This is a genomic window from Hymenobacter rubripertinctus (assembly GCF_003583925.1).
Classification (GTDB): domain Bacteria; phylum Bacteroidota; class Bacteroidia; order Cytophagales; family Hymenobacteraceae; genus Hymenobacter; species Hymenobacter rubripertinctus.
The window spans coordinates 1-88,252 of record NZ_QYCN01000031.1; the positions used below are offsets into that span (position 1 = coordinate 1).

Consider the following 88,252-nt stretch of genomic DNA (forward strand, 5'->3'; position numbering starts at 1 on the left):
AATGGCGCACAAACGGCACCTGTCGCAAAAGCGTAGTAAGTTTGGCGCTGAGGCATTGCTTCACGGGGCAGAACGGGTTTGGATGGTGTAGGAACCCCAAAGGTCGGACTGCCCCGTTTTATGCCGCAATATTTAGTAGGGTAGAGTAATCATTCTTGATAGCGCTTAGGCATATTATGCTGCTTATGTAATACTGCTTGCATGCGTTTTTACTCTCGACGATTTTTATGAATGAAACTTCATCGTTGGTTTTGTAGTGTTCTGAAATGTAATCTCTGACGCACTTATTGGTTAAATTGTACGAATACCTGTGCTCTCGGCTGGTACAAGCAGTAAGCAGTAAAGAGCAGCACAGAACAATATTTCTCATATAATAGTCGGCGGGCGGCCACTGTGCCCAAACTGGGTTCAGGCAAAAAACGCGAACAGCGCCGTTTCCAGCTCGGTCGGCAGCGTGGGCGGCGTAATGGTGCGCAGCATCAGCGGCGGGCTACCATCGGTGGGCGCAAAAGTGCCCTCGGTGGTATTGAATCGTAGCTGACCCTGGCTGAATTCGCGCTGGTGCTCGCCGTCTTCGGTGCTCATATCCTCAAAATTGAGCTGGCTGAGCTGGCCGCTGGCGTTATCGAAATGCAGCCAGAAGTACAGGTGGCCGGGGTTTTTGCTTTGGATGTCGAGGCGCTTTATCTCAAAAATAGTAGCCGTATCGGCTTCAAACAGAAAAAGGGAGCGGTAGGGGAAAGCCATGAGAGAAGGAAATGGGTGCTTAAAAGGCGTAAATAAGCATAGCCACAATCGGCACGAACACCAGCAGGCAGATAGCCAGAGGCCGCCAGATGCTTTTGGTGGGGAAGTCGCGTGGGTTGGCAATGAAACGGTCGGCGTAGCCATTAAGTCCGTAGGCACTGGCCAGGCCCACGCCCACGGTGTAGGCTCCGGTGTTGGGCGAATAGGGCAGCAGCGCCAGCACCACGGCCATCAGAGCTACCACGGCCACGCTGCCCCAAAGGGCCTTCCGAGCTGCATCGGGCTGGCCTACCGCTCGTAAGTTGTGCGCCGTGAATACCCCGCCGGCCACGGCCGTGAACAGCAACGAGAACAAACGCACGCTCCGCTGGGAGTAAAGTGGCGGGTTGGCAGTGGCGGAAGCAGCGGGAAGGGACATGGATTAGGTAAGGGGAAATGCCTGGGACGCGCCAGCAGCCAAGTATGGCCAGCGGCTGATCGGGTTGTTTGAACCTACAATTTTACCGCTTTTTCGCCTTTGTCCACGCCTTGCATCCACTTCATCAGGCCGTGCATGTAGGTTGGCTGGTCGTCGTAGAAGCTCATGTGGCTGCCGTTGGGGCAGATGAGGGCGGTACCGTGCTGGACTTTTTCGGCCACCATACGCATGTGCTCGGGGTCCATGGTGTCGTATTTGCCACCGATGCTGAGCACGGGTACGGCCAGCTTGGGCAGGTCGGGCACGCGGTTCCAGTTGAGCAGCTTGCCGGATACGCCGAACTCGCTCGGACCCTGCATGGTCACGTAGAGCGACTGGTTCATTTTGGCGAAGGAGCGGTTTACTGGCTCGGGCCACTGTTCCAGGGGGCGGCGCAAAATGTGCTGGGTGTAGAAGTTGGGCAGCAGCAGCTCCATGTAGCGCGGGTTCTGGTAATCCTTCCGCGCCTCAATGGCCCGGATTTCCTTCAGCACTTCGGGCTTGAACTGGGGCGCCAGCACGTCGTTGGCGTACTTGCCGTAGGCAGGAATGCTCATCATCATGTTGCTGATGACGAGGCCCTTGAGGTGCTGCTGGTACTTGAGGGCGTATTCGGCGGCCAGGATGCCGCCCCAACTGTGGCCGAGCAAATAAAAGTTGCTGCTGTCCAGGTTCAGGGCCTGGCGTACCTGCTCCACTTCCTCCACGTAGCGCGGCAGGCTCCACATGGCCGTGTCCTTGGGGTTGTCGGAGTTGCCGCAGCCGAGCTGGTCGTAGTAGATAAACTCGATGCCTTCGCGGGGCAGGAAGCTCTCCATGCACTCAAAGTACTCGTGCGTTGCGCCCGGCCCGCCATTAAGCAGCAGCAGTTTAATGCGCGGGTTGCTGCCAAACCGCTTGGTCCAGACGTTGAACGTGCCCTTGGCCGTTTTGATGGGCACCATCTGTACCCCGCCATCGGCCAAAACTGCTGTGCCGGGAGCGGGGAAGTAGGTAGTGAGAGCCGGGCCGGTAACCGGCGTTTCTGATGAGGTGGGGGCGGTGGAGCAGGCTGCGGTAAGGGCCAGCAGGGTTCCGGCGAGTAGTTTTTTCAGCATGAAAGCAATGTAGGCAGCATTTGCCGGTTACTGACAACTGGCAAGCAGCAACTACTCCTCGGCCAGCCACTGCATCACCCGGTACTCGCCAGGGCCGATGAACAGGCGCAGCACATCGTTGGTGAGCTCCAGGCCGTGGGCACTGTTGGTGAAGAACAGCAGACTTTCGCGCCGTGCGGGCAGCACCAAAAAGAAGCCCTGGAAATCGTCGTTGTTGCCCCAGTGCCAGAGGGCGGGGCCGGCGCTGGTGGTAGCCAGGCCCACACCGGTAGCCCAGGCCACGAACGGGTCGGTGGGGGTGGGGAGCTTGCCGCAGCGGTTGGCTTCGCTGGCGGCGGTAGTCAGCAGGCGGGCAGTAGCCGGTTGCAGGCCCCGGCCAGTGCGCAAGGCTTGCAGGAAATGGTTGTAGTCGGTGGCCGTCGTGAGCAGCGAGTAGGCCGCGTAGGGCTCGGCGAAGCGGCGCACCTGGGTGGGTTGGCCGGCCTTGTCGTGCCCGCAGGCCGTATTGCCCGCAAACCAGGGCTGCCACTTGAAGCTACTGCGGCGCATCTTCAGCGGCTCAAAAACTTCCTGCTGGGCCAGCGCTTCCAGGGTTTGACCGCTAATCTGCTCCAGCGTTTTCTGCAACCACACGAACCCCTCGCCCGAGTAGTTCCAGCAGCTGTCGGGGGCGAAGCGCAAGGCCAGGGGCGAGGTGGCCCAGGTGGGGCCGAATGGGTTTTCGGCCCAGTTGGGCAGGCCAGTGGTGTGGGTAAGCACCATGCGGGCCGTCACGCGGGCGGCGCGCGGCTCGGCCGCCAGCCGGGGGTAGGGGGCGTAGCTGAGCAATGGCTGGTCGAGGTTGAGGCGGCCCTGGTCGTGGAGGCGCAGGGCGAGGTAAGCCAGCACCACCTTACCCAGCGAGGCAGCCTGAAACACGGATTCGGCCGTTACCGCGCCGGCCGAATCCTGCCGCAACCGGCCCAGGTTATAAGCCGTGGTGCGGTGGCCTTTGGTATGAATGAGCTGGAGGCCCGGAATATTTTTCTGCCGAAGCAGGGTTTCCAGTTCCGCTTGTTGGGCGACGGCGGCGAAACCGCAGAAAGTCAGCAGAACGAACAGCAGGAATCGTTTCATAAAGTAATTAGGAGAAGAACAGCTACCAGAATACAGCTAGGGCCGGTACCCGGGCAGATGCGGCGGTGGCCGCAACCGTTGCTTCAGGTCGGGGTAGCAAGCGCGGTAGGGGAAAGTGCTACGCTTGCGCCCGGGCGAATTCGGCCGCGTTCTGGCTTAGTTGCGTGAGGTGGCGCTGGCCGTGCTGGGCCAGAAAGTAGCGGTACTCGTACACGTCGATTTTGCCCAAGCCGTTCACCGACATGGTGGTGCGGTAAAGCAACCCTCCCCGTTCGGTAATTCGGCCAGCAAACCCAGGCACTCGGCTTCCTGGCGGCGCAGTTGGACCCGCGTTTCGGCCAGGGGGCAGGTGCCGGTGGGCTCCATGTGCTCCGGCCGGACCCAGCTAAACGCCCGGGGCTGACTGATATCCTGCAATTTCTCCAGCTGAAATGCGTACTGGGCTACGGCTATGCCCAGGTCGGTGCCAGCAGAGTTCTTCAGGGCCTTGCGGGCAGCTTTCTGAATCAGAATCAGCAGGAAATGGTTGGTCAGACCCACGTGTTCCAGAATTTCGTCGGCCGTCCAGCCCCGTTCCCGGGGCGGTAGCGGCGCCACTCGGCGGGCAGTTCAAACCAGGCATCCAGAACGGCAAACGTGGCGGTGAGGCTGCCGTGTACGGTGGCAATGGTGGCGTGAATCGACATCGGATAGCAGAACAACAGCAGCGAAATACGCAAAAAATAACGGGCCACTTCAACCAGAGCAGTCCGCGCCAACCAAAGACGACCGCGAAACTTGGTTTTTTAAACTGCTACGCGGCACCCCTGCCCCAGGCGACTTCGTTGAGACCGACAAATCGGGCATTAGCAGCACAAACCCGCGCCACCTCACTGCCCGGAATGATGGGCACCGTTTGATGGCGGAAGTGGCTGTGGTAGCAGGTTACCTGAAGGAGATGCCCAGGCAAAAGGTTGGCCTTTTTTACTGAACTTGCAGCATGAAATCAACAGACGTTCTGGAGGTATACGATGCGGAGTACGCGGCCGATTACAACGACCGGTTCCTGCTCTTACCCGGTGCCAGAAGCAACACCGACGCGGACCTGGCCCTGTTGCGGCAACAACTGGGACCCAGCGCGCGGTGGCTGGATATTGGTTGCGGTACGGGGTACTTTCTGAGCCAGTTTCCCGGCGTCGCCCGCGCCGGCTACGATTTGTCGGCGGCTATGCTGGCCCGCGCGCAGGCCGCCAGCCCCGATGCGCTGTTCTTCCGCCAGGGCGACTTCCGCAACGAGGTACCCGAGTGGCGGGCGCAATGGTCGCTGGTGACGTGCATGTGGTCGGCGTACTCCTACTGCGAAACGGTGAAGGAAGTGGAGCAGGTGGTGGCCAATATGATCACATGGACCCGGCCGGAAGGGGCCATTTTCATTCCCATACTCGATTTGGAGGAATTGCGCGCCACGCCCGTACTGTACCATACCGATTCGGCGGGTATGTATCCCGGCGACTTCTGGATAACGGGTTGCACCTGGTCCTGGAACGAAGGCGACACCGGCAAAACGCACCATCACCTCATTGCTCCCCAAATCGAGCATTTCGTGCGGCTGCTGGCTCCTTACTTTGATAAGGTGGAGGTGGTACGCCACCCAGCACCTGCCGGCGGAAACCCGCGCCGGGCCGTGCTAGCTACGCGCCGCCGGGCCGCTCCCGATTTTGCGCGGCCGGCGGCTGTTACCTGGCCCGCGCCACGGCCCGTGGTGCCACCGGCCGCTACGCTCCCGCTGGCTACCTTATTGCGGGAGGTGGCGGCCCGGCTGCGGCCCGGTTATATCTGGCGGGCGTTGCGAAACCGGCGGGCCGGCTAATGAACCCCGAGTTGTTCGTCGCCCCATTTTACTGGTATAGTCACTAACTGCTGAAGCATCGTTTGAAAGCTTTTCTCCAGCGTCAGCTCTCCTTGAACTTGTAGGGGCACCGGAGCATCCTCCCATCCCAGCAGGGCCAGGGGCTGTTGGGAGTGCAATTCAAAAATAGCCACCTTCACTACGTACTGGCCAGCGGTGAGCGGCAACTGCGGTACCGTGCAGCAGAGCTGGTGCTGGCCGGCGGCCAGGCGGACGGGCTCCAGGCGCAGGCCGCCGGTGATGCAGGTCAGGCCGTCGTTGGTCCAGATGTAGAATGCCCAGCCCACCGCCTCATACGCCTGCTGAGCCTGGTAATCGACGCGAAGCCGGAGCGGGCCGCCGGCCACTACGGCAGGCGTGGCTTCGCCCGTCATGGTCAGGGCCTCGATAACCACCGGCCGGCCGGTGGTTGGCCCGGTGCCGCGGGTGGCCGGCAACTGGTGCTGCTGGGCAAAATAGCGGTCGAGCGTTTCCAGGCCGCTACCCGCGAAAGCCACTCGCCCGTGCTCCAGCAATATGCCCCGCTGGCACACGGCCTGGATGTGGTAGGGGTTGTGCGAAACCAGCACCACCGACCCACCCGCCGCCAGATAAGCCAGCATGTGATTGATGCATTTGCGCTGAAAATCCATGTCGCCAACGGCCAGCACCTCATCCACCAGCAAAATATCGGGCCGCAGATGAATGGCTACCGCGTAGGCCAGCCGGGCCACCATGCCCGAGCTGTAGAACTGAACCGGCATATCGATGGCGTCGCCCAGCCCGGCAAACTCCTCGATTTGGGAGAAGACCGGGTTGACCTGGGTTCGGGAAAAGCCGAAAAGCGCGGCCCGCACGAAAATATTCTCGCGGCCGCTGAGCACCGGGTCGAGGCCGACGCCCAACTCGATGAGGGCTCCTACTTGGCCGCGCAGCCGGATGGTGCCGCCGTCGGGTTTGATCAGGCCATTGAGCAGCTTGAGCAGGGTGCTTTTGCCGGCTCCGTTGGCGCCCACAATGGCCAGGGCCTCGCCCCGCCGGAGTTCAAACGACACATCTTGCAAGCTCCAGAACTCGTGTTCGCGCAGGCTCGCGGTTCGCGGCCGGGACCAGGGCCAGGCCTCGGCCACGATGTCGCGCAACCCGTACCAGAGCGAGGTGCGCAGGCGGGTACAGAATTTTTTGGCTAGTTTCCGTACCTGAATCACGGGAAAATCGGGCGCTGCTTCGGGAGCTGAAATCACGGAACGTAAACGAAAGGGCAGAAAAGAAAAGCAGGCCGGGGGTTAGAAACGGGCTATCAGGTGGGGCTGGGCCAGGCGGTACGCCAGCCAGCCGAGCAGGCTGCCGAATGAGGCCAGGGCCGCCACCATCCAAAAGCCGGGACTGGGCGCGGCCTGGCCCGACAGCAGCCAGTTGCGGGTCGTCAGGAGCAGGGGCGTAACTGGGTTCAGATTCAGCAGGGCCGCATAGCGCCCGGGCAGCACGTACACCACCGGCGTCACCAGAAACCAGAGGTTGATGCCCAGCGTGAGGGCATTGGCGACATCGTTGTACAGCAAACCCAACAGGGCCACGAGCCAGCCAATGCCCAGGCCCAGCGCCAGCAGGGCACCCAGGCCCAGCGGCACCCACAACAGCGTCAGGTGCCAGCCCACTCCGTACCACCACATCACCGCGCCCAGCACCGCCAGGCGCACCAGCAAATTGAACACTACCACCCCCATACCTGCCGCCACGAAGGCTTCGTGGGGCACCCGCACTTTGGCCAGCGTATGGCGCACGGAAGTTAGCTGCTGGAGCGGGCTGTTGAGGGTTTCCACGAACGCCTGCCACAAAAATATGCCAGTCAGAATGAACAAAGGCAGGGGTACCGCAGGCTTTTCTCCCTGTAAGATGTTGGCTTTGCTAAGCAGAGTCCAGGTCAGGGCCAGCACCAGTGGCGGCAGCAACAGCCACAGGTAGCCCAGCACGCTCTGCCGGTACTGCACAATCAGGTTGCGCACGAATAGCTGCCGGCCCACGCGCAGCACGGTCCGGGCATCAAGCCCTACTGCTCGGCCAAATGCCCGTGGACTAGCCAAAGGTGAATGCGAGTTGTAGATTATTTCCCTCATTTTTGCACGGTAAACGATGTGTTTGCACTACCTGGTGCCGCAGTCAGCCTGCTTCCGACCCCCCACCGGGCAAACGCCCAACGGCACTAGATACCTGAAATCAGACTGATGTCATTGCTTCGCTTTGTTCGCCGGCTGGCGGCAGTCGCCCGCTTCACCGAATGGTGGGGGTACAAATTTGCGCCTATTATGGCCATTTGTTTTGCAACGGCATTACTGTCGGACCGGCCCATTTGGCCCCTTAGTGGCCAACTGCTGCTGCTGCTGCTGGCCCTGACTGTGGCCGCTACCTACGTCAGCCTGCTCAACGACTGGACCGACCGGGTCGTTGACAAGGAAGCCGGCAAAGAAAACCGGCTGGCACAAACAGCGGCTTCTCGCTTTGCGCTGCTACTGGGAAGCTGTTTGGCGGTGGGTGCGGGCTTTCTGTACCATTTCTGGCAATTAAACCCCGCAGCAGCCTTTCTCTACCTGGGTACTTGGGTCGTCTATTCATTATATTCCCTGCCTCCGGTCCGGCTGAAAGGGCGCGGTGTGGCCGGTGTGCTGGCCGATGCTGCCGGCGCGCACTTTTTTCCGCAGCTACTGGGCGTAATGGTAGTAGGGGCTACCATGCAGCAGCCGTTACCCCTGCTCTGGATAGTTGGCGTGGGAGTTTGGGCACTAGCCTGCGGCCTACGCAACATCATCTGGCACCAGTTAAGCGATGGGGCGAATGATCATCAGGCCGGGATTCGCACCTTTGTGACGGTGTACGGCGCTGCCTCGGTTCGTCGCATGACCGAGTGGGGGATCTTTCCGCTGGAAATAGCGGCTCTGTGCCTACTGCTATACATAGAAGGGCTGCTGCTGCCAGTGGCGGCCCTGCTGCTATACGCGGGACTGGTGCTGATACGGGGCTTGCGGTGGAAAATGACGCTGGTAATAGCGCAGCCTGGACCTAATCCACATGTTTTACTCAACGAGTTTTACGAATTTTTTTATCCATTGGCGCTGCTACTGGTGGCCTGGTGGCGGCACGCTACCGACGGCTGGGCTGGTGCGGGCTTCTTGCTTCTGTTTGGAGCAGCCATGTGGCCTACTGTCCGCTTGCTAGGGGGGGCTGCCTGGCGCTTCCCCCAGCAGATGCTACCGGCAAACCGGAAAGGGGCGTGCTTGCAAGGGCCGTACAAGGAGGAGGTACCCCGTTAACCCATGATCGGGAAAGAGCCTTTGCTGGAACAGCCAAAGTAGCTTTCCGGGGCGCGCATGCAAGCAGTGCGTAGCACCGGTAAACAAGAATGGACACCCTGCCTTACGACAGCTGCGTTCCCCCGCAACCGGAATCAGTTACAGTTTCAGTAACCGGCCACATAGCCCGCCGGTGCCCAGCGCGCTACCCTCCGTGCATATCGGGGCTACTTCAGAAGTCCCGATATGCACGGAATCCGCTAAAATCCGCGCTAATCCATGATCAGCCGAGCGTGTGGTACACGGCCTGCACGTCATCGTCGTCCTCGAACTTTTCAATCAGGTTCATCACCTCTTCCAGCTCGTCGCCTTCGAGGTGCACGGTGGTGTTGGGCACGCGCTGGAGCTGGGCCGATACCACGTTGAACCCCTTCTCTTCAATAGCCTTCTGCATCTGGCCGAAGTCGGTGAAGGCCGTTTCCACCACGATGAACTCGGTCACGTGGCCCTGCTCGTCCTCGTCCTGGTCGGCGTACACGTCTTCGGCACCGGCATCAATGAGTTCGAGCTCCAGCTCTTCGAGGTCGAGGCCTTCGGCGGACAGCTTGAATACGCCTTTACGGGTGAAAGTGTAGTCGGAGGAGCCGGCCGTGCCCAAGGCACCGTTGCCGCGGTTGAAGTACATGCGCACGTTGGCCACGGTGCGGGTGGGGTTGTCGGTGGCCGTTTCGATGACCACGGCCACGCCGTGGGGCGCGTAGCCCTCGTACACCACTTCCTGGTAGTCCTTTTCCTCGCGGGAGCTGGCCCGCTTGATGGCGGCTTCCACCCGGTCCTTGGGCATGTTCACGCCCTTGGCGTTCTGCATGGCCGTGCGCAGGCGGGAGTTGGTATCGGGGTTGGCACCGGATTCTTTCACGGCCATCACGATTTCGCGGCCAATCCGGGTAAAGTCTTTCGACATCCGGTCCCAGCGCTTCATTTTGCGGCCTTTTCGGAATTCAAACGCGCGTCCCATCTATGGTGAGTTGGTGAAATGGTGAGTAGTAAGTTATCGTGCGGGCGGGAAGCCGGAACGAGCCGCAAGTTAGCAGAAAGCCTGGCGGGGCTCAAAGGGAAATAGTGAGATGGTGAAATAGTGAACTGCTGTTCGGTAGTCCTGGATGCGCCATTTGCTCCAATAGGCCCCTAAAACAGCAACTCACCATCTCACCTTGAGCCCCAGGCCACCTGCCCGCTCACCGAGCCCATGTTCAGCACCCGGCCCGGGTGCCCCGCAAAACCGGCCCGCGCCCCGAGCAGCGGCAGAAAGGCCTGGGTTACCGCCACCACGCCCAGCACGTTCACCTCAAAATGCTGCCTGATTACGGCCAGGGACTGATGTTGCAGCGGCCCGTCGAATGCTATGCCGGCGTTGTTGAGCAGGCCCGTCAGTGGTGCGCCCGCCAACGCCCGGGCCACTTCGGCGGCGGCCCGGGCCACGGCCTGGGCATCGGTTACGTCGAAGAGCAGGGGCGTGAAATCCGGACCCAGCTCCGTTTGCAGCCGGGCGGCATCGGCCTGGGTGCGCAGGCTGCCGAACACCCGGTAGCCCCGCCCCAGAAACGCCCGCGCCGCCGCCAAGCCCACCCCGCTCGATACGCCGGTAATCACAACAGACTTAGGCTGTTCAGCCATGCGGATATCTGTAAAAAATAAGCTGCGGAAGTCCCCAGCCAGTTAGCGGCGCAGGGTATACATGCTCTGGTTGCCGGCCGGAAAGCCCGCCAGCATAATCGTCAGCTGGCTTTTGGTCAGCCGGAAAGTGCCCTCGTCGGTGCGCGAACGGCCGTTTTTGTCGGTGTAAGTAAAACGGATGCGGCCCGGCGTGAACGTGAAGCGGCCGTCCTGATCGAAGCGCATCGTGCCGCCGTTGCCGCTCAGCGTCAGGCGCTTCTGGTAGGTGCCGTTGGCTTGCAGCGCGAGCGTGCCGCCCACGCCCTGGGCCGGCAGCGGCACCGGGCTGCTGGCCTGGTCCAGAATGGCATACGAGACGTACGTGTAGGTCGCGAAAAACGACGCATCGGGCCGGGTCGCGGTCAGGCTGGTCAGCACCAGCGCGCCCCCCAACGGAAGCAGAAAAGTACGGGCTTTCATACCGAAAGATACGGTGCCAGCGCCGCTACTGCCAGGTGGGACTGCCAGTAGCGGCGCTTACACCTCGATGCTGGTCACCCATTCGTGGGCGGCCCGCTGCTCATCGAAATCGAATGCCTTGATGATGAGTCCTTTGACCAAAGGAACCGTAGAGGCTACGGCGTAGCGTGAGGGCCAGTCCATGGCGTTGATCCAGGCGACGGCGCGCACGCCCCGGGCCGCCAGCTCGGGCGCAAATACCTGCCCGATCCACTTGCCGGCTTCCCACCACTCGCCGAAGGCCTCGCTGCTGTCGTTGATCATGCGCCGGCAGGGGCGGTCGAGCAGGTGCTCCAGCAGCATTTCGCACTGGCTGCGGGCCGATGCGGCATCGAAGCGCCCGCGCCACTGGGCTCGCAGCAACTGTTCGGGGGCGCTGTAACTCAGCAGCAGGGAAGGAATGTCGAGTAGAATTTGGTCGGGAGCAGACATAGGGAGGGAAAGATGGTTCTACTCGTTCGGTTCGGAAAAGTTAAGCCGCCGCGAGTAGCCCAACCAAATAACGGCTTTCCGCAGCTGGCAAGCCAGGAGGCGGACCATTGGCCGGGCGGCAAAGACAACGGGGAGCGTGGATTTCGGGTTACATTTGGCTTATGCCCACCTTTATGCGTGACCTGATTCGCCCCGCCGCCGAATTGCCCGAAGCCGACGTGTGCCTGGTGGGCCTGCCCCTGGACTACGGGACGGTACTCGAAGGCGGCCGGGCCGGGGCCGCGCACGCCCCGAACGCCATCCGGCGGGAGCTGCGCCGCTACCACAAAACCTATAACCTGGAGCACAATGTGTGCCTCGACGGCCTGCGCCTGGCCGATGCGGGCAACCTCGACCTAAGCCACCCCGCCCACGAAACCAACCACCAGACCATCCGCCGGGAGCTGGCCCGCCTGCTGGGCCAGTACCCGCGGGTGGTGGTGCTGGGTGGCTCCCACGACGGCACCTACAGCACGGTGCGCGGCCTGCACGACGCCAGGGGCGGCCAGCCGGTGGGGGGCATCAACCTCGATGCCCACGCCGACGTGAAGGACCGGCCGGGCCTCATCAGCAGCGGTACGCCCTTCGGTAAGCTGCTGCGCGAAGGCGTGCTGGCCGGACCCCGGTTCACCGAAATCGGCCTGCATTCCAACCTCAATACCTGGGACGATATCAATTTTCTGCACCAGCAACAGGCCCGGCTGGTGCCCCTGGCCCAGGTGCAGCAGGACGGGATGACCGAATACATGCGCCGGGCCCTGCGCCACGCCACGGCCGGGGGTGGCGCTTTCGTGAGCTTCGACCTGGACTGCTGCGCCGAGGCCTATGCTCCGGCCGTCAGCGCGCCCAGTGCCGACGGCCTCACGCCCCGCCAGGCAGTGGAGGCCGCTTTTCTGGCCGGCCGCGAACCGGACGTTCTGCTCTTCGAACTGGTCGAACTCAACCCGCTCCTCGACCGCGACAATCAGACGGCCCGGCTTGCGGCCACCATTCTGGCGGCGTACCTTACGGGGGTGGCCGCGCTGCTGCAAAGCTAACGCAGCTTCTCCTTCACCCCCTGTGCGGGGCTCTTCTTGTCGCTATGAAACTACGCGTACTCCTGCTGGGGCTGACGCTGGCCGCCGGGCCGGCTCTGGCCCAGAAAATGCCCGCTAAAACCCCGGCCAACAAGCCGGCCGTTCCCACTGGTCCGGCCCCGGCCTTTCACCTGAGCTGCGCCGATCAGCAGCCCGCCAGCGCTTTACAGAAGCTGCACTGCCAGACCCGGGAGCTGGCCCTGAGCCCGCCGCCGCCGGGTACCCCGCTCACGGTGGATGCCCGGGCCAATGGCAGCATTACGGTGCGCGCCTGGCCCGGATCCGACGTGCGGGTGCGGGTGCGGGTGACGGGCCGGGCCGCCACGCCCGAAGCGGCCCGGGGACTGGTGGCCGCCGTAGCTGTTAGCCACCAGAACAACCTGCTACGCGCGGCCCGCGCCAATGAGTCGCTGGAGGGCTGGGCCGTGGACTACGAGGTGCTGGTGCCCGAGCAGACCGACCTGGCCCTCAGAGCCGGGAACGGGGCGCTGGTGCTGGAAAACGTGCGGGGTACGCTGCGCTTCGAAACCACCACCGGCAATGTGCTGCTGCGCGGCGTAGGCGGCGACGTGCGCGGCAAAACCACCACCGGCAACCTCGACCTCATCTTCAGCGGCGAAGGGTGGTCGGGGCCGGGCCTGGACGTGAGCACGGTGACGGGCGACGTCAGCTGGCAGCTGCCCGCCACCTACGCGGGCACGCTGCTGGCCCGCACCAACCGCGGCCGCGTTACGGCCCGGCTCAACACCAAGCGCCTGAGCGTGCTGCCCCACAACCTGGCCGCCACACTGGGCAAAGGCGGAGCCCAACTGAAAGTGAGCACCGTGAACGGTAACGTGCGGGTGGCGCAGGAGCCGCTGCCCCAACCCGCCGCCGAACCCGCCGACTCGCTGCTCTATAACGACTGACCAGCAGAACAACCGCGCACCGCGCCGCCTGGCCGCCTCCGGCCGGCTATTCAACCTCGTTGCCGGCTACCACCTGGGCATGGTTGAGTACGGCCACCAGCGTAACGCCCCCCAGAATGTTGCCCAGCAAGGCGGGGAGCACAAAGTCGAACACTACCGCCGGCCAACTGGCGCGACCGGCGGCGGCCAGGGTAAACACCTCAATGGAGCCCGCAATAACGTGGCTGAAGTGGGCAATACCCACCACGTAAGTCATCAGGATAATCACCCAGACCCGGGCCGTTTCGGCGAAAGGCAGCAGCCACACCATCAGGGCAATGACCCAGCCGGCCAGAATGCCGCGCAGCAGCGTGGTGCCAAAGCCGTACTGCATGGCGTGCTCGCCCAGGCGAAAGAATTCGGCCCGCACATTTTCATCGAAAGCGGATGTGTGAGCGGCTACCAGTGCCATGAGCAGCCCCCCGGTGAGGTTGGCTGCCAGCACCACGGCCCACAGGCGCAGCACGTTGCGCAGGGTAGCCAGGTCCTTGTTCTGGAGCAGGGGCAGGATGGGGGTGAGGGTGTTTTCGGTGAAGAGCTGCTGGCGGGCCAGAATCACGACCAGAAAGCCCATGCTGTAGCCGAACGTGGCCACCAGCGGCCGCCAGGCAGCCTCCGGCAGGTAGGCCGTGAGCAGGGCCTCGGCAATCATCGAGAGCCCCATGGAAAGCCCCGCCGCCAGCCCCGACCAGAACAAAGCCGCCGAGGGCCGGCGCAGCTCCATCTCGCCTTCCTGCAAGGTAGTGCGGTACAGGACCTTGCCGCTGGGGGCTTTCCGCTCGTTGGCTTCGCGCTGCTCCGCCCGCTCCTCCTGCATGACCTGTTGCTTGGTCCTTTCGTCTACTTCTTCTCGCATAGCAGGGCTTAAACGCAACCGGCCCGTTTCCGGCTGAAAGCGGAGCCTCACCCAATGCGGCGGCGCTTCTGTAAAAAAAAACGCAAGCCGTTGTAAACGAGTACGTAAACAACGGCTTGCGAAAGCATGATTTTCGGGGGCGGCAGCGCCGGGCGGCTACCGTGCTACTTCTTCGGTACGGAAGTACTTGGGTTCGGCGGCCTGCGGGCGCGGATATTCGTTCTGCTTGCGCTGCTGGTAGCGCTGCATCAGCCAGACCGCTCCGGCCAGCGCTCCGAGGCCGGCCGCCGCTACCGCGAATTTGGCCCGGATGGGGTCGTGGGGCGCGGGCGGCACATAGGCCACGCCGTTTTCGTCGGTGCGGGCGGGATGCTGCACGTACCGGCCGTGGGCCGGTACGCGGAACTCCGTTGCCAGCTTGCGCAATCCTTCGGCAGCCTGCGTCCCCCTGATGGCCGGGCCGTGGCCGCAGCCGATAACTTCGGGGTCCAGGGCTGCCAGCTGCCGGATCGACTCGCCCACTTGTTGCCAGTCGTAGTTGAACGGGGCACCCGCAATGCTGATTTCGGGCAGTTGCAGCAGCACCGCCGGCACCGACTCGTGGTTGCAGGTGGCAAAGGCATCAGCCCCGAGCAGGGTGCGGTCTTTGTGGCGGAACAGGGCAATCTGGCCGGGGGCGTGGCCGGGCACGTGCAGCCACTGCCAGTCGGGCAGGAAGGGCGGGTCCTGGTCGTTGGGCGGCAGATGCTGCACGAAATCGGTGAGCTGAAATGACTGGGGCGGGAAGAACCGCGACACGAAGGCCAGCGAGCCGCCACCGGCCACCGTGGGGTCGGCGGGCGGGTACACGGCCCGGGCCGTGAGGAAGGGCATTTCCAGCGGGTGGGCCAGAATGGGTACTTTCCAGTGCTCGGCCAGGGCCTGGGCCGACCCAGCATGGTCCAGGTGGCCGTGGGTCAGGATGATAGCCTCCGGGTGAGTGCCGGGATAGAAAATCTGGTCGGCGGCGGCAATAATGGATTTCTCCGAGCCCGGCAGCCCGGTGTCTACCAGCACCCACTCGCCGGGGGTGCCGGTTTCAACGAAATACACATTTACAAAGCGTTGAATAGTGAGCTGGTGAACCCCAGCGGATACTTTTTCCATGAGTCGGGCAGTAAGTGGAAGGATACTTATCAGTACGCGCTTCCCGGCAATTGGATTTGCGCCCGCCAATGGCCCGTCAGGAATTATTGCGCTCCCAGTAGGCCCGCACGCGCCGAAACGCTACTTTAGGCGACCGGCCGGCCCATTCAGCAGGCTGCCCGACGGTCCGTTTGTTGTTTGCTTTCTTCGCCCTATGACCAGCAACCCCGATAAAATCAGGCTCTTCGAACAAACTGCCCGCCACCTCACCGACCAGGGGTTTCGCATTGAGCGCCAGGATGCGCAGCGTCCCTGGGGAGGGTTTTTCGTGCTTGATGAGAACCAGGCCCAGCCATTCGCCGATGCCTATTTTGGCGGATTGGCCGTCGATTCGTTGCGGATTTCGGGCAGGCTCAGCCCCAAAATCCTGCTCGTCGCCCCGCACCAGCGCTTGTCTTGGCAGTACCACCACCGCCGGGCCGAAATCTGGCGCGTCGTCAGCGGCACGGTAGGTATTATCACCAGCCTCACCGACCAGGAAGGCCCGCTGAAAACGTACGGCCCCGGCGAGCAAATTACGTTGCAACAGGGCGAGCGGCACCGCCTCATCGGCCTCGACGACTGGGGTACCGTTGCCGAAATCTGGCAGCACACGAACGCCACCCAACCCTCCGACGAAGACGACATCGTGCGGGTGCAGGATGACTTTGGGCGCTAGTTTATACCGCCCCAAAAAAATCCCCGCCGTGTACACCTCCCTTACCCACCTCTTTCTCCTATTGCCTTAAACCACGACAAAAGGCCTTTTTGGATCGGATGACCTCACCTGAAAAGTGGTTAATTGGATAGGTAATCCCACAAAAATACTCTTCCGGCCACATGGTCGGAGGGGGGCTTTTTATGGGTGAAGGGAGGGCTCGCGTCGGGATTTTTTATGCGCGATACCCGTAACAGTGGCCGCCCGACGAAACACGTGTAAAAAGACCTGTAGATACAGGCAGTTGGGGTATTAGCTGTTGTTTTTCAGTCGTTTGCGCATGTTCATTACAGGCAGCTCAACGTATTTGTACATTAATGTAGCCAGTACCAAGGTGAGCCCCCAGAGCAGGCCCATTCCCAGAAGTGATTTTACGGGTGATGGGAGCGCCAAGGATTGCACAAACGGGATAACCAGCCGGTTATGGATCAGCGAACTATGCAGCAGGTACATGGAGTAAGAAATCAAGCTGATGTGCGTTGTGATATCAGCCGCCATGCCCTTGGCACGTTTCCAGGAGCTTAATAGAGGCAGACTACACGCGACAGCCAGCGGATAGAGGCCGAGGTAAATAACGCAGTGGAAGAAGTTGAAATCACCAGCGGAAGAAGGGCCGGTGAGTAGGTACAGCGCCACAAGGCTTACGAGAAACTTGGCTATTCGCCCCTTAAGCCAGCTCGTAGGGTAGTAGTACGCCCACCACGCAGCCAGTACCCCGTACATCAGCGAGTCCAGCCGTAGCAAAACGATTGTCCGAAAGTGGTCTGCCCACTCTAATAAGGTGACGGGTTGGAAATGCGTGTAGTAGCTATACCGGTACAGGGTAGTTGCTGCCAGCATTGTAAGGGCGGTTATTATAACGGCCGCTTTGGGAGAAACCCGGGTAGCACACAGCCCGATAATAGCCGGTGCTGACAACAGGTAGAACCACTCTTCCACGGCTAGCGACCACGCTTCCTGATAATTGAGCGGGTGTACCCAGTTAAAGTTTTGCAGAAAGACGAAATAGGCCGGATACTTCTGAATTGAAAAAATGTCGACTCGAATTTCCAGCGAGATGGCCATGAGCAGCACCAGGTAATATGGCGGTATTGTTCTGATCCAGCGACGCCGCCAGAAATCCCACAGCGTGCCAAAACTGGCGGCCCTGCTTTCCATCATTTTAATCAGGATGTGCCCAATCAGGAACCCCGATAAAACGAAAAAAATGGTCACGCCATCAACGCGCATAACGTGCTGATGCAAGAAGGTGAATCTGGGCGAAATCCAACTCGCTCCGTGAACTAAGACAACTGAACAAATAGCAAACGCACGCAACGCATCCAACCCGAATATGCGGTTACCACTTTCGGGCAGGCGGAGGACAGAAGGTAGATTCATAGATAGACAGATACATATAACGGTTTCGTGCCTTGTTTACCGGCCTGACAACCTGACTTCACGGTTCACGAAACGGCTCCCCACAAGCCCTGGTCCACCTGGCTGTTCCTTACCCATGTCTTTCCTTGATTTCCTGGGATAGTTCAAAAAATGTTTTGGGCCGATGCTTCTCGCTTACAAAGTGGCAAACCGTATAGGTAACCGCATCAGAAAACGTCCTTCCAGCAATAGGGTTGGAAGGACGTTTGATTTTTGGGCAAGCCGTGTACAAAGTGAGGCTTTGTTCGTGGTGGTGGGCAGGTTACGTCAACGCTTTCTTCAGGGCCGTCAGCAGCCGTTCCATGCCGGCCTGCTCGCCGCCCGCGCCGAGGTGGACGCGTAAGGTGCGGCGGTGGTAGTCCTGGAGGGCTTGCAGGTCGCCGGCGGCCTGGGCGTTCTGGAGAGTGCCGAAGGTGTAGGTCCGGCCGGGCAGGGGTAGGKCGKGGGGGTGGTCGGTGGTGATTTGCAGAAACAGGCCGTTGTCGGGGCCACCCTTATGGTACTGGCCGGTAGAGTGCAGAAAGCGGGGGCCGTAACCTGCGGCCGTGGCCAGGTGCAGGCGTTGCTGCACGAGGGCGCGCAACCCATCGAGCGTGGTATTCAGGGCCGGCGTTTCCATCAGGTAGGCCTGAAGGCAGAGGAAATCGTTGGCCTTGGCCTGCCCAAAAAAGGTGCCCAGCACTTCGGCGGCACTGCTGCCGGTTACGTCGGCGTAGTAATCGAGGCCGTCCTCGCTGACCACCGGGGTGCTGGTCTGGGGCAGCTGGCCTTCAGTTTCCACCACCTGCATGAGCTGGTTGGTGGCCGTTTTGGCGGCCTGCACGTTGGGCTGGTCGAAGGGGTTGATGCCGAACACGGCGCTGGCCACGGCCGTAGCCACTTCCCAACGGAAGAACTCAGCTCCGAGGTCCAGCGGGTCGTGGAGCAGAATGGTGATAACGGGGTGGCCGGCGGCTTGCAGGGCGGCCACCTGGCGGCGGTTATCCTCGTCGGGCTGGCTTTGGTAGCCCACGTACACAAACACGCGGTCGGAGCCGTACACGGCCGGGCTGCCCAGCGGGTCGCCGGCTACGGGCAGAATGCCCTTGCCCTGCTTGCCAGTGCTTTCGGCAATGAGCTGCTCCAGCCACAGGCCCAGGTCGCTGAGGTCGGCGGGGACCACGAGCGTGAGTTTGTCACGGCCCTGTTCGGCCAGCACACCCAGGGCGGTGCCCAGCTCCAGGCCGGGGTTGTGGTCCACGGGGCCTTCCGCGCCGGTAGCGCGCATCATGACCTGGGCGCGTTCGAGCAGGGTTTTGATGTCGATGCCATAGAGGGCGGCGGGCACCAGGCCGAAGTAGGAGAGGGCCGAGAAGCGGCCGCCCACCTCGCTAAAGTTCAGGAAGATACGCCGGTAGCCCTCGGCCGTAGCCTGGGTTACAAACTGGGAGCCGGGGTCGGTAATGGCCACGAAGTTTTCGCCGGCCTTGTCGCCTTTCAGCTCTTTCAGGCGGGCGTAAAAGTAGTCGCCAAACGCCAGCGGCTCGGCCGTAGTACCCGATTTGCTGGCCACCACGAACAGGGTTTCGGCCAGGGGGACGGCCTGTTCAATCTCGCGCACCGAGCCGGGGTTGGTGGTATCGAGCACCGACAGGGGCAGGCCTTTGGCCAAATGCTCAAAGGCCTGGCGGAATACGATAGGCGTCATGGAACTGCCGCCCATGCCCATCACCACCACGTGGCGGAAGCCGGCGTCCTTCACCTCCTGCACAAACTGCTCCATCTCGGCCACGGCCGGCAGCATGGTGTCTACCACGCGCAGCCAGCCCATAAAGCTGCGGATGCTCTGCTGGCCTTCGGCGTCGGAAACCCAGAGGTCGGCTTGTTTCTGCCAGAAGCCGGCGGTGAAGTTGCGGTTACGGAAATCCTGGAGTTTGCTGTCGACGGCAGTCTGATACGAGCCGAGCTGCAGGGTCATGGTCGGCAGGGAAGCGGAAGAAGTAGCCATAGGAGTTAATTCGCAAAGTGACGGTGGAAAGCCCGGCCCCGGACCTGGCCGGCGAGCGTGCCGCAATGCCAACCGGCCCGGAAGCGGTGGGCCGGGCAAAGGTAGAGAAGTCGTTACATACGCGCGGCGGGGGCCGCGGTAGGTGTCCCGGGCCTAGCGGGAGCGGTAATTGGGGAGCGGAATAGGAGTAGCAGCCCACTCCCGCTCCAGCCCGGCCTGCACCGGCGCGTCGTGGTGCAGCAGCCAGTCGAGGGCCCCGGCGGACTCGTTGAAAAACTGAACATCGTACTGAATAAAGTGCTGACCGGCCCGCAGCAGGCTTTCCACCACCATGTAGTTGTAATGACTGCCGGCCGGCAATACCAGGGCCAGCTGCCGGATAGCGGGCACCGATACGCGCCCCAGCCAGTTGGCGGCCAGTCAGAACTGCTCGTCCAGCCCCAGGCTGGGCAACCCGTGCAAATCAATCAGTACCGAGGCCACGGTGTGCTGTTCGACCAGCTGGGCCACAGCATTCATACTGATCTGGAAACGTGCCAGGCCCGGAACCGGCCGATACCACTGAAAGCGGAGCAGGAAAGAATCCGAGGCGTACTGAGCCTGAATATTGTGAAGCATGAGCAACATGGGCAAGCTGGCGCAGAAGGCAGAAGGAAAGCCGAAGCGAGACGGGCCGCTACGTACGGCAAGCCGTTCTGAATCAGGGCAAACGCATGAACAGGAAGCCCTGGCGTTTCTGATGAGTGAGGGCACTTTTGCGCAATCCATTCTTAGGCTCGCTCCTTCCTGAAGGGCCTTCAAACGCGGCAAATGTATTCGACGATTTGTTCATGCGTTTGCCCTGGTTCTGAATCGGATTTTGAAAATTTTCGTAAGAAATACAGCAACAACGTTTCTGTTACGCTGATATGGTGCTTATAACAGTTTGTTTTGGCTTTTACTAATGACAGATACCCGCTTAAGTTCAGTGAAGAAGAAATAATACACTTGGCCGTCGCCGGCCCTGCTACCAGCGAACTGGCAGCCGAAATGCTCAACATAGCCACTTTAGTAGTCGGCGCCGGCGCATTTCCCCTCTTCTGACGCGGGAGTTGGGGCGTAATGCCGGATATTTGGGGCGCATGACGACTACCCGCACCCTCGCCCCATCGCCTGTAACGGCTCCTGTTCCACCCGGCCTGAACCTGCTGCGCCTCAAGCTCCGGCTGATGGCGGCCGTATCCACCGACTGGGCTTTCGGGTCGGCCTGGCGGCTGTTCACTACGCCCCGCCGCCTGCCCGAAAAGCACTGGGAAGCCCCGGCCCTGGCAGAAGCCCGGCAGTTTTTTGTGCCCATGCCGGCCGGCAACGTGGCGGCTTACGAGTGGAATGCTGCCGGCACCCGCACGGTGCTGCTGGTGCACGGCTGGGAGCACCGGGCCAGTTTCTGGGGCGTGCTGGCCCGGGAGCTGGCCGCCGCCGGGCTCCGGGTGGTGGCGCTCGATGGACCGGCCCACGGCGCTTCGTACGGCCACCGCCTGACGCTGCCCGCCTACGCCCGGGCCGTGCAGGCGGTAGCCGATGCGCTGGGCGACGTGTACGGGGTGGTGGCCCACTCGTTGGGCGGGGCGGCCACGGTGGGCGTGCCGGTGCGCTTTAATGAGGGGGCGGGCGGGCAACTTCCCCGGCTGGTGCTGCTGGCCGTGCCGGGCAGTACGGTGGCCGTAGCCCGCCGCTTCGCCGATATGCTGCAGCTGCCGCCCGCCGTGGAGGCCCGCATGAACCGCTATATCCGGGAGCAGCACGGCCGCGATGCCGAAAGCTTCAACCTCACCCGCGCCGGCCACCGCTTCCCGGCCGACCAGGCCCTGCTGCTCCACGATGACCAGGACGCCAGTATTCCGTTCGAAGAGGCCCGGGAAATTGCCGCCAGCTGGCCCGGTCTCGACTTCCGGGCTACCTCCGGCCTGGGCCACAACCAGATCATGCGCGACCCGGCTGTACTGGCTCGGATAGTAGCCTTTCTGGCCGAATAGCGACGGCCCGCTTCCGCCCAACCGGGCCGCCGAGCCCGGAGGCTCCGCAAGTGCCGTCTGTTTCAGATTGTCCACAGAATTGCCGGGTACCTTTCCCCCCTTTCGTTGCCGCGCCGGTACCGGCCCGGCAGTGCCTGATGCTCTCCGTCCCCTCAACCGCCCCGTTCCCTTGAGTAAGCCTTTTTTCGCTCGTCTGGCCCTGGTGCTTGCCCTAGGCAGCGCCTCGCTTTCCTCCGCCCTGGCCCAGGTGGTACCGTCGGCGGAAATCATGCCCGCCGACACCACGCACAAATTCGAAAATGTGGGGGGCATCCCGACGGTACTTAAAAAGCCCTGGTACCAGGGCAAGCTGGTGCGGGCCAGCATCGTGCCGGCGGTGCTCATTGGGTATGGGGCCTATACCTTCAACGGGGGCGGCTTTTACACCAACGAGCAGGCCAACCGCGACATCCATAAGCTCTTCCCGACTTACCGGAGCAAGCTGGATAATGTGCTGATTCTGGCCCCGTATGCCGAACTAGGGCTGGTGGCGTTGGCCGGCATCGAGTCGCGCGATGACCGGGTGAATACGTTGCTGGTTATTGCCAAATCGGAAGCCATTATGCTGGCCACGGTATTTGCCGTGAAGAATCTGACCCGCGAAACCCGGCCCGATGGCTCGGATAACCTCTCATTTCCGTCGGGCCACACCGCCCAGGCGTTCCTGGCGGCCAGTATCGTGCACACCGAGTTCCGCGACAAAAGCCAGTGGTACGGCATTGGAGCCTACACCATCGCCACCAGCGTGGCGGCCCTGCGCATGATCAATACCAAGCACTGGCAGAGCGACGTAGTGGCGGGCGCGGGTTTTGGCATTCTGTCGGCCCACTTGGGCTACCTTACGCACCGCAACCGCTGGGGCCGTAAGCCCCGCCTGCCCGAGGGCATGAGCTTCATGCCCACCTGGCTGCCGGGCCCTGGTGGTGGGGCCGGGGTTGGTTTTGCCTGGCACCCGCTGAAATAATCGTTTTCCGCTTTCCCACCGCCGTGATAAAGATGCTCATCACGCTCTATACCGACCTCCGCAAGGCCCTGCGCGGGCACGGGCATCTGGTGGCCGTGCTGCTGCTGGGCATTGGCCTGCCGTGGCTGATTTTCGTGAACGTGGCCGAGGATATCTGGGAAAGCGGCGGCTTCATCGGCGACCAGCCGATTCTGGAGTGGCTCCACGCCCACCAGAGTCCTGGCCTCGACCAGCTGGCCCTGGCCCTGACAACGGCCGGCGGCCCTACCGTAATGGCAGTGGCAGGGGTGGGCATTGGGCTGCTGCTGCTGTGGAAGCGAGAAAAGCGCACGGCGGCGGTGTTTTTCGGGCTTTCGGTGAGTGGGGCAATGGTGCTCAACGTGGGGGCCAAGCTGCTGTTCGGGCGGGCCCGGCCGGCGCTCTGGGAGTCTATTGCGCCGGCCAAATTCTACAGCTTCCCGAGCGGGCACGCCATGGGCACGGCGGCGCTGGCGGCGGCCCTGGCTTTTCTGATGTGGCGCACGCCCTGGCGCTGGCCGGTGGTGGTGCTGGGCACGCTGTTCGCGCTGGGCGTGGGCGTTTCGCGTAATTACCTGGGCGTGCATTACCCGTCCGATGTGCTGGCCGGCTGGTTTTGCTCGGTGGGCTGGGTGGCCTCGCTGCACGTATTCTTCTCCCCCGATCTGGCCCAGATCCGCATCTGGTGGCGGGAGGGGAGCCTTTCCGTTAAAAAGTTATTACGTTGAGAAGTGAGCGAACCGGGACCCGGCGTTCAACAACAGCATCAGCGCCACCTGGCGTCACGGGCTAACTTATAAACTTGCTCACTTCCCAACCAACGCATGTGGTGGATATACGCGTTACTCTCGGCCCTGTTCGCGGCCCTGACGGCCGTGCTGGCCAAAATCGGTATCAAAGGAGTCGACTCCAACCTGGCCACGGCGGTGCGCACGGCTGTGGTGCTGGTGCTGGCCTGGGGCATTGTGTATTTCCGGGGCGGGCTGGAAGGAATTCACGCCCTGACGCGCACCAACTGGCTGTTTCTGGTGCTCTCGGGCGTGGCCACGGGGCTGTCGTGGGTGTTCTACTTCCGGGCTTTGCAGCTGGGCAAAGTCTCGCAGGTGGCGCCCGTCGATAAGCTCAGCGTGGCGCTGGCCATCGGATTGTCGGTGTTGTTTCTGGGCGAAAAACTGACCCTGCACACCGGTATCGGGGCCGGCCTGATCATCATCGGTACCCTGGTACTGATCTGGGGGTGAAACGGGGAGTAATTCACTCCCTATTTCACCGCTTCACTCTCAGCCAGCGCTGTTTCGCGAATGAAGCGGGCTACTAGTTCGGGCTGGGTGATGGGCAGCATGTGGCCGCCTTCAATCAGCCGCAGAGTAGCGCCAGGAATATTTTCGGTTAACGCCTGGCCATTAAGCTGCCAGTCGAGCACGGCATCGTGGCGGCCGTAGAGCACCCGGACGGGCAGACGCAGGTCGGGGAAACGGGCGGTGAGCGTAGGCAGGTAGCTGGGCAGGAATTCCAGATCGGCAATGGTGGCCAGGAACTGGGCCGGCTGGAGGCTGAGCATGCCGCCGCCCCTGGTAGCGTAGTCGCGGGGTGGGGTTTCGGGGCGGAACAGGGCCTGCATCACCTGGGGGCTGCGGCGTATGGAAAGCGGGGTAGCTACTGTCCAGGCCACGAGCTGGCGCTTCCAGCGCGAGGGAATCAGCAGCCGCTGAAAAATGGCAGGCACCGTTTCGGGCAGCGCCGCGAGGGGGGAAATCAGGGCTAAGCCAGACACTAGTTTTGGGTGGTTGAGGGCCAGCGCCAGCACCACGGCCCCGCCCAAAGAGTGCCCCACCACCAGTGGCCGGCCCAGCTCCAGGCGGGTAATCAGCTCGGCCAGCGCATCGGCCTGACTAGCCAGATCGGAGCTGGCCAGCGCCGCGGAGTACCCCGACCCCGGCCGATCAACGACGACGACCCGAAAATCTTCCGCCAGCCGCTCAGCCACGGCGTAGTTGAACTGCCCCATCTGGCCACCCAGCCCGTGCACCAGCAGCAGCACCGGCCCCGCGCCTTGCTCGCGCACATGCAGACGGCCGTGAGGCAAGTCCACGAACGAGCCGCTGGGCGGCAGTGCAGCCCGCACCTTCCGGGCCGTGCGGTGGGTAAACAGGACTAATCCGGCCACAATGGCGCTGCTCAGGGCCAGCAGAGAGTAAGCAGTGTTTTTGAGTAGGTTCATGAAGTTGGTTTATAGATGTTCTAACGTTGGCCCCACCCCCGGCCCACCTCGCTCGATGCGCGACATCCTCCGGGAGAGGGGTGCCAGACGCGAGTTTGAGGTGTTACTGAACGCACCCCTCTCCCGGAGGATGTCGCGCATCGAGCGAGGTGGGCCGGGGGTGGGGTCAACGTCAGCTGGCCGACGTGGCCAGTTCACGTCCTGCCGGCTGCGGAGCCCCCGGCATTACGCCGGCGGGGCCCAATTGCAGGGTGCCGTCGTTGATGCGGGTGTAGCGGATGTTGAGCAGGTCCTTGAGGTAGTTCTGGTGCACGAACCAGGGGCGGCGCGAGCCCTGCTTGGGCAGCTCAGCGGTGGCCCGCTGCACGTAGCCGGAGGTGAAGTCGAGCAGGGGCTGGGGGTGCAGGTTGTCGCCGCCGTGAGGCACGGCAATGGCCAGGTGGCGGCGGTCCATGTAGCGCAGCAGGCGGCAGAAGTAGTTGGCCGTGAGGTCTACTTTCAGCGTCCAGGAGGCGTTGGTGTAGCCGAAGGCCATGATCAGGTTGGGTACGTCGCTGAGCATCATGCCCCGGTAGCTGATGGTATCAGCAGGGTGGCGCGGCTGGCCATCGATGGTGAGCGTGATGCCGCCCAGGATTTTGATTTTCAGGCCCGTGGCCAGTACCACGAGGTCGGCGGGTAGCTCGCGGCCCGATTTGAGGCGCAGGCCGGTGGGCGTGAAGTGGTCGATTTCGTCCGTCACTACCTCGGCCTGGCCCTTGCGCAGGGCCCGGAACAGGTCGCCGTCGGGCACCAGGCACACGCGCTGGTCCCAGGGGTTGTAGCGGGGCGTGAAGTGGGTATTCACGTCGTAATCGGGACCGAGCTGGCGCTTAGCCAGGCCCACGAGCTGCCGCTTGGCCTGGGCCGGACGGCGGCGGGCCAGCGTGTAGAGGCCGATTTGCACGAGCACGTTTTTCCAGCGCGTGAGCCGGTGGGCCAGACTGTTGGGCAGGTGGCGGTGCAGCCAGTTGGCAATTTTGTCGGCGGAAGGCTGCGAGACGATGAACGAGGGGGAGCGTTGCAGCATGGTGACGTGGGCGGCAGCTTTGGCCAGGGCCGGCACCAGCGTCACGGCCGTGGCCCCGCTGCCCAGCACCACCACCCGCTGGTTGTCGTAGTTCAGGCCCTCGGGCCAGAACTGGGGCTGCACGATGCGGCCCTGGAAATCGGCCTCGCCGGCGAAGGTGGGCCGGTGGGCTTCCTCGTAATTATAGTAGCCGCTGCACGCGTACAGAAACCGCGCCTTCAGCGTAACGCCAAGCCCGCCGTCGGCCTGCTCGGCTTCCACGGTCCAGCAGGCCTCCTGGCTGCTCCAGGCGGCGCTAACTACCTTATGACCGAAGCGAATGTGTTGCGTGATACCGCCCTCGTGGGCTGTTTCACGGATGTAGTCGAGGATGGCGGGGCCGTCGGCAATGGCTTTGGGGTTGGTCCAGGGCTTGAAGGAATAACCCAGCGTGTGCATGTCGGAATCGGAGCGCACACCGGGGTAGCGGAACAGGTCCCAGGTGCCCCCGATGGCCGCGCGGGCCTCCAGAATCAGGTAGGATTTGCCCGGGCAGCGCCGCTGGAGCACGTGGGCCGCCCCGATGCCGGAGAGGCCGGCCCCGACAATGAGTACGTCGAGCACATCGGTTTCAGTTTGCATACAGCGAAGAGGATAGTCAGATTCCAACGGACGTAAGGGGTAGATGGTTTTTTACGTCGTTTCCCGCGGAGGTCCGCGGAGGAAAAACGCAGAGGCACGCAGAGAACGACCTCCGCGAACCTCTGCGTTCCTCCTCTGCGCTCCTCTGCGGGAAATTACGCCTGAGCCACGTTCCGGTAGGCCAGCCGCAACAAACTCGGCAGCACCAGCAGCAGCAGAGGCAGGGCCAGCAGCAGGCCCCCGATAACAGCAATGGCCAGCGGCTGGTGCAGCTGCGCCCCGGCCCCGATGCCCAGGGCCAGCGGCAGCAGGGCGGCAATGGCGGCCAAAGCCGTCATCAGCTTGGGGCGCAGGCGGGCGGCAATGGCGTAGCCGATGGCCTGTTCTACGGGGGCATCCTGACGGGCTTCGTTGAACTGCTGGAAGGTGAAAATGGCGTTTTCCCCGATGATGCCGACCACCATAATCAGGCCGGTGTAGGAGCCCACGTTCAGGGGCGTGCCGGTGAAGTAGAGGGCCAGCGCCCCGCCCGCCGGCCCCAGCACGGCCACCAGCAGAATCAGGCCGGCCGCCTTCAGATCCTGGAACAGAAATAACCCCACCGCAAACACCAGCAAGCAGGCCGTGAGCAGAATCGTGAGCAACTCCTGAAACGACTGCTGCTGCTCGGCGTAGGACCCGCCGTACTGGATGAAGTAGCCGGGCGGCAGCGGCAGGTCGCGCTCCAGTTTCTGGCGAATTTCGCGCATGGCCGTGCCCAGGTCGCGGCCGTTGAGGCGGGCCGTCACGGCGGTCATGGCCTGCAGGTTCTCGCGCTCCAGCTCCGCGTCGCCGGCCGTTACGCGCACGGTGGCCAGCTCATCGAGGCGGCGGCGCTGGCCGCCGGGCAGGAAAATGGGCTGCTGGCGTACCTGGTCGAGGCTGGCGGTTTGGGCGCCGGGGTAGCGCAGCCGGATGTTGAGCAGCTGCTCGCCTTCGAGCACGTTGCCGGCCACCACGCCTTCGAGCTGGGTCTGGAGCTGGCTCTGAAAATCGAGGGCTGTGAGGCCGAACTGGGCCAGGCGGCGCGGGTCGGGCCGCACGTCGATGGCCGGACCCATGCGCACAATGCCGTCGAACACGTCGGCCGTGCCGCTGGTGCCCTCCACGATGCCGGCCACCTGCTCGGCCAGCTGGTAGCGGGTGCCGGTTTCGGGTCCGAAAACCTTGATTTCGATGGGCTGCACGGTGCTCATCAAGTCGCCCAGCATGTCGCCAATCACCTGCCCGAAGTCGATGGTGAGAGCCGGCTGGGTGGCCTCGATGCGCTGGCGGATGTCGTCGATGACTTCCTCGGTGGTGCGCTGGCGGTCGGTTTTGAGGCGGATGAGGTAGTCGCCGCGGTTGGGCTCGGTGATGAAAAAGCCCATCTGGGTGCCCGTGCGCCGCGAGTAGCTGGCCACCTCGGGCACCTGCACGATGAGCTTCTCGGCCTGACTCAGCATCTGGTCGGTCTGCTCCACGCTGGTGCCGGGCGGCGAGTTGTAGTCGAGCACAATGGCGCCCTCGTCCATCTCCGGCAGAAACCCCGTAGCCAACCGCGGCACCACGAACCAGAGCACCCCCATCAAGGCCAGCACCCCGACCACCGAGTAGGCAGGGTGGCGGATGACGGCGCGGACCCATTTCTTGGAGCTGTTAGCTTGTTGAGGAGAGCTGTTAGCCGTTAGCTGATAGCTATCAGCTTCGTTCTTGTTAATAGTGCCAGCAGCCTGTTCTTGAACGTCGCTAACAGCTAGCAGCTTTGAGCTAACAGCTCTTCCAGAAAGCAGCAGATACAGCACCGGCAACCCCAGCCAGGCCACGAAAAACGAGCAGATCAGGGCCACGACCATCGTGGTGGCCAGCACCTTGAAGTAGGCCCCGGCCACGCCACCGAGCAGCGCGAAGGGCAGGAAAATAACAATGGTGCTGAGCGAGGAGCCCACCAGGGCCGGCAGCAGGTGCTGGACCGAGCGGTTCACGACCTGGCCGGGCGTGTAGTCGGGGTGGTCTTCGCCCACGCGGTGCAGTTGCTCGACCATCACCACGGCGTCATCAATCATGAGGCCGATGGCGGCGGCCAGGGCACCCAGGGTCATGATGTTGAACGAGTAATCGAGGCCGAAGTAGAGCACGGCCAGCGTGAGGGCCAGGGCCAGCGGAATGGTGAGCAAAATGGTGAGCGAGGCCCGCCAGGAGCGCAGAAACAGGGCCGTGACCACCAGGGCCAGGGCCAGCCCGATCCAGAGCGAATCCTGGACCGAGCGCACCACTTCGCCCACAAAATCGGCCTGGTCGTAGTACGGCTTGAGGGTGATGCCCTTGGGCAGCCCGGCCTGGAGGGCGGCCACTTTGGCCGTCACGCCCTCCGACACCAGCACCACGTTGGCATCGGGCTGGCGGAGCACCGCAATCAGCACGGCGCTGTGGCCGTTGGCATTCACGCGGGTGTATTCCACCTGCTCGCCCAGCTGCACAGTGGCCACGTCGGCCAGGCGCACGATGCGGCGGCCGTCGTTGCGGAGCACCACGTTTTCGAGGTCCTGCTTGCTGCCGATGGTGGCGTCGGTAACCGTGAGGTAGAGGCGGCGGTAGTCGGCCAGGTAGCCGTTGCTCTGCACGAAATTGGTTTGGCCGAGCATCGTGCTTACGTCGGTGGGCGTGAGGCCCAGGGCGGCCAGCGCATCGGCCTGCAACTCCACCTGAAACTCCTTGGTGCGCCCGCCCTGCACCTGCACCGCCGACACCCCATCAACCTGCGACAAAAACGGCTTGATGGTGTACAGCGCCAGCCGCCGCAGTTCCAGGGCCGAGCGGCCGGGCGCTTCCAAGGTGTAGCCCATCACCGGCAGAATCGCCGGATTCATGCGCTCCACCGTGATTTGGGTGCCCGCCGGCAGGTCGGCCCGAATCTGGTTGAGCCGCGACTCAATGGTCTGCTGGCTGCGCACCACGTCTACGCCCCAGTCCAGAAACGCCGAAATCTCGCCGGAGCCCCGGCTGGTGGTCGAGCGCAGCAGCTTGAGGCCGGGCACCTGCTTCATGGCGTTTTCCAGCGGCTTGGTCACGGTCACCATCATGCGGTCGACGGGCTGCAGGCCGTTGTCGGCAATGACTTTCACCTTCGGAAACGTGACCTCGGGAAACAGCGCCACGTTGATGCGCCGGTAGGCCAGCGTGCCCAGGGCCAGCACCAGGGCCAGCACCACCGCAATCGGGGCCTTGTAGGTTTGGAACATGGAGTTCAGTCGGTGCACCTCACCCCCGGCCCCCTTTCCTCGGGGAGAGGGGGAGCCGAACGATTCGGACGGTTCGTTTTCGTCTGGTAAAAAATTGATGACTGATAGACATCAATCAAGAACTTAGTCGTCTGGCTCCCCCTCTCCTTTTTCGGAGAGGGGGCCGGGGGATGAGGCGTACATTAGGGCCCCACCTTCACCGCCGCCGTGTCGTCGAGCCCATAATTCCCCGTTACCAGAATTCGGTCCTGGGGCGAAAAGTGGGGGCTTTTGATTTCGATGCGGCCCTGCTGCTGCTCCTGGCCAGGCTGCACCGGGACTTTGATGGCGGTAGAGTCGTTGAGCAGGCGCATGATCCAGAAGCTGGTCTGGGTTTCGTCGGTGAGCACGGCCGAGCGGGGCAGGGTGGTGGCCAGGTAGGGCGCGGTTTTATCGAGCTCCACGGTCACGGTTACGTTTTCGGGCAGCTGGGGCGCGGGGCCGACGGTACGCACGGTGTAGCGCTGGACCTGGGCGGCGAGGTCGGCGGCGGGCAGCAGTTCGGCCACCCGGCCGGGCAGCACCCGGCCGTCGGGTAGCCGAATGCGGCAGCTTTGGCCGGTGCGCACGTAGCGCAACTGCGTCACGGGCACATCAAGCACGAAGCCGAAGCGCGTCTGGTCATACACCATGGCCAGCTGCTCGCCGTCCTGCACGTAGTCGCCGGCCAGCTTGTCTACCGTAGCCAACACCCCGCCCCGGGGGCTCGGAATGCGGATGATGCCGCTGAAGCGCAGCCGCGGGTCGCCGGTAATTTTATCGAGGCGCAGGGTGCGGGCCTCTTTGGTCTGGAGCGTGAACACCGTCTGGCCCGCCCGCACCACCTGGCCCGGCACGGGTGCCGGGGCCAGCACATAGCCCGTGGTGGTGGCCCGCAACACGTCCTTGGCCGGGTACGCCGACACGGCCCGCAGCTCCAGCACATCGGACACGGTATCGGTCTGCACCCGCCCTACCGTCACCACGGCCCGGGGTGTCACGGCCGCTTCGACGGCGGCCTCGTCGGCGGGCGCGGCCGGGTTGCAGCTGGCGAGCAGTAGGAGCGGCAGGGATATGTAAAGGAGGTGCTTGGTCATGGTTGATGTCGTTCGGCTGTGGTACCCCACCCCCGGCCCCTCCCCTCCGGGAGAGGGGTGCCAGACGTGAGTCATCGTTGAACGCACCCCTCTCCCGGAGGGGAGGGGCCGGGGGTGGGGTAGGCTATTCGCTCAGATAATCGAGTTGGTACAACACCCGGAGCCGGTCGGTTTCGGCTTGGGTGAGGCTGAACTGGAAGTTGCGGGTGCTGGTGATGAGCTGGATGTAGTCGAGGATGCTGAGGTCGCCGGTGGCCAGCTGCTGGCGGCTGGCGTCCACGAGGGCGTTGGCAATGCGCAGCTGCTCGCGCAGACTGGCTAGCAGCTGGGTGGTGGCTCGGAGCTGACCTTGCAGCTGGTCGTAGAGCTGCTGACGCTGAACCGTGAGGAAGGAGCGGTAGCCGCGCCGAGTCAGCTCGGCCACTTCCAGCCGCGAGTAGCCCAGCTGGCGCTGGTGGCCATCGAAAATGGGTACCGACACCTGCAGACCGCCACTGATGCCGAACCGCCGCTGAATGGAAATCAGCGAAGCCGATTGCAAGCCAATATCGGCCACGGCCTGGAGGCGGGGGCGGTAGCCCAGGTCGATGGCTTGGCGTTGTAGGCGAAGATTCAGGCTATCGAGGGTGTACTGGCGCTGGGTGATGGAGGTGAGGCCAGCCAGGGCATGGTGGGTGGGGGGCGCGGGCGCTTCGATGGGCCGCAGCACCGTATCGGCCACGCCGCAGAGGTAACGCAGCGTGCCCAACTCGCGACGGTAGGTGAGGCGGTTTTGCTGCACCGTCACTTCCTGGCTGCGCACCGAGAGATAGTACGACAGATATTGGGTTTGCTTGTAGAGCCCGGCATTCACGAGCTGGCGCAGCAATACGTCTTGCTGGTTGAGCTGGGTGAGAATCTCGCCGCTGAAAGCCAGTAACTGCTCGGCGGCGTAGGCCGTCAGGAACTGGTCGGTTACGCTGCGGCGCAGATCCAGGGTCGATAGGCGGCCGCTATTGCGCAGCGCCAAGCCCTGGTTTTCGAGGATGCGGTAGTCGTTGCGCAGCACATTGCCGTTGAGCAGCGGCTTGCTCACGCTGGCCACCGTGCCGTAGTTGCCGCCGTTGCTCACGGCCTCATCATAGCCAAAATTACGAGCGATGGGCGCGGCTACCGCCACCGCATTGCCGGCCACATAAGGCCGGTTCTGGGCCGCCCGGCGCAGACTGTCTACGCGGTTCTGAAGTACCTGCCCGCGTAAATCGCGCAGCAACGGGCTGTTCTGGCGGGCTGCCTCCAGAAATTCCTCCAAGCTATTGGGCGTGGCCGGGGTAGTCGGCTGCGCTACTACCGCAGGGGCCAGCAGCAGCAGCATGGGCAGCAGCCAACTCAGCAGCGGCCATCGGCCAACCAGGCAGAAATCGAGCAATACAGAACGCAAGGGCAGGGTTAGTTGGATTCTGTAAAGGTGGATGACAATTCTGAAGCAAATCTGAGCCGGCCGGCCGGGCATAATGCGGGCGGATAAGTGGCTGGTTTCTACGCACGGGCCGTCCAAACAACCGAAACCGACGGCCCCGCCAGACGTCCGACAGATTTGCTTCAGACCCGGGTTCTAGGTTCGGGAGATTTTTCTCTTGTCTTGCTCCGTATGAAGAAGCTGCCCGAAATTACCCTGCTGTTTTGGATCATGAAAATCTGCGCCACCACGCTCGGCGAAACGGCCGGCGACCTGCTGGCCCAGACCCTGAACGTCGGTTACGCGGTCAGCTCCATTATTCTGCTCGGCATCTTCCTCGTTACGCTAGTGGGCCAACTGGCGGCCCGGCGCTACATCCCGGCCCTCTACTGGGCCGTTATTCTGGCCACCAGCACGGCCGGCACCACCATGTCGGACTACATGGACCGCACCCTGGGGCTGGGCTACGCCACCGGGGCGCTCATTCTGGTCACTATTCTGGCCGTGATTCTGGGCGCGTGGTGGCTGAGCGAAAAGTCATTGTCGGTGACCGATGTGCAGTCGCGCCGGGCCGAGCTGTTTTACTGGACGGCCATCCTGTTCTCCAACACCCTCGGCACCGCCCTCGGCGACTACCTGGCCGACGATTCGGGCCTGGGTTTCGCGGGCGGCGCGCTGCTGATTGGCTCGCTGCTGGCCGTGGTGGTGCTGGCCCACTATTTCACCCGTGTTTCGGCGGTGTTGCTGTTCTGGGTGGCCTTCGTGCTCACCCGCCCGTTCGGGGCCACGGTGGGCGATTTGCTCACCAAGGACACCAGTAAAAACGGCCTCGGCTTCGGCACCGTGGGCTCCTCGCTCATCCTGTTCGCCGTGCTGGTCGGGCTGGTGGTGTACACCACTATTCAACTGCGCCGGCCCCGGCTGCACACCGCCTGATTATTGGTACAGCACGTCATTCTCCGCGCTGCTGAGCATGACGTGCTGGGGGCTTTTTCGCCCTTCACCATTCCACTTCCCCAAATTTCCTTCAGATTTGCACTGTTCCTTCGGAGCCGGTCTGCGCGTTGCAAACTGGCTGCTGCCTGCCCTATGAAATTGCTTCTGGTTGAAGACGAACCTGCCCTGCGCACCACCCTCATGGAATACCTGCGCCAGAGCGGCTACGTGTGCGAAGTGGCCGGCAGCTACGAGCAGGCCCTGGAAAAAGTAAAGCTCTACGAGTACGACTGCGTGGTGCTCGACCTGACCCTGCCCGACGGCAACGGCCTCGATATCCTGCGCGCCCTCAAGGCCGATGGCTCCCGGGCTGGCGTGCTCATCATCTCGGCCCGCGCTGCCCTCGACGACCGCCTCGCTGGCCTCGATTTGGGAGCCGACGACTACCTGACCAAGCCTTTTCATTTAGCTGAATTGAATTCGCGGCTGCGGGCCATCATCCGGCGGCGGCAGTTTCAGGGCAGCCACCACATTGCCTTCCGCGACCTGCTGGTGTGGCCCGAGCAGGCCGAGGTTTTCGTGCGCGAGCAGCCCCTCACGCTCACCCGCAAGGAGTACGACTTGCTGCTGTTTCTGCTGGCCAACCCCAACCGCGTGCTCACCAAGGAAGCCATTGCCGAGCACCTCTGCGGCGACGCCGTGGACTCCGCCGACTCGTTCGACTTCATCTATACCCACCTGAAAAACCTGCGCAAAAAGCTCCAGGAAAAAGGCGCCGACAACTACATTCGCACCATGTACGGCGTGGGCTACAAGCTGAGCACGGACTGAGCTTTTGAGCTGTTAGCGGAGAGCTATTAGCTGACAGCTTCCGTTCATTCAGCTAACAGCTAACAGCTAACAGCTAACAGCTAACAGCTAACAGCTAACACAGCCATCAGCTTAAAGAATGAAGCTCCTCGCCAAAACCAACCGCTACTACCTGCTGCTGACCACCGTGCTGTTTGCACTGGCAGGGGTGGCGCTGTACTACGGCCTGTACGCGGCTTTGCGCAGCGAGGTGGAGGAGCAACTCAGTAATGCCCGCCTGCACCTGGAGCGCCGGGCCGCCGCCGGGCGGCCCCTGCCTGAAACGCCCTTCGAATACCAGCTGAGCGTGAGCCCCGTGCCGCGCCCGCTCGGCTACCGCGATACGCTGCTGCTCGACGCCGAAGAGCAGGAAATGGTGCCCTTCCGCCAGCTCACGTTTCGGCTGCCGGTGCAGGGCCAGCCCCGCTGGGTAACGCTGCGCAAATCGTTGGTGGAAACTGACGATGTGCTGGGCGTGGTGCTCTCGGTGCTCCTGGCGGTGCTCGGGCTGCTGCTGCTGGGCGTGGTAGGTCTCAACCGCTGGCTCACGCGCCGCCTCTGGGCCCCGTTTCGCCATACGTTGCACACGTTGCGCCACTACGGCGTGCAGGAAAACCGGGTGCTCATGTTTCCGCCCGTGAGCACCGATGAATTCGCTGAACTCAACGATGAGCTGACCCGCCTGAGTCAGCGCCTGGTGGCCGACTACGAAGCTATGCGCGAGTTCACCGCCAACGCCGCTCACGAAACTCAGACCCCGCTGGCCATCATGCAGGCCAAGCTGGAGCAGATGCTGCAACTGCCGGAGTTGGAAAACCCCGCCCTGGCCACCCTCGCCACCGACCTCTACCAAGCCACCCTGCGCCTCTCACGCCTGCACCAGGCCCTTACGTTGCTAAGTAAAATCGAGAACCGGCAGTTCGCCGAAACCGCCCCACTCCACCTGGCCCGGCTGCTCCGCGAGAAAGCCCAACAGCTCCAGCCCCTGCTCGACGCCCGCAACCTAACCCTCACCCTGGACCTGGCCGCCGAACCCGCCGCCCTGCACCTGCACCCCGGCCTGGCCGATTCGCTGGTGCATAACCTGCTCCAGAACGCCGTCAAGCACAGCGTGCGCGGGGGCACGATAGCCGTGCACCTCACTTCCCTAGCCTTGGTCATCAGCAACACCGGCCCGGCCATCAGCGGCGACCCGGCCCGGTTTTTCGAGCGGTTCCAAAAGCACGAAGCTGCCTCCGCCTCGCCGGGGTTGGGCTTGTCCATCGTGCAGCAAATCGGCCGCTACTATGGCTTTGCGGTCAGCTACGATTTCTCCCCCACCAACTCCTGCCACACGCTGCGAGTGGCGTTTTAGTTGGTTGCCAGTTGCTAGTTGCCAGTTGCCGGGATAAGCGGGGTGAGTGGAATGAACGGGTAAATCGGCATGTCATGGTTCGGCTTCGCCACCGGCTGCGCTCCGCATGACACCGTGCTCTGATCAAAAACCAATCGAACGCCGGCCATCCACCAGAAAACCAACAGAATCAGGGGGTAGGTTTGGGTAATCATTTTCCTAAAATCTCTCCCCATGAAACACCTCCTTGGATTACTCGCCGCCGGACTGCTGCTGTCGGCTTCCGCTTCTGCCCAGAAAATGAAGGCCGCCCAAGTGCCGGCGGTCGTTATGGCTAGCTTCAACCGGCAATTTCCCCAGGCCAAAGAGGTGAAGTGGGAAAAAGAAGCCGACCAGTACGAAGCTGGGTTCGAGCAGGGTAAGCAGGAATTATCGGTTCTGCTGGACCCCAGCGGGAAGCTGGTTGAAACCGAAACGGAAATCAAAGTAGACCAGCTGCCCGCCGCCGTGCGGGCCACGCTGGCCCGCCAATACAAAGGCGTCAAAATAAAGGAAGCCGCCAAAATTGTGGCTGCCGGCACGGGCGCGGTTACCTACGAAGCCGAAATTGTACAGGGCGGCAAAAATGTGGACCTGCTTTTCGATGCTGAGGGCCGGGAAGTGAAGAAGTAGCCGGCTGAATCAGCCGGCGTGGTGCCCCGATTTTTTGTTGGGGCACCACGTTTTTTTACACCGTTCCGTGGCCCTCGGCGGCCAGTTCGCGCAGCAGCTGGCGCAGGCCGGCGGGCTCCTGCACCAGGCGCAGCACCTGGGCCAGATACTCGGCCTCGGCCTTGAGGTGGCGCTTTATCTGGCGGATTTCCTGCTCCCGCTTCTTGCCGGTGCTGCCGCTGAAACCGTTTTCGCCGTACTGCAGCGCCTGCAATTGCTGCTTGAGCTCGGTTTGCTGCTGGCTCAAGGCCTCGGTGTAGCGGGCGAGCAGGGTGTCGTCGGTGGGGGAGGTGGCGGTGGTTTCGGCCAGCAACTGGAGCATGGTGTAGAGGTCGTTGGTTTCGTAGGCCTCCGTGATGCGCTGCATGAGCTCGGTGCGCTGGGGGTGGGTGGCTTCGTCACGGCTCAAGTCGGGATGATGGGCGCGGGCCAGCTGGCGGTAGAGGGTTTTGGTGTTGGCCAGCAACGCCTGCTCCTGGACCCGGATGGCCTGGGCGGCGGCTTCCTCGGCCCGCTGCTGCTTGGTTTTGCGGCGGTTGCGGGCCGCTTCGGCTGCCTGCTCGTGCGGGGCGCCGGCCGGGGCCGCTGCCTTCTCGTCGTCCTCTTTCTCGTCGTCGGTGCGGCGGCGCGGGGCGTATTTGCGCAGCATCTCGGCCGCGTCTTCCCCAAACCGGTCCTGCAAGGCCCGGGCGTTGCCCAGCAGCAAAGCCGTCAGCTGCTGCTCTTCGAGGCGGCTGAAAAAGCCCAGCAGCAACGCTTCTTCCAACGGGGCAAACAACGCCTGCCGGGCCTGTACCACCGTGGCCGCTGCCGGCCCTACCTGCTGCCAGTAGCGGCGGCGGGCCTCGGCCTGCTCCGCTTTCAGCTCCCGTAGCCGCTGCCGCTGCCCTTCCACTCGCGCCACAGCCTCGGCAAACGCCCGTTGAGCCGGCGTACCCGGCGCATCGGCCGGGGCCAGCGTGGGCAGGGAGTTAGCGGCGGGCAGGTCGGTGTAGGGGTTGTGCAGGTGCATGGAGGGAGATGAGAGGGTGCGGAAAGCCAGTGCAAAGGAACAGCATGCGCAACACATGCCCTACTGAATCAGCCACCAGCCGGTCACGGAATGCGGCCGGCTGGTTGCTGAAATAGGTGTAGATATGAGCAACGGAGGGAGTACAGCGCTTTCAAGCGCTAGTAAACCCGGACCGGTTCAGGCAGGGCTACTGCCTACAGCTTCCCCTTCAGAATCCGGACAAGCAGTTACGGCGGATCAGTGGAACGACCAGAACGAACAGCACCCCTGCGGATAACCAGCCAGCTTGGCCGTAACGCAGCGGAGTGCTTCTGCGTAGGCACAGGGCAGCGTGCGCGTTCCGAAACCCGCCCACGAATGGGGTAGTGCTGATTCGGAAGGTCTGACAGCAAAAGCATTAAGCCTTGCTCTGCCGGTAAAGCCGGTACCGGGAGCAAGCTTGCAGCTGAGAAGATGCCCGGATTTTGTAGGCTGTCGCGCTAAACCAGGTGGTTGGCGGCCAGTTAATCAGGTAGCATTTGCCCCGTTCACGCTATTGCGCTACCACGAATTTCCTTTTGTAATGTCCGATCAATCTACTCCCGCAGCCCCGCTCAACCCCGACGGCTCGCGCCGTACCTTCATGAAACAGGCCGGCGGCTTTCTGGGGCTGGCCCTGGCCCCGCCCTTCCTCAGCCAGGCCGAGCGCCTGACAGCCCTTTCTAAGAAGGTAGAAGGCGTGTCCACCATTAGCCTAAAGGTAAACGGCACCGTGCGCGCCATCCGGGCCGAACCCCGCGTCACGCTGCTCGACGCCCTGCGCGAGTACCTCGACCTGACGGGCTCCAAGAAGGGCTGCGACCATGGCCAGTGCGGCGCCTGCACCGTGCTCGTGGATGGCCGCCGCGTGAACAGCTGCCTCACGCTGGCCATCATGACCCAGGGCAAGGAAATTACGACCATCGAGGGCCTGGCCAAAGGTGATGAGCTGCACCCCATGCAAGCCGCCTTCCTCAAGCACGACGGGTTCCAGTGCGGCTACTGCACCCCCGGCCAGATACTATCGGCCGTGGCCTGCGTGCAGGAGGGCCATGCCGGCTCCGAAGCCGAGGTGCGCGAGTGGATGAGCGGCAACCTGTGCCGCTGCAGCGCCTACCCCAACATCACGGCCGCCATTCTGGAGGCTAAAGGGCAAATGGGGTAGGGGAAGAGTTGGGGAAAGAAGAACGTCATGCAGAGCGCAGCGAAGCATCTCTACCGCTTCGTTGCCACACTAACCCTTACGTCAGGATTAGCGCTGCGGTAGAGATGCTTCGACTGCGCTCCGCTGCGCTCAGCATGACCGTTCTTTCCTGTCAAAACCACCTCCGCCAACCCGCCTGCCCTTCACCTTAGCCTCCTCCAGACCTCAACTACCATGAATAACTTCTCCTATATCCAGGCCGACAAGGCCAAGGAAGCCACGGCGGCCAAGCGCGACGATAAATCGGCCGCTTTTATTGCCGGCGGCACCACGCTGATTGACCTGATGAAGCTCAACGTGGAAAACCACGACCAGCTGATTGACGTGAATATGCTGCCGTTCCGGGGCATCGAAATGACCAAGAACGGCCTGCGCATCGGGGCGCTGGAGCGCATGAGCGAGGTGGGCGAGCATCCGCTGGTGGTGCAGAACTTTCCGGCCGTGTCGGAGTCGCTGCTGCTGGCGGCTTCGGCCCAGTTGCGCAACATGGCCAGCATCGGGGGCAACGTGCTACAGCGCACCCGTTGCGGCTACTTCCGCGACACGGCGTTTCCGTGCAACAAGCGCGAGCCCGGCACCGGCTGCCCGGCCCTGGAGGGCGACAACCGTAACCTGGCCATCCTGGGCACCAGCTCCGCCTGCATCGCCACCAGCTACCCCGGCGACCTGTCGGTGGCCCTCACGGCCCTCGACGCCGTGCTGACGCTGGAAAACGCCAAGGGCAAGCAGCGCGAGGTGCCCATCACCAAGTTCTACCTGCTGCCCGGCACCACGCCCCAGAAGGAAACCGTGCTGGAGGCCGACGAGCTGATTGTGGCCGTGACCATTCCGCAGACCGCAGCGGCGCGCAAATCGAAGTACCTGAAGGTGCGCGACCGGAGTTCCTACGCCTACGCGCTGGCTTCGGCGGCGGTGGGCCTGGAGGTGCAGGGCGGTCTTATCCGGTCGGCCCGCGTGGCGCTGGGTGGCGTGGGCACCCAGCCCTGGCGCTGCTCCGAGGCTGAGAAGATGCTGGTGGGCAAAGCGCCTTCCGAAGCCGTATTCCGGGCCGCCGCCGAAGTGGCATTGCGCGGGGCTAAGCCCCGGGAGCACAATGCTTTCAAAGTAGAAATGGCGCAAAATACGCTGGTGCGGGCTTTGAGTGAAGTAGCGTCGCTGTAGGGGCGGGGCTTGTCCCCGCCCGCTGTGTGCACCACTGAACCGAACCGTTGCAGCGGCGCGAACGGCGGGCGGGGACAAGCCCCGCCCCTACATACCAACGTAGTCGGCAAACCGATGGACCGTGTGGACGGCCCGGCCAAGGTAACCGGCGCGGCCCGCTACTCGGCCGAAATCAATGTGCCCGGCACGGTGTACGGGGTGCTCAAAAGCAGCACCATCGCCAAGGGCCGCATTACCAATATTGACACTACGGCGGCGGCCAAGGAGCCGGGCATTCTCAACATCTTCACCCACCAAAACCTGCCCAAGCCGGCCAAAACGCCCAAGCAGATTGAGAAGTGGCGGGCCGCCCAGAGCTACCTGCCCATGCAGGACGACCAGATTCAGTACGCCGGCCAGCCGGTGGCGCTGGTGGTGGCGGCCACGCTGGAGGCGGCCACCCAGGCGGCGGCCCTCATCAAGGTGACCTACCAGGCCGATACACCTATCGACTCCTACCACGACCCCAAGGCCGAGCTGTTTGACCCGCAGAAGATTCAGCAGGGCAAGAAGGACGGCCACGTGGTGCGCGGCAACCCCCAGCAGGCGTTCGACGGCGCGGCCATCCGCCATGAGGCCACGTACGTGCACGCCATCAACCACCACAGCCCCATGGAGCCGGCCGCCACGCTGGCCGTGTGGGAGGGCGCCGACAAGCTGACGGTGTACGAAGCCAGCCAGAACGTGACCATGCACCAGGGCAACCTGGCCGAGCTGCTGGGCATGCCCCGCGAGCAGATCCGGGTGGTAACCAAGTACATTGGGGGCGGTTTCGGCTGCAAGGGCTCATTCTGGCCCCACACCATTCTGACGGTGCTGGCGGCGCGGGCCGTGAACCGGCCGGTGAAGCTGGTGCTTACCCGGCCCCAGATGTTTACCGGCGTCGGCCACCGCGAAGACCAGGAGCAGACCCTAAAAATGGGCGCCACCGCCGACGGCAAACTGGTGTCCATTGTGCACTCGAAAAAGGCCACCACGTCGCCTTGGGACAATTACACCGAGTCGAACGGCAAGATCATGGACATGCTCTATGCCTGCCCCAACTACTCGACGGTGTATGAACTGGCCCGGGCCAACGTGATGACTTCGGTGTGGATGCGCGCGCCCGGCGAAGCGCCCGGCTCGTTTGCGCTGGAAAGCTCGATGGACGATCTGGCCCACCAGCTCAACATCGACCCGCTCGAAATCCGGCTGCGCAACTACGCCGACCACGACCACAGCTCGGGCAAGCCCTGGAGCAGCAAGAGCCTCAAGCAGTGCTACACCCGCGGGGCCGAGCTCTTTGGCTGGAACAAGCGCAACCCCAAGCCCGGCCAGACGCGCCGGGGCAACCTGCTGGTGGGCCACGGCATGGCCTCGGCTACCTACCCCGTGCACAGCTCGCAGGGCACGGCCCGCGTGCGCCTCTTTGCCGATGGCCACGCTGTAGTAGAAGCCGGGGCCACCGACCTGGGCACCGGCACCTACACCGTGATGACGCAGGTTTCGGCCGACGCGCTGGGCTTGCCGCCCGAGAAAATCCGTTTTGAGCTGGGCGATACCCGTCTGCCCACGGCCCCCGGTTCGGGTGGCTCGGTGGCGGCTGGTACGGTGGCCTCGTCTATTATGGCCGCTGCCGAAGACGTGTGGGACAAGGTGGTGAAGATGGCGGTGGCCGATAAGAAGTCGCCGCTCTACAAGGTCAAGCCCACCGACGTGAAGGTGGAGCTGGGCCGCATGTTCCTCGCCAAGGACCCCAAGAAGGGCGAAACGCTGCTGGCGGCCCTGGGCCGCAGTGGCCAGCCCGACATTGAGGGCAGCGGCACCGGCAAGTACGGGGCGGGCTACGAGGAAAAGAACTTCGGCCAGAACGGCGCCGACCAGAACAACGACAACAAGGAGAAGAAATCGGGCGGCCACTCCATGCACTCGTTCGGCGCCCACTTCTGCGAGGTGGAAGTTGACCCCGACCTGGGCACGGTGCGCATCACCCGCTGGGTGGGCGTGCATGGCGTGGGCACGGTGCTCAACCTGAAAACTGCTACCAGCCAGATGAAGGGTGGGGCCATCTACGGCATCGGGGCGGCTCTGATGGAGGACACCTTCCGCGACCCCAACTTCGCCCGCTACACCAACGCCGACCTGGCCGGCTACCACATCCCTGTCAACGCCGATATCCCCGAAATCCAGGTGGAGTTCGTGCCCGAAACCGACCCTTATATCAACTACTTAGGCGTAAAAGGCATCGGCGAGCTGGGCATGGTGGGCGTGGCCGCCGCCGTGGGCAACGCCATCTTCAACGCCACCGGCCGCCGCATGCGCAGCCTGCCCATCACGCCGGATAAGATGCTGGAGGCGTTGCGGCTGCCGGCGTAATTGGTGTCGCCCTGGCGTGGTGCCTCACCCCCTAGCCCCCTCTCCTTTTTCGGAGAGGGGGTTCAAAAAATGACTGAACTCGAACGCCTTCTGCACGCCTACGATGAGCACCGCGCCGCCGGGCGGGCCTGCGCGCTGGCCTCGGTGGTGGACGTGGCCGGCTCGGCCTACCGTCGCCCCGGGGCCCGAATGCTGGTTACCGATGAGGGCCGGCTCACGGGCGCCATCAGCGGGGGCTGCCTGGAGGGCGACGCCCGCCAGCGGGCCAGGCGCGTGATTCAGCAGGGCCGCCCCGCGGTGGTCACCTACGACTCCACTGACCCCGACGACGACCTGCAATTCGGGGCCGCGCTGGGCTGCCAGGGCATTGTGCAGGTGCTGCTGGAGCCACTGGATTTCACCAACCCCGACAACCCGCTAGAGCTGCTGCGCCGTTGGGCCGGGGGCGTAGAAGCGCCCGCCGTGGTCGTAACCGTATTTGCAACGGCTGGGCCAGCGGCGCAGGTGCCAGTCGGGGCGCGGCTGCTGCTGCTGGCCGATGGCACCGTGGAAACGACCGTGCCCGCCCACGCCGACCTGTACGCCCAACTGCTCGCCGATGCCCGGGCCGCGCTGGCAGCCGGCCAGCCCGCCACCCGTCATTACCCCGTGCGCAGCGGCGCGGTGCGGGTGAGCCTGGAAATTCTGCGGCCTCCCGTGCGCCTGACCGTGTACGGGGCCGGCAACGACGTGCAGCCGTTGGTCCGCTTGGCCTCCGGCCTCGGCTGGCGGGTGCGGGTGCTCGATGGCCGTCCAGCCCAGGCCGCCCCGGCGCGCTTCCCGGAGGCCCACGAGGTGCAGGTGCTGCCGCTGGCCCAGGTAGGAGAGCAGCTCCACGATGGCAGCTTCGCCCTGCTGATGACCCACAACTACTACTACGACCTGGCGGTATTGCGCCACCTGCTGCCCGACCCCACTACCACCTATATTGGGCTGCTGGGGCCGCGCAAAAAGTACGAGCGCCTGCTGGATGAGCTCACCCGGGACTTCCCTGATGCCGCCCCGCAGTTACAGGGCCGTATTCACAGCCCCATCGGCCTGAACCTGGGCGCCGAAACGCCGGAAGAAATTGCCCTGTCGGTAGTAGCCGAAATCCAGGCCGTGCTCACGGGCCGCCCCGCCGGTTTCCTGCGCGACTCGCCCCACCCCATCCACCCGCCTCTGCGCGCCGACGCCTCCCTGGTACCTGAGGGCCGGGTGGGGGCCATTTGCGAGTTGTAGGGGCGGGGGCAAGCCCCTACGTCATTCACTAACCGCCACCCCATGCCCGCCATCATCCTGCTGGCCGCCGGCGCATCTTCCCGCCTCGGCCGCCCCAAACAACTGCTCCCCTACCAGGGCCAGACCTTGCTGCGCCGGGCCGCCGAGACGGCCGTGGCCGCTGCTGCGGGTGCGCCGGTGGTGGTGGTAACCGGCGCCCAGCACGCGGTGCTGCTGCCGGAGCTGGCGGGCCTGCCGGTGCGGGTGGTGCGTTGCGCTCAGTGGCAGAAGGGGATGGGGGCCTCGCTTAAAACCGGCCTGGCCGAACTGGCTACCGAGTGTTGGCCGCCGGCCGCCGTCATAATCATGCTCTGCGACCAGCCCCACGTAACGCCCGCGCTGCTGGGGCAACTGGCCGCAACGCACGCCGCTACCGGCCAGCCCATCGTAGCCAGTGCCTACGCCGGGGTGTCGGGTGTGCCGGTGCTGTTTGGGGCGCAAGTGCTGCCTCTGCTCCGCCAGCTGCCCGATTCGGCCGGGGCTGCCGCCCTGCTCAAACATCACCCGGAGCTGGTAGCCACGGTGTCGTTTGTGGCCGGCGCGGTGGATGTGGATACGGAAGCCCAGTACGCGGCCCTGCTGGCGGCGGGCCATTAGCCGGGCCGGCAGAAAACAAGAAGCCCGGTATGCGGCCCGTGCGCCTCGCTGGCGCTACGGCCGCCCATGGTACCAGCACACGGGGGTAGCCAAAGGCTTTGACCGGCATTCCCGCCGCTGTTCAGCGCAGCATCATGCCTTTGAGGGAAATGATGTACTCCCTGGTCGCCGCTTCCTGGCGGATAGTATAGGTGGTAGGGAAGTACTTGCCCGTCAGCTCATAGGTTGCGGGCTGCTTGATGGGTTGTTCCATGTTGAGGCCCGCCACGAGCAGGGCTTTGGTGAACATGGGCTCGATGAACGTGACTTTGCCATCATAGGAGCCATAAATAAAGGTGTGGGTAAAAGCCGTGCCGGGCGTGTATTCGGGGCTGGTTGGATCGATCCAGTGGCGACCCATCATGGGCACGGTGCGGCCGGGGGCCACGTTGGGGGCCGTAACGTAGCCGGTGGGCAGCTTGGCCGCCGGCGGGAAAATGTCGCCCTTGGGGTCATCAAGGCTGATGGTGTGCTGCACGCTCATCGGCAGCATGTAGAAGTGGGCATCGAAGTGCGGCGCGCCGTAGATGGGCAGCGGGTCGTGGCCGTTGGGGTTCCAGTCGAAGGAGATGTGGTCGAAGGGCATCTGGGCCAGGGCGGCGTTGCCGGCGGGCAGCACCATGTCGTACATGGTGCCGGCGGCGGGCAGACTGGCCAGGGCCGCCTCGGTTACGGCAAAGCCGATTTCGGTGGGCTGGCCCGCCGCGTCTACCGTTACGAAGCTGTGGGCCGAGCCGGCCCCGATGGCTACGGCGGGTCCGTTCGTGGTCGACGGCTGCGGGGCGGGCGTATTGGCGTCTTTCTGGTCGCAGGAGGCCAGTAGCAGGGGCAGCAGCAGGGGCAGCGGCCCCAGCGCACGGCCCCAGGTGGAAGGGAAGAAAATGCGGGCGGTTTTCATGGCGGAAAAGAAGAAAAAGTGAGGGGAAATACGGAACCGATTTCCGTTTAGTAAATATATAGATAAATATTAATTCTTTAAATAACACATATTTACAAGGAAATAATCATCAAATAGTGAAAACGTGCTACCCGCTTCCCCCCCCCCGATTATCCACTATCCCCCGCTCACCCCGCACCGCCCGCCCAACTACCGGAGCCCGGAGCAATAGGAGCGCCGGCCACAGGGGCAACCACAGGAGCGCAGTAGAACCCGAGCTCCTTGGCCTGGGCACGCCCAAGCACCCCCTGGCCCCGGTTCTTACCCAGACTAAACGCATTTGGCAATCTGGGCCATGAGGGCCTCTAAATAGGTGTCACTCCAGCCTAAGCGCTTGCGCTTGACTTTCAGACTGCCGGGGGCGGCATCAGCGCGCAGCAAGTTCAAGGCCATTTTACGTACCAGCGCCAGGTTTTCGGCCGCTCGCTCGTCGCGTAGGCGGTGCGCGTCCTGGCGCAGCGTCACGTCCAAGTGCCAATGCAACTGATTCTCTACGGCCCAGTGTCCGCGTACAGCCGCCAGGGCCTGTTCAGCCATTAAGCCCGGCTGGCTGCTGAGGTAATAGCGCGGGGCCTGGACCTGGGGCGGACCAACCGCCGGGTAGCGCCACGTATCCACCCGCACCAGGGCGGCCAACTGGGGCCAGCGCTCGTCCTCGTTGACCCAACGCAGGTCGGTTTGCACAGCCACTTGCCAGCGCAGGGGCGTGTTGTGGCTGGCCCAGCCAGTGGCCTCGGCCTGGGGACGGACCCCGGCCAGTGCCCGCTCCGCTTCGGCACTCAGCGTAGGCTGGTTCTGCTTGAGGGCCAGCAGGTAGTGGCCACCCTGCTGCACAATCTGGGCCGCGATGGCGGGCTGGCAGCCCAGCGCATCTAAGCTGACGAGCGGCCCGCCAGACAAGTCCAGCAGGGCCAGCACGTCGGGAATAGCCGCCAGTTCTTGCCCCTTGCCCTTGGTCGCCACCTGAGCCAGACACAGGCCCTCTGCACGGGCCAGGGCTGACACCACGTGCAGCGCCTGCGGGCCGCTGCCGCGCAGTGTCTGTCCGTCTACGCAGACCTGCGCGGCGACGGGGGCGGGCAGCAAGTGGCGTACCCAGCTCAAAAAGGCGGCGTTAAAAGCGGCCGCGTCCAAATGCTGAAAGATGCGGCGGAACGTATCGGCCGAGGGCGCGCCATGGGGCAGGGCCAGGTGGCGGGCCAGCAGAACCTGTTTTTGCTGGCCAAAGTCGGCAATATCCTCGAAATCGTCAGCCCCGCACAAGACGGCTAGTACGCTGATAACAAGAACAGAAAGCAGCGGGTGACGAAAATTGCGGCCGGGCTGACGAAAGTCAGGCACCTTGGCTAAATGTATCAGTAGGGACATACCCGCAAAGGTCGGCTGGCGCCAGCTTTTCAAATGCGTTTAGTCTGGGGCAGCCGGGGGCACGACGTTGCTTTATGCCCGAAACCCGATATATTCCGGCTCACTATATCCATTCTACTTATGTCCATTGAATATTCGTTGGCCGAGCGCGGGAACCCCGCCAACGCCCAGGCCCCCAAGAAGTGGTACGCCGTAGCCCGCTCCCAGGGCGAAACCACCGTCCGCGACATTGCAGGCCGCATCAACCAGATGAGCACCGTGAGTACCATCGACGTGATGGCCGTGCTCGAAGCCTTCTTCCAGACGGTGCCCGCCGAGCTGGCCGATGGTCAGATTGTACGCTTCGGCGACTTCGGCTCTTTCTCCGTGAGCCTGCAAAGCGACGGGGCCGAGGCCGAAAAGGAGTTCACGGCCGCTAACATCAACAACGTGAAGGTGGTGTTCCGACCCGGCAAGCTCTTCGCCCAGGCCATGCAGGGGGCCAGCCTGCGCAAGGTGAGCGACCCGCTGCCCGCCACGGCCCAGCGCAAAGCCGCCGCCGCCAAACCCGGCAAGTAGCACTTGCTGCCAAACCTCCTGATGTTTTTCAAAAACATCAGGAGGTTTGGGGTAAAACATCAGGAGGTTTTGATTTCCTCGCCCGCAGGCCTGCCCATCCCGGCGGGCCTGTTACTTTTGGGGGCGGCCCGCTTCCGGCCGCCGCTTCCGTTACGCCCGTCGCCATGCCTACCACCCCGCAAACCCCGCCGCCCGCCTACTTCCTCTCCCTGAGCCTGGAAAACGTGCGCAGCTTCGGCGAGAAGCAAACCATCTCCTTCGCCCGCCCCGATGGAAGGCCGGCGCAATGGACGATTATTCTGGGCGATAATGGGGTGGGGAAAACGACGGTGTTGAAGGCGTTGGCGGCAATAGGACCGGTTGCAAATCCCAATTGGGAAGGAACTTATGGTACGCTTTATTTTGATTCCTGGAATTATAAATGGGAGCCTACAAGAGATGAAGTTAAGACTACTAAAATCGATTTTAATATAGGTACAGGCCTTCATCTTGACAAGATGACCAAAACCCATTTTAAGCCATTCAAAACATATGGAAACCTAATAATAGATTGGGATGAAGGTATTCCTGGTAAGCAAGAAGGAATTAATATCTCTGATATGACAGGCTTTTTCTGCTTAGGATATGGTGCTGGCCGTACAATCGGTAGTTCAACTTTAGGTAGAAAATTTACAAGCAAAGAGGAGTTTGCCAGCCTCTTCGACGACCGGGCCGACCTGCTAAACCCGGAAGAGTGGTTCCTGCAAATGGAGTACAGTTCTCTTAAGAAAGACAAGCAGGCGGGTAAAGCATTGGAGCAAGTGCGGCAGGTGCTGCTACAAGTGCTGCCCGATATAACGGACATTCGGATTTCCAGCAAAGGCCATCAGCAATTCCTGGAACTGGAATCCCCCTACGGCTGGGTGCGGCTGCGCGAGATGAGCCTGGGCTACCAAACGCTGGTGGTCTGGCTGACGGACTTCGCCAGCAAGCTGTTCCTCCGCTACCCCGATAGCCCGAACCCGCTGGAAGAGCCGGCCATTGTGCTCATCGATGAAATTGATTTGCACCTGCACCCGAGCTGGCAGCGCAAGCTGCTGGGCTTCCTGAGCGGCATCTTCAAGAACACCCAGTTCATTGCCACCGCCCACAGCCCCCTGGTCGTGCAGGCCGCCGGCGACGAAGGGGCCAACGTGGTGCTGCTGCGCCGGGAAGGCGACCAGACGGTAGTAGTGACGGATGTGGAAGACGTGCGGGGCTGGCGGGTAGATCAAATTCTGACCAGCAGCTTTTACAACCTGGAAACGGCCCGTTCCCTGGAAACGGAGAAGAAGCTGGAGCGCCAGGCGGCCCTGCTCAACAAGAAAAAGCTCACGGCCAAAGACCGCCAGGAACTGGACGCGCTGACGTTGGAGCTGGAAGGCCAACCCATGGGTAGCGCCGGGGCAGAAGCTGAGGAGGAGGCCCTACTGCGCCAGATAGCGGAGCGTCTGGGAACGGGTACTGACAAATAAGCCGGCCTCCATCCCATGATTAGGATTAAAAAATCGTCGGTTGCGCCGGCTATTCTTAAAGCGGCTGGGGTTGCTGCGGCCCGGCAGGCGCGGGAAGTCCGATACGATGCCAACCCGGCGGCCTGCCGCGCCCCGGGTAATCGTTTGCTCAACGTGCCGGCCACTTTGTACAACCACGCCTCGGTAAAGCAGAAGTTGATTGCGGCGCAAAAGGAGAAGTGCTGCTACTGCGAAGGCAAACTGCTCGCGGTTGGCTACGGGGAGGTTGAGCACTACCGCCCCAAGAACGGCTTCAAGCAGGGAACCGGGCTGCCGCTGGAAAAGCCCGGCTACTACTGGCTAGCCTACGAGTGGGACAATCTGCTCTTTACCTGCAAGCGGTGCAATGGCGGCCACAAGCGCAATTTCTTCCCGCTGGCCAACCACCCAGCGGGCCGGGCCTATTCCCACCACGATACCCTGGCGCGGGAACAGCCCCTGTTGCTGCACCCCGCCCACGACGATCCGGCCGCCCATATTGGGTTTCGGCGGGCCGTGGCAGTCGCCAAAACACCGCGTGGCAAAGCCACTATTCAACTGTGCGGCCTCAACCGGAAGCATAAGTTGGAGCGTCGGCGCACCCATCTGGCCCACATCGAAAGCCACGACTCACTGGCCGACCTCAACATCGGTACAATGCCCGCCGCCGACCTGGCCCGGGAGGTAGCCAAGTGCGGCTCGGCGCAGGCCTTGGTACGGCGTATTGTGCAGGCAAAAACCATCCGTGATCAGGCCGCCTTCAACCGGGCCGAATACGCCGGGATGGTGCGGGCCAACCTGCCGCACTTACCGCTGCGGTAGCGGCAGCAACCGCAACGGGGAAATCCCGTTATCTTGCCCGCACTACTTCCAACCACCAACCTCATGCCCGAATCCGCCGCCGCCGTTGCTTCGCCCGAAGCCGGCTTCCACGCCATTCCCAAGGACGACAAGCGCATCACCCGGGGCTGGACGTTCTACGATTGGGCCAACTCGGTGTATCCGCTGGTTATCACCAGCTCCATCTTCCCCATTTACTGGGGCAGCGTTACGGCCGAGCTCAGCCCGGAAACCGATGTAGTGCGCTTCCTGGGTTTCGACGTGCCCGGCTCCTCGCTGCTGACTTACTCCATTTCGGCGGCCTTCCTGCTCATTGCTTTGGTCAGCCCCTTCCTCACGTCGCTGGCCGACTTTTCGGGCCGCAAGAAGCTGTTCATGCAGATCTTCTGCTATATCGGGGCCTTTTCCTGCGCGGCCCTGTTCTTCTTCACGCCCGATACGCTCACACTCAGCACCTTCGTGTTCATTGCGGCCACGGTGGGCTTCTCCGGTTCGATTGTGTTCTACAACAGTTACCTGCCTTTGATTTCGTCGGAGGAAAAGTATGACTCGCTCTCGGCCAGGGGCTTCTCGATGGGCTACATCGGCTCGGTGCTGCTGCTCATTATCTGCCTGGTGCTGATTACGTTCAACGAGGAACTGGGCCTGACCAAGGGCTTCGCTACCCGCTTGAGCTTCCTGCTCACCGGCATTTGGTGGGCCGGCTTCGCCCAGATTGCCTTCTTCGCCCTGCCTGCCGACCCCGGCCGCCCCGCCTCGGCCGCCGCTGCCGCCGACAGTTCGGGCTGGCTGCTGAACGGTTTCCGCGAGCTGGCTAAGGTGTTCGCCCAGCTCAAGCACCTGCCCAACCTCAAGCGTTTCCTGCTGGCCTACTTCACCTACAACATGGGCGTGCAGACGGTGATGTACGTGGCCACCATCTTCGGCGACAAGGAGCTTCACCTCGAAAGCACCGCCCTCATCGTTACGATTCTGCTGTTGCAGGTGGTGGGCATTCTGGGCGCTTACCTGTTTGCCAAACTCTCGGAGCGCATCGGCAACACCCGCGCCCTGAGCTGGTCGGTGTTTATCTGGATGTGCATCTGCGTGGCCGGTTATTTCGTGCAGGCCGGCTGGAGCTTCTACGCCCTGGCCGCCGTTATCGGCCTCACCATGGGCGCCATCCAGAGCCTCTCGCGCAGCACCTACTCCAAAATTATGCCCGAGAACACGCCCAATACGGCCGCCTTCTTCAGCTTCTTCGACGTCACCGAGAAGCTTAGCATCGTCATCGGCACGGCCGTGTTCGGCGTCATTGCCCAGCTCACCGGCTCCATGCGCAACAGCATCCTCTCGCTCATCGTGTTCTTCGTGCTGGGCCTGGTTTTCCTGCTAACCCTGCGCGGCAAGAAGCTCCGCGACGAGCCCGTTGCCGAGGCCGCCCCGCCACAGTAAACAGGAATCAAGGTGTAGCGCGAAGCTTCTGCTTCGCGTATTGCAGAACGACTGTAGCGCGAGACTTCCGCTTCGCGTATCGTTAAACGATAGGCGAACGACGCGGCAGTCAGCAACGACACGCGAAGCGGAAGCTTCGCGCTACAGCCTCAGCCGCCCCGAACATAGAAAGGCTCGTTGAACGACTCGCTCAGAGTCGTTCAACGAGCCTTTCTATGTTCGAGCTTCTACTTTTTAACCGAGAATACCTTTTCGCCGGCAATCCAGGTTTGCTGCACTTTTGCGTTGCGAAGCTGCTCGTTGGGGGCTTTGAGCAGGTCGAGGCCCAACACTACGAAGTCGGCGGCCATGCCGGGCTTGATGCTGCCTTTCTGCTTGTCCTCGAAGGCGGCGTGGGCGGCCCAGGTGGTCATGCCGCGCAGGGCTTGCTCGCGGGTAATGGCGTTTTCCATCTGGAAACCACCAACCGGGTAGTTCTTGGCGTCCTGCCGGGCCACGGCCGAGTGGAAGCCGAACAGCGGGTTGATGTCCTCGACCGGAAAATCACTGCCCAGGGCCAGCTGGCCGTATTGTTTCAGCAGCTCGGCGTAGGCGTAGGCCGTTTTCAGTCGCTCGGCGCCCAGCCGTTCGCCGGCCCAGTACATATCGGACGTAGCGTGGGTGGGCTGCACCGAGGGCACGATGCCGAACTGCCCAAACTTACCCATATCGGCCGCCGTGACCACCTGGGCGTGCTCGATGCGCCAGCGCCGGTCCTTCTGGCCCTTTAATGCCTCGCCATAGATATCGAGGATGATGCGGTTGGCCGAGTCGCCGATGGCGTGGGTGTTCATCTGGAACTTGCTATCGGCCAATAGCCGGGCCAACTCGCGGAACTCCTTTTCGGTGGAAAGCAGGAAACCGGTTTCCTTGGGCTTGTCGTGGTACGGCTCCACCAGGCAGGCCCCGCGCGAGCCCAGCGCCCCATCGACGTACACCTTGAACGAGTTGACGGTCAGGCGGTCCTTGAAGATGGGGCCGTTTTTCAGGTAGAAATCCTTGTTCTCCTTGGTGGGAGCCAGCATGGCGTAGAGGCGCACCTTGAGCTTGCCGGCCGTTTGCAGCTGGTCGAGCAGGTCGACGTTGGCTTTCTCCAGGCCCGCGTCGGCCATGCTGGTCAGGCCCACGGCCAGGCAGCGCTGCTGGGCTTCGAGCAGGGCCGCTTCGGCTTCGGCCGCGCCCGGTGCCGGTATCTTGGCCGACACCAAATCCACGGCGTTATCGACCAGCAAACCAGTCAGCCGCCCGTTGGAGTCGTGGGTAATGGTGCCGCCGCTAATGGGCGTGCGGGCCGTTACGCCGGCCAAATCCAGCGCCTTTTGGTTCACGAGGGCCGCGTGGCCATCCACCCGCACAATGAAGACCGGCGTGTTCGGGAACAGCACATCGAGCGTGTCTTTGGTCGGAAACTGCTTGTTGGTCCAGTCGTTCTGGTCCCAGCCGCGGCCGGTGAGCCAGGCCGCCTGCGGGTACTGCTGCCGCTGTTTCTGCAGCTGCTGAATCACCTCGGCCCAGGAGTTGGTGCCCACCAGTTCGGCGTCGCGCAGGCCCAGGCCGTAGCGGTAGAAGTGGCAGTGCGCGTCGTAGAAACCGGGGTAGATGAACTGCCCGTTCGCGTCCACTTCCTGCTTGGCCTCAAACTGCCCGCGCAACTCGTCGGCCGTGCCCACGCCCACAAACTTGCCATCCTTCACGGCAAAGGCCTGCGCCTGGCTGAACGCCGAATCGACGGTGTACACCGTGGCGTTGTACACGAGCAGGTCGGCGGGCTGGCGGTTGCCGTTGGAGGTCGACTGGCAGGCACTGAAGCCGGCGGCGAGCAGCGGCAGGGCCAGCAATGAGCGGAAACGTGGAAGCATAGAAGCGGGAGTATGTTTGGAAACGGGAAGGTCGGGGAAAAGCCGGAGTTGTTGCGCGAAGTGCCATAGAAGCTGAAAAACCAGCTCCCCTCCTTGGAAAATGTCGCGCATAGAGCGAGTGTGGGCTGGGGGTGGTTGATGCCAGCGGAACGACTGCTAGAAACTAATTCTAACAACTGTTCTTCCGTCATCAACCACCCCCAACCCACACTCGCTCTATGCGCGACATTTTCCAAGGAGGGGAGCTAGGTTCTGGCTTCTAAAAAGCCGTGCTTAGTCGAAGCGCATGTGCTTCACCGACTCGCCGGAGTTCTTCAACTCCAGCAGCGACTCAATACCGATTTTCAGGTGATTCAGTACGAAACCAGCCGTTACTTTCTTGTCGCTCTCCGACGTCTTCACGCCCTCGGGCGTCATGGGGTTGTCGCTTACCAGCAGCAGCGCGCCGTGCGGAATGCCGTTCACGAAGCCCACGGTGAAGATGGTAGCCGTTTCCATATCCACGGCCATGGCCCGAACCTGGCGCAGGTACTCCTTGAACGCCTCGTCGTGCTCCCACACGCGGCGGTTGGTAGTGTATACCGTGCCGGTCCAGTAGTCGAGCTCGAACTTCTTGATGACGCTGCTCACGGCCCGCTGCAAACGGAAGGAGGGCAGGGCCGGAATCTCGGCCGGCAGGTAGTCGTCGGAGGTACCCTCGCCCCGGATGGCGGCGATGGGCAGAATCAGGTCGCCGAGCTTGGTGTTGCTCTTGAGGCCGCCGCACTTGCCCAGAAACAGGGCCGCCTTGGGCTCGATGGCCGAAAGCAGGTCCATGACAGTAGCCGCCATGGGCGAGCCCATGCCGAAGTTGATGATGGTGATGCCGTTGGCCGTGGCCGTCTGCATAGGTTTGTCGAGGCCGCGCACTTCGGTGCCGAACTGCTCGGCAAACATGGTCACGTAATTGGCAAAGTTGGTGAGCAGAATATACTGGCCAAACTCTTCCAGCTCCACGCCGGTGTAGCGAGGCAGCCAGTTCTTTACAATGTCAGCTTTGGTTTTCATATGGGAGGGGTTAAGGTTGCGAAAGATAAGTTTACACCGCTACCGGCAGCTGCTTAGAGGGCGGCGGCCGGCTCGATCAGCCAGAAAGGGTAGGTACAAAAAAGCCGTCGAGGCCCGGAACGGGGGAACGACGGCACGGAAAGAAAAGCGGGACTTGAGGACCCAGGGCCGTACCTTTGGAGGTGATGCAAGAGTTGAACCTGCCGCCTTTCGAATCCAAAGTTACACAAAACGGCGAAAATTTGCTAATCTGGGACGTGCTGCGCCGCCGCCACGTGGTGCTCACGCCCGAGGAATGGGTGCGCCAGCACGTGGTGCATTACCTCATCAACCACCGGGGCTACCCTAAGGGCCTGCTCAGCCTGGAGCGTGGGCACCAGTATAACCAGCGCCAGAAACGCATCGACTTGCTGGCCCTCGACGCCACCGGCCAGCCCCTGCTGCTGGTGGAATGCAAGCGCCCCACGGTGCCCATCACGCCCGCCGTCGCCCACCAGATTGCCACCTACAACCTCACCATCGGGGCGCCGCTACTGCTGCTCAGCAACGGCTTGCAACACTACTGCTGGCGCGTGGATGCCGAGAAGCGCACGAACGAGTTGTTAGGGGAAGTGCCGGCGTACGACGCACCCCACCCCAACCCCTCCCCTCTGGGAGAGGGGCTCTAGCATTAACTTTTAGCTTCTGTTTTTAGAAACTAGATTTAGAGCCCCTCTCCCGGAGGGGAGGGGTTGGGGTGGGGTTGCTAGAACTGCGCCTGCAACGTCAGGTAGAACCCGCGGGCATCGGCCGGGATGATGCCGGGGCCGGGGTAGGCGGTGGCGCGACGGGTGAAGTAGCGGTTGTCGGTGAGGTTGTTGAGGCCGGCTTCGAGCTTGAGGAATTTGTACTCATAGCTGCCCGAGAGGTCCATAATCCAGTAGGCCGGAATTGTGCCGAATACAGCCGTAGCTTCGCGTTCGAGGGTGTTGGTGGCGTCGGTGAACTGACGGCTGGTGTAGGCGTACTGGTAGGCCAGCTTGAGGGGGCCGCGGCGCAGGGTAAGGCCTGCTTTGGCGATGAGTGAAGGCGCCAGCTCTACCTTTTTGTTGCGGAATACTTCTTTATCAATGTTGTAGCGGGCGTCAACCAGCGTCAGGTTGGAGAACACGCTCAGGCCGGTGCGGGTGTTTTCGCCCTGCAGCAGGCGCAGAATGTCGGCTTCCACGAAGGTTTCGAGGCCCAGGTTGCGCGAGCGGCCGATGTTGGTGCGCAGCAGGTAGTTCTGGCTGCGCACCGTGTCTTTTTCGGGGCTCAGGCCGATGCGGTTGTTGTAGGCCAGGTAGAACAGGCTGGCATCGTACGTGAACACGCCCGGCCGGCCGCCGCGCAGGCCCAGGTCGGCGCTGTAGCCCCGTTCGTCGCGCAGGTCTTGGTCAATGCGGATGCCGGGGTTGACGACGCGCATATCGTTGAAGTTGATGGCCCGGTAGTTCTGCGAGAAGTTGGCGTACACCTCCACCTGCTCGGTGGGCTTGAAACTGGCCCCCAGGCCGCCCAGCAGCAGGCCACGGGTGGTCTGGCGCTGCTCGGCAAAGTTGTCTTCCGACAGGAAGTTGCCGGCCTGGTCGTACTGCTGGCTCAGAAATGTACCCCGGGCGCGGGTCTGAATGAACTCGTAGCGCAGGCCGGGCGTGAGGCTGAGGCGGGGCGTGAGGTTGAAGATGTTCTCGACAAACACGGACGCATTGCGACTCGGGTACTTGTAGGCGGCCTGGACGAGGGAGGTATTCTCCTCGGCCGGATAAGAATAAAACGTGAAATCGGCGTCGGCGGCGCGCGAGCCGGGGCCCTGGCGCTGGTCGGTGAAGCCGTGGTAGTAGCGCCCGCCCACTAGCAGCGTCGAGAACGAGCCGGCCAGAGCGTAGCGGTGCAGCAGGCGCAGCTCGGAGCCCACGTTGCGGAACTCGTCGCGGATGAGCAGGCGGGGCGAGCTCAGGTCGTCGGGCCGGTCGATGCGGCTCAGGTTGCCCAGGGCGGTGCGGTCGGCCAGCAGCCCGAAGGTGCGCCAGTTGAGGCGGGTGGCGTCGGAGAAGCGGTAGTCGGCGGTGGCAGCCAGCAGGTTCCAGTTGACGCGAAACCAGTTGCGGGTGCGTTTGCTCTGGTGGGCATCCTGGGCAAATTCGGCGTCGGTGAGGCCGCCGGGCTGCTGGGCCAGGTAGTACATGCGGGTGTAGTCGAGGCCGATTTTGAGCTTTTCGGTGGCTTCGTGCTGCACGCTGGCGTAGGCCGTATGCACATCGAAGCCCGAGTTGGGCCGCCAGCCGTCGCCGCGCTTGTACTGGTAGTAGGCGTAGTAGTTGGTGCGCCCGAGCTGGCCGCCCACGCTGTTAAAGGAGTTGAAAAACCCGAACGAGCCGCCCGTCTGCCGGGTCGTGAACTGTACCTTTTTGTCAGCCGGCCCCTGGCGCAGCACGAAGTTGAGCATGCCGCCGAACTGGGTGCCGTACTGCAACGAAGCCGCCCCGCGCACCACCTCAATGCGGTCCAGGGCCTCGGTGGGGGGCGTGTAGTAGCTCTCGGGGTAACCCAGCGCGTCGGCCGAAATGTCGTAGCCGTTCTGGCGGGTATTGAAGTTGGCCGTGCGGTTGGGACTCAGCCCCCGCCCGCCAATGCCCAGCTGGATGCCCGCCCCGTCGCTTTCCCAGATGTTAAGGCCGGCCACCTTGGCAAACACCTGCCGGGCGTTGTTGGTGGCCAGGTTGGCCGTCACGTTCTTCAGCTCAATTACCTCGGTTTTCTTGGCCTCATAAATGGCCGTGCCCTCCACCGCGTTCAGCCGCCGAATCCCGAAACCCTGCTCGCGCTGGCCTTCCACATTCACTTCGCTCAGCTTCACATCCGAAGCCGCAAGGGCGAAATCCAGCGTGGCGTCGGCCGTCAGCTCCACGGGTTTCGTGAGGGAGGTGAACTGCTCGGCGAAGGCCGTGAGGGCATACGTGCCCGCCGCCAGCCCGCCAAACTGGTAGCGCCCCTGCGCATCGGTGCGCGTGAGCTGGCCCGAGTTGGTTACCAGCACTTCCGCCTGCGCCACCGGCCGGCCCGTCCGCGCATCCGTCACCCGCCCGCTCAGCGTCAGGTTTTGGCCGAGGGCGGGCAGCGTGAAAAGCAGCAGGAGCAGAAGCAGCAAGCGGGACATTGGGCGGGGGTAAAGTGAATCGGGGTGCAAAAGTACGCTTATACTGAGCGAGATACTACGGTAAGAGCGGCTACTCATTTACCCGCCGGCTCATCCTGTTCCAGCGGCAGAATCCAGGCCTTGGCCCCAAAGCCTTCCTGCTGTTGGGCTAAATCAAGTTTCGGGTTGATGAGCAGGCGGGAGCTGCGGCCGTTGAGTGTTACGTACGCTTCGGCCCGTACCTGCGGGTTGGGCACGCCGCGGCGGCGGAAATCGTCGCGCAGGATGTGGGCGAACTGCAGCAGCATATCGGGCTGGGTGGCGACTTGCTTTTCCTGCGTTACGGTGAGGTAGTCGCGGTTGCGGATTTCGGTTTCGTGGCCCGTGCGCGGGTCGCGCACGTAGAAAAATGCGGTGCCGCTTTTCTCCATCAGCATCACCCGCCACGAAAAGCGGTAGCCCTGCTCGCTCCAGAACAAGTCGCCCGGATACAGCACGAACCGCCACGGCAGCAGCACCTGCACCAGCAGCCACAGCCCCAGCGCCACCACCAGCCCCCGCGGCGCGGCTACCGGCGCAAAAACTGATTCAGAAGCCAAAACTGGCGTTGCGGCCGTCCGGCCCAGCAGGCGGCGGCCCCAGCCCAGCAGCTTCTCATGGAAGGAAGCCGGGAAAAACAGCAGCGTGCTCACCATCATGATATAGGGGAACATGCCAATCTGGAAGAGCACCGCCGTGAGCACATGGAACACCACCACCACCGTGGCGTAGGCCCAGTAACGGGTGCGCCGGGCGCTCAGAAAAAACGGAATCGTGAGGTCGTAGAAAGCGCCGAACCAGCTGAACGCGTAGGCTACCCAAAGCTGGTCGAAAAACCAGCCAAGGAGTGGCAAATCGGTGTGGGCGGGCAGCCACAGGCGTAGGGGCATGGCCTCCAAAAGCCAGTCGGGGTTGAGCTTGGCTACGCCGGCAAAAAAGTACACCATGCCCATCTGGGTGCGCAGCAGCAACCCCGCCCACTGCGGCACCGTGGCCCGCCATCGCTGCGGCTGCCAGCGCGCATCCAGCGAAAACTGCACGTTGGCCGGCACCCAAATCAACAAAAAAGCCACTACCGACACGAAGTAGTAGTGGTTGAGGTAGTTGGTTTTGTCCAGCAGCTCGACGTAGGTAAACGCCAGAAAAAACAGCACCGCCGACCACCGGTACCAGGCCCCCAGCAGGATGCCCAGCGCCCCGAGCGCCATGAGTGAGAACACCACGTGCATGCCCACCGCGCCGGCCGGCTGCACCCATTCAAACCCGTAATACGGGAAGAACACCTTGGGCGCCACGTACAGGTCTGTAATCCAGCCCTTGGCCGCAAACCGCGCAATACTGGCCAGCATCATGGCCCCAAACAGCACCCGAAACACCACAAGCGGCGCCGCCGAAACCGGCCGCATCAACCAGGAAGTGGGTTTTCTGGGGGGGAGCATAGGCGTGAGTATTGGGGTAAGCAGGAGGTAGTGCGGCTCAACAAGAACGTGTCATGCTGAGCGCAGCGCAGCGGAGTCGAAGCATCTCTACCGCAGTAGTATTCCTACTGTTGGGTTTGCCATTGCAGTAGAGATGCTTCGACTCCGCTGCGCTGCGCTCAGCATGACACGTCGTTAGCTAATGGCTCAAAAATTAGTCGCCGTCGTTGTCGGTGTAGGTAATCGAAACGCCGAGGGCCGAGGGCAGGTCGGTTTTGGTGAGGATGATGAGCTTCTGGAACTCCTCGTAGACCTTGTTGACGCTGGCCGGCTGGGTGGCTACGGCCTGGGTGAGCGGGCCGGGTACGGCGTTGATGGCGGCCAGCACGGCGTCGAACTGCTGCTCGATGACGCCGGCCAGCGGCTTGCCGTTGTACTGGGCCTTCACGTGGGTCAAATAATCATCGAGACCCAGGCCGTTGGTGGTGCCAGCCTGGCCCAGGAACAGGTTCTTTTCGGCCTGCACGTTGCGCTTGAGCAGCTCCAGCGACAGGTTGCCGTAGGGTGCTTCGGCCTTCAGGGGCTGGGGGGTGCCCGCCGTGAACCGGCCGCCCGGAATGCCTACCTTGAACCGCTTGGTCATGTCGATGTCGGCGTTGAGCTGGTTGACCAGGTTGGCTACTGCGCTACCTACAGCTGTGCCGGTAGCCTGGCGGAAAGTGCTGGTGTAGCCACCGGCCAGCCAGCCGTTGTAGGCTGCCTCGGTGCGCTGCTTTATCTCGGCGGCCACCGCCTTGGCGTAGGTGCTGCGCTTGGCCGAAGCCGCGAATTTGGCGACCACCGCTTCGGGCGTAGCACCCTCGTGCAACAAGTAATCCAGGGCCGGGAAGCCCTTGGCCGCCAAATTAGCCGATGTGCTCAGATCGGTGGTGCCAGCCCCGATGTTGCTCTCAATCTGGCTTGTGGAAGTCGGATATATATTGAGGTTGGAGCGCAGCATCTGCTGCTCGGCGGGGCCGAACTCGTAGCTGCTCACCGCCTGCCAGGCCAGATCGGCCTCGCGCAACTCGGTGCGGGCCGTTTGCAGCGTGGCTACCGACGGGCTGGCGGTAAAGGCCGCAACGGCCGCGCTCAACTGGCCGGCCTCAGTGCTCAACTCCCGCAGGCCGGGCACAATCAGCTGGTCGGAGTAATTGGTGAGCATGGCGGCCCGGTCGAAGGAGTCGGCGGGAGCGTTGTCGTCGGAGCTGCCGCTGGAGCTGCAGGCGGCCGTCAGCAAAGCGAGGCTTAGGGTAGCGGCCGTCAGGCGGAGCGTTTTCAGGTCAGGCATCAGCATAAAGCAAAATGGAAAAGCAACGGGCAGCACCGTTCCGCAGAGGGAAAAGTGCTGCCGGCTGCGAATAACAGGAGCACCGGGCTCCAAGTTCACTTAAATCGTGCCCTTGATAGCATCGAAGCCGTAGGCCGTGCTCAGCAGGTCGAGGGCGGCGCTGATGTCGGTGCCGGTGGTGAGGTAGAGGTTGTCGCCGATTTTGGCCAGCACCTGGGCCTGTACCGCGTCGCTGATTTTCCGGTCGCCCTTGTAGCGCAGGCCCATCACGAAGCCCCGGGCCTCGGAGAGGTAATGGCTCTTGAGGGCCTGGTCGGCTACCGCGCCTTTGGCCGCGTTCAGCTCGTGGATGGCGGAAGCAGCAACTACCCGCTCCCACTCGGTGCGGAGGGCGGCGGCAGCGGCGGTTTTGCCGGTCATGTCGTTGTTGGAAATGGCGGCCCGGCCCTTGAGGAAGGCGTCCATCATTGTTTTGTTGGATTTCAGGGCCGGATCTACCTGGTTGCTGTAGTTGGCCCAGTAGGTGAGGCCGGTGAGGTTGGTCGGGAAATCGGTGGGGGCCCCGAAGTAGCCGAAGGCCTCGTCCCAGTGGTGCTCCATGGCCGTGCCCTCGCCGGGCGTCACGGTCTTGTTGTCTACGGCGTTGCCAATCTGGTCATCCGTCAGGTAGCTGTCTACGGCCTGGTAGTAGAACACGGCGCCCATCAGGCCCTTCTGAATCAGCTGGCCCAGCTCCACACCCTTGGCGTTTACCAGGTACTTCTTGGTGCCGTCGGCCGAGGTGAGGCGGCCGGCCGTGCCGTTGGTGGCGGGCAGGTTGGCGCTCAGGCTGGCCGTGGCTACGTCCTTCAGGTAGCCGTCGTACTCGGCCCGCACGGTGCTCAGCGTCTTGTCGCGCAGTTGCTTGCCGGCCGTGTTCAGGGCGCTGGCCGCGAAGGGGTTGTTGGTGTTGGCGTACATGTTCTGGAGCTTCTGGGCATCGAGCACGGCGCCGGTGTTGGCCGTCTTGATGTAGGCATCCAGCTCGCCAAGCATGGCTAGGCGGGTCTGCTGGCCGCTGTAGTTGACGTTGGCGAAGGTGTAGGTCGCGGGCACGTCGTACTTGGGCGCGGCCACCTCTTTGTCGTCGGAGCAGGCTGTGAAGGTGGCGGAAGTAAGGGCCAGGGCGGCCAGGGTGAGCAAGCGGGCGGTGGAAAGCATGGAAATAGGGAGGGGCTGTTTAGAATCGTTTCAATTATGATGCAAAAGTAGAGGCCCAGACGACAACCAGCAAGCTTATCTTTAATTATTTTAAATAAAGATAAGCCACCTGCCTTCTCCTCTTCGTGTGCCCGCTGCCGGAGTCAGCCCCGGGAAGCAACACGTTTTCGCGGTAGCTGCCGCACTGGTCTGGGCCAGGTACCGGTGGGCAACGACTCTTCCTAGGGTAGCGGGACGGATGAGCGGAAGAAGACAACGAATCTGACCGGAGCAGGTACAGAAACGAACGGGTGGAGAGGCGCATCTGCCGGTCATTGGCTTGCCTGACCGTACGGGAAGCCGTTTTTCAGTGCTTTGTTCGGTTCGGCCCACGGATTAATAGATAAAAAATCGGTATTATTCAAAGAAAAATTACTCCGCTGTTAGTCATTGGAAATCAGACACCTATTTATTCCTGCTACTATGAGTTTGTCAGAATGTCCTTCCAGTAACCACCTGCTGACTTCGAAAACGGAAGCAGTTCTTGTGCTGAGTTCGGAGGGGGAAATCAGGCAGGTAAGCCCGGCCCTTACCCGGTTGCTGAGCCAACCCGCCGACACCCTGCTGGGCCGTTACCTGACCGATGTTCTGCCGCCGGCTGAAGAGGAGCGGGTCCGGCCGCTGGTGGCCCGGGCGGCGGCCGGCGAAGTGGTATGCTATCAGGGGCTGTTGCCCGGTCCCCCCCAACTCAGCGAGTGCCAGGTAGCGCTGTTGCCTCTGCTAACCGATAACCGCATTGCGGGCGTGTACGCCCTGGTCTGCTCCCGGGGGGGCGGACTACGCCCGGCTGACCAGGCGCTGCTGGTGCGGGAGCAGCAGTTATCGGTCATCTTCGACAGTATTACGGACATTACGTTTGTGCTCGATGTGGAGCCGGAAGGCCGGTACCGGTTTACGTTCGCCAACCGGGCCTTTCAGAAAACGACCGGTCTGCGCCTGGAAAAGGTTATCGGCAGTTACGTGCACGACATCATTCCGGAGCCTTCCCTGTCGCTGGTGCTGCGGAAGTACGAAAAGGCGGTGCGCACTTGCCAGCCGGTTATCTGGCAGGAAACATCGGACTATCCTACCGGGCAGCTGACGGGGGAAGTAACCATAACCCCGGTGCTGGACGAGGCCGGGGAGTGCCGCCAGCTGGTGGGCATCGTGCACGACCTGACCCGGCAGAAGAAAATAGAGGAAGATTTGCGGTTGAGTAACGAGCGGTTTCAGTACGCCATCAAAGCCACCACCGACGCGCTCTACGACTGGGACGTGGCCGCCGATACCCTGTACTGGGGGGAGGGCTACGAAATGCTCTTTGGCTACGGTCCGCAGGAAAATCCGGAGCCTTTCAGTCAGTGGGCCGAGCACGTGCTGCCCGCCGAGAAGCAGCGGGTGGTGGGCGGCCTGCGCTACATGGCCTACGAAACCACCGACTGGCACTGGCAGGAGGAATACCGCTTCCGCCGCGCCGATGGCAGCTGGGCCTGGGTGTATGACCGGGGCTACATCCTGCGCGACGAGCACGGCCGGCCGGTGCGCATGATTGGGGCCATGCAGGATATTTCGGAGCGTCGGGAGGCCCAGGAGCGCCAGCGCCTGATGAGCGAACGGCTGTTCCGTCAGAACTCGGACCTGCAACAGTTTACCTACATCGTGTCGCACAACCTGCGGGCCCCGCTGGCCAATGCCCTGGGCTTCGCCGATCTGCTGGCCCGGGTAGCGCCTGGCTCCGACGTATTCACCACGTCCTTACAGAATCTGCACACCAGCCTACGGCAGCTCGATGGGGTGCTCACCGATGTAAACACGGTTTTATCGGTGCGCGACCAGCAGGGGGGCTACCGGGCCGAGCCCGTGGCCCTGGCCGCCGTGTGCGGGCAAGCCTTGCAGGGCGTGTTGCCGCTGCTGAAGGCCTGCGGCGGAGAGTTGCGCTACGAGATTCCGGAAGATTTGCGCCTGCCCGGCAAGCGGGCGTATTTCCACAGTATCTTTCACAACCTGGTTTCCAATGCCATCAAGTACCGCTCCGATGAGCGTCCCTTGCTGATCGAAGTTGAGGCAACAACTGATGCGGACGGGGCTACCACCATCCGGGTGCGCGACAATGGCCGCGGCTTCGACCTGGCGGCGGCCGGCGACGCCGTGTTTCAGCTCTACCAGCGCTTCCATTCCGACAAAAAGGGCCGCGGAATCGGGTTGTTTCTGGTGAAGACCCACGTCGAGTCAATGGGGGGGCGCGTCAGCGTCGAAAGCCGGGAAGGAGCGGGCACCCAATTCATGCTGTACTTTAGCTCTCATGGGCATGAAAACGTACCTGATTGATGACGACCAGCTCGCCGTTTACCTCACCGAGCAGCTGCTGCGAGCGGAAGACTTTTCCAATTCCATTCACACGTTCGGGTCGGCGCGCGAAGCGCTCAACACTCTGTTGGGCGAAGGGCAAGAAGCAGCCCCGCAGGTCGTTTTCCTCGATCTGAATATGCCTCTGATGAACGGCTGGCAGTTTTTGGACGCCCTGCACCCCTACAAGGCGCACTTGCTGGGCCGGTGCTTCATCTACATCCTTACGTCCTCGCTGGCCCTGGCGGATCTGGAAAAATCCCGCCAGTATGATCTGGTGGCCGGCCTGATTCACAAGCCCATCGACAGCGGGGAAATCCGGGCCATTCAGTCGCGGCTGCTTCCCGGCCCGGGTCCTGCCGCGTTGTGGGCGTAGCGCGCTTCAGGGCTGGGCTGGGGCAGGGAGAGGGTAGAGGCGGTTTTCGGCCAGCCCGTTTACGTACCACTGCACGCAGGCCCTGAGCTCGTTGCCGTACTGGCGCAGCCTGGCCGGATCGGGGTGGGGCAGGGGTGCGGTGGGCAGCTGGTGGTTGCGGTAGGGGTAGAGGCGCACCTGATTATCGGCCGTGAGCTCGGTTACGAAATCGGTGTGCACCAGCCAGTAGCTGCCGCCGCTCAGCAGCAAGGCCCGGCCATCGGTGCCGGCATCAAATACCGAGTACCCAAACGGCAGCAGCTGGCCTTCGGCCGGCAGGCCCAGTAAGTCGAGTACGGTGGCCGGAATATCGGCTTGCTGGGTGATATGGGGCCGGCGCAGGGCGGGCAGGGGCTGGCCGGGGGCAAACAGCAGCAGCGGCGTTTTGTACTCGCCCAGCAGGTTCTGGTAATCGGCCGCGTCGGATTGCGACGTATGATCGGCCAGCAGCACGAACAGGGTGTTGCGGTACCAGGGCTGCTGGCGGGCCGCCGCGAAAAACCGACGTAATGCCAGGTCGGCGTAGGCAATGGTGGGATGAATGGGCAGCGTGCCGGCCGGCAGCCGGCCCTGGTAGCCGGCCGGCAGCCCGAACGGCTCGTGGGCGCTGAGCGTGAACAGGGTGCTGAAGAACGGCTGGCGCTGCCGGCTCAGCTGGCGGCTGAAGTATTGCAGGTAGGGTTCATCAAAGATGCCCCAATGGCCGTCAAAATCAGGGCTCTGCGCCGCACCAGGATACTCATCAAGCCCGAAGTACTGCTGCATACCAGCCATGCCCCCGAAGGTGTTAAAGCCCATCGTGCCGTTCTGCGCCCCGTGAAACAGACTGGTCTGGTAGCCGTGGCGGGCCAGCAGACTGCCTAGCCCGTGCAGCTCATCGGTCTGGAAATTGGAGGTGATGAAGGCCCCTTCCATCAGGGAGGGCAACCCGGCCAGCACCGCCGGCAGGGCCTCAATGGAACGGCGGCCGTTGGCGTAATGGTCGGGTAGCAGCCGGCCGCCGTGGGTGGCCAGCGAATCGAAGAACGGCGTGTAGCTGGGGCGGCCCGGGTTTTCCACGCCATTGTATTCAGAGCCGAAGCTTTCCAGAATCAGGACCACTACGTTGCGCCCCGGCAGCGGGGCCGCTGGCCGCCGGGGCAGCGGGCGGGCCGCCAGAGCCTGTTGCAGGGCCTCGGGCGAATCGAAATAAGCTTTCAGCTCGGGCGTTTCGTAGCCCAGGCTTTTGAGGAAAGTGAACGTGCTGTTGAGGGCCAGGTGGCCCAGCAGGGCGGGTTGCTGCACGAAGGCCGCTCCGGTGCGCAGCGGTTTCAGCTGCACCCCGCCCCGGATGCCCAGCACCGTTAGCGCAGCTACCGCAATAAGCTGCAAACTGTAAGCCCCCAGCTTTCGGCCCCCAGCTTGCCGCTCTTCTGCTTCAGCATGCGGCCCGGAGTTTGAAGCTGCTGGCTCCCGTTGCGGGGGCATGGGGTAGAAGGAGTACAGGGCCACCAGTAGTATGGCAAACGGCAGCAGCAGCCACCAGTAGCTCAGCACCAACTGCCCCGCCTGCCGCTGTACATCGGCCCCAATGGTGGTCAGCTCATTGCTGGTGCGGCGGCCGATAAAGCGGAAATACTCCCAGTCGATGAGGTTAAGCGCCACCCCGAAGCCGTTGAGCAGCAGATATACGGCCCGCACCAGCCGCTGCCACCTGCGGCCCCGGGATGGCACCAGGCTCAGCCCCAGCCACGGCAGGTTCAGCAGCAGCAACGCGGCTATATCGAACCGGAAGCCGTGCCAGAACGCCAGCCCCAGCTGCCCCGCCGACGCTTCCCGGAACGGGGCCTGGTTCAGTCCCCAAAAACCCACCCGCAGCAGCAGATAAGCCCCCAGTAGCAGGGCAAAACGACGAACCAGCAGGCGTAAGAACTCGGAGGGCATAAGCAGTCGGGCGAAGTACTGCTTCGCCCCGAAGTGGGGACAGCAAAGAGGGGAAACTGCCGGAAACGTTGCCTCCGGTCCGGCTGGCTGCGCGCGTCCTTTCAACCAGCGAGCCCCAGACAAACGCAGCAGCGCTTTTGCCTACAGTGGATCGAACTGAACCGGCTGACCATCGGGCAGGTGTTTGATCTGCTCGTGGAAACGGGCCAGCCACGCCAGCCGCTCGGTAACGGCAACGGCCTTGGCGGCCGCTTTAGAGTGGTCCTTCAAGGCAATGCACAGCGGTGGGTAGAGGCTCAGCAGCTGGCCCGCCCGCAGTACGCCCCCCGCCTGCTGGAAGGCCCGCAACGGCTCCATGCCCAGGGCCTCAAGTGGAAACTTTCCGGCCCCGAACAGGAAGTGCTTGAAATCAACGTCGAGGTCGGCCAGCTCGCCAGTTTCGGTGTCGAGGAAAAGCACTGCATCGCCGCGCAGCAGAAACTGGTTGCCGGCGCAGTCCTGGGCAAACGGGATGTCGGACTTTTTCAGCTCCGTGTAGGTGCGCCACAACGCCCGCTCGCCCTGCCAGACGCCAGCCAGGGAGTGCCAGCCCGGCGCGGCCACGCAGCCCCGGATGTGCAGGCCGCCGAAGTAGGCCACCACCCCGTTCTGCTCCCGCAGAAATGCCTGGAGGTAAACCGGCAACCGGGCCAGCGTCACGAGGTCGGTCAGCTCGCCGCCGGTATAGATAATTCCTTTCATGTGCGGTCAATTACAAACCCTGTATTTGCTAAGGCAGAAGCCCTAAACAATGCAGGGTTTTTGTTCAACCCTCCCGCTGACTAGCCCAGCGCTTCAGCCCTGGGCTATGGGGGCAGGCTTACAGAAAAGCCTTTCCCGCACGGGGCGGGAAAGGCTTCGCTAAGAGAAAAAAGGTAGCTTATACCGTCATGAAGGTGCTTTCCTCGAACATGGTGTTCTCGTTGAGCACTTGGTTTACATCGGTCAGCTCCAGGCCCCAGGCATCGGCTACGCCTTTGTACACCACCTTGCCGTTCACCACGTTCAGGCCGAGGCGCAGGTCCTCGTTGAGCAGGCAGGCCACGCGCCAGCCCTGGCTGGCCAGCTTGAGGGCGTAGGGCAGCGTGGCGTTGGTGAGGGCCAGAGTGGAGGTATACGGCACGGCACCCGGCATATTGGCCACGCAGTAGTGCACGATGTCGTCGATGATGTAGGTCGGGTCTTCGTGGGTGGTGGGCTTGCAGGTTTCAATGCAACCGCCCTGGTCCACGGCCACATCCACGAGCACGGTGCCCGGCTTCATGGTCTTAAGCATGTCGCGGGTGATGAGGTGGGGCGCCTTAGCCCCCGGAATCAGTACCGCCCCGATGATGAGGTCGGCCGTTTTCACGGCGGCCCGGATGTTGTACTCGTTGGAGTACTGGGTCGTCACGTTCTTGGGCATAAAGTCGTCCAACTCACGCAGCCGGTTCAGGTTGATGTCCATCACGGTGACCTGCGCGCCGAGGCCGGCGGCAATTTTGGCGGCCTGCGTGCCCACGATGCCGGCGCCCAGCACCAGCACTTCGGCCGGCTTCACGCCGGGTACGCCGCCGAGCAGAATGCCCCGGCCCTTGAGCGGCTTCTCCAGGTACTTGGCCCCTTCCTGGGGAGCCATGCGGCCGGCTACTTCGCTCATCGGAATGAGCAGGGGCAGGGCGCGGTTGGAGAGCTCCACCGTTTCGTAGGCCAGGCACACGGCCTTGCGCTCGATCATGGCGTGGGTCAGCTCCTCGCCGGAGGCAAAGTGAAAATAGGTGAACAGCAGCTGGTTTTCCTTGATGAGCGGGTACTCCTGGGCAATGGGCTCCTTCACCTTCACAATCATCTCGGCCTTCTCGTACACCTCCTCGATGGTGGCCAGAATGGTGGCCCCGGCCTGCTCGTACTCTGCGTCGGCAAAACCGCTGCCTTCGCCGGCCGTGGCCTGCACGTACACCTCGTGGCCGTACTTCACGAACTCAGACACGCCGGCGGGCGTCAGGCCCACCCGGTTTTCGTTGTTTTTAATTTCTTTCGGAACGCCGATCAGCATGACTCGCAGCTAAAAGTGAAGGTGGGTGGAAATGGGTGGTTTTGCTCGTAAAAGCGCCGCAAAGATACGGGGGAAACCGCAGAGGAAAGACATGTTGTAAGTCAAAGCGAAAAAGTAAAAGCCGAAGCCGTTCAACTAGGCCAATAAGGCAGGTTGAACGGCTTCGGCTTTTTGCTTTTTTCGTTTCGAAAGATGCTGTTGATAGGCTACTTAAACGGAACCGAAGTGGTGCTTTCCTTCACCATGCTGCCCGCGTTCAGGTCCTTGAGCACGAAGGCCGAGAGCGTGAGCTGGGCGTCGCCGCTGAGGTCGTTGCTGGTGATGGTAACGGCCTCCTGCTGCATGCCCAGCTTGCGCTGGCTGTACACGAGCTCTACCGTAGCGCTCTGGCCAGGCCTGATGGGCGAGGGCACATTCTTATAGCCCACGCAGTAGCAAGGGGAGCTAATGGCCCCCAGCACAAGGTCCTGCTTGCCGGTATTCGTGATTTTAAACCGGGCCGTCAGGCTCTGGCCGGCTTCCATCTTACCAAAATCGTGGGTGGCGCGGTCCAGCGTCAGGCGTGGCGACTGGGCCAGCTGGGCGGGCGTGAGCTTGGACTTCATCTGCTCCTTGTTGAGCACGTTGCCCTTGATGGTGAGCACCGCGCTGGCTGTGGCGGCGTTGCTGGTAACAGTAACGGTTTTGTTGAAGATGCCGGGTCGGCCGGCGCTGCTGTACACGGCCTTCACGATGCCGCTCTTGCCGGGCAGAATCGGGGTTTTGGTCCAGTCGGGCGTGGTGCAGCCGCAGCTGGCCTGCACGTCGGCAATCATCACGGGCTGGTTGCCGGTGTTCTTGAACCGGAACTCGTGGGTGGCCATCGTGCCCTCGGGCACCTGGCCGAAATCGTGCAGCTCTTTTTCGAACGTGAGCACGCCCTGGGCCTGGGCGGCCGAAGCACCGAGCAGCGTGAGCAGGAAGAAGAAAAGATGTTTCATAGGGAAAGAAGCTAGGGGTTAGGAGCCAGAAAGCAGAAGGAGAGAGTCAGCAACGGGTAGCTAGTGGTCAGTGGCCGGAATGTAAGCGCCTGAAAGAGCGACGCCGCGCTCAGCGCAAAGCAGGGTTGGCGGAAAGGTCCGCAGGTAACTGTCTGCTTCGCGGCCGGCACCCCGCCCCTGACTCCTATCTACTTCAAAGATAACCACAAAAAACGCGCGCGGCTGCATCGGCGGCAAATCCGTACTTTTGAGGGCCTGATTACCGGGGCACCGGCTCCCACCCGCCGCGCATCCGGCCTCACCACTCCCACCACCCGCTCGCTCATTCTTATGTTTACCGCCGAAACCGCCGCCGACGTGCCGACCCGTGTTGCCTCCTTCAGTAAAGAAGATTTTCTCCGTGATTACCGCCTGGGCTGGGAAAGCCGGCAAGCCTCGCTGGCGGGCCGCAAGGAAGTGTTCATGGGTAAAGCCAAATTCGGCATTTTCGGCGACGGCAAGGAGGTACCCCAGCTGGCCATGGCCCGCGCCTTCCGGGCCGGCGACTGGCGCGCCGGCTACTACCGCGACCAGACCTTCATGCTGGCCATCGGCGAGCTGACGCTCCAGCAGTATTTCGCCCAGCTTTACGCCCACCCCGACGTGGAGGCCGAGCCCGCCACCGCCGGCCGCGCCATGAACGGCCACTTCGGTACCCGCCACCTCGACGAAGACGGGCAGTTCACGAACCTGGCCACCAGCAAAAATTCCTCGGCCGATATTTCGCCCACCGGCGGCCAGATGCCCCGCCTTGTGGGCCTGGCCTACGCTTCCAAGCTCTACCGCCAGAACCCCGAGCTGCACGAGCTGACCCAGTTCTCCACCAACGGCAACGAGGTGGCTTTCGGTACCATCGGCAACGCCAGCACCTCGGAGGGCATGTTCTTCGAGGCCATCAACGCGGCCGGCGTCCTCCAGATTCCGATGCTTGTCAGCGTCTGGGACGACCATTACGGCATTTCGGTACCCGCCGAGTACCAGACGACCAAGCAGAATATCAGCGAAATTCTGAAGGGCTTCCAGCGCGAAGGCGAAGGCCAGGATGGCTTCGAGATTTACCGGGTGAAGGGCTGGGACTACGCCACCCTGGTGGATACGTATCAGCAGGCCGCCGAAATCTGCCGCACCCAGCACGTGCCCGTGCTCATTCACGTGCAGGAAGTCACCCAGCCCCAGGGCCACAGCACCTCCGGCTCGCATGAGCGCTACAAAAGCAAAGACCGCCTGAGCTGGGAAGAGGAGCACGACTGCCTGCGCAAAATGCGCGAGTGGCTGCTCCAGGAGGGTCACGCTTCCGAAGACGAGCTGACGGCCGTTGAGAATGAAGCCAAAGAAACTGTAAAAGCCGCCCGTACCGCCGCCTGGGCCGCGTTCTTCACCCCCATCAAGCAGGAGCGCGACGAAGTGGTTCACCTGCTCAACCAGCTGGTGGCCGAAACCGGCACCGAGAACAAGCTGCACGAGCTGGTAGAGCCCCTGGAGCACAACCCCACGCCCATCCGCGCCGACCTAGTGCGCACCGTGCGCCGGGCGCTGCGCCAGGTGCGCGGCACCCGCAACCACACCCGCCGCGAGCTGCAAAACTGGCTGGAGCAGGCCCTGGCCGACAATGCCGACCGCTACAACTCCTACCTGTTCAGCCAGAGCGAGGAAGCCGTTCTCAACATTGAGGAAGTGGGCGTGCAGTTTGCCTCCGACGCGGCCCAGGTGGACGGGCGCGAAGTGCTCCAGGCCTGCTTCACGGCCAACTTCGAGCGCGACCCGCGCATTTTTGCCATCGGCGAGGACGTGGGCCGCATCGGCGACGTGAACCAGGCTTTTGCCGGCCTCCAGGACAAGTTCGGGGAGCTGCGCGTAACCGATACCGGCATCCGCGAGTGCACCATTATCGGCCAGGGCATCGGGGCCGCCATGCGCGGGTTGCGCCCCATCACCGAAATCCAGTACCTCGATTACCTGCTCTACGCCATCCAGATTCTGAGCGACGACGTGGCCTGCCTGCAATACCGCACCAAAGGCGGCCAGAAGGCTCCGCTCATTGTGCGCACCCGGGGGCACCGCCTAGAAGGCATCTGGCACTCGGGCTCTCCCATTCAGATGATCCTGGGCGCCATCCGCGGCATGCACCTGTGCGTACCGCGCGACATGACCCAGGCGGCCGGTTTTTACAACACGCTGCTGCGCTCCGATGAGCCGGCCATCGTGATTGAATGCCTGAACGGCTACCGCCTCAAGGAGAAAATGCCCCAGAACGTGGGCGAGTTCACCCTGCCGCTGGGCCAGCCCGAAACCCTGAAAAAGGGCACCGACCTGACCATCGTGACCTACGGCTCCATGTGCCGCATTGTGCTGGAGGGTGCCCGCCAGCTGGCCGAAGTGGGGATTGAGGTGGAGGTAATCGATGTGCAGACGCTGTTGCCTTTCGACGTGGACCACGTGATTGTGGACAGCCTACGGCGCACCAACCGGGTGCTCTTCGCCGATGAGGACGTGCCCGGCGGCGGCACCGCGTACATGATGCAGCAGGTGCTGGACGAGCAGCAGGCCTACCGCTTCCTCGACTCGCAGCCCCGCTGCCTCGCCGCCCAGGCCCACCGCCCGCCCTACGGCTCCGACGGCGACTACTTCAGCAAGCCCAACGTGGAGGACGTGTTCGATGCCGTCTACGAAATCATGCAGGAAGCCGACCCAAAGCGCTTTCCGGCCATTTACTAGGGTTCCGCTGCACCACCCGCGCAAAGGCCGGGCCGCTCACCTTACGGAGCGGCCCGGCCTTGTGTTGAGCAGGTGTCTGGCCGGGTCTACTGAAGGGTAATGGGCGAGGTCACGATTTCGTTGCTCTCGTTCAGGGTCCGGTCCTTGATTTTGACTTTGAACCGCACGACGGAACCTTTGGGTACCGTCTGGAAGGGGGTAATAATGGGCGTGGTAATAGGAATGTCCAACGTAATGTCGCCCCGCAGCGGGGCTTTCCGGTCGCCTTGTTCGGCAGGGGGCAGATACGGAAACTGGCCACTGTAGCCCGGTAAAGCAGGAGTAGCAGTAAAATCGGTGAACGTATTATTGCTGTTGAGCACCTGCATGATACAGATGAAGTTATAGCTGTTTGGATTTAGTGGGTCATTCTTACCCGCGTCCACTTCCTCCTTGTTCATGCCTAGGTTTCCGTCGCCATCTTTGTAATTGATAGAAACGCCCACGTTGTTATATTCCTGCTGCAAGGCATCGAGCTTAATCTCCTGCGTAATGCTCCTGAACTCGATTTGCGGAGTATCCGGGTAATCAGGCGGCGAGATGCAGGAAACAGCGCCCAGACTCGTGAAAGCCAGCAGGACAGCCAGGCGAAGCGTAGGAAATGTTGGCATATTGAAATAGAAAAAATCGGCGGAAGCAGCCCCCGGCGAGGGGGAAGGTACAACATCTGCACGAACGAACCACGGCCCGCCTTGTTACTGCTTTTCGCTAACCCCAACCTTCCCGAATGAGTTTCCGCGACGCGTATCTGCCCCGGTTGCCGCACCTGACCGCCGCTATGGCCCCGGCGGCCGCCCTGGCCCTGTTCCGTTACCAGGCCGCCCACTGCGCGCCCTACGCGGCCTACCTGGCCGCCCTGGGCCGGCGGGCCGAGGCGGTGGCAGGAATGGAGGATATTCCGTTTCTGCCCATCGAGTTTTTTAAAACCCACGCCGTGCGCACGGCGGCCGCCCACTGGGAGCCCCAGGAAACGTTCCTGAGCAGCGGCACCACCCAGCAGCAGCGCAGCCACCACTACGTGCGCGAGCCGCAGCTTTACCGCCGGCACGCCCAACGCATTTTCGAGCACTCCTACGGCCCGCTCAGCGGCTGGACGGTGCTGGCTCTGCTGCCTTCCTATCTGGAGCAGGGTGGCTCCTCGCTGGTGGCGATGGTGGAGCACTTCGCCCGCGAATCGGGGCAGCGGCAGCCGGCGTTTTTCCTGCACGACCACGCCGCGCTGCTCGCCGCCCTGGCCGCCGCCAAGCAGGAGCCCGGCCGCAAGGTGCTGCTGATCGGGGTGAGCTATGCCCTGCTCGATTTCGCCGCCGCCCACGCCGGCCGGCCCGAGCTGCTGGGCCTCACGGTGCTGGAAACGGGCGGTATGAAGGGCCGCCGCCGCGAAATGATCCGGGAGGAGCTGCACACGGAGCTGCAACGCGCCTTCGGGCCGGCCGGTATCCACTCCGAGTATGGCATGACGGAAATGCTGGGCCAGGCCTACAGCTTCGGCGACGGCCGCTTTCACGCCCCGCCCCAGCTGCAAATCCTGCTCCGCGACCCGTCCGACCCGTTCTCCGCCTCCCTCACCCGCACTGCCGGCGCCCTCAACGTCATCGACCTGGCCAACATCGACAGCTGCGCCTTCCTCGAAACCAAAGACCTGGCCCGCCGCCACCCTGACGGCTCCTTCGAGGTCCTCGGCCGCCTCGACAATTCCGACGTGCGCGGCTGCAATCAGATGGTGTAATTTCAGTTGCCAGTGTCCAGTTGTCAGTTACTGGTTGTCAGGCATTTAATTGAACTACCTGACAACTAGCAACTGACAACTAAAAACTTACTTCCCCGCAAACGCTTTGGCGTCGGCCTCGGTGATGGTGGCGTCGCTCATAATCACGAGGCGCTCGACCACGTTGCGCAGCTCGCGGATGTTGCCGCGCCAATCCAACGCCTGGAGGTAGGCGAGGGCCTTGTCGTCGATTTTCTTGGGCTTGTTGCCGTAGTCGTCGGCAATGTCTTTGAGGAACTTGTCGATGAGCAGGGGCACGTCGTCGCGGCGCTCGTTGAGCGACGGGACCGGGATGAGGATGACGGAGAGGCGGTGGTAGAGGTCTTCGCGGAAGTTTTTGTCGGCAATTTCCTGGAGCAGGTCCTTGTTGGTGGCCGCCAGCACGCGCACGTTCACCGAAATTTCCTTCTCGCCCCCCACCCGGGTAATTTTGTTTTCCTGGAGGGCGCGCAACACTTTGGCCTGGGCCGAAAGGCTCATGTCGCCGATTTCGTCCAGGAACAGCGTCCCGCCATCGGCCTGCTCGAACTTGCCGATGCGCTGCTTGATGGCCGACGTGAACGAGCCTTTCTCGTGGCCGAACAGCTCCGACTCGATCAGCTCCGACGGGATGGCGGCGCAGTTCACTTCCACCATGGGGCCACCGCTGCGCTGGCTGAGCTCGTGCAGCTGCCGGGCTACCATCTCCTTACCCGCGCCGTTGGGACCGGTTATCAGCACCCGGGCATCGGTGGGGGCCACCTTCTCGATGGCCTTGCGCACGCCCTGCAACCCGGCCGAGTCGCCAATCATTTCCGAGCCCTTGGCCAGCTTCTTCTTGAGCGTTTTGTTCTCCGAGCTGAGCTTGGTGGTTTCGGTGGCCAGCTGCACGTGGTCGAGGGCGTTGCGCACCGTCACGAGCAGGCGGTTGAGGTCCGGTGGTTTCTGGATGAAATCGTAGGCGCCCTTCTTGGTGGCTTCCACGGCCATTTCCACGTTGCCGTGGGCCGACACCATGATGAAGGTGGAGTGGGGGGCCAGAATGCGGGCGCGTTCCAGCACTTCGAGGCCGTCCATTTTGGGCATTTTCACGTCGCAGAGCACCACGTCGTACTTTTCCTGAATCAGCATGTCGAGCCCCGTGGGGCCGTCCTCGGCCTGGTCGACCGTATAGTTTTCGTATTCGAGAATTTCCTTGAGCGTATGCCGGATGGCCTTCTCGTCGTCGATAATCAGTAAACGGGGCATGTTATTTAGCTTTTAGCTAACAGCTAGTAGCTGTTAGCTTTCGTTGAGTAGAAAATGATGGATGAAAGATAGGGCCTTAAAACGGAAGCTGTCAGCTAACAGCTATACGCTAACAGCTGGGTATAAACACCAAAAAGCCGCCGCAGCTGGTGCTACGGCGGCCCTTTCAGGTGGCGTGATGAGTCTGTAAGCCGGGTTTTGTCCGCCTGCCCGAAAGCAAGTGGCCCCACCATTTATCTAGGCCAGTCGTTGCCGAAAGGCTCCATCAACCTACCCGCCAGCGCCGGACGAGCCGCCCGGTGCCAGCCCCTGGAAGCGGGGCCGACGTGCTGGCTTATTTGGTCTTTCAACCCCTGAGGTTTACCCAGCCGACTGGTCACCCAGCCGCTGGTGCGCTCTTACCGCACCTTTTCACCCTTACCTTTTTCTGAGCTGTTAGCTACTAGCTGAGAGCTGTCAGCTTTTCGTTCAACGAAGGCTACCAGCTAATAGCTTTCAGCTAACAGCTTAAAAAGAGGCGGTTATTTTCTGTGGCACTGGCTGTCCTGGTTCGCATTATGCTCGCCAGTCCTTCCCGTTAGGAAGCAGGGTGCTCTGTGTTGCCCGGACTTTCCTCGTCGCGGTTCTTGCGTTCCGCGCCGCGGTGGGGCGACCCATCACGGGGGTAAAGGTAGGGGAATTGTTCGAACGATACTGCCCCTGGGGACGAGATATCGGTAGCAAGCAGCCGCGTATTCCGTGTAAAATCCCCAGCGGGGCGGCATATTGGCAGAAGCTGATGGCGAACAGATCGTGAAAGTCCCAGCGGGGCGACACCATCTGCTCCACGACTGGTGTCGCCCCGCCGGGGCTTTTGGTTCTTTGGATCTGGTCTGCTACCAAGATGCCGCCCTGCTGGGGCTACGTTTTTACTGCGCCGGATTGATGAGCGGCTCCTCATCCGGCGCAGTAAAAACGTAGGCTGCGTTGTAGGCTATGCCGAAGCTATCCAGTAGCGAAAGGTATTCTTCTTTGAACGTGCGCGTGGCATGGTGTTCCTGCTGCCGCTCGATATAGCTGATGACAGCAGATAGTTGGGACGCACCGTATGAGAAGGCTCCGAACCCTTCCTGCCAACTGAATTTTCCCATCAGCCAGCCTTGTTCATTAATGAATTTGGAAGAACTGGCCTTCACCTCCCGCATGAGGTCGGAAAGGGCCTTCTCTGGCCGAAACCCGATGAGCAGGTGAACGTGGTCGGGCATCCCATTAGTGGCGAGAAGTTTTTGCCCTTGCTGCGTGACAATACCTGTAATGTAGCGGTAAAGCATAGCAGCGTGTTCTGTCGGAATCAGACACAGGCGGCCCTTAACCGCAACCACCATGTGCAAGTGAATTTGAGTATAGGTGTTGGCCATACTACGCAGATAAAATGCGTAAAAAAAAGCCCCGAAGGGGCGACATATCGGTAGAAAAAGATGCGCTATTTCGTTCAAAAGCCCCAGCGGGGCGACACCATCTGTTCAACGACTGGTGTCGCCCCGCTGGGGCTTTTGGTCTTTTTCTAGCTATTCTGCTACCGATATGCCGCCCCTCCGGGGCTATGTGCGAAACGTTGTACGTCTACTTCCCCGCCACCCACACGTTGTCCTGCGGGTAGCTGTCGGGCACCAGCGTAGCGCCGAGCTTCATTTGCTTCATGGCTTTGGTGGTAGCAACGGGCACCGTAACGGTTTTCGCACCGGATTCCCAGACGCCAATAGTACGGTGCAGTTTGGCGGTGGAGTTGTCGGCGAAGGTGATGGTGAGGTCGACGGGGACTGGCTTGGTGCCTTTGGATTCGACTACTACATCGTAGCCGGTGGCGGTTTTGGTAACCTGGCTGATGGCCAGGTCGGGGTAGCCGCCGTCGAAAAACCAGCGCTGCCAGAACCAGTTCAGGTTGCGGCCCGCGCCTTCGTTCATCGAGTTGAAGAAGTCGTGGGGCATGGGGTGCTTGCCATTCCAGTTGCGGATGTAGGTGTGCAGGGCCTTCGTGAACAGCTCGTCGCCGAGCAAATCCTTCACATAGAGGTAGCCTAGGCCGGGTTTGGGGTAGGAATTGAGGAAGAAGGCCGTGCCCGTCTGCTGGGTGCTGAGGGTCATGATGGGCGTATCTACCTCGGTATCAGCGGCGGCGGCGTAGGGCGCGATACCGTAGTTGTCGTCGAGCTTGGGGTCAATAATACCCGAGATAATCCACTCCCCGATGGTGGCCCAGCCCTCATCCATCCAGCCGTACTTGGTTTCGTTGGTTCCCATGTAAAAAGGGAACATGGTGTGGAAGATTTCGTGGTCGGTGAGCGTAATGGCGTCTTCGCGGGTGCTGGTGGGGTTGTCGTTCACCATCATCGGGTACTCCATCTGGTCGAGGCCATCGAAAATGGTTTCGTGGGCGTAGGGAAAGGGCCATTTGGGGAAAGTGTAGCTCATGGCCTCCACCGTTTTGCGGGCAAACTGCACTACTTCCTCGAAATCCTTGTGCTTGGGGTTGTACACGGCATCCACGCGGGTACGACGCTGGGTGGCCGGGTCCACGACCAGCGAGCTGGCCTGCCACACGTAATGGTCGGTGGTGGCAAATACGAAGTCAGTCACGTTCCTGGCCTCGAAGTGCCAGGTGTTTTCGGGGTTTTTACTGGCGGTAATGTCGCGGCGCTTCACATCGGCCTCTGAAATAATGCTCGTGATGCCGTCCTTGGTTTCGGCCTCCCGCAGGCGCTGGGCGTACTTTTTCGTCAGCACCTGGTCGGCGTTGGTCAGGTCGCCGGTGGCCCAGACCACGAAGTTGCGCGGCACGGTGACGTCGACCGAGAAGTTGGCGAAGTCGTTGTAGAACTCCTGCGAGCCCAGGTAGGGGTGCTTGTTCCAGCCGTCGATATCATCGTACACGGCCACGCGGGGAAAGAAGTAGGCCACGAAATCGGCCCCCGGTTCCACCTCGCCGGTACGCATGTGCGAGCCGCTGTTGAGGGTGTAGGAGTAGGCCACCGTGATGTTGGCCGTCTGGCCCGGCGCAATGGCCCGGCGGGCGGGAACCGCGAGGTTGGTGAAGCTGGCCGGGCGGTCGGCGGCGGCCACGGCCTGGCCATTGATGGTCAGCGCTTCCACCGTGATGCCCTCACCCACGTCCTCCGGGCTCATGCCGCCGGCCCGGGGCGCGCCCTTCTGGTAGAGGTTGGGGTAGAGCTTGAACCACACCTGCCGCAACGAATCGGGGCTCTGGTTGTGGTAGGCAATAGCCGCCGTGCCGCTCACCCGCCGCGTGGCCGGATCGAAATTCACTTTAATGGTATAGTCGGCCGAGTTCTGCCAGTACTTGGGTCCCGGCCGCCCGCTCTCGGCGCGGGTGCCCTTGGCGTAGGTGGCCCGGATGGTACGCGACACGGGCAGCTGCTGAGCCGCTAGGGAGAGGGGAAACAGGAGGGAAGCGGCGAGGAGGGCAGGGCGTTTCATGAAAGAGTTAGAAAGTTTGCAAGTGGAAAGGTAGAAAGTTGGCAGAGACAACGGGATAAGAAAAAACTGTCATCCTGAGCGGAGCGAAGGACCTTACAACGCTGGAACGGCAATCGTAAGCAAGATGCGTTTTCACGTGATAAGGTCCTTCGCTCCGCTCAGGATGACAGGTTACCTCTTAACCCAGAAACTTCCCAACTTACTTCAGCCGCACCAGCGTAGCGCCGTAGCCGAACTTCTCCTTCTGCGAGTCCTCGAAGAACTTGATGTCGCGGTTGCGGCTCAGCAGTTTGTGCAGCTCCTTGCGCAGCGTACCATTGCCTGAGCCGTGGATGTAGATGATTTCGTGCATGTTGGTGGCCAGCGCGCGGCTGAGCGTATCCTCGAAGGCTTCGAGCTGGAGCTTGAGAATGGCGGTGTTACTCAGGCCCTCAGTGCCGCCCTCGGGTTGCAGAGCCTCCAGGTGCAGGTCGACTTCGTGGGGCGGGGCTACCAGGGCTTTGGCCGGCTGGGGCGCAGGGGCCACGGCGGCGGGCTTGGCCGGGGCGTTGCCCGTGAGCTGCGCTTTCAGGGTTTCGGCCAGCTTCTCGGGGGCAATGTTTACCGGGGCGGCCGGCTTCTCGTCGAGCTGGAACAGGTAGGCCTCACGCTGGAGCACCGGCACGTTGGGCTGGCGGCTGGTGTAAAAGCTGGCCGCCTTGAACTGGATCCGCTTGGTGAGCAGCTCGAAGGCCGTGGGGCTATTGAACTGGAAGGGAAGCAGTTGCACCAGCAGGGCCGGCCACTGATCAAAATCCTTGAGGTGCCAGTGGCCCAGGGCCGCGCTAGCCGTTTTGGCTTCCAGCTTCTCCGATTTCAACCCCCGGTACTGCCCGCCGGCCTTCTCCTCCCCAAACGTGAACAGCACGTCGCGGTCGGTGTGGTTGACCAGGTGCAACGCCAGCAGCTCCGGCGACTGGTGGGTGAGGGCCAGGTACAGGCCTTTCTGCACTGGCGGAGCCACGGTTTTGTCGGCCTTCAGGGGCGGCGGGCCTTCGCTGGTGGTTGGCTTGGGTGCTTCCCTGGTGGTGGCCACGCCGGCCTTTTTGGCGGCTTCGGCGGCCATGGCGGCTCCGCTGGCGGCGGCTTTCTTCTCGGCGGCTACGGCCGTGGCACTCTTACCGAATGCTTTGGTTTCTTCGGCGGCCACTACCACGATTTCGCGGCGCAGCACCGGAATGGTGAAGTCGTTATCGATGGCTACTTCCACCAGCTCGTCGCTGAGCAGGCGGGTGATGATGCCTTCCTCACGCCCGGTCAGCAGGCGCACTCGGTCTCCAATATTCATGAATCACAGATGTTGCAGATGTTGCAGATGCCACAGATTCGTTCTGGTGGCAGATTTGTTCTGGCGTCGTTTACGGATGAAAAGGTAAAGGTCGCCATTGCTTACGGAAGTCCAGGCTTGATTGATTGCGGTAAAATAGCTAGCCGCTTAGCGGGGCGAGAGAACCCACAGCGTAAGCCTTACTTCGCAAGCACCACTGCCGGGCCGAGTCGGAATGCCAACAACCGGCTGCCAGAGAGGGAGCGCAAATTTCCAAACAACCCGTTTTCGGAACGAATCTACCACCAGAACGAATCTGTGGCATCTGCAACATCTGCAACATCTGTGATCTAGTAGTACAGGCCGTGGGCCACGAAGCCACGGCGCGGGTTCCACTCCAGGGCGGGGGCGGGCAGGTGAAAGATGCTCAGGGCGTAAAATACTTTTTTGAGCACCTTATTATGGGTCGGGATGCGGCGCAGGTCCACATCGAGGCTCAGGTAGAACTGGCGGTAGGAGCGCAGGCCCAGGGCGGCGTTGGTGCCGTCGTCGTTGTATACCATTTCCTGGCCCCCGTAGCCCAGGGCCGGTTGCAGCCAGCGGGGCCAGCGGCTGGTGGCGGGCAGAAACGCGCCCACGTCGGTAGCGAGCCAGTAAGTCTGGCCGTTGTAGTCTTTGAGAAATTGTTCGCCCAGGCTGCGGCCCAGCACGTTGGGGCGCAAAGCAGCATAGCGGGTGGGATGGAACGAGAGTTTGGGCATGATGCGCACTTCGTTCCAGGCCAGCTGCTGCCCGATCAGGCCGGCTGAGCCCAGGAAGTTGGCCGTCAGGTCGGTGGCCGAAGCCCCGTAGGCCGGGTCGCGGCCGTCGAAGAGCTCGATGGGCGTCTGGAGCAGGAAGCCCACGAAGCCCCCGTACCAGATGGCCTGGCGGTCGGGCACCCCGGCCCAGCGCAGCATGTCCACCGCGCCCCGACTCTCGTGGAACGAACCCCAGAAGTGGCCGGCCTTGTCGAGCTGCTCCCACTCGGGCAGGTCGTTGAACCAGTGAAAGCGGCTTTTCTCGCCCGTGTACCACCCTTCACTGAGCAAATACATCAACGACGAGTACGACACGACCAGCCCGCCGGCCAGCAGCGGCAGCCGCTGGTTCAGGCGCGAGGCGGGCAGTACGGTATCCGCCACCGCCGGTTGCCGGACCTGGGCCGCGCCCGGCCGGGCCACGAGCAGCAGGCTGGCTGCCAGGATTGTCAGTCCGAAGACCCGGAGAGAAGGGGGGAATAAGCGCACAGGGCGGAAACAAAGAAAAAATCACTCAAATCTACGAGAAAAGCGGCTGTTGACTTGGGTAAGTGCTTGGTCACTCCTTATCTTTAATGCCCTCTTGTGCCTGATTGATCTGTTTTAGGGATTATAATGGTAATAGAGCATTGTTTTTAAGTAGTGTCTTCCTGAATTTTTCAACCCCGTTTCTTATGCGAATACTTCGACTCATGCTGATTTTAGTGGCCCTGGTGGCTGCTATGCCGGTTTCGTGGGCACAGGTAGTCACTACCCAACCTATTCCGTTCCGCGACACCGACGCGGTTACCCTCGTCTACGATGCCACTAAAGGCAATGCAGCACTAGCCAACTTTAGCGGGGACGTGTATATCTGGACCGGCGTCATCACTAATAAGAGCACATCGTCTTCGGATTGGAAATACGTGAAGAGTCCGAGCTTCGGTCAAGCCGATCCTGCGGCCAAGCTCACCCGTGACCCCGGCAACGTAAACCGCTACACCATTACGCTTACGCCCAGCGCCCGCGCTTGGTATGGCGTGCCTGCTGGTGAGCAGATGCTGCGGCTGGGCATGATTTTCAAGAATGCGGCCGGTACGGTAGTAGGCCGCGGCACATCGGACGCCGATATTTTCGTGGATCTGGCCCAGAACGAGTTTGATTTGCGCTTTACGCAGCCCGGCGGATCCGGCCCGTTCACGTTCGCGCTCAATACGCCCACACCCGTTGCCGCTACTTCGGCGGTAGCCGCCGACCTGACGCTGTTTCTCAATGGCAACCCCATTGCTAGTGCCGCTAATGCCACCAGCATCAATACTAACGTAACGCTGACCACTGCCGGGAGCAACACGTTGCGTCTCACGGCCACGAAGGGTACTACTACGGTAACCGTTGACCTAGCGCTGCTAACCCGCGATGCTGTCGTATTGGCTCCCTTGCCCACCAACGCCCAGCGGGATGGAATTACGTACCTCAACAATGGCACGTCGGTTATTCTGAGCCTGACGGCCCCCAATAAGGAATTCGCGCACGTTATCGGGGAGTTCAACAACTGGCAGGCTACCTCGGCCAGCTACATGAAGCGGACCCCCAACGCCAATGGCCAGGCCGACAACTCGGTGGAAGGCCGCTGGTGGATTCAGGTGGATGGCCTGACACCCGGCCGTGAGTACGCTTACCAGTATTACGTGGATGGACAGCTAAAAATAGCGGACCCCTACTGCCAGAAAATCCTCGATCCGAACAGTGACCGGAGTATTCCCGCCGATACGTATCCAAACCTGAAGGCGTATCCGAGCGGCCAGAGCGGCATCGTGTCCGTGTTGCAAAGCAACGCCCCCGACTACACCTTTCAGGTAACGAATTTTCAGCGCCCTCAGAAGGAGAAACTCGTGATTTACGAGTTGCTGGTGCGTGACTTCGTGGCCCGCCACGACTACCAGACCCTGATTGATACGCTGGCCTACGTGCAGCGCCTGGGCGCGAACGTAATCGAGCTGATGCCGGTAACCGAGTTCGAAAACAACGACAGTTGGGGCTACAATGTCTCGTTCTACTTCGCTCCCGATAAGTTCTACGGTCCGAAGGCAGAGCTCAAGCGCTTCATCGACGAGTGCCACAAACGCGGCATAGCCGTGGTACTGGACATGGTGCTCAACCAGTCATTCGGTCAGAGCCCGATGGTGCAGCTATATTTTGAGGATGGCAACCCGGCGGCCAACAGCCCCTGGTTCAACCGGACGGCTACCCATCCTTTCAACGTGGGCTACGACTTCAACCACGAAAGCGCCTTTACCCGCTATTTCAGCAAGCGCGTCATGGAGTTCTGGCTCAAAGAATACAACATCGACGGCTACCGTTTTGACCTGAGCAAGGGCTTCACGCAGAAGGTGAGTACCAGCGTGGACCAATGGAGCCAGTATGACCAGTCGCGCATTGATATCTGGAAGGATTACCGGAATCTGTTGGTTAGCGTTGATCCGGGTGCGTACAATATTCTGGAACATTTTGCTGACAACAGCGAAGAAAAGGTGCTTTCGAGCATGGGCTTTATGCTGTGGGGCAATATGAACTTCAACTACAGCCAGGGAACGAAAGGCATCACCTCGGGCTCCGACCTGACCGGGGGCTACTACGGAGCCCGGGGCTGGGCAGAACCCAACCTAGTGACGTACATGGAAAGCCATGACGAAGAGCGGTTGATGTATCTGACCCTGACGGAAGGGCGTTCGGCGGGGCCTTATTCAACCCAGGACCCCACTACTGCCCTGGCCCGGCAGGAACTGGCTGCTACTTTCCTGCTGCCCGTACCCGGCCCGAAAATGCTGTGGCAATTTGGTGAGCTGGGCTATGAGGTGAGCATCAACCAGAACGGCCGGACCGGAAGCAAGCCCATCCGTTGGAACTACTATCAGGAGCCGGCCCGTCGTCATCTCTACGATGTGTATCGGAGCCTAATTGCGCTCAAAACGCAGGAACCGGCCTTTACCAATCCGGCCTCGTTCACGCAGGATGTCAATAGCGGCGTAAAAACCATGCACCTCACGGACCCTCGGCTCAATGTTACGGTGGTAGGCAATTTCGGCCTGCGCTCAGCTACTGTGGTGCCCAATTTCCAGGCAGCCGGTACTTGGTACAGCTACCTGACGGGCGAAACGCGAACCGTGACCGACCCGGCGGCCCCCATCACGCTCGAACCCGGCCAGTATACGGTGTATACCTCCCGCCGCATCGGGGTTCCGGCCGGAACAATCCTCCGCAACCAGTCGCAGCAAGCCAGTGCCGCAAAGCTCCAACTGCGGGTGCAGCCCAACCCGGCCAGTACGGTAGCCCAGCTCCGCTACGATCTGCCCCAGGCCGCGACAGTGGAAGTGACGATAACCAACCTGCTGGGTGCCACCGTTCAAACGCTGCCCGCCACCCGCGCAGCAGCCGGTAGCCAGTCGGTTACGCTACCGTTGCAAAACCTGGCCAATGGTGTCTATATTGTGCGCCTGCGCACCGGCGAGGTGCAGCAAACTACCCGCCTGATTGTGAATAAATAGCATACCCGGCCAAAAGCCGGTTACGCAGCTACCCAAAACAAAACCGGCCCGTCTCATTGCGAGACGGGCCGGTTTTGTTTTGGGTAGCTGCGTAACCACGCCGCCGCCAGAGGCTACGCGTTGTGCTCTTCGTGGTAGGCAACTAGGTCGTCGATGGGAGAACGGATGATTTTGCCGACCTCCATGCCGTGGTCTTTGGCGACCTGGGTCAGCGCGTCGCGGAAGTTATAGCCCACCGAACCTACGCAGTTGAAGGTATAGTCCTGGTAGTTGGGGTAGTGCCGGACGATGTTGGCGAAGAACGTTTCGAAACCCTGCAACACGATTTCGCGGCAGTAGCTGATGTTGTTGTGGTCGTAGGTGAACTTGGCGAAACTGGCCAGGAACCGGTTCGGGAGGGGCTGATTGTAAAGCCGGTCCAGAATATCGTCGCGGGTGAAGTGAAATTCCTCCTGGAAAATCTCTTGTAAGCCATCGGGGAGTAGCCCGCGCAGGTAATCGCGCAACAGTCTCTTGCCAATAAAGGAGCCGGAACCCTCATCACCCAGGAAATAGCCCAGCGAGTCGACATTGTGAATGATTTTTGCGCCATCGTACAAGCAGGAATTGGTGCCCGTGCCCAGGATTGCGGCAAACCCAGGCTTGTTGCCCAGCAGGGCGTGGGCGGCGGCCAGTAGGTCTTCGGCCACAAAAACAGTGGCATTGGGGAAAGTAGCGCGCATCGCGGCGGCCACCCGTTCGGCTTTTTCCGCGTTGTGCACCCCCGCCCCGTAATAATAGACCTTCGTCACGTGCTTCTGGGGCAGGTTGTCAGGCAGGTTTTTATCGAGCGAGGCCGTAATGGCGGCTGTCCCCATAAAGTCAGGGTTGTATCCCTCGGTGTTGAAGTACACGCGGTTACCAGCTTCGTCGAGTTGGCACCAATTGCTCTTAGTCGAGCCGCCGTCGGCAATTAAAATCATGTCAGGTTGGAAAGATGAGTAAGCAAATGCGTTGGTAAGCTCTGCTTCAGGTCCCTTGGAGGCAGAACATCCGAATGGCGAAACACGGAAAAGATTTCGGCACAAAAAAGCGCCGGCAAGTATTTTTAAGGAGTTTCTGAGCCGACGAAGGGAATTGGCTCCCAGCTAGTCTGACCACTATTGATTGAAGAAGGGCGACGGGGAATTAAAAGGTTGAAAATCGTGCTTAATTTTTGTCTATACAACCTTTTCTTTGCTGATAAAGTAGTATTTTTAGAACGCAAAAGGCAGCGAGTAATTGTTCCCGCAATTCAGCCGTTTGTGTGTATTCACCCCATTCCTTTTTTCTTTAATTATGAAAAAACAGTTTACTCTCGCGGCCCTCGGGCTGCTGACGGCTAGTGCCTTCTCGGCTCAAGCCCAAATTACGGTCGATGGTAAAGTTCTGCCTACCGAAATTGGTGCTGGTGTGGGCAAGTACAAGGAGCTTGGAGCCTTTACCAACCCCCGCGGATTTGGTGATTTCGGCCTGCTGAAGCTCTATGCGGCAACTACCGCTGATAAAATCTACGTGTTCGTAGCGGGTACCGTGGAGCAGAAGGGGGCCGATGCCGGTAATGCTTTTCAGCTCTACATTAACCTGCCCAACCTGACTGGCGTCAAGAGCCCTGATCCGTTGCCGCTTCCCAAGGCTGGCGCGGCCGGCGACCCGCTGACCACATTTGAGAAAATGGACGCAATCATGGACTTCGAAGTGGATATGGCACTTGCCATTCACGGAGCTCCGGGTGCGCCCCAAACCCTCATCCCCAGCGCAGTTTTCTACACGGGCGGTACCACTGCCAACGCTAAAGTGCTGGGTCCTAACCTGAATACGGCCACTGGTGCGGCCAGCACTATGTCGACGGGTACTGCTACGGCTCCCTTCACCTCCCTGGCCAATGCCCGGATGGCCTACCAGAATTCGCCTGATGGTAAAGTGACTACTAACCCTGGAAACTTCGGTTGGGAAATTGAGCTGGACCGCGCCGCCCTCGGCGTACCGGCAACGGCTCAGAGCATTCAACTGTTCGTTTTCCAGAACAACCAGGATGGTAGCTACGGCTCGTCCGACTTTATTCCTCAGGCCACACCGCCTATTACTACCAACAACGGCAACACAGAAGGTAGCCCGGATTTCACAGGTATCGGAGGTAATCAATTCGTAACCTACGCGTTGGCTACGTCCACCTCTACCGGCACCCGTCAGGCCGACGACCAGAAAATAGGCATGTCGGTGTATCCTAACCCTGCTTCGGGCTCCGTTAAGGTTTCCTACAATGTGCTCGACAAGGCGCAAACGGTGAACGTTACCTTGTTCGACCTGGCTGGCCGCAAGGTGAAGAACATGGTTAGCGGTAAGCAGAGCATTGGTGCTCATTCTGCTGATCTGAACAGCAGTGATTTGTCGGCCGGAACGTACCTGGTGAAGGTACAGGTAGGTGATGCCGTGGCTAACCGCAAAGTGGTTATCATGAAGTAAGGCATTCTGCTTTTAATTACGAGAACAAAAAAGAGGCTCACTTTTCAGTGAGCCTCTTTTTTGTTCTCGTAATTACTGGTGCTGAGTTGCTCTCGATCTTTCGCTACTATCGGTGGCTAAGTCAAGCATTCCAGCTACCGGATACTGAACTGGTGGTTAATTGATGAATTGCTGTCCAGCTATATCCGGGAATAAAGGGATAGATATTCCCGAACGATAATTTACGCGGGTAGAAAAAATAGCGCCAAGCTTGTAACCATGCTTTATTCAATAACCGCTGAACTTGCCGAAAGGCCGGCCAAAGCGTAAAGTTCAGCAGGCTCAAAACATAAAAACCCGCGCTCAACAGAGCACGGGTTTTTACGAATAGTCTAAATCCTGGAAGGCCTAATATCCGGGATTCTGCTTGAGTTTGGGGTTAGCGCCCAGGTCGGAAGAAGGAATAGGGTAGAGTGTTCTTTCCTCCATTACAACACCATCCCCAGCGGCTTGCCCACCTTTCCAGGGCCAGATATAAGAACTACCGGTAAACTTCTTGAAACGGATCAGATCGGTACGGCGGTAGCCTTCCCAGTACAGTTCGCGGGCACGCTCATCGAGCAGGAAATCGAGCGTGAGGGTATTGACGTTGCCGGAAGTGTTGCCATAAGCTCTCTGACGCAATGCATTCACGTATTGTAATGCTTTGCCCTGATCACCGTTGCCGCCGCGTAGCGTGGCTTCAGCGTACATCAGGTACACATCGGCCAGGCGGAAAAGCGGGAAGTCAGTATCCGCGAATGTTTGTCCTGGGTCGCTGCCGATTTTGCCATCGGAAGTGACGTTCTGCCACTTCGTTACCGCGTAACCGTTGTTGAAGGACGTCAGGTTGTTGATGTCCAGGCGCTGGCCAGGGGTGAAAAACAAGGCTCGCTTGTCGGGTACAGACTGGGTGACGTTGCCGAATAGCAGAGGCAGGTTTTTAGTGGCCCGCAGACCGCCCCAACCTTCTTTTACACCGTAATCGAGCGGATTCATGCGGCCACCAATGGAGGCATGAACCAAGAAAGTGGTGCCGCCAAACGAACGAATCCGCACGCCATCATTGATGACGGCCATAATCATTTCTGATTTGGACGTGAGGTTGTTGTCGGCCAGAAACAGGTTAGGATAGCTGGGCGCTAGTGCGTAGCCACCCTCATCGATTACCTTTTTGGCGTACGTTATGGCATCGTTGTAGCGGGGCTGGCTGATATATACCTCGGCGTTCAAGTAGAGGCGGGACAGCAGCGTCCAGGCGGCGGCCTTATCGGCGCGGCCGTACTCGTTCTGGCGCGGGGCCGGCAGAATTGCTTCAACAGCCTTCAATTCCGACTCCACGTAAGCAAACAGCTTGGGCCGGTCCGTCTGCTCGGGCAAGAACTTGCCCGGGGTATCCGCTTCCGTTACGAAGGGCGGGTTGCCGAACAAATCCAGGGCGTGGTAGTAGGAGAGAGCCCGCAGAAAGCGCGCCTCGGCCCGGTACTGCTGCACCTTGGCCAGATCCTGGCCCGAAATGCCGCGGCGATTGAGATTTTCATCCGACGTTTCCCGGATAAATTCGTTACAAAGCGTCAGCTGGAAGAATATCCGGCTGTACATGAGCTGATTGTAATTGTTGTTCGACGACCATTTCAGAGTGTTAAGGTCCTGAATAGCACCATCACCCCAAGCAATTACGGCCTCGTCGGTGGGGAGTTCCTGCGACACCCAGAGCTGCCGCAGATACGAGCTGGCTCCTTCGTCGTCGGCCTTCACGTCCGGGTTGCCGGTGGCCCCATCGTTGTTGGTGCCGCGGCCGGTCGTAACCAGGCCGCCATAAAGTTTGGCCAGTACGTCGCGAATGTTCTGCGGGTCTTTATAGACCGATTCCGTATTGAGGCCATAAAAGGGCTCACGGTCCAGGTCCTTGGTGCAGGACACCGAGCCGGCCAGCAACACGGCTCCCACTGCGGTACCAAGCAGGCGTTTGGAAAAAAGATTTTTCATGGGGTGGGAGTTTTAGAAGCCAATGTTGATACCGGCAGTGATGGTGCGCGGGCGAGGGTAGAAATTGTTGTCGATGCCGAACGTAGCGGAGCGGCTGAGGTTATCGACCGATACTATTTCAGGATCAACTCCTTTGTAGCCCGTAATAACAAAGGCGTTCTGCAACGAAAGGTTCAACCGCAGGCTGGTCGACTGGCTGATCAGGCTGCCAAAATCGTAACCGAGGCTGATGTTATCCATACGCACGAAGGAGGCCTTCTGGACGTAGTAGTCGGATAATTGAATCCGGCCTTTATCGGCTCCCTGAAACTGGGTGTCGTAGATGTTGGTGGTGGTGTTGTTGAGGAACGGCTGCCCCGGGAACACGCCCTGGTAAGTTGCCCGCGACGATTGCACGTTGTTGTAATTGTAGTTGCCCAGGAAGGCGCGGGCCGTGAAAGCCAGGCTTACCTTGGCATAGGTGAAGTTAGAGCTGAGCCCCAGGATCGTTTTGGGCAGCGGCGACTGGTAACGGTACAAATCTTTGTCATTAAGAGTCTATCCGAATAGGGAATGAGGGTCAGCCAAAAAGACAATTGTACCACGTAATGCGCGCACAGGCAAAGTGGAGCATGGCCAAGTAGTTCTCCGGTTTTTTGGCCCAGCGAATCAGCAGATGCCGGAAGCGGTTGAGCCAAGA

The 88,252-nt window shown here is 61.8% G+C and carries 74 protein-coding genes, 1 other RNA gene and 2 pseudogenes; 30 read left to right on the forward strand and 47 right to left on the reverse strand.

Annotated elements, in window-relative coordinates; translation table 11 throughout:
• Nucleotides 1-408: 408 nt before the first annotated feature.
• The 6 genes from D0T11_RS16850 to D0T11_RS16870 all read right to left on the reverse strand — a co-directional run bounded on the left by D0T11_RS16850 (nucleotide 409) and on the right by D0T11_RS16870 (nucleotide 4,014).
• Nucleotides 409-747, reverse strand: coding sequence for a hypothetical protein (locus D0T11_RS16850; protein ID WP_119656975.1), 339 nt, complete (start codon nucleotides 745-747; stop codon nucleotides 409-411).
• A 19-nt stretch (nucleotides 748-766) separates the two neighbouring features.
• Nucleotides 767-1,165 carry a hypothetical protein gene (locus D0T11_RS16855; protein ID WP_147374699.1) on the reverse strand — a complete coding sequence of 133 codons (399 nt, stop codon included), beginning with the start codon at nucleotides 1,163-1,165 and terminating at the stop codon, nucleotides 767-769.
• A gap of 74 nt (nucleotides 1,166-1,239) precedes the next feature.
• Nucleotides 1,240-2,301 carry a proline iminopeptidase-family hydrolase gene (locus D0T11_RS16860; RefSeq protein WP_119656977.1) on the reverse strand — a complete coding sequence of 354 codons (1,062 nt, stop codon included), beginning with the start codon at nucleotides 2,299-2,301 and terminating at the stop codon, nucleotides 1,240-1,242.
• Nucleotides 2,302-2,352: 51 nt separating this feature from the next.
• Nucleotides 2,353-3,417 (reverse strand): serine hydrolase domain-containing protein, encoded by a 1,065-nt coding sequence (locus D0T11_RS16865; RefSeq protein ID WP_119656978.1) that lies wholly within the window; start codon nucleotides 3,415-3,417, stop codon nucleotides 2,353-2,355.
• Between the two features lie 118 nt (nucleotides 3,418-3,535).
• A complete protein-coding gene (locus D0T11_RS23385; RefSeq protein ID WP_262682049.1) occupies nucleotides 3,536-3,661 on the reverse strand; it encodes a hypothetical protein in 126 nt (41 codons plus the stop codon).
• Nucleotides 3,652-4,014 carry a DinB family protein gene (locus D0T11_RS16870; RefSeq protein ID WP_119656979.1) on the reverse strand — a complete coding sequence of 121 codons (363 nt, stop codon included), beginning with the start codon at nucleotides 4,012-4,014 and terminating at the stop codon, nucleotides 3,652-3,654. The genes D0T11_RS23385 and D0T11_RS16870 overlap by 10 nt, the downstream gene beginning before the upstream one ends.
• Before the next feature lie 382 nt (nucleotides 4,015-4,396).
• Between D0T11_RS16870 and D0T11_RS16875 the strand changes: the two genes are divergently transcribed.
• On the forward strand, nucleotides 4,397-5,266 hold the full coding sequence (locus tag D0T11_RS16875; RefSeq protein WP_119656980.1) for a class I SAM-dependent methyltransferase: 870 nt from the start codon (nucleotides 4,397-4,399) through the stop codon (nucleotides 5,264-5,266).
• Here the strand turns inward: D0T11_RS16875 and D0T11_RS16880 are convergent.
• Together D0T11_RS16880 and D0T11_RS16885 are read right to left on the reverse strand one after the other, a co-directional pair.
• Entirely contained in the window at nucleotides 5,263-6,528 is a 1,266-nt protein-coding gene (locus tag D0T11_RS16880; RefSeq protein WP_119656981.1) for an ABC transporter ATP-binding protein, read from the reverse strand. The genes D0T11_RS16875 and D0T11_RS16880 overlap by 4 nt on opposite strands.
• Nucleotides 6,529-6,570: 42 nt before the next feature.
• Complete coding sequence (locus D0T11_RS16885) at nucleotides 6,571-7,401, reverse strand: ABC transporter permease (RefSeq protein ID WP_119656982.1); 831 nt, start codon at nucleotides 7,399-7,401, stop codon at nucleotides 6,571-6,573.
• Between the two features lie 108 nt (nucleotides 7,402-7,509).
• On the opposite strand from D0T11_RS16885, the gene D0T11_RS16890 reads away from it, so the two are divergent.
• Nucleotides 7,510-8,592, forward strand: a complete 1,083-nt coding sequence (locus tag D0T11_RS16890) for a UbiA family prenyltransferase (protein ID WP_119656983.1) — start codon at nucleotides 7,510-7,512, stop codon at nucleotides 8,590-8,592.
• Nucleotides 8,593-8,854: 262 nt separating this feature from the next.
• On the opposite strand, the gene D0T11_RS16895 is transcribed toward D0T11_RS16890, so the two are convergent.
• The 4 genes from D0T11_RS16895 to D0T11_RS16910 all read right to left on the reverse strand — a co-directional run bounded on the left by D0T11_RS16895 (nucleotide 8,855) and on the right by D0T11_RS16910 (nucleotide 11,178).
• On the reverse strand, nucleotides 8,855-9,589 hold the full coding sequence (locus tag D0T11_RS16895) for a YebC/PmpR family DNA-binding transcriptional regulator (protein ID WP_119656984.1): 735 nt from the start codon (nucleotides 9,587-9,589) through the stop codon (nucleotides 8,855-8,857).
• A gap of 191 nt (nucleotides 9,590-9,780) precedes the next feature.
• Entirely contained in the window at nucleotides 9,781-10,248 is a 468-nt protein-coding gene (locus D0T11_RS16900; RefSeq protein ID WP_119656985.1) for an SDR family oxidoreductase, read from the reverse strand.
• 42 nt (nucleotides 10,249-10,290) lie between these two features.
• Entirely contained in the window at nucleotides 10,291-10,707 is a 417-nt protein-coding gene (locus D0T11_RS16905; RefSeq protein ID WP_119656986.1) for a hypothetical protein, read from the reverse strand.
• Between the two features lie 57 nt (nucleotides 10,708-10,764).
• Nucleotides 10,765-11,178: an STAS/SEC14 domain-containing protein gene (locus tag D0T11_RS16910; protein WP_119656987.1), complete on the reverse strand. Its 414-nt coding sequence runs from the start codon at nucleotides 11,176-11,178 to the stop codon at nucleotides 10,765-10,767.
• A gap of 173 nt (nucleotides 11,179-11,351) precedes the next feature.
• Between D0T11_RS16910 and D0T11_RS16915 the strand changes: the two genes are divergently transcribed.
• Both D0T11_RS16915 and D0T11_RS16920 read left to right on the forward strand, forming a co-directional pair.
• The gene (locus D0T11_RS16915; RefSeq protein ID WP_182888464.1) at nucleotides 11,352-12,254 is read left to right on the forward strand and encodes an arginase family protein; all 903 of its coding nucleotides are present in this window, start codon (nucleotides 11,352-11,354) and stop codon (nucleotides 12,252-12,254) included.
• A gap of 44 nt (nucleotides 12,255-12,298) precedes the next feature.
• Nucleotides 12,299-13,201 (forward strand): DUF4097 family beta strand repeat-containing protein, encoded by a 903-nt coding sequence (locus D0T11_RS16920; protein ID WP_119656989.1) that lies wholly within the window; start codon nucleotides 12,299-12,301, stop codon nucleotides 13,199-13,201.
• 46 nt (nucleotides 13,202-13,247) lie between these two features.
• Here D0T11_RS16920 and D0T11_RS16925 read toward each other — a convergent pair whose 3' ends face one another.
• Together D0T11_RS16925 and D0T11_RS16930 are read right to left on the reverse strand one after the other, a co-directional pair.
• Nucleotides 13,248-14,096: a formate/nitrite transporter family protein gene (locus D0T11_RS16925; RefSeq protein ID WP_119656990.1), complete on the reverse strand. Its 849-nt coding sequence runs from the start codon at nucleotides 14,094-14,096 to the stop codon at nucleotides 13,248-13,250.
• Between the two features lie 156 nt (nucleotides 14,097-14,252).
• Entirely contained in the window at nucleotides 14,253-15,242 is a 990-nt protein-coding gene (locus tag D0T11_RS16930) for an MBL fold metallo-hydrolase (protein ID WP_119656991.1), read from the reverse strand.
• A gap of 193 nt (nucleotides 15,243-15,435) precedes the next feature.
• On the opposite strand from D0T11_RS16930, the gene D0T11_RS16935 reads away from it, so the two are divergent.
• Entirely contained in the window at nucleotides 15,436-15,939 is a 504-nt protein-coding gene (locus D0T11_RS16935) for a cupin domain-containing protein (RefSeq protein WP_119656992.1), read from the forward strand.
• Between the two features lie 291 nt (nucleotides 15,940-16,230).
• Here the strand turns inward: D0T11_RS16935 and D0T11_RS16940 are convergent, their stop codons facing one another.
• The 4 genes from D0T11_RS16940 to D0T11_RS16955 form a co-directional block, all read right to left on the reverse strand.
• The gene (locus tag D0T11_RS16940) at nucleotides 16,231-17,358 is read right to left on the reverse strand and encodes an acyltransferase family protein (RefSeq protein WP_119656993.1); all 1,128 of its coding nucleotides are present in this window, start codon (nucleotides 17,356-17,358) and stop codon (nucleotides 16,231-16,233) included.
• Between the two features lie 301 nt (nucleotides 17,359-17,659).
• Nucleotides 17,660-19,384, reverse strand: coding sequence for a glucose-6-phosphate isomerase (locus D0T11_RS16945; protein ID WP_119656994.1), 1,725 nt, complete (start codon nucleotides 19,382-19,384; stop codon nucleotides 17,660-17,662).
• Nucleotides 19,385-19,537: 153 nt separating this feature from the next.
• Nucleotides 19,538-19,774 carry a hypothetical protein gene (locus D0T11_RS16950; protein ID WP_119656995.1) on the reverse strand — a complete coding sequence of 79 codons (237 nt, stop codon included), beginning with the start codon at nucleotides 19,772-19,774 and terminating at the stop codon, nucleotides 19,538-19,540.
• A gap of 30 nt (nucleotides 19,775-19,804) precedes the next feature.
• Entirely contained in the window at nucleotides 19,805-20,002 is a 198-nt protein-coding gene (locus D0T11_RS16955; RefSeq protein WP_147374700.1) for a hypothetical protein, read from the reverse strand.
• Between the two features lie 503 nt (nucleotides 20,003-20,505).
• Between D0T11_RS16955 and D0T11_RS16960 the strand changes: the two genes are divergently transcribed.
• The 4 genes from D0T11_RS16960 (at nucleotide 20,506) to D0T11_RS16975 (ending at nucleotide 23,661) form a co-directional block, all read left to right on the forward strand.
• Nucleotides 20,506-21,399 carry an alpha/beta fold hydrolase gene (locus D0T11_RS16960; protein ID WP_119656997.1) on the forward strand — a complete coding sequence of 298 codons (894 nt, stop codon included), beginning with the start codon at nucleotides 20,506-20,508 and terminating at the stop codon, nucleotides 21,397-21,399.
• Between the two features lie 169 nt (nucleotides 21,400-21,568).
• Nucleotides 21,569-22,402 carry a phosphatase PAP2 family protein gene (locus D0T11_RS16965; RefSeq protein ID WP_220473745.1) on the forward strand — a complete coding sequence of 278 codons (834 nt, stop codon included), beginning with the start codon at nucleotides 21,569-21,571 and terminating at the stop codon, nucleotides 22,400-22,402.
• Between the two features lie 32 nt (nucleotides 22,403-22,434).
• The gene (locus tag D0T11_RS16970) at nucleotides 22,435-23,148 is read left to right on the forward strand and encodes a phosphatase PAP2 family protein (protein ID WP_119656998.1); all 714 of its coding nucleotides are present in this window, start codon (nucleotides 22,435-22,437) and stop codon (nucleotides 23,146-23,148) included.
• A 96-nt stretch (nucleotides 23,149-23,244) separates the two neighbouring features.
• Complete coding sequence (locus tag D0T11_RS16975; protein ID WP_119656999.1) at nucleotides 23,245-23,661, forward strand: EamA family transporter; 417 nt, start codon at nucleotides 23,245-23,247, stop codon at nucleotides 23,659-23,661.
• Between the two features lie 20 nt (nucleotides 23,662-23,681).
• Here the strand turns inward: D0T11_RS16975 and D0T11_RS16980 are convergent, their stop codons facing one another.
• From D0T11_RS16980 to D0T11_RS17000, 5 genes are all read right to left on the reverse strand, one after another.
• Nucleotides 23,682-24,641 carry an alpha/beta fold hydrolase gene (locus tag D0T11_RS16980; protein WP_119657000.1) on the reverse strand — a complete coding sequence of 320 codons (960 nt, stop codon included), beginning with the start codon at nucleotides 24,639-24,641 and terminating at the stop codon, nucleotides 23,682-23,684.
• A 172-nt stretch (nucleotides 24,642-24,813) separates the two neighbouring features.
• Nucleotides 24,814-26,331: a flavin-containing monooxygenase gene (locus D0T11_RS16985; RefSeq protein ID WP_119657001.1), complete on the reverse strand. Its 1,518-nt coding sequence runs from the start codon at nucleotides 26,329-26,331 to the stop codon at nucleotides 24,814-24,816.
• 155 nt (nucleotides 26,332-26,486) lie between these two features.
• Nucleotides 26,487-29,591: an efflux RND transporter permease subunit gene (locus D0T11_RS16990; RefSeq protein WP_119657002.1), complete on the reverse strand. Its 3,105-nt coding sequence runs from the start codon at nucleotides 29,589-29,591 to the stop codon at nucleotides 26,487-26,489.
• Nucleotides 29,592-29,773: 182 nt separating this feature from the next.
• A complete protein-coding gene (locus D0T11_RS16995; protein ID WP_119657003.1) occupies nucleotides 29,774-30,706 on the reverse strand; it encodes an efflux RND transporter periplasmic adaptor subunit in 933 nt (310 codons plus the stop codon).
• A 124-nt stretch (nucleotides 30,707-30,830) separates the two neighbouring features.
• A complete protein-coding gene (locus D0T11_RS17000; RefSeq protein ID WP_182888465.1) occupies nucleotides 30,831-32,126 on the reverse strand; it encodes a TolC family protein in 1,296 nt (431 codons plus the stop codon).
• Between the two features lie 210 nt (nucleotides 32,127-32,336).
• On the opposite strand from D0T11_RS17000, the gene D0T11_RS17005 reads away from it, so the two are divergent.
• From D0T11_RS17005 to D0T11_RS17025, 4 genes are all read left to right on the forward strand, one after another.
• Nucleotides 32,337-33,080 carry a COG4705 family protein gene (locus D0T11_RS17005; protein WP_119657005.1) on the forward strand — a complete coding sequence of 248 codons (744 nt, stop codon included), beginning with the start codon at nucleotides 32,337-32,339 and terminating at the stop codon, nucleotides 33,078-33,080.
• A 153-nt stretch (nucleotides 33,081-33,233) separates the two neighbouring features.
• A complete protein-coding gene (locus D0T11_RS17010; protein WP_119657006.1) occupies nucleotides 33,234-33,911 on the forward strand; it encodes a response regulator transcription factor in 678 nt (225 codons plus the stop codon).
• 118 nt (nucleotides 33,912-34,029) lie between these two features.
• Entirely contained in the window at nucleotides 34,030-35,283 is a 1,254-nt protein-coding gene (locus D0T11_RS17015; protein WP_119657007.1) for a sensor histidine kinase, read from the forward strand.
• A 213-nt stretch (nucleotides 35,284-35,496) separates the two neighbouring features.
• Nucleotides 35,497-35,934 (forward strand): PepSY-like domain-containing protein, encoded by a 438-nt coding sequence (locus D0T11_RS17025; RefSeq protein WP_119657009.1) that lies wholly within the window; start codon nucleotides 35,497-35,499, stop codon nucleotides 35,932-35,934.
• Nucleotides 35,935-35,989: 55 nt separating this feature from the next.
• Here D0T11_RS17025 and D0T11_RS17030 read toward each other — a convergent pair whose 3' ends face one another.
• Nucleotides 35,990-36,985: a J domain-containing protein gene (locus D0T11_RS17030; protein ID WP_119657010.1), complete on the reverse strand. Its 996-nt coding sequence runs from the start codon at nucleotides 36,983-36,985 to the stop codon at nucleotides 35,990-35,992.
• A 562-nt stretch (nucleotides 36,986-37,547) separates the two neighbouring features.
• On the opposite strand from D0T11_RS17030, the gene D0T11_RS17035 reads away from it, so the two are divergent.
• The 5 genes from D0T11_RS17035 (at nucleotide 37,548) to D0T11_RS17055 (ending at nucleotide 43,658) form a co-directional block, all read left to right on the forward strand.
• Nucleotides 37,548-38,168, forward strand: coding sequence for a (2Fe-2S)-binding protein (locus D0T11_RS17035; RefSeq protein ID WP_119657046.1), 621 nt, complete (start codon nucleotides 37,548-37,550; stop codon nucleotides 38,166-38,168).
• Between the two features lie 213 nt (nucleotides 38,169-38,381).
• Entirely contained in the window at nucleotides 38,382-39,368 is a 987-nt protein-coding gene (locus D0T11_RS17040) for an FAD binding domain-containing protein (protein ID WP_119657011.1), read from the forward strand.
• A 114-nt stretch (nucleotides 39,369-39,482) separates the two neighbouring features.
• On the forward strand, nucleotides 39,483-41,762 hold the full coding sequence (locus D0T11_RS17045) for a xanthine dehydrogenase family protein molybdopterin-binding subunit (protein ID WP_119657012.1): 2,280 nt from the start codon (nucleotides 39,483-39,485) through the stop codon (nucleotides 41,760-41,762).
• Nucleotides 41,763-41,831: 69 nt separating this feature from the next.
• Nucleotides 41,832-43,022, forward strand: coding sequence for an XdhC family protein (locus D0T11_RS17050; protein WP_119657013.1), 1,191 nt, complete (start codon nucleotides 41,832-41,834; stop codon nucleotides 43,020-43,022).
• A 42-nt stretch (nucleotides 43,023-43,064) separates the two neighbouring features.
• Nucleotides 43,065-43,658 (forward strand): nucleotidyltransferase family protein, encoded by a 594-nt coding sequence (locus D0T11_RS17055; protein ID WP_119657014.1) that lies wholly within the window; start codon nucleotides 43,065-43,067, stop codon nucleotides 43,656-43,658.
• A 121-nt stretch (nucleotides 43,659-43,779) separates the two neighbouring features.
• Here D0T11_RS17055 and D0T11_RS17060 read toward each other — a convergent pair whose 3' ends face one another.
• Entirely contained in the window at nucleotides 43,780-44,595 is an 816-nt protein-coding gene (locus D0T11_RS17060; protein WP_119657015.1) for a DUF5602 domain-containing protein, read from the reverse strand.
• A gap of 309 nt (nucleotides 44,596-44,904) precedes the next feature.
• Nucleotides 44,905-46,002, reverse strand: coding sequence for an ISAs1 family transposase (locus D0T11_RS17065; protein ID WP_119657016.1), 1,098 nt, complete (start codon nucleotides 46,000-46,002; stop codon nucleotides 44,905-44,907).
• Nucleotides 46,003-46,122: 120 nt separating this feature from the next.
• Here D0T11_RS17065 and D0T11_RS17070 point away from each other — a divergent pair, with 120 nt between their 5' ends.
• The 5 genes and pseudogenes from D0T11_RS17070 to D0T11_RS17085 all read left to right on the forward strand — a co-directional run bounded on the left by D0T11_RS17070 (nucleotide 46,123) and on the right by D0T11_RS17085 (nucleotide 50,345).
• Nucleotides 46,123-46,560 (forward strand): HU family DNA-binding protein, encoded by a 438-nt coding sequence (locus D0T11_RS17070; RefSeq protein WP_119657017.1) that lies wholly within the window; start codon nucleotides 46,123-46,125, stop codon nucleotides 46,558-46,560.
• A 164-nt stretch (nucleotides 46,561-46,724) separates the two neighbouring features.
• Nucleotides 46,725-46,895: pseudogene (locus tag D0T11_RS23565) on the forward strand (AAA family ATPase); the annotation flags it as partial.
• A gap of 411 nt (nucleotides 46,896-47,306) precedes the next feature.
• Nucleotides 47,307-48,053, forward strand: a complete 747-nt coding sequence (locus D0T11_RS23200; protein WP_245990972.1) for an AAA family ATPase — start codon at nucleotides 47,307-47,309, stop codon at nucleotides 48,051-48,053.
• A 15-nt stretch (nucleotides 48,054-48,068) separates the two neighbouring features.
• Nucleotides 48,069-48,893 carry an HNH endonuclease family protein gene (locus D0T11_RS17080; RefSeq protein ID WP_147374702.1) on the forward strand — a complete coding sequence of 275 codons (825 nt, stop codon included), beginning with the start codon at nucleotides 48,069-48,071 and terminating at the stop codon, nucleotides 48,891-48,893.
• 33 nt (nucleotides 48,894-48,926) lie between these two features.
• Complete coding sequence (locus tag D0T11_RS17085) at nucleotides 48,927-50,345, forward strand: MFS transporter (RefSeq protein ID WP_245990975.1); 1,419 nt, start codon at nucleotides 48,927-48,929, stop codon at nucleotides 50,343-50,345.
• Nucleotides 50,346-50,572: 227 nt separating this feature from the next.
• On the opposite strand, the gene D0T11_RS17090 is transcribed toward D0T11_RS17085, so the two are convergent.
• Nucleotides 50,573-52,243 carry an amidohydrolase gene (locus D0T11_RS17090; protein ID WP_119657021.1) on the reverse strand — a complete coding sequence of 557 codons (1,671 nt, stop codon included), beginning with the start codon at nucleotides 52,241-52,243 and terminating at the stop codon, nucleotides 50,573-50,575.
• Between the two features lie 273 nt (nucleotides 52,244-52,516).
• Nucleotides 52,517-53,290, reverse strand: coding sequence for an AMP nucleosidase (locus D0T11_RS17095; protein WP_119657022.1), 774 nt, complete (start codon nucleotides 53,288-53,290; stop codon nucleotides 52,517-52,519).
• 242 nt (nucleotides 53,291-53,532) lie between these two features.
• On the opposite strand from D0T11_RS17095, the gene D0T11_RS17100 reads away from it, so the two are divergent.
• Nucleotides 53,533-53,958 (forward strand): type I restriction enzyme HsdR N-terminal domain-containing protein, encoded by a 426-nt coding sequence (locus tag D0T11_RS17100; RefSeq protein ID WP_317127276.1) that lies wholly within the window; start codon nucleotides 53,533-53,535, stop codon nucleotides 53,956-53,958.
• 77 nt (nucleotides 53,959-54,035) lie between these two features.
• Here D0T11_RS17100 and D0T11_RS17105 read toward each other — a convergent pair whose 3' ends face one another.
• From D0T11_RS17105 to D0T11_RS17120, 4 genes are all read right to left on the reverse strand, one after another.
• Nucleotides 54,036-56,468, reverse strand: coding sequence for a TonB-dependent receptor (locus tag D0T11_RS17105; protein WP_119657024.1), 2,433 nt, complete (start codon nucleotides 56,466-56,468; stop codon nucleotides 54,036-54,038).
• Nucleotides 56,469-56,542: 74 nt separating this feature from the next.
• Nucleotides 56,543-57,925 carry an HTTM domain-containing protein gene (locus tag D0T11_RS17110; protein ID WP_119657025.1) on the reverse strand — a complete coding sequence of 461 codons (1,383 nt, stop codon included), beginning with the start codon at nucleotides 57,923-57,925 and terminating at the stop codon, nucleotides 56,543-56,545.
• 193 nt (nucleotides 57,926-58,118) lie between these two features.
• Entirely contained in the window at nucleotides 58,119-59,234 is a 1,116-nt protein-coding gene (locus D0T11_RS17115) for an imelysin family protein (RefSeq protein WP_147374703.1), read from the reverse strand.
• A gap of 99 nt (nucleotides 59,235-59,333) precedes the next feature.
• Complete coding sequence (locus tag D0T11_RS17120) at nucleotides 59,334-60,434, reverse strand: DUF4856 domain-containing protein (protein ID WP_119657027.1); 1,101 nt, start codon at nucleotides 60,432-60,434, stop codon at nucleotides 59,334-59,336.
• A 462-nt stretch (nucleotides 60,435-60,896) separates the two neighbouring features.
• Between D0T11_RS17120 and D0T11_RS17125 the strand changes: the two genes are divergently transcribed.
• Both D0T11_RS17125 and D0T11_RS17130 read left to right on the forward strand, forming a co-directional pair.
• Nucleotides 60,897-62,780: a PAS domain-containing sensor histidine kinase gene (locus D0T11_RS17125; RefSeq protein ID WP_119657028.1), complete on the forward strand. Its 1,884-nt coding sequence runs from the start codon at nucleotides 60,897-60,899 to the stop codon at nucleotides 62,778-62,780.
• Complete coding sequence (locus D0T11_RS17130) at nucleotides 62,761-63,174, forward strand: response regulator (protein WP_182888467.1); 414 nt, start codon at nucleotides 62,761-62,763, stop codon at nucleotides 63,172-63,174. The genes D0T11_RS17125 and D0T11_RS17130 overlap by 20 nt, the downstream gene beginning before the upstream one ends.
• A gap of 6 nt (nucleotides 63,175-63,180) precedes the next feature.
• Here D0T11_RS17130 and D0T11_RS17135 read toward each other — a convergent pair whose 3' ends face one another.
• The 4 genes from D0T11_RS17135 to D0T11_RS17150 form a co-directional block, all read right to left on the reverse strand.
• On the reverse strand, nucleotides 63,181-65,136 hold the full coding sequence (locus tag D0T11_RS17135; RefSeq protein ID WP_119657030.1) for an LTA synthase family protein: 1,956 nt from the start codon (nucleotides 65,134-65,136) through the stop codon (nucleotides 63,181-63,183).
• 141 nt (nucleotides 65,137-65,277) lie between these two features.
• Nucleotides 65,278-65,877 carry an SMI1/KNR4 family protein gene (locus D0T11_RS17140; protein WP_119657031.1) on the reverse strand — a complete coding sequence of 200 codons (600 nt, stop codon included), beginning with the start codon at nucleotides 65,875-65,877 and terminating at the stop codon, nucleotides 65,278-65,280.
• Nucleotides 65,878-66,055: 178 nt separating this feature from the next.
• On the reverse strand, nucleotides 66,056-67,210 hold the full coding sequence (ald, locus tag D0T11_RS17145; protein ID WP_119657032.1) for an alanine dehydrogenase: 1,155 nt from the start codon (nucleotides 67,208-67,210) through the stop codon (nucleotides 66,056-66,058).
• 206 nt (nucleotides 67,211-67,416) lie between these two features.
• Nucleotides 67,417-68,190 carry a DUF1573 domain-containing protein gene (locus tag D0T11_RS17150; RefSeq protein WP_119657033.1) on the reverse strand — a complete coding sequence of 258 codons (774 nt, stop codon included), beginning with the start codon at nucleotides 68,188-68,190 and terminating at the stop codon, nucleotides 67,417-67,419.
• A gap of 330 nt (nucleotides 68,191-68,520) precedes the next feature.
• Between D0T11_RS17150 and D0T11_RS17155 the strand changes: the two genes are divergently transcribed.
• The gene (locus tag D0T11_RS17155; protein ID WP_119657034.1) at nucleotides 68,521-70,944 is read left to right on the forward strand and encodes an alpha-ketoacid dehydrogenase subunit alpha/beta; all 2,424 of its coding nucleotides are present in this window, start codon (nucleotides 68,521-68,523) and stop codon (nucleotides 70,942-70,944) included.
• An 86-nt stretch (nucleotides 70,945-71,030) separates the two neighbouring features.
• Here the strand turns inward: D0T11_RS17155 and D0T11_RS17160 are convergent, their stop codons facing one another.
• Nucleotides 71,031-71,594: a hypothetical protein gene (locus tag D0T11_RS17160; RefSeq protein WP_119657035.1), complete on the reverse strand. Its 564-nt coding sequence runs from the start codon at nucleotides 71,592-71,594 to the stop codon at nucleotides 71,031-71,033.
• 116 nt (nucleotides 71,595-71,710) lie between these two features.
• Between D0T11_RS17160 and D0T11_RS17165 the strand changes: the two genes are divergently transcribed.
• Nucleotides 71,711-72,712 (forward strand): acyl-CoA synthetase family protein, encoded by a 1,002-nt coding sequence (locus D0T11_RS17165; protein WP_119657036.1) that lies wholly within the window; start codon nucleotides 71,711-71,713, stop codon nucleotides 72,710-72,712.
• A gap of 87 nt (nucleotides 72,713-72,799) precedes the next feature.
• Here the strand turns inward: D0T11_RS17165 and D0T11_RS17170 are convergent, their stop codons facing one another.
• The 6 genes from D0T11_RS17170 to D0T11_RS17195 form a co-directional block, all read right to left on the reverse strand.
• Nucleotides 72,800-73,978 (reverse strand): sigma-54-dependent transcriptional regulator, encoded by a 1,179-nt coding sequence (locus D0T11_RS17170; protein ID WP_119657037.1) that lies wholly within the window; start codon nucleotides 73,976-73,978, stop codon nucleotides 72,800-72,802.
• Nucleotides 73,979-74,149: 171 nt separating this feature from the next.
• Nucleotides 74,150-74,638, reverse strand: an RNA gene (gene rnpB / locus D0T11_RS17175) — RNase P RNA component class A.
• Between the two features lie 248 nt (nucleotides 74,639-74,886).
• On the reverse strand, nucleotides 74,887-75,375 hold the full coding sequence (tnpA, locus tag D0T11_RS17180; protein ID WP_119657038.1) for an IS200/IS605 family transposase: 489 nt from the start codon (nucleotides 75,373-75,375) through the stop codon (nucleotides 74,887-74,889).
• Nucleotides 75,376-75,580: 205 nt separating this feature from the next.
• Nucleotides 75,581-77,452: a M1 family metallopeptidase gene (locus tag D0T11_RS17185; RefSeq protein WP_119657039.1), complete on the reverse strand. Its 1,872-nt coding sequence runs from the start codon at nucleotides 77,450-77,452 to the stop codon at nucleotides 75,581-75,583.
• A gap of 199 nt (nucleotides 77,453-77,651) precedes the next feature.
• Nucleotides 77,652-78,779 (reverse strand): Smr/MutS family protein, encoded by a 1,128-nt coding sequence (locus D0T11_RS23390; protein ID WP_119657040.1) that lies wholly within the window; start codon nucleotides 78,777-78,779, stop codon nucleotides 77,652-77,654.
• A 329-nt stretch (nucleotides 78,780-79,108) separates the two neighbouring features.
• The gene (locus D0T11_RS17195) at nucleotides 79,109-80,047 is read right to left on the reverse strand and encodes a DUF2279 domain-containing protein (RefSeq protein ID WP_245990978.1); all 939 of its coding nucleotides are present in this window, start codon (nucleotides 80,045-80,047) and stop codon (nucleotides 79,109-79,111) included.
• A gap of 185 nt (nucleotides 80,048-80,232) precedes the next feature.
• Here D0T11_RS17195 and D0T11_RS17200 point away from each other — a divergent pair, with 185 nt between their 5' ends.
• Nucleotides 80,233-83,082 carry an alpha-amylase family glycosyl hydrolase gene (locus tag D0T11_RS17200; protein WP_245990980.1) on the forward strand — a complete coding sequence of 950 codons (2,850 nt, stop codon included), beginning with the start codon at nucleotides 80,233-80,235 and terminating at the stop codon, nucleotides 83,080-83,082.
• Between the two features lie 113 nt (nucleotides 83,083-83,195).
• Here D0T11_RS17200 and D0T11_RS17205 read toward each other — a convergent pair whose 3' ends face one another.
• Complete coding sequence (locus D0T11_RS17205) at nucleotides 83,196-84,044, reverse strand: N-acetylglucosamine kinase (RefSeq protein ID WP_119657041.1); 849 nt, start codon at nucleotides 84,042-84,044, stop codon at nucleotides 83,196-83,198.
• 355 nt (nucleotides 84,045-84,399) lie between these two features.
• Between D0T11_RS17205 and D0T11_RS17210 the strand changes: the two genes are divergently transcribed.
• Nucleotides 84,400-85,566 carry a T9SS type A sorting domain-containing protein gene (locus tag D0T11_RS17210; protein ID WP_119657042.1) on the forward strand — a complete coding sequence of 389 codons (1,167 nt, stop codon included), beginning with the start codon at nucleotides 84,400-84,402 and terminating at the stop codon, nucleotides 85,564-85,566.
• 387 nt (nucleotides 85,567-85,953) lie between these two features.
• On the opposite strand, the gene D0T11_RS17215 is transcribed toward D0T11_RS17210, so the two are convergent.
• The 3 genes and pseudogenes from D0T11_RS17215 to D0T11_RS17225 form a co-directional block, all read right to left on the reverse strand.
• The gene (locus D0T11_RS17215) at nucleotides 85,954-87,573 is read right to left on the reverse strand and encodes a RagB/SusD family nutrient uptake outer membrane protein (RefSeq protein WP_119657043.1); all 1,620 of its coding nucleotides are present in this window, start codon (nucleotides 87,571-87,573) and stop codon (nucleotides 85,954-85,956) included.
• Nucleotides 87,574-87,585: 12 nt separating this feature from the next.
• Nucleotides 87,586-88,092: a hypothetical protein gene (locus D0T11_RS17220; protein ID WP_119657044.1), complete on the reverse strand. Its 507-nt coding sequence runs from the start codon at nucleotides 88,090-88,092 to the stop codon at nucleotides 87,586-87,588.
• A gap of 40 nt (nucleotides 88,093-88,132) precedes the next feature.
• Nucleotides 88,133-88,252: pseudogene (locus tag D0T11_RS17225) on the reverse strand (IS5/IS1182 family transposase); the annotation flags it as partial.

Coding starts and splice junctions, on each gene's coding strand:
- D0T11_RS16850 (WP_119656975.1), bottom strand. CDS start 747: ATGGCTTTCCCCTACCGCTCCCTTTTTCTGTTTGAAGCCGATACGGCT.
- D0T11_RS16855 (WP_147374699.1), bottom strand. CDS start 1,165: ATGTCCCTTCCCGCTGCTTCCGCCACTGCCAACCCGCCACTTTACTCC.
- D0T11_RS16860 (WP_119656977.1), bottom strand. CDS start 2,301: ATGCTGAAAAAACTACTCGCCGGAACCCTGCTGGCCCTTACCGCAGCC.
- D0T11_RS16865 (WP_119656978.1), bottom strand. CDS start 3,417: ATGAAACGATTCCTGCTGTTCGTTCTGCTGACTTTCTGCGGTTTCGCC.
- D0T11_RS23385 (WP_262682049.1), bottom strand. CDS start 3,661: ATGTCGGTGAACGGCTTGGGCAAAATCGACGTGTACGAGTACCGCTAC.
- D0T11_RS16875 (WP_119656980.1), top strand. CDS start 4,397: ATGAAATCAACAGACGTTCTGGAGGTATACGATGCGGAGTACGCGGCC.
- D0T11_RS16885 (WP_119656982.1), bottom strand. CDS start 7,401: ATGAGGGAAATAATCTACAACTCGCATTCACCTTTGGCTAGTCCACGG.
- D0T11_RS16890 (WP_119656983.1), top strand. CDS start 7,510: ATGTCATTGCTTCGCTTTGTTCGCCGGCTGGCGGCAGTCGCCCGCTTC.
- D0T11_RS16895 (WP_119656984.1), bottom strand. CDS start 9,589: ATGGGACGCGCGTTTGAATTCCGAAAAGGCCGCAAAATGAAGCGCTGG.
- D0T11_RS16900 (WP_119656985.1), bottom strand. CDS start 10,248: ATGGCTGAACAGCCTAAGTCTGTTGTGATTACCGGCGTATCGAGCGGG.
- D0T11_RS16905 (WP_119656986.1), bottom strand. CDS start 10,707: ATGAAAGCCCGTACTTTTCTGCTTCCGTTGGGGGGCGCGCTGGTGCTG.
- D0T11_RS16910 (WP_119656987.1), bottom strand. CDS start 11,178: ATGTCTGCTCCCGACCAAATTCTACTCGACATTCCTTCCCTGCTGCTG.
- D0T11_RS16915 (WP_182888464.1), top strand. CDS start 11,352: ATGCGTGACCTGATTCGCCCCGCCGCCGAATTGCCCGAAGCCGACGTG.
- D0T11_RS16920 (WP_119656989.1), top strand. CDS start 12,299: ATGAAACTACGCGTACTCCTGCTGGGGCTGACGCTGGCCGCCGGGCCG.
- D0T11_RS16925 (WP_119656990.1), bottom strand. CDS start 14,096: ATGCGAGAAGAAGTAGACGAAAGGACCAAGCAACAGGTCATGCAGGAG.
- D0T11_RS16930 (WP_119656991.1), bottom strand. CDS start 15,242: ATGGAAAAAGTATCCGCTGGGGTTCACCAGCTCACTATTCAACGCTTT.
- D0T11_RS16935 (WP_119656992.1), top strand. CDS start 15,436: ATGACCAGCAACCCCGATAAAATCAGGCTCTTCGAACAAACTGCCCGC.
- D0T11_RS16940 (WP_119656993.1), bottom strand. CDS start 17,358: ATGAATCTACCTTCTGTCCTCCGCCTGCCCGAAAGTGGTAACCGCATA.
- D0T11_RS16955 (WP_147374700.1), bottom strand. CDS start 20,002: ATGCTTCACAATATTCAGGCTCAGTACGCCTCGGATTCTTTCCTGCTC.
- D0T11_RS16960 (WP_119656997.1), top strand. CDS start 20,506: ATGACGACTACCCGCACCCTCGCCCCATCGCCTGTAACGGCTCCTGTT.
- D0T11_RS16970 (WP_119656998.1), top strand. CDS start 22,435: ATGCTCATCACGCTCTATACCGACCTCCGCAAGGCCCTGCGCGGGCAC.
- D0T11_RS16975 (WP_119656999.1), top strand. CDS start 23,245: ATGTGGTGGATATACGCGTTACTCTCGGCCCTGTTCGCGGCCCTGACG.
- D0T11_RS16980 (WP_119657000.1), bottom strand. CDS start 24,641: ATGAACCTACTCAAAAACACTGCTTACTCTCTGCTGGCCCTGAGCAGC.
- D0T11_RS16985 (WP_119657001.1), bottom strand. CDS start 26,331: ATGCAAACTGAAACCGATGTGCTCGACGTACTCATTGTCGGGGCCGGC.
- D0T11_RS16990 (WP_119657002.1), bottom strand. CDS start 29,591: ATGTTCCAAACCTACAAGGCCCCGATTGCGGTGGTGCTGGCCCTGGTG.
- D0T11_RS16995 (WP_119657003.1), bottom strand. CDS start 30,706: ATGACCAAGCACCTCCTTTACATATCCCTGCCGCTCCTACTGCTCGCC.
- D0T11_RS17005 (WP_119657005.1), top strand. CDS start 32,337: ATGAAGAAGCTGCCCGAAATTACCCTGCTGTTTTGGATCATGAAAATC.
- D0T11_RS17010 (WP_119657006.1), top strand. CDS start 33,234: ATGAAATTGCTTCTGGTTGAAGACGAACCTGCCCTGCGCACCACCCTC.
- D0T11_RS17015 (WP_119657007.1), top strand. CDS start 34,030: ATGAAGCTCCTCGCCAAAACCAACCGCTACTACCTGCTGCTGACCACC.
- D0T11_RS17025 (WP_119657009.1), top strand. CDS start 35,497: ATGAAACACCTCCTTGGATTACTCGCCGCCGGACTGCTGCTGTCGGCT.
- D0T11_RS17030 (WP_119657010.1), bottom strand. CDS start 36,985: ATGCACCTGCACAACCCCTACACCGACCTGCCCGCCGCTAACTCCCTG.
- D0T11_RS17035 (WP_119657046.1), top strand. CDS start 37,548: ATGTCCGATCAATCTACTCCCGCAGCCCCGCTCAACCCCGACGGCTCG.
- D0T11_RS17040 (WP_119657011.1), top strand. CDS start 38,382: ATGAATAACTTCTCCTATATCCAGGCCGACAAGGCCAAGGAAGCCACG.
- D0T11_RS17045 (WP_119657012.1), top strand. CDS start 39,483: ATGGACCGTGTGGACGGCCCGGCCAAGGTAACCGGCGCGGCCCGCTAC.
- D0T11_RS17050 (WP_119657013.1), top strand. CDS start 41,832: ATGACTGAACTCGAACGCCTTCTGCACGCCTACGATGAGCACCGCGCC.
- D0T11_RS17055 (WP_119657014.1), top strand. CDS start 43,065: ATGCCCGCCATCATCCTGCTGGCCGCCGGCGCATCTTCCCGCCTCGGC.
- D0T11_RS17060 (WP_119657015.1), bottom strand. CDS start 44,595: ATGAAAACCGCCCGCATTTTCTTCCCTTCCACCTGGGGCCGTGCGCTG.
- D0T11_RS17065 (WP_119657016.1), bottom strand. CDS start 46,002: ATGTCCCTACTGATACATTTAGCCAAGGTGCCTGACTTTCGTCAGCCC.
- D0T11_RS17070 (WP_119657017.1), top strand. CDS start 46,123: ATGTCCATTGAATATTCGTTGGCCGAGCGCGGGAACCCCGCCAACGCC.
- D0T11_RS23200 (WP_245990972.1), top strand. CDS start 47,307: ATGGAGTACAGTTCTCTTAAGAAAGACAAGCAGGCGGGTAAAGCATTG.
- D0T11_RS17080 (WP_147374702.1), top strand. CDS start 48,069: ATGATTAGGATTAAAAAATCGTCGGTTGCGCCGGCTATTCTTAAAGCG.
- D0T11_RS17090 (WP_119657021.1), bottom strand. CDS start 52,243: ATGCTTCCACGTTTCCGCTCATTGCTGGCCCTGCCGCTGCTCGCCGCC.
- D0T11_RS17095 (WP_119657022.1), bottom strand. CDS start 53,290: ATGAAAACCAAAGCTGACATTGTAAAGAACTGGCTGCCTCGCTACACC.
- D0T11_RS17105 (WP_119657024.1), bottom strand. CDS start 56,468: ATGTCCCGCTTGCTGCTTCTGCTCCTGCTGCTTTTCACGCTGCCCGCC.
- D0T11_RS17110 (WP_119657025.1), bottom strand. CDS start 57,925: ATGCTCCCCCCCAGAAAACCCACTTCCTGGTTGATGCGGCCGGTTTCG.
- D0T11_RS17115 (WP_147374703.1), bottom strand. CDS start 59,234: ATGCCTGACCTGAAAACGCTCCGCCTGACGGCCGCTACCCTAAGCCTC.
- D0T11_RS17120 (WP_119657027.1), bottom strand. CDS start 60,434: ATGCTTTCCACCGCCCGCTTGCTCACCCTGGCCGCCCTGGCCCTTACT.
- D0T11_RS17125 (WP_119657028.1), top strand. CDS start 60,897: ATGAGTTTGTCAGAATGTCCTTCCAGTAACCACCTGCTGACTTCGAAA.
- D0T11_RS17130 (WP_182888467.1), top strand. CDS start 62,761: ATGAAAACGTACCTGATTGATGACGACCAGCTCGCCGTTTACCTCACC.
- D0T11_RS17135 (WP_119657030.1), bottom strand. CDS start 65,136: ATGCCCTCCGAGTTCTTACGCCTGCTGGTTCGTCGTTTTGCCCTGCTA.
- D0T11_RS17140 (WP_119657031.1), bottom strand. CDS start 65,877: ATGAAAGGAATTATCTATACCGGCGGCGAGCTGACCGACCTCGTGACG.
- ald (WP_119657032.1), bottom strand. CDS start 67,210: ATGCTGATCGGCGTTCCGAAAGAAATTAAAAACAACGAAAACCGGGTG.
- D0T11_RS17150 (WP_119657033.1), bottom strand. CDS start 68,190: ATGAAACATCTTTTCTTCTTCCTGCTCACGCTGCTCGGTGCTTCGGCC.
- D0T11_RS17155 (WP_119657034.1), top strand. CDS start 68,521: ATGTTTACCGCCGAAACCGCCGCCGACGTGCCGACCCGTGTTGCCTCC.
- D0T11_RS17160 (WP_119657035.1), bottom strand. CDS start 71,594: ATGCCAACATTTCCTACGCTTCGCCTGGCTGTCCTGCTGGCTTTCACG.
- D0T11_RS17165 (WP_119657036.1), top strand. CDS start 71,711: ATGAGTTTCCGCGACGCGTATCTGCCCCGGTTGCCGCACCTGACCGCC.
- D0T11_RS17170 (WP_119657037.1), bottom strand. CDS start 73,978: ATGCCCCGTTTACTGATTATCGACGACGAGAAGGCCATCCGGCATACG.
- tnpA (WP_119657038.1), bottom strand. CDS start 75,375: ATGGCCAACACCTATACTCAAATTCACTTGCACATGGTGGTTGCGGTT.
- D0T11_RS17185 (WP_119657039.1), bottom strand. CDS start 77,452: ATGAAACGCCCTGCCCTCCTCGCCGCTTCCCTCCTGTTTCCCCTCTCC.
- D0T11_RS23390 (WP_119657040.1), bottom strand. CDS start 78,779: ATGAATATTGGAGACCGAGTGCGCCTGCTGACCGGGCGTGAGGAAGGC.
- D0T11_RS17200 (WP_245990980.1), top strand. CDS start 80,233: ATGCGAATACTTCGACTCATGCTGATTTTAGTGGCCCTGGTGGCTGCT.
- D0T11_RS17205 (WP_119657041.1), bottom strand. CDS start 84,044: ATGATTTTAATTGCCGACGGCGGCTCGACTAAGAGCAATTGGTGCCAA.
- D0T11_RS17210 (WP_119657042.1), top strand. CDS start 84,400: ATGAAAAAACAGTTTACTCTCGCGGCCCTCGGGCTGCTGACGGCTAGT.
- D0T11_RS17215 (WP_119657043.1), bottom strand. CDS start 87,573: ATGAAAAATCTTTTTTCCAAACGCCTGCTTGGTACCGCAGTGGGAGCC.